The following is a 115343-nucleotide window of genomic DNA, read 5'->3' as shown; positions in this document are numbered from 1 at the left end:
CTGAAATGCTTTGGTTATGGTCGGTATTCGGGGAACGCAGCTGATCGGATCGGGTGCGCCTTCGGGCGGCGCGGGTCCGGAGGCTGCCGTGCCGGGCGCCCGGGTGCACGAGCTGACCGGCGCCGTTGCTTCGCTTCGGCCAGGTTCCGACCGCGCCGAATTGATCAACCAGTTGCGTGCCCTGGAAGACTTGAAGTCCGCGGCAGCGGCCGCGCAGGCGAGGATCGCGGTGGCGTTCGATGCCGTCCAGCGCAGCGCCGACGCCGCGGCCGGTGTCCCGGCCGACGAACGCGGACGCGGCGTCGCAGCCCAGGTGGCTTTGGCCCGGCGGGAATCCCCCGCCAAAGGATCCCGGCTCCTCGGACTCGCGAACGCGCTGGTCACCGAAATGCCGCGCACCCTCGCCGCCCTCGACACCGGGCAGTTGAACGAATGGCGCGCCACCCTGCTCGTGAAGGAAACAGCCTGCCTGTCCGCCGAAGACCGCTGCGCCGTGGACGAGGAACTCGCCGCCGACACCGGCACCTTCGACGGCGCCGGAGACAAAGCCATCCTCGCCGCCGCCCGGGCCGCGGCCTACCGGCGGGACCCCCGCACCGTCACCCAACGCGCCAGCCACGCCGCCACCGAACGGCACGTCAGCCTCCGCCCGGCACCGGACACCATGACCTACCTGACCGCGCTGCTTCCCGTCGCCCAAGGAGTGGCCGTGCACGCTGCCCTGTCCCGGCACGCCGACACCCTCCGCAACGCCGGAGAGGACACCCGCACCCGGGGACAGATCATGGCCGACACCCTGGTCGAACGCACCACCGGCACCCCCGCAGGAATCAGCGGCGTGGAGATCCAGCTCGTCATGACCGACCGCACCCTCTTCCAAAGCGACGCAGAACCAGCCCGGCTCCCCGGCTACGGCATCGTCCCCGCCGGCTGGGCCAGGTCACTGCTCAACGACGGGAACCGGGGCGACGCCACACCCGGCCACAATCACGAATTGAAGGTCTGGCTCCGGCGCCTCTTCACCGCCCCCGCAACCGGCGAACTGGTCGGCGTCGACTCCCGTGCCCGGCTGTACCCGCCCGGGCTGCGGCGCTTCATCCAGGCCCGCGACGACACCTGCCGCACCCCCTACTGCGACGCACCCATCAGACACATCGACCACATCATCCCCTGGCACCACGGCGGCACCACCAGCCTGGCCAACGGGGCAGGACTCTGCGAAGCCTGCAACCACACCAAAGAACTCCCCGGCTGGACAGCACAAACCGGGACAGCAACAACAAGCCCCGGAACACGGCACGTCCTCGACATCCGCACCCCCACCGGACACCACTACCGATCAACAGCCCCGCCCCTGCCAGGAACGCCTTTGAACGGAGACCCGCCCGTCATGGCTGCGCACTATTTCGGGGACCTGTCTCGCGCGCGCCACGGACAGGACGTGCCGGCCGCTTAGGCACGCACAAAACCCGCCCGGCCGTGTATTGGTAGTGCCATCCAGTCAGAACGCAGGGCCTCCCGTTTCGCCCAGCGGGTATTCGCGCTGGAGTTGGGCAACTTTGGGGTCGTCCTCGTCAGCTCCGTAGTCCGAATTCCGGGTGATGTCCTTGCCGTCGGGAAGCTTCATCGCCCGGAAGACCAGGGACAGGACGGCAGCAATAATGAGGTTGATCGCGAATGCCACGACGGCGATGTAGACCTGCACGTTGGTGCCGGGGATGGCAGCGATGGAGCCGCCGAAGTTCGCCTTCGTCACGGGGTTGACCACGTTGTACGCCGCGACGGTGCCGTAGGCAATCCCGGCCACCCAGCCCGCGAAGAGGGCCCAGCGGTGGAACCAGCCGGTGTAGAGCCCTGCCACGATCGCCGGGAAGGTCTGCAGGATCCAGATGCCGCCGAGGAGCTGCATATTGATGGCGGCTGACTGGTCCATCGCGATCACGAAGATCAGCGCCCCGAACTTCACCACGAGCGAGGCGATCTTGGAGACCTTCGCTTCTTGCCGCGGGTCGGCGTCGGGCCGTATCAAGTCCCGGTAGATATTGCGGGTGAACAGGTTGGCGGCAGCGATCGACATGATGGCGGCCGGGACCAACGCGCCGATGGCGATGGCCGCCAGGGCAATACCGGCAAACCATGCCGGGAAGTTGTCCAGGAACAGTTGCGGAACCACCAGTTGCGGATTGACGGCACCGTTCAGGTCAATCGGCTTGGTGCCCGCGGAAATGGCCGCGTACCCCAGGAGGGCAAGGAATCCCAGCAGCAGCGAATACAGCGGAAGGACCGCCGCGTTCTTGCGGATCGTGTTCCTGCTCTTGGTCGCCAGGACTCCGGTGACCGAGTGCGGGTACATGAACAGCGCCATGGCCGAGCCAAGGGCCAGCGTCCAGTACGCGGAATAGCTGGCGGCACCCGGGATGAAGACACCCGCCGGCTTGCCTGTGGCCGGGCTGACGGCGTCGAGTTTCGTCTGGGCTGCACCGAAGATGTTGTCCCAGCCCCCGAACTTGATTGGCAGGTAGATCACGGCAACGATGACCGCGAGGTAGATCAGCAGATCCTTCACAACGGCGATAAGCGCCGGCGCCCGCAGGCCCGAGGTGTAGGTGTAGGCGGCCAGGACCACGAAGGCGATGATGAGGGGCAAGTCGGTCAGCAGCACATTCTGCGCGCTGCCGAGGCCCAGCACGGTGAGCACCGCCTTGATGCCAACCAATTGCAACGCGATGTAGGGCATGGTCGCGACAATCCCCGTGAGGGCCACCGCAACCGTCAACGCCCTGCTGCCATAGCGCCCGCCCACGAAGTCAGCCGGTGTGACGAACCCATGCCGGTGCGAGACCGACCATAAACGGCTCATCAAAAGGAACACGATCGGGTAGAGCACGATCGTGTACGGCACGGCGAAGAAGCCGCTCACGGCGCCGGTGGCCCACATTGCCGCCGGGACTGCCACAAACGTGTAGGCCGTGTAGAGGTCCCCGCCAAGGAGGAACCACGTGACCCACGTTCCGAACCCGCGGCCGCCAAGGCCCCACTCATCGAGGCTGTGCAGGCCCGTCTCCTTGCCCGCGCGCCAGCGCGCGGCGAAGAAGCCCAGCACCGCCACGAGGATGAAGAGGACGACGACGACGGTGAGCGCGACGCCGTTGACGGGCCGGTCCGCTGTGGTCGCCAGCGGGACAGTGAGCGCGCTCATTGTTCCTGCTCCTCGGTGCGTGCGCCTCGTCCGCCCCGCACTGCTTCTCGGCGCCGACGGTCCTCCTTGGTGACCAAGCGATAGGAGATGCCCACCATGCCCGCGGTGATAGGGACCCAGAGCATTTGGTACCAGTAGAAGAACGGCATGCCGGCGAGCCGCGGTTGATCAATCGAGTACGCGGGGACGAACAGCGGAACCAGAATGGCGACGGCCAGCAGGATTCCGGCCGCAATATAGGGACCGGGCCTTGCGGGCCCCCGGGTCGGCACATCGGGAGTGGACATGGACGCCTCCTCAGAGAGACGGCCCCCGGAGCGGGATGGGCTTCCCGGGACGTGCCGGCGGCCTGATGGACCGTATGTGTACCGGTTCATCAATAGAATAGATTCTGGATTAATTCTTTGACAGGGGAAGTGCCCCCGCTCTTTTCGCGGCCGGGTTTGATGCCGCCTGTTTGTCATCCGTCTTGACTAGAGCTGGTAATGTCCGTGACGTCCGCTCCTGCGGGCGTTGTTTGCAGGCGCGGGTCTCTTCCGTTGCCAAAACGGAAGGAAATTCATATGAACGCGTCGATCCTGCGCGCTCCCAGGCGGCCGAAACTTGTTCGACCCCGTATCCGGAAAGGCATCGCCGGGTACGTGGCCCTGCTCATAGCGGGCATCGTCCTCGCCGCCCCCGGCGCCGGCGCGGCTTCCGCGGCACCCACGACGACTTCACCGTCACCCTCTCCGTCCGCGACGTCAAGTACCTCGAATGACCATGCGATGGGTTCAACGGTCCGCAGTCATGAGACCGCTGCGCCAATGCGGATGTCTGCCCAGGCCGTAGCGCCCGCTTCGGTGGCGTCCGGGGTGCCGGGGATGGATGTCAGCAGCCACCAAGGCAATGTGGACTGGCCCACCGCGGCCGCAAATGGCGCCAAGTTCGCCTACGTCAAGGCCAGCGAGGGCACCGGTTACGCCAACCCGTACTTCGCCAGCCAATATGCCGGATCCGCAAACGCCGGACTCTTGCACGGCGCCTACCACTTCGCGCTTCCCGACGCGTCCTCAGGAGCGGACCAGGCCAACTACTTTCTGCAGAGCGGCGCAGCCTGGACCCCGGACGGGAAGACCCTTCCTGCCCTCTTGGACATCGAATACAACCCGTATGGAAGTACTTGCTACGGATTGAGCCAAGGGGACATGGTGAATTGGATCTCCGATTTCGCCACGACCATCCTGTCCAAGACCGGGCGCCTGCCTGCCATTTACACCACCACTGACTGGTGGACAACGTGCACCGGCAATGCGGCGGGTTTCGGAAACCACCCGCTGCATATTTCCTATTTCTCGACTGACGCCGGACCGCTGCCGGCCGGCTGGCCGGACTACACCTTGTGGCAGAACTCCGATACAGGCGTTTTTCCCGGCGACCAGGACGTCTTCAACGGCACCCTCACCCAGCTGACCGACTTCGCCACGAACCCGGGCCCCATCTTCTCGGACATTTCCGGGGACCCGTTCACGTCCGAAATCAACTGGCTTGGTTCCCGTGGCATCTCCACCGGGTGGACCGCGTCCGACGGGTCGAGGAACTTCAACCCCCTGACGGCGGTAGCTCGGGACGCAATGGCTGCCTTCATGTACCGCCTGATGGGCAGCCCGGCGTTCACCCCGCCGGCGACGTCGCCATTCACTGACGTCGCCACGAACAATCCGTTCTACAAGCAGATCACCTGGCTTGCGATCAACGGCATCAGTACGGGATGGACCGAGTCCGACGGAAGCAAAACCTACCGTCCGTATCTTTCGGTCAACCGCGACGCCATGGCCGCTTTCATGTACCGCCTCGCGGGTAGCCCGGCCTTCACGGCACCGGCGACGTCGCCATTCACTGACGTCGCCACTGACAATCCGTTCTACAAGCAGATCACCTGGCTCGCAAACAGCGGCATCAGTACGGGATGGACCGAGTCCGACGGAAGCAAAACCTACCGTCCGTATCTCGCCGTCAACCGGGATGCGATGGCCGCGTTCATGTACCGGTACAACACCAATTTCGGGACGATGCACTGACAGGAACGCCCTGCAAATGAAACTGCAGAGGGCGGCCACCGATGCCGGTGACCGCCCTCTGTCATGTGTGAATTTGGCTAGCCGTCAGACACGTTGGCCCGACTCACAGGGAACCGTCAGTGAAATCATCAGTGAACTGAACTGATGAAGCGGGGTGTGAACCGTAGGTCCCCCAATTTGACCTTCCCGGAAGCTGACAGGGCCAATGCGTTGGCGGCGGCAGCGCGTTGTGGCAAGTCGAGTGTCTCGGCTCGCGGAGGAGCGGTAGGCCCGCCAGCTACGTCCCCGCCAGCCATTCCGGCTCGAAGTCCGGATGGTCGGAATAGGGAAGCGCAAGGGCATTCAACGATTTCGTGGTCCATTCGATCGATTCCGGAATCCACTGCGGCGTATCACCAAGCGTGCCGCGAACCATCGTGGCCAGGGCCGCCTGCCGAGCGGATTCCACGATGCCGAGCAGCCTTCTCTTTGATTCGCATTCCAGGAGAAGACGTCGCTCGTACCATTTGCCCGCCTCGGAGACGGAACGGTCGCCGAGGAGTTTCCGCGCCGCAGCTTCGTCCTCACTCAGACGGTCCGAGAGGAAATCGACGATGTCCACAAACTGAGCGTACGCGTCCCTCGCGGCTGCGGAAACGGCCGCCCCAGCTAAGCGGGGTCGGCTTGCTTTTCGCGCTGGAGCTCGACGGCGGGAACGGCGGCGGAGGACGAAGCGGCGGCAGCGGCCACCGGGATGTTGACGTGCGGGAGCGCGTTGAAGTGGCTCCGGGCCATGCCGCCGAACTCGTAGGCGGTCTCGGCATGCTCGGACAGGTCCACTCCGGCGAGCTCCGCCTCGTGGCTGACGCGGAATCCTATGGTCTTGTGGATGACAAGGCCGATGATTGCCGTCATGATTCCGGACACCGCGAGGGTGACAAGGATGGCGACGATCTGCGCCACGAGCTGCTGGAGTCCGCCGCCGTAGAACAGTCCTCCACCCTTGCCGTTCACCGGCAAGGCGATGAATCCGAGCGCGAGCGTGCCCACAAGGCCGCCCCCAAGGTGGACGCCTACGACGTCGAGGGAGTCATCGAAGCCGAACTTGTGTTTCAAGTCGACAAACACGGCGCAGGCGGCGCCTGCCAGCAAACCCAGGCCGAGGGCCGCAGCAGGAGCCACGTTGGCACAAGCCGGAGTAATGGCCACAAGGCCGGCAACGACGCCGGAAGCCGCACCCAAAGATGTGGGGTGGCCATGCCCGATTTTCTCGGTGAGCAACCAGCTGAGCATGGCCCCGGCCGGGGCAACCAGGGTGTTGACCCAGATCAAGCCGGCCTGCGCCGACGTCGTGGCCGCACCGGCATTGAAACCGAACCAGCCGAACCAGAGGAAGCCGGCGCCAAGCATGATGAAGGGGAGGTTGTGCGGGCGGTGGTTCGGATCTTTTCCAAAGCCGTGGCGCTTGCCCAGGATCAGGGCCAGGACAAACGCGGCAGCTCCGGAGCTGATCTCCACCACTGTGCCGCCGGCGAAGTCGATCACCTGACCGAAGACCGAACTGATGGCTCCGCCGGGGCTCAGGAGGCCGCCGCCCCAGACCATGAAGGCCAAAGGGCAGTAGACCAGGGTGATCCAGATCGGGACGAAAACGACCCAGGAGGTGAATTTGGCACGATCGGCGATAGCGCCGCTGATCAGGGCCACGGTGACGATGGCGAAAGTGGCGCTGAAACCAAGCTTGATGAGATCGGTGGAACCGACCAGGTCTGCCGAGCCGAAGCTGCTGAACGGATTGCCGAAAATGCCCAGGACACTCTCGCCGCTGATCATTGAGTAGCCCCACAGGATCCAGACGGCGCCTACGATGCCCGCGGAGATGAAGCTCATCATGATCATGTTGAGGGAGGCCTTGGCCCGGGTCATGCCACTGTAGAAGAGGCCGAGTGCCGGAGTCATGAGCAGTGCAAGTGCCGCCGACACCATCACCCAAACGTTTTCCGCAGTGATATTCACGTGCGCTTCCCTTCTGATCGGAATGCCGTAGGAGGACCGTTGCAGCGTGGTCCCGTTCTTCCCCTGCCCAATATTTCCGGTTCCGTGTTTCAAGCAATGCGAGGAAAAATTGCGGGCGCGTTACATAACTTGTCTAGGCGTGAAGAACGCATGACAGGCGTGTTTCGGGAATGTTAACTCCGTCTCCGCAGGGACGCCGGGTCACCCGGAGCGGACGTGCGGGATGCCGGTGATTCCGCGGAATCCAAGGCCGAAGGAGGTGAAATCCTCCCATCCGGCCGGAATGCCGGACATTTCTTCCACGTGAACGGCGGCTCACCGCCTCCAAAGGGATGTTTCAGCCGGACGCTGGCGCGCCAGGGCCACCGCGTGCACACTTAGCCTGTGAAGCCGTTTCTCCTGCTCGCATCTCGTGCCGAAGACGCCGCCGCCGAGGAAGAGTACCAGGCGTATCTCCGTTTTGGAGGGCTCGCTCCCAAGCAGCTGCAACGCATCCGGATGGAAGCGGCGCCACTTCCCCCGCTTGAGCTCTCCGACTACTCCGGCGTGATCGTGGGCGGCAGTCCGTTCACTTCGAGCGACCCTCCGGAACACAAGAGTCCGGTCCAGAAACGGGTGGAGAAGGAACTCGCTCACCTGCTGGACACGATTGTGGCCTCCGACTTTCCCTTTCTGGGGGCCTGCTATGGGGTCGGAACCCTGGGCCTTCACCAGGGCGCGGTGATTGACCGCACCTACGGTGAAGGGCTCGGAGGGGTAACCATCAAGCTCACGGCGGAGGGCCTCCAGGACCCCCTCCTCCAAGGCATGTCCGAGCGCTTTGTCGCCTTTACGGGCCATAAGGAAGCCTGCACGGTCCTGCCGGGACACGCGGTGTTGCTGGCCGGTTCGGCAGCCTGCCCGGTGCAGATGTTCCGCATCAAGAGCAATCTTTACGCCACGCAATTCCATCCGGAGCTGGACGCCGAGGGGCTCGTCACCCGGATCGACACCTATCGCCACGCCGGATATTTCCCGCCCGAGGCTGCTGAACAGCTGATGGCGGACGCCCGGAAGGTCACGGCGACCGAACCGATGAAGATCCTCGGCAACTTTGTCCGCCGATACGCGATTCCTCAATAACGTCGGCGGAATGAAGCACAATAGGCGCATGACCTTTGCAAACGTGGGAAGTCTCGGCACGAAACCCGGCCAGCGCGACGCCGTCGTGTCCATCCTGCTGACACCGAAACCCGAACTCCGGGGCGCGGGTTGCCTTCTCTACGAGGTGGGCATCAATGACGAAGCGCCGGACACGGTGTTTGTCTGCGAACTGTGGGAATCGGCAGAAGCGCACCGAGGGTCGCTGGAGTTGGACAGTGTCCGGGCCGCGATAGCCGAGGCAATGCCGCTGCTGTCCGGAGAGATGGGTGGCACGCGGTTCACTGTATTGGGCTCACCAATCCGCGACGCTTGATATTCACCCAGGTGACACGCGGCTGACGGACAGGGTTTTCATAGCTCCCACATAGCTGCAGTAGCTACGGTTGCATCATTATGGAAGAGCAAGAGCCCCGTCGTCCCGGCCAAAGGTCCGGACGAAAGAGAAGCCGGTGGAACCAGTGGAGCCCTCGCCGGCGTCGATCGGCCTTGCTGACAGCATGCGCCGCCATTCTGGCTCTGACCCTGACGGCCACGGTCTACTCAGCTGCGCACGCCCGCCCCGCTTCCGATTTCGTTTCGGCCCCGACGGCACCCCCGGGTGACCTGGCCGCGGCTGCCCCGACGACGACGGCGGCTAGCCCTACGGCGGCGGCTTCGGCTCCTGCCCCGGTAGCCGCTGCGCCGGCCCCGACGGCGGCCGCAGCACCGGCCCCGACGGCGGCAGGAACTGTGACGCCCGCGCTTGATGGGCAAATCAATGCGATCATCGACGCCAACAATGGGTACCAGATCGGCGTGGCCCTGATTGATCTGTCCGATGGTTCGACGCACCAATACGGGGTCCAGGATCCGTTCGAGGCAGCAAGCACAGCCAAGGTGCTGTCAGCGATTGCCTACTACCACCTCGTCGAAACAGGCGCAGCGTCGCTCGACGATCCTTTGGGGGACTACACCTCGGGCTTCCAAATCAAGGAAATGATCCAGGACAGCGATAACGACTCATGGTCGTTGATCATGGACACCATCGGTCACCCGCAGTTGCAGGCCTACGCCACGTCAATCGGGATCAACTACGACCCGGAGAACAACACCCTGACCCCCGCCGAGATGGCCAGTATCATGGCTGGTCTCTACGACGGGAAGCTCCTGAACCAGCAGGACACGGCGCAGTTGTTGTCCTATATGCAGAACACCAACTACGAATCACTGATCCCCGCCGCAGTGCCGGCCGGAATCACCGTTTTCCACAAATACGGACTGCTCGACGACGAACTCCACGATGCCAGCATCCTCACCAACGGGACCAAGAGCTATGCCTTCGTGGTCTACACCAAGGGCCAGGACGAGAGCGACATCCCCGCCCGCACCGACATCTTCCACCAGCTCACCCAGGCTGTGGTAGGCGGCCTGTTCTAAAGGGACCCAGGCTACTTTTCAATATCACGACGCCGGCCGTGCAGTCAGACTGACTGTACGGCCGGCGTCGTTGTTCCCTTGGGCGCTGAGCGCCTGTCGCGATGTTCGCTTATACCTATATGCCTCCTTTACTCATGGGGTCGGGCCAATTACCTATCAGTCGGTTATTGTCCTGCATGGTCTTCTCCTGACTAGACGTGTCCTGCGCTGGTGGCGCAGTTGGTCGTGCCTGCCAAAAGGGCAGGAGCGGCCTGGTCAGTCGGGGGAAGATCCAGGATCGAATGCAGGTTCGGTTGAAGGCGTTTGCCTGCGGTCGGGTATCGGACAGTGGCCGGGCGGGGGCGCGAGTCCACGTTGTTCGGGCAGATCTGCCGCGCCAAAAGTGGAACCGCCCTCCGGGCCCGACATCGATCCGGCCTCATGCGGCGACGCAGCCGCGGAAGCCGGCGCGTCAGGCGGAGGTCCGCCCGGAACCGTAGACACATCCGACGGCGCGAATACAGCAGGGGGAGCGAAGACAACACCGTCCGGGAATCCGGAAGTCCTTGTGCTCGCTCCTGAGCCGGCCTGGACGGCAGGTGGAACGGGGTTCGTATGGACAAGCGTGGAGGGGCCAGTGAGCGCCGCGCCGGGTCCAGCACGCGGGGGAGCAGCGGGGACAGCAGGAACACTTGGTCCTGTATTCCGCAGTATTACGGGCACCCGCGGCAATTCCGGCACGGAAGGACCCTCCGGCAACGCCGCGAGTTCCTTGAGCGTGTTGGTGACCACGCGCTGCACGCCGTGGGCGACCCCGACCACCGGCGTCACGGCGTGGTCTGTTAGCTGATGGACCACGGCCCCAGGAACTGTGGCCAATTGACTCGGGACTGCAACCCCGGAGGGGTCCTGGTTGACGAGCCGTCCCAGGGGATCGGCAAGGGGAACCGGAGGGAGGGAAACCGAAGGCGCCGGGACAGCCGGGATCCCCGGCATGGCGTCGGTGGCTTGCGAAGGACCGGCGAGCCACAGCAACCATGCCAATGCGCCGAAAGCGGCGAATAGCAGGGGGCGTAACACATAAATGCCACGGCGCCCCAGAGACCTGGCCAAACACTCCACCTCCCCAGTGCGGTGTTTGGAAACTAAGGTACGCCGGTCGTGGTCGGCAGTCCATAGCTAAGCATGCTTAGTTCCCGAATTCGGGAAGCAACAGGAATCCTGGATCCTCGCCGGGTCACCGCTGCCTTCCACGAGGCCGCAGCACCCCGGCCATCTCGGTGACTGCGCAGCAAGACCGCGTCCATGGTCGACGTCGGCTGGTCATCGAGGTAGATGGTACCGCTGGTGGGTTCGATGAGGCGGTTGATCAGGGTACGCCTTGGTGACATTTTCAAACGTGACTATTTCTGTTTCATGCCTTCCTGGGGCACTTCATGGTCTCCGGAGGGTTCCACGAAGATGTTGTCCGCCACCCTCGCCAGTTCCTCGCCAAATGTCTGCGCCTTCGCTTCGCCCAAGCGGTAGCTCGGTGCGACGATGCTGAGGGCTGCCACGGTGCGGCCGCCGATCACGATGGGTGCGGCGACGGCCGTGATGTCGTCTTCTACGCCGCTTCGCACGATGGCGAAGCCGCGGCCGTTCTGCCCGCCAGTCAGGACCTTCCCGGCGGCGGATCCTTCCAACGGAATGCTCCTGCCGACCCAACTGGTGTGCCGGACAGAGTGCGTACCTTCGACGATGGCAATGTAGATACCGGTTTCCCCAGGACCGGGAATACTCAAATAGCAGGATTCGCCCGTTTCAGCCACCAACCGCTTCATGTGTGGCGTGCAGAGCGATACGAGGGACTCCTGTCCCAACGCGAGGGCTCCCAACCGGATCACGCTGGCGCCGGGACGGAAGTTTCCACCCGGATCCCGCTTCACGAATCCGCTGCCTTCCAAGGTGCGGAGGAGACGGAGTGCGGTGCTGGCCGACAAGTCAACAACACGTGCGGCGTCGCTCAGGCTGATGGAGCCATCGGTGCAGACCGCGCTCAGGAGGGCCAAAGCCCTTTCGACCGTCCGTGTGGAGGAATCTGCTGCCACTGCTTGGCCTGCTTTCAAGTGGTCTGAATCACCATGTCTTGCCACTAAGTAAAAATGAACTTTCATCGGGTGGCAATAGATCTCTGGAAATTGTCTGAGATTCCGGGATTTGAGACATTCTGTGGCGCCAGGGCATATCGGTGGCGCTCGAGCCCGTCAATTGTCGTGGTTCTGTGTCGGAACCCTTGTCATGGGGTGGCATCTGGTTTTTACTTGGTGGCAGACATAATCGGAGGAACACGTGAATACCGTCAATCAGCTCCTTGACTCAATCAAGGACGTGGGCCGCGATGCGGCGCGCGGGGGATACTCGAGGGCCGTCTACTCGACGCCCGAGCTCGACCTCAGGCACTGGTTCATCGAACAAGCCCAGCACCGCGGCCTCGAGGTCGAGACCGACCGCAACGGCATCATCTGGGCCTGGTGGGGAAAACCCCGGGACGGCGCGCTCGTCACAGGAAGCCACCTCGATTCCGTCCCGGGAGGAGGGGCCTTTGATGGGCCGCTTGGCGTCGCGTCCGCACTCGCCGCCGTCGATGTCCTCGTTTCCCGCGGTCTTGAGCCTGGGCGTTCCCTGGCCATCACCGTCTTCCCGGAAGAGGAAGGATCCCGCTTTGGCGTGGCCTGCCTGGGTTCGCGACTATTGACTGGCGCCATCGACATCGACAAGGCGCTGAACCTGCGCGACGTCGACGGCAACACTTTCGCCGACGTCGCCCGAAGCAACGGCCTGGATCCCCGGCACGTCGGACCCGATCCGGAGGCCATGGCGCGAATCGGCAGCTTCGTTGAACTGCATGTGGAACAGGGAAAGGGACTGGGCCAAGGCGGGCCGGCCATCGCCGTCGGAAGCTCCATCCTGGGCCATGGCCGCTGGAAACTGAGCGTCAGCGGCCAAGGCAACCACGCCGGGACGACCCTCATGACCGACCGCGCCGACCCGATGGTTGCGGCCGCGCAGATCGTCGTTGCAGTCCGCGACACGGCGGCGAGGCAGCCGGATGCGCGGGCCACCGTGGGGCGCTTGACCCCAGTTCCCGGCGGCACCAACGTGATTGCCTCGCGCGTCGATCTCTGGCTCGACGCCCGGCATCCCGACGACGCCGTGACCGCACAACTGATCGAATCCATTTACCGCGCAGCCCGGGAAATCGCGGCGGGCGAGGGATGCACCGTTAGCCTCACCGAGGAGTCCTACAGCGACACCGTGCACTTCGATCCCGAGCTGAGCCGACGCATCGGCGAGCTCCTGCCGGGAGCGCCCGTGCTCGCGACCGGCGCCGGGCACGACGCCGGAGTCTTGGCTGGACATGTCCCCTCGGCGATGCTTTTCGTCCGGAATCCGAGCGGAATCTCGCATTCCCCGGAAGAATACGTGGCTGACGAGGACGCCTCAGCCGGCGCCGTCGCCCTCGCCGACGTTCTGGAGGGACTCTTGTGAGCGGGTTCTGGTGCGAAACCGCCTTGGTAAACGTCGACGGCGGCAGCGACGGCGGTGCGGTTGTCGCCGCCGGTGTGCGGCTGGAAGTGCTCGAGGGCCGCATCTCCGGGATCTTGACCGGCGTCGGGCCCGAAACGGGTGACCGGATATTGAACGGTGTGGTCTTCCCCGCGGCGGCAAACGCCCATTCGCATGCTTTTCACCGGACCCTGCGTGGACGGACCCATGACGGGCGCGGCGACTTCTGGGTTTGGCGGGAGCAAATGTACAGGAGCGCTGCGGAACTGACACCGGAGAAATACGAGAAGCTCGCCACGGCGGTCTTCGCCGAAATGGTGGTCTCGGGTTTCAGCAGCGTGGCCGAGTTCCACTACGTGCACCACCAGCCCGACGGAACGCCGTACCCGGAACGGCACGCGATGGAACTGGCGTTGGCAAGGGCAGCCGTTGCGGCCGGGATCCGACTGACATTGCTGGACACCCTGTACCTCGCGGGAGGCATCGGGACGCCGCTCAGTCCGGAACAGGCACGGTTCGGCGACGCCGATGCCCAAGCCTGGCTGGACCGGCTCGGCTCACTGCGCGCCGAGGTAGCGCAGGGCTTCCCGGCGGACATGGTGAGCGTGGGGGCAGCCCTGCATTCCGTCCGCGGAGTGCCCGAAGAAGCGCTCAAGACCGTCGCGCGGCAACTGCCTGCCGACATCCCGCTCCACATCCACCTCAGCGAACAACCGGCCGAGAACGGTGCCTGCCTGCAGGCCTACGGTGTCACCCCCGCTGGGCTTCTCGCCCGGCACGGACTGCTGTCCCCGAGGCTCTCCGCGGTCCACGCCACGCACCTGACGCCAGACGACGTCCAGCTCCTCGGGGACGCGGGAGCCACCGTGGTGATGTGTCCCAGCACCGAAGCCGATCTTGCCGACGGCATCGGGCCGGCACGCGAATTGTCCGACGCCGGAGCGACCATCGCGCTGGGAACGGACCAGCACGCGGTGATCGATCCCTGGATTGAAATGCGCACCTTGGAACACGGAGAACGACTCGGCTCCGGCCAACGGGGCAGGTTCTCCCCCCAGGAACTGCTGCGCGCCGCCACCATCGGTGCAACAGCTTCCATGGCCACGCCCATAGCGTCGGCACTGGAGGTAGGTGCAGTGTGCGACCTCATGGCCGTGGCCCCGGACTCGGCGCGGACAGCCGGTTCCATGCCGCAACAGTTCGCGTTCAGCGCGACGGCGAGCGACGTCACCGCCGTCGTGGTTGCCGGGGAGCTGGTGGCCTCCAACGGTGTCCATGTTCGGCTGGGTTCTCCGGGGAGCCTGCTCACCGAGGCGCTGAAGGAGTTCTCCTAGGTGCCGTGGCCCGGCCGTCACGCTGAGCAGGTTTTTGGAGGAGCTGCCAGCGCTCCACCCCGGAATTCCGGGGCGCCCGGATGCCGAAGCCACCAAAAGATTGCGTGGCGTGACAGGGCCGGAGCCTGGTTCAGTAGTGCCGAAACCGACGACGGCGGGTGCGTGCCGCCGTCGGGCATCGACGCCTATCAGTCGAGCGGGAGGGTAACGGTGACGCAGGTTCCGTTGCCTGGACTGGAGGCGACGGAGACCTCGCCGCCCACTTCGCTGACCGCGATGGACATGAGGCGGAGCCCGAATCCGTGGTGTGGACCGGCGGGTGTTGCCTGGCCGTCGAAGCCGGCGCCGTTGTCTGTGATTGTCAGCCGGATCCCGTGGTAGACCGCGGCGAGCCGGACGGTGACGTCGTGGGCATGCGCATACTTGAACGCATTACTGAGCACTTCCTTGGCTGCGTGGTAGAGCAAGGACGCGGAGTCGGACGAGATTTCGACTCCATGGTGCGGCGTCTCCCAGTGGATTTCGGTCCCTTCCCGGCGGAGCGGGGCGGCCAAGCGGTCGATGCAGCCCGCGAGCCCCAAAGCGTGGAAGTCAACGGGTTGCTGATCGGTGATCACTCCGTTGATGGCGGTGACTTCGTCCCGGGCTGTTGTTGTCTTCATGGCCGGTCCTGCTCCCCTTGCAGCTTTGGTGCTTTCGCCGGCGAATGGGTTCCGCCTGGGCTTGCATTAAGACTGGACCCGAGGAGTTAAGGTTCCCGCGATATTCAGTTAGTTTCGTCCTAATTTCTTGTCAGGAATTTTCGAGGAAGCCAAGCAAGGCCTGGTTGACCTCGGCACCATGCGTCCACAGCAAGCCGTGCGGGGCGCCGTCGATCTCCACATATTTGGCGCCGGGGAGCGCTTCGGCGAACCTGCGGCCGGTGACGTCGATGGGGAGGATGTTGTCCGCGGTGCCGTGCACGATCAAGGCGGGCACGTCGATCTTGGGGATGTCGGACCTGAAATCGGTGAGCCACGTGGGCTGCGCTGCCACCGAGGCGAAGGCGCCGGATTGGGCTGCCAGGTTCCAGCTGGCGGCGACTGCTTCGTGGCTCAAGCGGTGCGTTCCGAGGAAAGTGGAAGCGTTGTAGAAGTTGTTGAAGAATTCGGTGAAGAACGCGTAGCGGTCGGAAATGACGGCTTCGGAGAGTCCGTCGAACACGGACTGCGGGACGCCTCCGGGGTTGTCCGCGGTCTGCAGGAGGAACGGTTCCAGGGATGCCAGGAACACGGCCTTGGCCACCCTGGCCGAGCCGTACGTGCCAAGGTAGCGGGCCACTTCTCCGGTCCCCATCGAGAAGCCCACGAGGACGGCGTCGTTGACATCGAGGGTGTTCAACAGGGTGTTAAGGTCCGCGGCGAAGGTGTCGTAGTCGTAGCCCACGGTCGGCTTGCTGGACTTGCCGAAGCCGCGGCGATCGTAGGTGATGACCCTGTAGCCGGCGTTGAGCAGCGCGGCGGTCTGCTTCTCCCAGGACGAACCATCCAGCGGATAGCCGTGGATCAAAACCACTGCCTGGCCGGTCCCGTGGTCCTCGTAGTAGATCTCGATCCCGGTGCTGTTTTCATTTCCGACGGTGATGTAAGCCATGACTACGGTCCTTTCATAGCGGATCTTGCCGAGCGTTTCCAGCCTACTGTCCGGGTACGACGGTGGCACACCCTCCGCCCCGCTTCGCCCTGAGGGAAAGCTCTAGTTGCCCCCAGCAACCAGTCGTAGACTGGCCTTCGAATCACTACGTGAGTTGGAGAACGATGCTCTGGAAACTTCTCGTTCAGTACCTGCGGCCACATCGGCGGCTCCTGATCGCCGTCGTCATCTTCCAGTTGGCGCAGTCGATAGCGTCGCTGTACTTGCCCACACTGAATGCCGACATCATTGACGAAGGCGTGGCCAAGGGGGATACCGGGTACATCCTCGGCACCGGCAGCCTCATGTTGCTCATCACGCTCCTGCAGATCACCTGTTCGATCACAGCCGTGTACTTCGGCGCGAAAGCCGCCATGGGCTTAGGCCGCGACCTGCGCGGCGCTATTTTCACGAGGGTGGGGGAGTTTTCCGAGCAGGAGGTCACCCGCTTCGGCGCGCCGTCGCTGATCACCCGTTCAACCAACGACGTGCAGCAGGTCCAGCAGCTCGTCCTGATGTCCTGCACGCTCATGGTTGCGGCGCCCATGCTCAGCATCGGCGGGGTCATCATGGCCGTCCGGCAGGATGCCCAGTTGTCCTGGCTGATTGCCGTGAGCGTCCCCGTGCTGCTCGTCGCGGTGGGCCTCATTGTCAGCCGGATGGTGCCGCTGTTCCGCAAGATGCAGGTCCGGATCGACACCGTGAACCGCGTCCTCCGGGAACAGCTCGCCGGCATCCGCGTGGTGCGCGCGTTCGTGCGCGAGGACATGGAGACCGAGCGCTTCGCCTCGGCCAACCAGGACGTCACGGAAATGGCCCTGCGTGCCGGGCGGCTCATGGCCCTCATGTTCCCGGTAGTGATGCTGGTGCTCAACGTCTCCAGCGTGGCCGTGATCTGGTTCGGATCGTTCCGGATCGACGACGGATCCATGCAGGTAGGCACGTTGATCGCGTTCCTAAGCTACCTCATGCAGATCCTCATGTCCGTCATGATGGCGACGTTCATGGCCGTCATGATCCCGCGTGCGGCTGTTTCCGCGGACCGCATCGGGCAGGTGCTCGAGACCCCATCCAGCGTGCGGCCTCCCGAGAACCCTGTGACGGAGACCGCCGGCCGCGGCGAGCTTGAATTGCTCGACGTCGGATTCGCCTACCCCGGTGCCGAGCAGCCGGTCCTCAGCGGCATCAGCTTCCGGGCACGAGCAGGCCAGACGACGGCGATCATCGGCAGCACGGGCGCCGGCAAGACCACGTTGGTGAACCTGCTGCCACGGCTCTTCGACGCGAGCAGCGGCTCGGTGCGGATCGACGACGTCGACGTCCGTGAACTGCACCCGGACCTCTTGTGGGGGCACATCGGACTCGTTCCGCAAAAGCCCTACCTGTTCTCCGGCACGGTCCGAAGCAACCTTCTTTACGGCAAGCCCGACGCCACGGAGGAAGAACTCTGGCGGGCGCTCTCCATTGCGCAGGCCCAGGACTTCGTCGAAGAGATGGAGGGCGGCCTGGACGCTCCGATCTCGCAAGGCGGCACCAACGTGTCCGGCGGTCAGCGGCAGCGGCTCGCGATTGCCCGGGCACTCGTGAAGCAACCCGAGCTCTACATCTTCGACGACTCCTTCTCCTCCCTGGACACCGCCACCGACGCGAGGCTCCGCCAGGCGCTCAAGCGCCACACTTCCGGCGCGACCATGGTCATCATTGCGCAGCGGGTATCGAGCATCGCGGACGCCGAGCAGATCCTGGTGCTCGACGACGGGCGGCTGGTGGGGCGCGGAACCCACGACGAGTTGTTGGAAACTTCCGAAACATACCGTGAGATAGTTTCCTCGCAGCTGGCAGCGGAGGAGGCGGCATGAGCAGCGCACCCAGCACCGGCACGGCAGGCACCGCAAACCGCCCGCAGCGTCCCCCGATGGGGCCAGGCCGCGGCGGACCCTTCGCGGGAATGAGCATCCCGGCCGAAAAGGCCATGAACTTCCTGCCCTCGGCCAAGCGGCTCCTAGGCACGCTGCGGCCCGAGCGCATGTGGCTGACCCTGGTTCTCTTCCTCGCCGTCGCAAGCGTGACCCTGTCCGTGATCGGCCCACGGCTCCTGGGTGAGGGCACCAACCTGATCTTCGCCGGCGTCGTATCCAAGCAACTTCCCGCCGGGGTGAGCAAGCAACAGGTCATCGACGGGCTGCGCGCTTCCGGCCAGGGCTCCAAAGCGGACATGTTGAAGGGCATGGACCTGACTCCCGGCGTCGGAATCGACTTCGGGGCGCTGTCCTCGATACTGCTGTGGGTGCTGGTCCTGTATGTCCTGGCCTCCGCGTTCGGCTGGATTCAGGCGTACGTTCTCAACGGCGTCGTGCAGCGGACGGTGTACCGGCTTCGTGAGCAGATCGAAGCGAAAATCAACCGGCTCCCGCTGCGCTACTTCGACTCGGTGCAGCGTGGCGAACTGCTCAGCCGCGTGACCAACGACGTCGACAACATTTCGCAAAGCCTCCAGCAGTCCATCAGCCAGGCGGTCACGTCCCTCCTCACGGTGGCTGGCGTCATCTTCATGATGTTCCTGCTCTCGCCGATTCTGGCGTTCATCACCCTGGTCACGGTGCCGTTGACGCTCGTGACCACCGTGTTGATTGCCAAGCGCTCGCAGAAGCTGTTCGTGGCCCAGTGGAAGAACACCGGCGAGCTGAACGGGCAGATCGAAGAAACCTACACCGGTCATGCGCTCGTGAAGGTGTTCGGACGCCAGCACGAAGTGGAGGAACGCTTCCGCGAGAAGAACGCAGAGTTGTTCTCGGCCAGCTTCGGCGCCCAGTTCATCAGCGGCTTGATCATGCCGGCACTGACATTCATCGGCAACCTGGTCTATGTGGGGATCGCCGTGGTGGGCGGCCTGCAGGTGGCCTCCGGTGCCATGCAGTTGGGCGATGTGCAGGCCTTCATCCAGTACTCCCGGCAGTTCACGCAGCCGCTGGCCCAGCTCGGCTCGATGGCCAACCTGCTTCAGTCGGGCGTGGCATCCGCGGAACGCGTGTTCTCGCTGCTCGATACCGAAGAGCAAAGCGCGGACCCCGAGCCCTCGGCCGTCCCCGACGTGACGCGCGGGCGCCTGGTGTTCGAGAACATTTCCTTCTCCTACTCCGACGACAAGCCGTTGATCCAGAATCTGAGCCTGGTGGCTGAGCCTGGGCAGTCTGTGGCGATCGTCGGGCCCACCGGAGCGGGCAAGACCACCCTCGTGAACCTGATGATGCGCTTCTACGAGCTCGACGCCGGGCGGATAACGCTCGACGGCGTCGACGTCGCCTCAATGTCCCGCTACGAGCTGCGCTCGCGGATGGGCATGGTGCTGCAGGACACGTGGCTCTTCGGCGGCACGATCAGGGACAACATCGCCTACGGACGGCCCGACGCCACCGAAGCCGAGATCCTGGAGGCGGCACAAGCAACCTACGTGGATCGCTTCGTGCACTCCCTCCCGGAGGGCTATGACACCGTGCTCGACGACGAAGGCAGCAACGTTTCCGCCGGTGAGAAGCAGTTGCTCACCATTGCACGGGCGTTCCTCGCCCGGCCGTCAGTCCTGATCCTGGACGAGGCTACGAGCTCCGTGGACACCCGGACCGAGGTCCTGGTCCAGAAGGCCATGAGTGCCCTGCGTTCTGACCGGACGAGCTTTGTGATCGCGCACCGCCTGTCCACGATCCGCGATGCCAACCTCATCCTGGTGATGGAAGCCGGGCAGATCGTGGAGCAGGGTACGCACGCAGAGTTGCTGGCCGCTGGGGGCGCCTACTCGAGGCTGTACGAAGCACAGTTCGCGGCGCCGGTGGCGGAGGTCTGACGGCTCTGTCCACATAGCCGTTCCTCCAGGCAGGCCTCCGGATACGCGAACGACGGCGGGAGGTGGCTCCCGCCGTCGTCGTTGCTTTGCGTCCGAAAAGGCGCTGTTTACAGGGAGTGTGCGTCGAAGGCGGTGGCCTTGGCCGCGTTGCCGTTCAGGCTGACAGTGAAGGTGTTCGGCCCGCTGCAGGTGACTGCAATGCTGGCCTTGGAGGTGTTGTGGCGCACCGAGAAGTCGTGCACCAGGGCGTCCAGGGTGTGGTGGGTGGTTGAGCGGTCCCAAATTTTGAGGGTTACGGAATCGGCAGTTTCAAACGTCATTGTTCAGTGCTTCCATTCATGAATCCGGATATCCGGCTATCGCGCCAGTGCGAAAGCCGCCGTACAGCTTTTCCATAGTGCACAGCGAGGCGCGGACTGCTCAAGCCAGAACGGCGTTTGTTGCTCGTGAGACTCATCACAGTGGCTAGTGGGATGCAAGATGCAGAGCGCCGAAGACCGGATCCTGGGTCAGGACCTGCAGAGTGTGGAGACCCCGGGTTGCGAGGGCGATCCGCATGGCTGTCTGCAAGGTGGGCTGGTTCATCCCGAGGCCACCGCCAAGGACAATGGGGCCCTCGATGTCCAGTTGCTCGGCGCATTTTGCCGCCAAGGAGGCGAGATCGGCGCCTGCTTGGAGGATCATGTCCAAGGACGCTGTGTGCCCCGAGGCCGCGCACTCAAAGACGATCGGTGATTTCGACGCCCAAAACTCGCGTCCCGCGTCGCCATGGAAAAGGGCAATCAACCCCTCCGGACCGGCGAGACCACACGACTTCACCAGCGCTTCCGTCAGTCCGTCGGGACGTAGCCCGCTGTTCATGCGTTCGAGGCTGTACCTCACCGCTTCACGACCGAACCAGTACCCGCTGCCTTCGTCGCCGAGCAAGTAACCCCAGCCGCCAGCGCGCGCCTCGTCCTCGCCGTTGGTGCCCCAGGCCGCGGACCCGGTACCGGCGATCACGGCGATTCCAGCGCTGCATCCGGCGGCAGCCAGCAGAAGGCGCGTGTCGTGAACAACGGAGACGGCGGCGTCGGGAGCCAAGGGCTGGATCAGTTCCTTCAGTGCGTTCGCGTCTTCGGCAGTGTCGATCCCTCCGGAACCGACCACCACCCGCGCAACGGACTCGCCCTCGAGGGTGGCGAAGACACCCTCCAGGTTGGTTCGGGCTTGGGCGCGGCTCACGTTCTGGACATTGGCGCTGCCGCCGGAAGTATCGGCAACGGCGGTGCCATCCAGCCATTTGATGCCGCGCGTCTTCGAGCCTCCGATGTCCAGACCTACGACGGCGCCGATCGTGCCGGGGTGTGTCATTGAAATGATCCTTCTTCAGTTGAGTTCGAGAATGCGAATCCGGCGGGTGGCATGATGCTTTCGGCTCGGATTCCGACCCCCTGCAGCACCGGATACCGCGACCATGCCTCAAGTCCCGGCCCGTCGGCACCATCAACCGTGGAGGCGACCCGGAAGGTATGGCTTTCCCCGGGCAGCAGTGAGATGCATTGTTCGGAGACAGTCGCCTTGGGGTCGAGCCGGTCCGCCTGAAGAACCAGATCGCGCACAATACTGTCAGCGGTGACAGTCACTTCAACGCCGTCGGGGACTTTCGATGCCCGGGCGGTGACCCGCGCCGGCTCCTTGATGCGATCCTTGTCCTCGGCGTAGAAGTGGAGGATCCGGTCCCCATGCCCGAGTCCTGCGCCTCGCGCCACGAGAACATCGGTCAAGGGCCGCTCAGCCTCGTGCAAATCCTTCGGAAGGCGGATTTCTGTCTTGCCCCGGGGTTCGACCTCGAACGCGAATTCATGGGACGCCTCCAGTCGGACGCCCCCCGCAAAAGCCTCCTTCGGAGAATCCGTGCCGACGCGTTCCACGGCGAGGGTTCCACTCCAGGCCTCCACGGAATCGTTGACCAGAACGACGGCGAGCCCGTCGCCGCGGGGCTGGATGGTCGCCAGCCGCGGCCGGTAGGCCTCACGGATTGCGTACCACAGCGGTTTCAGCTGACCATATCCATCGATGGCGGCCCAGGAGGTGACGGGCCAGCAGTCGTTGAGCTGCCAGACAATCGATCCGGCACAAACAGGCGATCCGGCACGGAAGTGCTCGATGCCGAAGCGGATGGCGCGGGCTTGGTTTACCTGCGTGAGGAAGTGCCATTCCTGGAAATTCGCGGGCTCGGGAAGATGTGCGGAGAGCCCTCTCTGCAGCTTCCCGGTACCGTCTTCGGCCTTTTGGTGCTGAAGGAAGGCCGGGGATTCGAGGTCCAGGTCCGCCGGCTCCAGGACGCGGGTGAGGGTGGACCAGTTGGGGGGACCCTGGAATCCGAATTCGGAAACGAACCGTGCATTCCACTCCGCGTAGTGCGAATAGTCCTTCTGGTTCCAGACATCCCAGATATGCACGTTCCCGTGCCTGGGATCGTTGGGATGCAGTTCGGGATCTCCCGAATATGGGCTGCCGTTCCAGTACGGGCGGGTGGGATCCAACTCTGTTACCAAAGCGGGCAGGAGCTCGGAATAGTAGCCCCATCCCCAGTTTCGACCATCGAGCTGTGGCTTCCAATCCCAATCCCAGAAGCCCCAAACGCATTCATTGTTTCCATTCCACAGCACCAGGCTCGGGTGGCTCATGAGGCGTGTGACATTGTCCCGGACTTCGCCCGCGACTTCTCGGGACAGCGGCCCATCCTCCGGGTAGCCGGCGCAGGCAAAGAGGAAATCCTGCCAGACGAGAATCCCCATGCGGTCGCACAGCTCGTAGAAGGTGTCCGATTCATACACCCCGCCGCCCCACACACGGAGCAGGTTCATGTTTGCCGCAGTCGCTTGCGAGAGGCGCTGCCGGAGCCGGTCTTCAGTGATGCGTGACGGGAAGCAATCGTCCGGGATCCAGTTGGCACCTTTGACGAAGATGTCGGTTCCGTTGACGGCAAAGACAAAGCCGGTTCCGGCTTCGTCCTGTTCGGTTTTGAGCTCGAATTGCCGGAACCCGATGTTTTTGGACCAGACGTCAAGGTCATGCCCGTCGGCCAACAGCGACACTGTCAGGTGGGAGAGCGGTTGGGCACCCATATCGTGCGGCCACCACAATTCAACATCCTCGAGATCGACCACTACCCGGGCCTTGTGGGAGCCCGCCGGAATGGACAACGACTCGGTCTTGCCTTGGATGGCGACCTTGAGTCCGAGCTCGCCTGAAACGCCCGGCGCCCGCAGAACCTCGACCTGCACTTCCACCCGGGCATGTCCGTGGGTGGGGAGTTCTCCCGGTCCGGTCCCGGGTACAACGGTGGTGGTCACCGATGGACGAACGGACTGCAGCCGTGCCGTCCCGTACCGCCTGATGCCCACAGGCTTCCACGGTCCGGCCGTCACGAGGTTCGGGCCCCAGTCCCAGCCGAAATTGCAGGCCGATTTGCGGACATACTGGAATGGCTCCGGATTGCCGTTGGGTTGTTCACCCACGGAGGCCCGGATGTGTTCGGCGTACTCGCGTACATTCTTGAAAACGATGGCCAGGTCATTGGCACCCGGCCTGACCACGTCGGAGACGTCCACGACGTAGCTGCGGTGCTGGTTGTACGTGTGCGCAAGGTCCTGCCCGTTGACCCGGATGACGGCGACAGTGTCGAGGCCTTCGAAGACGAGCTCTGTCCGCCGGTCTTCATTGCCGTCGTGGTTGAAGGTTGTGGAGTATTCCCACTCGCTCCGGCCTACCCAATGCTGGGACTCCTCGTTTTGCCCCACGTAGGGGTCCGGGATGTGCCCATGGTCCATGAGGACCGTGTGCACAACCGACGGAACGGAGGCATCCAGCTTCCAGCCCTCGGCCCCGGACGGGGCGTCCGGGGCCGGAGCGGTCACTCTTAGAGTCCATCCCTTGGCGAGGTTGCTCGTCTCAATCATCATGTGTGCCTTATCAATCGAATGTCTGTTGCCAAGGGTGGCGGGTACGGCAGGCGGCTGGAGGTGCTTAGCCCTGGTCTGCGCGGTAGAAGTACATCTCCCGCGAGCCCGAAGGGGCATCCCAGCCTTGGGCGAACATCCAGGTTCCGCCGAACTTCAGGAGCCCGCCCCAAGCCAGGGAGCCTCCTCGGTGCATCGCCTTCTGGGTGAACGGTTGGTTCACGTCATAGAGCGCCTGTGCGGCGGAAAACTGGCCGTCTGTGTCGCCGTAGAAGAAGTCCAGCACCAGCTTGCCGCCGTCGCTCCCGGTGTTGTCGCCGTCGTCGACGATGGCGCAGGCCACTTCGTGCAGTGAGCCGCCCAGCGGCCCTAGGTCCAGGTACTCCTGTGGCTCGAACGTCCAGTTCACCATGTCGGAGGACCGGCCCACGTGGGTGGTTCCGCCGCAGCCCTCGGACAGGTACATCAGGTAGTGGCCGCCGATCTTGACGGCGTCGCCCTGGGCGTTCCGGGGGATGACGGCCCCCTTGGCCCAGAACCGCGAAACCTCGTAGGGGACGGCCAGGCCGAGCTTTTCCCAATGGATCAGGTCGTCGGATACGGCGACATTGATGTCGCAGCCGACGTCGCCCAGGGGATAGACATCCGGGTCCTGGTCAGCCTGCTCCTCGCTGCGGTCGATCGTCCAGATCCCGTTGTAGAACATGTAGTAGCGGCCATCGGCCTGGTACACCTTGGGATCTTCGCAGCCAAGGATCTCATTGTCCTGGGTGGGGTAGATCACCGGGTTGGAGGGGTTGTCCTGCCAGCCGGTTTCGGGATCGTAGACGGCAACGCCGATGCGGCTCGAGACCGATTCCTTGCGCGGGGATGCGCGGTAGAAGAGGTAGAGCTTGCCGTCGCGTTCCATGACCGAGGGGTTGAAGATCGAATCCGCCGTCCAGCCGATGCCGGTCGGATCGGCCCAGTCCTGGACTTGCCGGAACGTCAGGGAATCGTCCTTGCGGAACGGACCAACAGCCCATTCAGGGTGCTCGGGATACGCGGCGGAAAACTGGTCGGTGGAAATGGTGTCGGTCAGCGGATTGCTGAACGTGAGCGCTCCCTCGTAACTGTGGAGCAGGGCTTCCGTGGTGATTTTCTGCATGGGTTCTTCCTGTGGTGATAAGTGTCAGTTGTGGACCAGGGTCACCCAGGTGAACCCACCCGGGGCTACGGTGACGCGGCCGGAATGGTCTGCCCCGTTCTGGTCGGGACCTGGTGCGACGGGCTGGCCGGAAGCATCGAAGGCCTGCTGGCTCAAACGGAACCCTTGGGGCATGTCCACTTTTCGATCGGTGCTTCCCGGAGCCGCGCTGATGTACAGGGTTGATTGGCCTCCGGAACCGGAGACGGAAACCGAGGAAATCTGCGGCTGCAGCAGCACACCGTCGATCGATACGTCGCTTCCGGCCTTGGCGGTCACGCTGTCCTGGCCGGCCGGCAGGGCCCGGTCAAGGGAGAACGGGAAGAGCTTGCCGGGAGTTGCCGTGATGCCTTGTTCCCCTGCCCCGCCGTTGGGCGTGATACCGAGGAAAGTGCTCCCGGCAGTCCACGACGTCGTTCCGGCGGCTTCGGAGCGCTGGTTCACGATCGGGTACGCATTACGTGCCTGGCCCGAAGCCGGGACCGGGATCTTCACGGTGCCGCCCGCGTTGAGGGCGACGTATGCACCGCCGGACCAATTCGCCTCACCGGTCCATGCGGAGGCTGGCTTGACGACCGCGCCGCCGGTGATGGTTCCGGCTTCGGCTTCGGCTACCTTGAGTCCGTCCGTCCCCACGGTGCTACTGATCCCCAGGGCCTTGGCCTTGAGCTCCGGATTGGCGTCCAAAGCGAGCATGGACAACAACGTGTGGATGGTGGATTCCGCCCCGGAGTTGGGGTTGACACGGCCGTCGGTTTCGATGCCGTCAATAGCGGTGCCTGTTGCCGGGTTGTAGGCGGGCTTTCCGCTGCGGTTGGCACCGAAGTACCAGCCTGCGGCAACCGCCGCGACGTCGAGTAGTCCGGGAGCGTTCGCGGCTTTTGCGGTCGCCACGAGTCCTTCAACCCGCGAGTCCACGCCGTAGGCTATCTGTGCCTCACCGGGGGTCGGGCTCCAGGCGTTGTCCGGTCCTCCCGCGGCGAGGAGCTGCGGAGTGAATTGGGCGGAGTCCTTCACAGCGGCGGTCAGCAGCTCAGGGCGATGCAGCAACGGGGACGCGGTCGCGACGGCGGCTGCAGCCATTCCGCCCCATGCATGCCACAGGGTCTGGGTCTGGGTCGACGGAAGAATCGCGCCGAACGGCCACTGCTGAACCGATCCCGAGGACATCGCGGCGATGCCCTCCGTGAGCTGGCCCAGCGCGGTGGCGGCAGCGCCGTCGTCGGGCGCTGCCTTCGAATAGGCGGAGAGTCCGAGCACGGCTTCCGCGGAGGCATCCGCCCCTCCGGTGATCAGCCAGGCAGGGACCTTGGTGCCGTCGGCAACGTCGTACTTTCCGTACTTCGAGAGGGACTGCTTGTTGAGGGACGCGACGGCGAGGTCCATCCTGGTCTGCAGGAACGCGGCAAACTGGGGATCGGCGGATTTGAACGCCGCATATCCTTCGCCTAGGGCCCACACGGTCCGGGCCAGCCAGTAGGACTCGGCCGAATCGCTGGGGTCAGGAAGTTCCACCGGCTTGGCACTCGGCGTCAGGGCGCCATCGGCTTGCTGCCACAACACCACGTTGCCGGCATTGGGACCGGAAGACGTCTGCAGGTACGTCAGCTCGCGCAGCACGTCGAAGGCATGGGCGCGGCTCGACGCGTCGCCGGTCTGCTGCCAATGGCGCAAGTAGACGACGGCGGTGCGGGCGATGTCGTCCGCGTTGAAGGCCCCTTGGCTCCAGTAACCCGTGGTTGCGTCCTTGGAACCTCCTCCTACCCGCGTGTAGCTGCCGTCGGCGTTCTTGTTGGCGTACGTCCACGGCGCCTGCGCCGCGGGGTGTTCAGCGATCTGGTAGGTGGTGTGGCCATCCACGGCGTTCAGGGGAACCGTGTCCAGCAGGAAATTCAGGTGGGACAGATTGGTCAACGGTGCCTGCGACGCCGACGCCGGCGCCTGCGACGCAGCGGCCGGAACCGGCTGCGCCGCCGAGGCCACCCCGGCCCCGGCCAGGAGCATCGACAAGGTGGCAACAACTGCGACCGGGGCGGATTTCATCCGTGCATAAACGAGGGGAGGTGTCATGTCTAACTCCTAGGGGCATGGAAGAAGGGCTGGACTGCTGGGGCGGGGTGGTGCCTTGGGGCGCGGTCCGCCCTACGCGCGGTCCAGCCGCGCCACGCCGATCTTCGAATCAGCCATGCCATAGAAGACGAACAGCTGCTCGCCGATCTTCTCTATTGCCGTGGGAAAAACGACATTGGGGACGATGCCCGAGATCTCGTCTTCCGTCTCCGGCGCCAGAAGCGGCTTGTCGCTGCGGGCGATCACGATGGAGGGATCGTCGCTGTCGAGGATCATCGCCGCGGCTGTGTAGTTGACGTTCTGCTGGTGGTCGAAGGCGGACTTTTCCATCGATCCGGAGACGCCGTGGTAGATCAGGAGCCAGCCCTCGTCGACCCGGATCGGGGCCGGGCCGCCGCCGATCTTGAGTTCTTCGAAGGGGAACTCGCTCAGGGCCACGAGCTTGTGCTTGCGCATGTGAACGAGATTGCGGATGTCCCTCTCGACATCGTCAACTGCGACATAGGAAATCCAGATACCGGGGCGGTTGTCTTCGATGCCGGCCGGCAGGTGCTCGCCTTCGCCTTCGCGGATCCAGCCGAGATCCCACATGGGGCGGTGCAGCAAAGCGTAGGAGGGGACCCCGTCGGGGTCGTTGATCGGTTCCGGGAAGAAGACTGCGTCCTTGTTGGCGAACAAGTTCAAGTCCATGGACAAGTCGGCCTGGTACTCGAAGTGGCAGGGCCCCAGGCGGTCCCACGTGCGCAGGTCTTCGGAATGGGCGAAGGCCAGGCGGGGCCCCAGCGGTCCGTAGGCTACATAGGTCATCAGGTGGCGGCCGAGCGACGGTACCCAGGTGATGCGGGGGTCTTCGGTTCCCGCGTTGTTGCGGCCCCGTTCCCATCCTTCGTCCGGTGCCAGGACAACGCCTTGGCGTTCGACGCCGGACGGGACGCCGTCGTCGCCGACGATCACCTTGGCGAGCCCCACGCGGGAGACATTGCCCTTCGCCACGAGGCGCGGCAGGAGGTATAGCTCGCCGTCGGGTCCGCGGCCGCTGGCGGGGTTCAGGACGCCTTCGGCTTCGAACTCGTTCCCGTCTTCCGGGGTCATGATGACGCCGGCGCGGGTGAGGGTGAACGGGACAGTGGGGAGTGCTGAAGTTGAGGAAGTCATAGAGCTTAGCCCTTTACGCTTGATCCGATATTGGTGGAAATGAATTGGCGCTGGAAGAAAATGAACAGTGCGACGGCGGGGGCCGCGAGAACGCAGGCACCGGCAAGGATCGCGCCGAACGGGTTTGATGCCGTGGCGGCGATGTTCGAGATGTAGTTCGCCAGGGAGACTGCGAGCGGCTGAATGGCTTGGTCCTTGGTGACGAGGAATGGCCACAGGAACTCATTCCACGGCCCGATGAACGTCAGCAGGACTGCCGTGACGATGGCTGGCCGGACCAGGGGGATCGCGATCTGCCAGAGGATCCTCAGCTCGCTTGCTCCGTCAATGCGGGCGGCCTCGAACAAAGTGGAGGGCAGCTGCATGAAGTACTGACGGAAGACGAACACCGCGGTGGAATTGATCGCGAACGGCAGGATCATGCCCAGGTAGGTGTCAGCGAGCCCATAGTCGCGCACGATCATGACGTACAGCGGGATGAGCAGGAGCTGGAACGGGATCATCTGCACCAGCAGCATCATCCCGAACACAAAGCCCTTGCCCCGGAATTGCATCTGGGCGAGTGCATAGCCCACCAGGAGCCCGAACACCACCGTGAAGAAGATGACGCCACCGGTGAAAATACCCGAATTGGCCAGGCCTTTGAGCAGGTCGATCGAGTTGTTGATGTTGCTGTAGTTCTCGCCGGTGATGTTTGCCGGACTGGGGAACGCGCCGCCCACGGAGGTGTCCGGATTGGTCTGGAGCGAGCCGATGAACATGTAGTAGAAGGGGAACAGGAAGACGAAGGCTCCGAGGGCCAGGAGCACGAAGCTGCCCACGCCCAGGTTCTTGCGCTTCGACACGGAACTGCCCTTGCGGGAGGCCGAGGATCCGGGGACCGGGGCTTCGGGACCCGCTCCTTCGGGAGCGCCGGCACCTGGCCGGCGGGCGCCGTCGTCGTCGTTCCGGAGAGGCGCTTTATTGAAAATAGACACGTCAGTCCTCCTTCCCGCCTACGAGGCGTTTTTGGATCAGGGCGATCAGCAACACGCCGATCACCAGCACCACTCCCAGCGCCGCTGCCACATCGGGGTTCCCCTGCAGGATTCCCTTCTGGTACATCAGGAACACCGGTGACGTCGAGGCTCCGTCCGGACCGCCTCCGCCAGTGAGCAGATAGGGCTCGGTGAACAGGTTCGCTCCGGTGATGGTGGCAAGCAGGGTCACCAAGACGCTGGCGGAGCGCACTCCCGGAACGGTGATGTTCCAGAACTGGATCCATTTGTTTCCGCCGTCCATCGAGGCGGACTCGTAGAGCTCATCCGGAATGTTCTGCAGTGCGGCCAAGTAAAGCAGGATGAAGAATCCCAATTGCTTCCACGTCACGTACAGGGCCACCGTTGGCATTGCCAGCCAGGAGTTCGTCAACCACGAGGGGTTCGGAGCCAGTGGCCCCAGAATGGCGTTGACCAGCCCGTTCTGCTGGAACAGGAACAGCCAGACCCCGACGACGGCGACGCTCGCCGTGACGTACGGAACGTAGTAGCTGACCCGGAAGAAGGTCTTGAGCCGGGTCACGCGGTTCAAGGCGTTGGCCAGGACCAGGGACAGTCCCACGGTCAGCGGCACGTTGATGACAAGGAAGACGCCGATATTGGCGAAGGACCGTTGTACTTCCGGATCGGACAGGACAGTGATGTAGTTGTCCAACCCCACGAAGGGCCGGTCAACCTGGACGCCCGGAGCGGTGAAGAAGAACTGGTGGAAGGAGATGTAGACGGCGTACCCCAGCGGGTATGCCAGCACTCCAAGGACGAAGATGACGTAGGGGGCGCTGAACAGCAGTCCCAGTGGCTGGCGGCCCAGGAAGTTCTTGCGTTTCCTGGGCGCCTGCCGCTGATCCACGGTCCGCCCGGCAGTGTCTCCCGTAGCGGGACCCCCAGCTGAGCGTAGTGACATGGGGATTCGCCTGCTACTTCTGGGCTGCCAGTTGGTTGATCTTGTCGGAAGCACCCTTGAAGGCGTCATCGATGCTCTGGTTGCCGAAGATCACGGACTTGCTCCAGGCATCCCGGAAGGTCTGCCAGATCTGGACTGAGTTGGAGACGTTGGGGACTTCCACGGTTCGTGCGGCTTGGTCGGCGAATGTCTTGTAGGCCGGGTTCTGGTTGAAGTAGTCCGGGTAGGCGGTGGTCAAGTCCTTCCGCATCGGCATCTGGCCGGTTCCGCTGAGCAGCTTGCCGTCTTGTTCCTTGCTGGTGGCGAACTTCATGACCTCCCACGCAGTGCCTTGGTTCTTGCACGCCGAGTACATGGCGATGTTCTTGGCGTCAGAGAAGGTGGAGCCGTCGGTCTGGGCTTGGGTGCCCGGAACCGGGACAGTTCCCCAGTTCACTTTGCCCTTGTAGGCGTCGATGGCCCACGGGCCTGCGAGGGCCATGGCGGACTTGCCGTCCGCGAAGGAATCTCCCTTGTACGCTTCCTTGGATGCCAGGTTCTCCTTGTACAGGGTCTGGAACATCGTGGCGACCTGCTTGCCCTGATCGCTGTCAAAGGTGGACTTGCCATCCTTGAGCAGCTGGGTGCCCTGCGTACTGGCGGCATAGAACGGGTAGAAATCGAACCAGGGCTGGTAGAAGTCGCTCGTGGGCGAGGGCCAGATCGCGGTCTGGGTCGCGCCCGACTTCACAAGGGTCCGGGCGGTGTCCAGGAACTCCTGCTGGGTGCCCAACTTGGGGTTTGCCGGGTCGAGCCCGGCCTTCGCGAAAAGGTCCTTGTTGTAGAAGAGGACCACCGGGTTGGACTTCCACGGAAGCTGGTACATCTTGCCGTCGGATGACTTGTACTGATTGGCGAGATCGCCGGTGCGGTCCTTGATGTACTGTGCGCCGTCCGGGAAGGAGTCCAGCGGGACCAAGCCACCCTGCTTCTGGAACTGCGGAACAGCCACCGGTGCCGTGTTGAAGACCAGGCAAGGAGCATTGCCGGCGGTAATCGCTGCCCCGATGACCTCTTCGGAGGTCTTCCCGGCCGGGATCTCCTGCGCATCGATTGGCTGGTCCGGGTGTGCAGCGTTCCATGAGGCCACCATGTCCTTGCCCCACTTCACCTCGAACTCGTTGTTGGAGTACCAGATCTTGATGGGACCCTTGGCCGTGGTGGCGGAGCTCGCGCCAGATGCTGTGTTGCTGGAGGCGCCTCCACCGCATGCTGCCAGGCCGGCTCCGATAACGGCAATAGCCGTCAGGGAGAGGACTCTCGAACCAAATTTTCCGTGCTTCATTGCAACTCCTTTTGCGGGTAAAAACTGAAAATGCGGCGGCGACATTGCCTTCCAGGGGAATGGCAAATAGCCCCACCCAATGGCGGGTAAATCGGTCTTCGTAGGGATTAGTTATTCGGCATGCTGGGGGACCGGCCCGGTGGAGGCGCGGACTACCAGCTTGGGAGAGGGCAGATAGACGTCCGCCGCAGGCGCTCCGCCGAGGAGGCTCAGCAACTGCTGGGCCGCAACACGCCCCCAGAGCAGCGGATCGGCGGGGACAGTGGTCAACGGAGGGTTGAGGTAGGTGGCGAGCTCTGTGTCGTCGTAACCCGTGATGGACAGATCGTCGGGAACGGTCAGTCCGAGGGACTGGGCGTACGACTGTCCGGCAGTGGCCATCAGGTCGTTCGCGTAGATGATCGCAGTGGGCCGTTGGGCCGAGCGAAGCAGTTCAGCAGTTGCCGCCAGTCCTCCGGCTGCCGTGAAGTCCGCCTCAATGAAGGAACTGGCCTCGAGCCCGGCTTTCGACATAGCGTTTTGCCAGGCCAGGCGCCGGCTTCGGCCGTGAATGTAACTCTGAGGGCCGCCCACGTGCCCAATCCGGGTGTGCCCGAGGGAAACCAGATGCTCGACGGCGGCGGCAATGCCTTCGGTATCGTCCATGCAGACGGCGGGGAACGGCGAGGAGGTTTCGGGCCGATTAAGGGTGACGGCCGGAATCTTGAGGCTCTTCAACAAAGCGATACGGGAGTCGTCAACCCTCATGTCCGTAAGGATGACGCCGTCCACGCGGCTGTCGGCAGCCAGCTTCCGGTAGCCCATTTCTTCGGCGTCGGCGCTGGCGGCAACGGTGAGCACCAGTGCGTATTCGTGCTCAACCAAAGTGGTCTCGATCCCGGCGATGAACGCGGGGAAGAAGGGGTCTGTTCCCAGAAGCCTGGGGTCCCTTGCGACCACGAGCCCGACCGCGAACGCTTTGGCTGAAGACAGGCTCTTGGCGCGAAGATTGGGCGTCCATCCCAGCTCCCGGGCCACCTTGAGAATGCGCTCCCGGGTGTCGTCACTGACGCCGGGCTGCCCATTCAACGCGTACGAGACGGCACCCTTGCTCACGCCGGCTGCCTGCGCAACGTCGTTGATGGTCACTGTCATGTTTGCCTCATTGCCACTTGGTGATTGGGATCACTGAACCGGTTTTGTTATATCTACTGAACCGGTTCAGAGAGCGCTTGTCAAGGGCAATCAAGAAATTATGGTTATTTGCGGGTCGTTCATTGGCGGCGGCTGGCACCGGCGGCCACCCGTCGTCGGGGCGGCCGCCAGTGTCAGTGGGCTGTGGGCGTTACTGCTCTGCGTCTGCCGCAGCAGCCTTCTTGGCGTCCTTCTCTGCCCGCAGGGCCTCGGCCTCGTGCTGTTCCTCGGCCTTTTCCTGGTGGATGACCACCGCGAGGAGCTTTTCCATCTCCTTGGCCACGCCGGCGGCGGAGGCTGGATTCTGCCCGGTCACCAGCCGGTCGGAGACCACGACCTTCTCTGCGAAGACGTCGGCGAAGACGTGGGTTGCACCCTCTTCCTTGAGCCGGTCGGCCAGGAAGAACGGGATGACCTTGTCCATGCCTGCTGCAACTTCTTCGTCGTTGGTGAATGCGGCCACTTCCCGGCCCCCGACGAGCCGGAACCCGTCGGCCAGGTCCACGTTCACCAGACCCGCGGGTCCGTGGCAGACAGCGCCAACCACTCCACCGGCGTCGTACACGTTCGCAACCAGTTTCTGCAGGCCTTCGCTGTCCGGGAAGTCCCACATGGTGCCATGGCCTCCCACGAGGAAGACTGCGTCGTACTGGCCCGGATCAACGACGTCCACGCGGGCCGTGTTGTAGAGTCCGGCGCGCGTAGTCTCGTCCGTCGTGAAGGCAACCTGGATGGGATCCTGCGGGTCTACTTCATCCTGCGGAGGCTGTCCGCCCTTGATGGATGCGAAATCGACGAAGTGCCCGGAATCCTTGAAGACCTTCCAAGGATGTGCGGCCTCGGCCACGTTGTAGCCGGTCTTCTTTCCCGTATCGCCGAGCTCGGAAACGCTGGTCAGTACCATGAGGATTTTCTTCATGAAATGCTCCTATCGTCCACATTCCACCCTACGCCAAGCCCAAATTCAGGCCCACCCCCGGCGCTATAGCACCACAACTAGCTCGCAGTTGTTGTCGTTATGAGCCTCCATAACGACAACAACTGCGAGCTGATATGTGGGTCTGGTTGTCAAGAGGCATGGATGAGCGGCTCCTGGTTGTTGGTTCCTGGGGCCGCTCATCGCGTGCCGGCTGGTCGTCGTGAAGGTGTTGGCGGGTCTTTCTCGACTGCAGTGTCAGGCTGATATTCGCGGGTTGTTTACCGCATGACGATGTGTTCGGCTGGAGCGTATCGGTGTCTAGTATCGAGCGTCGACGCATTCGGTCTCGTCTGCTCATAGCTCACTCGCGGGTTAGCTCCGGATGCTGCCATCGCACGTCCACCACGCCGGGGGCACGTCCGGGGTCAGGCCGCGTTCATGCGTTCTCCTTGCTGGAGCGGGGCGGCCAGCGACCAGCACCAGCCGGCGAGTTCACGGGCGATCGCGGTGTTGGCCTTGACCGACAGTTTGTGCCGTTCATCGAAGTGTTCCCACTTGCGATGCAGCCGGTGGTTTCCTTCCATGGCGCGGATCCGGGTTGCCGGGGCGACGACATCGAACTGGCGCAACAGCCGTTCCCCGGGCCGGACGTAGGGGCGCCGGTGCTGCCACGCGGCTTCGATGAGGAGTTTGCGGGCGTAGGTGTTCCCGGCCTTGGTGATCGGGCCCTGGTGCCGGGACTGGCCGGAGGAGTCTTCACTGGGCACCAGCCCGAGGTAGGAGCCGATCGTGGAGCCGGTGAAGCGGGTCCAGTCCCCGATTTCCACGGCCAGCCCGAACGCGGTGGTCATCTGGATGCCGCGCAGGCACATCAGCGCGTCGATCACCGGGGCGTAACGGCACGCCGCGGCCGTGGCGGCGACGTGCTTGTCGATCCGTGCCATATGCACGGCGAGCAGTTCGGCCTGCTCGAGATCAGCTTCGTAGGTGAACTGCAGCGCCGGTTCCTCAAAGCTCTGGCGGTGCAACCACCGGGTGTGTTCCTTCGTCCAGCGGGTGTCCTTGGGGTAGCGGATGCCGTGGCGCAGCAGGATGGCGTTCACGTGCTGGCGGGCGTGGGCGAGGTCCTTGGCCGTGCCCGAGCGTAGCCGGGACAGGTCCCGCAGGGCCTCTTCGTCCGGGTCCGGGATCCGCACCTCGGTGACCGAGCCGACCGCGAGCATCTCGGCCAGCACCCGGGCGTCGCGCCGGTCGGTTTTCACCCGGTCCCCGGGAGCGCGCAGCAGCTTCGAGGACGCCGCGACCACGCAGTTGATGCCCGCGGCGCGCAGGTAACGGGCCAGGACGAACCCGGTGGGTCCTGATTCGTAGACGGCCGTGACGTCCGGGGCGAACCGGCGGATCCACTCCAGCACGATGGCCGGGTCAGCGGGCATCGTGTGGGCGCTGACTTCGCCGGTGGCCGGGTTCAGCGCATGTCCCACCACGTTGACCGCGTGAACATCCAGACCAATGAAAGTATGCTCAAACATAGCCGGGACCTCCCAAACCTCACATGTGGCACTACCATTGCACCCCCCGAGGAGCCGTCAGGCCAAGGGAACCTCCAATGGCAACCCACGGCCCTGTGAAACAGAAGGCCCCGGCCCCACCATCCCTCTCGGCCGTTCCCCTCCCGTCCGGGATAAAGGACATCACCGCCGGGGATTCAGGCCCCACAGCGCCGCCCTCCTCGCGGGATCCAACGGATCACACCAGCCGGCGCTGCGGGACCGCCCCGGCGAAAATGGCCGAACCGGACTGGAAGGACCTGCAACCCCTCATATCGTCTAGTTGGGACGGGGGACGGGACTCAGCAGCCCTCGAAATCCGTGAGCACCTTGACCTTGTCGGCCGAGGCCGAGGCCGGGTCGAAGGCGTAGCCGAGCCATTCCCGGGCCAGCCTGCTGGCCAACTCGATCCCGACGACGCGCTGGCCCATCGTGAGCACCTGGCAGTCGTTGGACAGGATGGATCGCTCCACGGAGAAGGAATCGTGGGCCGTCGTGGCGCGAATGCCGTCCACCTTGTTCGCCGCGATGGCCACGCCGATCCCGGTGCCGCAGAACAGGATGGCCCGGTCTGCATGGCCGTCGCGGATGAGTTCACCGGCCTTGATCCCCACGTAAGGGTAGGGCGTGGTGAAGTCTTCGGTGGAGTCGCTGCGGTTGACGCCGATGTCGATGATCTCGCTGATCCGCGGATCGTCCCGCAGGTCCGCCATGATGCGGTCCTTGTAGTCGACGCCTGCTTCATCGGCACCCAGGATGAGTCGGAAACCTTTCGTGCTCATGCCGTGACCTTCCCGGCACTCACAACGTGGGGGCCCATGACGGTGAAGATCATCGCGAGCGAAGTAGCTCCGGGATCGGCTGTGCCCAGGCTCTTTTCCGCCAGCGGCCGGGCCCTTCCCTTGAGCGGACGGAGCGAGGCCGTGGCTTGCGCGGCCGAGGTGGCCGCCTCGGCAGCTTCAGTCCAGGCGAGCTCCGGAGGAACGCCTTCGGCGACGCGATTGCTGAACGTTTCGGCGAAGGGGAGCAGGGCGTCCACCATGGTCTTGTCGCCGATCTCGGCCTTGCCCAGATCGGTGATCCGCGCGGCGAACGCTGTCACGGCAGCGGCGAGTCCAGCCGGTTCGGGCGCCTCGTCATTGCCGAGGGATTCGCCGAATGCCCGGAGGCCCGCGCCCCACAGGACTCCGGAAGTTCCGCCGGCCTTGTCCGCCCAGGCGTCGCCCGCGGCTACCAACATATCGCCGGCTCCGGCACCATCGGCCAGGGCCTTCGCGGCTGCGGCAGTGGCGGCGTCGATTCCGCGGACCATCCCGCGGCCGTGGTCGCCGTCGCCCGCTACCGCGTCCATGTCGCCAAGGTGCGATTCGGCGTCGTGCAGTGCATTCCGGGCCGCCTCCAGCGCGGCAGCGCAGTTCGCGGCGTAGTTGCGCGAGTCCAAAGTGGCCGCAAACTCCATGGCGGTTGGGCCGCCGTCGTACGCTTCCTCGGCAAACAAACCGCCAGCAAGGGCGGCGTTGCCGCGCCGGTAAGCGGGCGTTTCCGCGGGGGCCGTCCAGAGCGGCTCAAGTTCCTCGTCCAGCCAGGTGAGGGTGAGGGAGACGCCGGACATGTCCAGGCTTGTGACCAGTTCGCCGACCTCCGGCATGACCAAGGTGTACCCGGCGGCGCGCAGCAACGGTGCCACGGTCAGCCACAGGACGAAAAGTTCTTCATGCTTGGTGGAGCCGAGTCCGTTGAGGATCACGGCCAGGCGGTTGCCCGCCCCTTGCGGTGTTTCTGCCAGCAGCCGGGCGACGAGTTCCTGGCCGAGTTCCTTCGCCGGAGGGAGATCGGTGTCGAACAAGCCGGGCTCCCCGTGGATGCCCAGGCCAAGTCCCATCTGCTTGTCCTTGAGCGTGAACAGCGGAGCTTCGGCGCCGGGGAACGTGCAGCCGTGGAAGGCGCTGCCGATGGTGCGGGTGAGGCTGTTGGCCTTGCGGCCCAAGCGCACGACGTCGGCCAGCCCGGCTCCCGCTTCGGCGGCGGCGCCCATGATCTTGAAGACGGTGAAGTCACCCGCGATGCCTCGGCGTTTGGCGGATTCCGACGGCGGAGCGCTCGCGATGTCGTCCGTCACCAGCACGTTTTCGACGGCGATGCCTTCCGCCGCCAAGCGCTCGCTGGCCATGCCGAAGTTCAGGACGTCCCCGGCATAGTTGCCATACGTGAAGACCACTCCGGCGCCGCTATCGGCAGCCTTGGCCACGGAGTAGGCCTGTTGGGCGGAAGGCGAGGTGAAGATGTTGCCCACGACGGCGCCGTCGGCCAGTCCCGCGCCGATGAGTCCGGCGAATGCCGGGTAGTGCCCGGACCCGCCGCCGGCCAGGACGGCCACCTTGGGCTGCTCGGGACGGTGGCGGCGGACTGCGCCGCCGGGAACCTGGCGCACCAGGCCGGAGTGGAGGTCGCAGAAGCCGGCGAGGGCTTCGTCTGCGAAATCGGCGGGATCGTTGAAGATTTTGGTCATCGTGGGCTCTTTCGGCTACGGATGCGGGGACTGCTAGTGGATGTGGCTTCCACCATTGATGTCGATGGTGGTGCCAGTGAGGTAGGCGGATTCCTCGGAAGAGAGGAACGTGATGACGGCGGCGATTTCCTCCGTGGTGGCGTTGCGGCCCAGCGGGATGCCGGCATTGATGGCGGCTTCCTGCTCGTCGGTGCTGCCGACGCGGATGTTCGTGTCCACGGCGCCCGGAGTAATGGCGTTCACGGTGACGCCGGTGGCGCCGATTTCGCGGGCCAACGCCTTAGTGAAGCCGAGGATGGCTGCCTTCGCAGCGGAGTACGGGACCTTGCCGAAGACGCCGCCGCCGCGCTGGGCGGAAACGGAGGACATGTTCACGATGCGGCCCCAGCCGCTGGCGATCATGTCCGGCAGGAAAGCCTTGGTCACCAGGTAGGTGCCGGTGGCGTTCACGTCCATGATCTTGTGCCACAGTTCCAGCGTGGTTTCGAGGAACGGGACAGGGGAGGTGATGCCCGCGATATTGGCGAGGGCGCCGACGGCGGGGAGGTTGCCTGCGCTGATTTCGGCGGCGACCGCGTTGTACGCCGCGTTCACGGAAGCTTCGTTGGCGACGTCGATCTCGTAACCGAACGCAGGGACGTTGAACTGGTTGCCGATTTCCGCTGCGACTTTGGCGGACTTCTCGCCGTCGAGGTCCAGGATCACCACGGCCCAGCCGTTACTGGCGTAGCGGCGTGCGGTGGTGATGCCGATGCCCCGGTCCGAGGTTGCCCCGGTGAGGACGGCGGTGCGCTGGATGGTGGTGGTCATGATGCTCCTTGGGTTTGTTGGTGTGAAAGTCAGATGAGGTCTGTGATGAAGCTGGCGGCTTTGGCGGCCGCCGCCGGGCGTTCGCCGTGGGTGACGTCGCGGGTTTCGAGCTCGAGCGAGAAGTGGCCGTTGTAACCGGTGGCTGCGAGCGAGCGGAGTCCGGCGGCGAAGTCCGCCTGGCCGTTTCCGATGCTGAGGTTGATGTTGCCCGGAACCGCGTCCCGCAGGTGGACATGTGCTATTCGGCCCCGATGCCGCTCGATGTACTCGAGCGGGTCTTCGCCCGCGGCGACGATGTGGCTGAAGTCCATGACAATCCCGACGCCGGAGCCCGCCAGCCGTGCGGCCAGCAGTTCGGCACGTTCCAGGTTCCAGCAGAACCGGAGGAAGTGCAGGGATTCGGTCCAGAGTTCGACGCCGAACTCCGCCGCGCGCTGCCCGGCACCGATGAGTTGGGCAGCGATGGTGTCCAGATCCTCGTCGAGGCTGCGGACCGGATCGTGTGACAACGCTCCGCACGGGAGGACCAGCGCCTTCGCGCCGGTGTTTGCAGTCAGGGTGAGCAGCGCATCGAGGTGCCTTTGGCGGGCGTCGCGTTGGCCGGCGTCGAGCACTGCATTCAGGTCGCCGATATCGCCGTTCACCGAGCGGACCCGCAACCCCGAGGCGGCGACCTCCGCAGTCACGGCTGTGACGGCGTCGGCATCCAGTTCATAGGGAACGTGATCGCAGACGCCCGGGAGCGCGCCGAGGTCGATTTCCTCGAAGCCCAGGCCATTGATGGTGCGCAATGCCGTGGGTAGATCCTGGTGCCGGAAGCTGATGGACGAGCAACCAAGCCGGGAGTTGAACATCTTCGTTTCCTCCAGTCGCGCCCGAAGGCAGTAGTGATGGGAACCACAGTAGCTAAGTTAACTGTCAACAGTCAACCCTTGAAGTTGACTGTTGACAGAAGTAGATGATGCAGGTCACACTGGCATATCATGTGTTAACAGTCGACAGTGCTGAAGCGCCAAGCCTCAGTCGCTCTTCGAAAGGGATTCACCAATGAGCAAAGAAGCTCTGACCATGCGCGGTCCGGTCCACGGCACCAAGGACGCCAGGCGCGTTGCCATCGGCTCCGGCGTCGGCGCGGTCATCGAAACCTATGACTTCATCGGCTTCGGCACCGCGGCTGCCTTGTACTTCGGAACGGCATTCTTCCCCACGGGCGATCCCGTGACCGGCACCCTCGCAGCCTTCGCGACCCTCGGCGTCGGCTTCGCCGCCCGTCCCATCGGCGGCATCATCGGCGGCCACCTGGGTGACAAGCTGGGGCGCAAGCCGGTCCTCGTCGCGTCCCTCATCCTGATGGGCGTGGCCACCTTCCTGATCGGCCTTCTTCCCACCTACAGCCAAGTGGGCCTCCTGGCGCCGGCGCTCCTCGTGTTCGTCCGCATCGTCCAGGGCCTGGCCTTCGGAGCCGAATGGGGCGGCGCCATCCTGATGAGCTATGAGCACGCACCATGGAAGAAGAAGGGGAAGTACACGGGCATCGTCCAGGCCGGATTCCCCGTGGGACTGCTGCTGGCCAACCTGGTCTTCCTCGTCAGCGTCCAGCTCGGCGGCGAACTCGCCTGGCGCATTCCGTTCCTTGCCAGCATGGTGTTGGTGGTCGTAGGCCTGATCATCCGTTCCAAGGTCCCGGAATCCCCCGTCTTCGATGAGGTCAAGGACAGCGGTGCCATCGTGAAGTCGCCCATCGTCGAGGTCTTGAAGACCGATTGGCGCAACATCGTCAAGGGCATCGGCCTCCGCATTGCCGAGACCGCAGGCTACGCCGTCTCCATCACGTACATGATTTCCTACCTGAACGGCCAGCACTTGGCCGATAAGACCCAGACCCTGGTGGCCCTCTGCATCGCTTCGGCCATCGGCATCTTCGCGACCCAGGCCTGGGCGCGGCTGACGGACAGGATCGGACGCCGCCCCGTCTACATCTGGTCATGCGCCTTCGCCGTACTCTTTGCCATTCCGATGTTCCTGCTGGTCAACACCGGTTTGTTCATCTTCATCATTGCCACCATCGCCGTCTCCTACGGCGTCTGCCAGAACTCCCTCGCCGGCGCCCAAGGCGCTTGGTTCCCCGAGCTGTTCCAAGCGAAGACCCGCGCCTCGGGCGCCTCGCTGGCCTACCAGATCTCCGCCACGATCTCCGGCTTCACCCCCTTCATCACCACCCTGCTCTTCGTCGCCATGGGATGGATGGGCCCGGCCTTGCTCTTCGGCCTGTACGCCGCGATTGGTCTCTGGGCAGCTTTGGCTACCCGCGAAACCTGGGGCAAGCGGGAGCGTCAGTTGGCCGATGAGGCCACCAAAAGCACTCCCCAGTCGGTGAATGTCTAATGGTGGTGGTACAGGATCAATTCACTGCCGGACGGGTGGGAGAAACCGTGAAGGACCGCATCGAGCGGGTGCGCGCAGCCGCCAACCGGATCAGGCACCACGCCCTTAATATGGGCGAAGTCCAGGGCCAGGGCTACGTAGGCCAGGCCCTCGGAGCGGCGGACATGCTCGCCGCGGTCTATGCGGACCAGCTCCGCTACCGCGCCAATGATCCCGAGTGGGAGGACCGGGATCGCTTCCTGCTTTCCACCGGGCACTACGCGATCGGCCACTACGCAGCTCTGGCCGAGGCGGGGATCATTCCCGTGGAGGAACTCGAAAGCTATGGTTCGGACGATTCCCGCCTGCCCATGTCCGGGATGTCGACGTACACGCCGGGCATGGAAATCTCCGGAGGATCTCTTTGCCACGGGCTCTCCATCGCCGTCGGAATTGCCCTTGGCCTCCGGCACCGCGCGCAATCGGGGGAGGGCTCCAGCGCGAGGGTGTACAACTTCCTTTCCGACGGTGAGTTGGACGAAGGTTCCACATGGGAAGCCGCCATGGGCGCGCACCATCACCAATTGGGAAACCTCACCGCCCTGGTGGACATCAACGCGCTGCAGGCGGACGGCAAGACGGACACGGTCCTCCGGACCGAACCCGCGACGGAGAAGTGGGAAGCCTTCGGCTGGTACACGCAGCGGGTGGACGGGAACGACGTCGGTGCGTTGCTGGCGGCGTTCGACAATGCCGCCGCCCGGGCCACCGCCGTCGGGCGCCCTTCCGTGATCTTGTGCGACACGAAGGTGGGCCGCGGCGTGCCGCTGCTTGAAGAACGTGAAAAGGCGCACTTCATGCGCATCGAAGAACACGAATGGCAGCTCTGCCGCAAGCAACTGACCGCAGGATCCACCGGGAAGGCCGGCCGATGAGCACCGTCACCGCGTCGAAGGGCGCCGCCTCGAGAGGCACAGCACCGCAAGGCGCAGCCCCCAAGCTGAAAACCTCAGCGATGATCGCGTCCTTCGCGGATCCCGGCCAGAAGACTTCTTCCGCGCCTTTCGGCCACGCGTTGGTCAAGGCTGCCGAGGCCGACCCGCGTATCGTCGGACTCACCGCTGACCTCGGCAAATACACGGACATGCACATCTTTGCGAAGGCCTTCCCCGAGCGGTTCTTCCAGATGGGCATGGCCGAGCAGTTGCTCTTCGGCGCGGCAGCGGGGTTGGCCGAGACCGGCCTGGTGCCGTTCGCTTCGACTTATTCTGTGTTCGCCGCGCGCCGGGCCTACGACTTCTTGTGCCTCGACATCGCCGAGCCGAACCTCAATGTGAATATAGTGGGCGGACTCCCGGGCCTCACCACGGGCTACGGCCCCAGCCACCAGGCCACTGAGGACATGGCGATTTTCCGTGGAATGCCGAATCTGACCATCGTCGATCCGTGCGACTCCGTAGACATCGAACAGGCCGTGCCTCAGTTGGCGGCCAGCGACGGACCTACGTACCTGCGCCTCCTTCGCGGCAACGTCCCCACCGTGCTGGACGAGTACGACTACACGTTCGAACTCGGCAAGGCGAAGGTGCTGCGCGGCGGCAACGACGTCGTGTTCGTCTCGAGCGGGTTGATGACCATGCGCGCGCTGCAGGCAGCGGAGGCGCTCGCGGCGCACAAGGTGGATGTCGCCGTCGTGCACGCGCCCACCATCAAACCGTTCGACGCCGCCACCGTCCTGGCGGAACTGAACACCGACCGCCTGGCCGTCACGCTGGAGAACCACAGTGTGGTGGGCGGCCTGTTCGAAACCGTGGCCTCCGCCGTCGTCTCGGCCGGGCTGGGCAAGCGCGTGGTTCCCGTGGCACTTCCGGACGAGTTCCTCGATGCCGGTGCCCTGCCTACCCTGCACGAGCGCTACGGATTGTCGGTGCAGCGGATCGTGGCGAAGGTCCTCGCGGAACTCGGCTGAGCCTGGTAATTCCTTGGCAGGAGCGCGGAGCAGGCGTGGGCCGGTTCCGCGCTCCTGCCGTAAGATCAACAGTTAACACACCGACTGTAAACAGTCGACCACTGACATTGAGGACGGACAAGATGGCCGGAGCAACAGCACCCCTTCTGGGACTGGAAAAGAAGAGCCTCCGCGAGCAGGCGCTCTCCGCCTTGCGCACCGCCATCACGAGCGGAGAGCTGGAACCTGGAAGGCACCTCGTGGAAACCGAGCTGTCGGACATGCTCCAGATCAGCCGGGGGACGCTCCGGGAGGCCCTGCGGCAACTCGAGCAGGAGGGCCTGCTGTCTGCTGGACCGCGTGGCCGGCTTTCTGTCCGACACCTCGATGCCAAGGAAATCCGCGATATCTACTCCGTGCGGGCGGCCCTGGAGTCCCTCGCGGCGCGCACGCTCTGCGAGCTGCCGGACCGCCAACCGGTGATCACTTCGCTGCGTACCGCAATCGACGCCATGGCGGCCGCCGCCAAGGGAAGCCTCGAGGAACGGATCGAGTCCGATCTGGAATTCCACCGCACCATGTGCCGCCTCACCGGCAACGAGACCCTGCTCCATTCCTGGGAATCGTTGGAGGGATCCATCCGGATGTCCATCATGTTCGCCGGACTGGAAAAGGGCGTCAAGAACATGAGCGTCGAGCGGCACCACGACATCGTGGCGGCCATCGAGACCGGGGATGCATCCCTGGCGCGGAAGACCATCCTCGAGCACATGGACAGCGCCGCCGCGGAGCTGGTGGCTTAAGCGCCCGACCGCGGGTGCCCGACGGCGGGTGCCCGACGGCGGCGGGCGGCCTTGCGCTCGCCGCGCTTCCGAGGGACATCTCCGTGCTTGTCGCCACAATTACGTTACATGTAACATCGATGCTATGACAGTCAGAGATCGGGTTAGTGAGTACCGTAAGCGGATGCGCGAACACGGCTTCCGCCCAATCCAGGTGTGGGTGCCTGACGTTCGAGCCGATGGATTCGACGCGGAAGCACATCGGCAAGCTGCTGCCGCCGCAGCTGCCGACCGTCACTCTGATGACCAGGACTTCATCGAGGCTGTGTCAGCGCCCTGGGACGAAGTGTGAACCGCGGCGAACTCTGGACCGTGGCCGGCGGCGTCTACGCTTCCAAGCCACGGCCAGCGTTGGTCATCCAGGATGACCGATTCGACGTCACCGATTCCGTCACGGTTCTTCCCCTGACAACAACCCTGATCGATGCACCCCTCCTGCGGGTCAGTGTCTCAGCCTCGGAGTTGTCCGGCTTGCGGCAGGAAAGTCACGTGATGATCGACAAGTTGACGACGGTCCGGCGTTCCGGTGTGCAAAGCCGGGTCGGCCGCTTGACAGCCGCTCAGCTCGTTGAGATTGAAAGGGCTTTGCTGGTGTTCCTCGGACTTGCCGGCTAGCACACCGTCAGGGGCCCCGACCGCGCTCGCTGTGCTTACGATGGGGTCACTGCCAGTACCCCTCAGGACAGAGACTCCCTTATTTTCTGCATGGGCTGTTTCGTTAAACCATGACTCGTCCCGAAACCACTTTTCCGGCTCCGGTTCCTCCCTCAGCCATGGCCGATGCTCCCCGGGCACTGCTCACGCTTATCATTGCGTCGCTAGGGTTCTTCCTGATCACCCTCGACATCCTGATCGTCAACGTCGCGCTCACCAGCATCGGCAAGGAACTCGGGGGCGGAACGGCAGGCCTGCAGTGGGTGATCGACGGCTACACGCTGATGTTCGCCGCGTTGTTGCTGTTCGCAGGGAACCTGTCAGATCGGATCGGCGCGAAAAGGGCGCTGGGATGGGGTATCGCCCTCTTTCTGGTGGCGTCGGTCGCGTGCGCACTCGCGCCGACGTCGGGAGTGCTCATTGCCGCCCGCTTCCTCCAAGGAGGTGCGGCATCGATCATGCTGCCGGCATCGATGGCGCTGATTCGGCAAGCCTTTCCCGATCCCCGCCGTCGGGCACATGCCCTTGGGATCTGGGCGGTTGGCGGGGCCGTGGCCGGAGCCGTAGGCCCGCTTGTCGGCGGCCTCCTCACCACACTGGACTGGCGGCTCGTGTTCGGGATCAACCTTCCCGTCTGCATCGCGATGCTCATACTCCTGGCTGCCGTCGCCAGGTCCCCGCGACGGCCGACTCCGTTCGACTGGGCAGGCCAGGCCGCAGCGATCGTTGCCTTGGCCGCGTTGATGTACGGACTCATTACGGGAGGGACCGAGGGCTTCGGCACGGTGCCCGTGATCGGTAGCTTGGTGCTCGCAGGGGTTAGCCTCGCGGCTTTCCTTTTGATCCAGGCGCGTGGCCGGCACCCGATGATGCCGCTTGAGCTGTTTCGCTCCACTGGCATGAGAATTTCGCTCTCGGTCGGTTTCGCGTTCATGGTTGGCCACTTCGGGACCGTCTTTGTGGTCAGTCTGTTTCTCCAACAGCACCTCGGGCTGACACCTCTTCAGGCCGGTTTCACGTTCCTTCCTTCGGCGGCGTTCAGCATCGTCGGGAACATCGTCAGCGGAACCCTCTCGAACCGCTTCGGGACGCGGGTGCCGGTGGTCGTCGGATTGACGTCCATGGTGGTGGGGCTCACCGCGATGCTTCTCACTGCGCCGCTGGGGTCGCCGCTACTCGTCGGTATCTTCTTGATTTTCACGGGTTCGGGGGGATCGATCGCGATGCCGCAGGTCACCGCCGTCGTACTCGCGAGCGTCCCGAGTGAAAAGGCAGGTACGGCAAGCGCGGTCTTCAACACCTTCCGCCAAGTGGGCGGCGCCGTCGCCATCGCCGTCTTTGGCGCCCTCATCGCGGACCGCACCAACTTCGTCCACGGAATGCAGACCAGCTTCATCATCGCGGCGTCGCTTCTTCTTCTCACCGCGCTCGCCAGCCTTTTCATCCACTCGCCGGACGCCGCCAAGAGTTAGCCAGCCGTCCCGTTTAGTCACCCGCCCACGTAGGCCGCCAGGTGCTCGCCGGTGAGGGTGGAACGCCCGGCAACCAGATCTGCGGGCGTGCCCTCGAAAATGATCCGTCCGCCGTCGTGACCGGCGCCCGGTCCGAGGTCGATGATCCAGTCGGCATGCGCCATGACAGCCTGGTGGTGCTCGATGACGATGACCGACTTCCCGGAGTCCACGAGCCGGTCGAGCAAGCCAAGCAGCTGTTCGACGTCGGCGAGATGCAAGCCCGAGGTGGGCTCGTCGAGGACGAGCACGCCGCCCTTTTCGCCCATGTGGGTGGCCAGCTTGATCCGCTGCCGCTCGCCGCCGGAAAGGGTGGTGAGAGGCTGGCCGAGGCTGAGGTATCCGAGTCCGACGTCGGCCAGGCGCTGGAGGATCGCGTGGGCTGCCGGGATCCTTGATTCGCCGGCAGAGAAGAACTCCTCCGCCTCTTTCACCGACATCGCCAACACTTCAGCGATGTTGCGGCCGCCGAGGCGGTACTCCAGCACCGATGCCTGGAACCTCTTGCCTTCGCATTCCTCGCACGGAGTGGCGACGGTGTCCATGAACCCGAGATCCGTGTAGATAACGCCCGCGCCGTTGCAGGTGGGGCATGCCCCCTCGGAATTCGCGCTGAACAGCGCAGGCTTCACGCCATTGGCCTTCGCGAACGCCTTGCGGATGGGCTCGAGCAGTCCCGTGTACGTCGCTGGATTGCTCCGTCGCGAGCCCTTGATCGCCCCTTGATCAATGGAAACGACGCCGTCCCGCTTGGACAACGAGCCATGGATCAGCGAACTCTTCCCTGAACCTGCGACGCCCGTGACCACAACCAGGACCCCAAGCGGAATGTCGATGTCGACGCCGCGCAGGTTGTTCTCGGTGGCCCCGCGGATCTCCACTGCACCGGCGGCTGTCCGCACCGCTTGCTTGAGGGTTGAGCGATCCTCAAGGTGGCGCCCGGTCAGGGTGCCGCTGGACCGCAGCCCTTCGAGGGTACCTTCGAAGACCACTTCTCCGCCGGCGGTGCCAGCGCCGGGACCGAGGTCGACGACGTGATCGGCGATCGCGATCGCCTCCGGTTTGTGCTCCACGACGAGCACGGTATTGCCCTTGTCCCGCAGCTGCAGCAGGAGTTTGTTCATGCGCTGGATGTCGTGCGGGTGCAAGCCGATGGTGGGCTCGTCAAAGACGTAGGTGACGTCGGTGAGCGAGGAGCCCAGGTGCCGGATCATCTTGGTGCGCTGCGCTTCACCGCCGGACAGTGTGCCGGCCGGCCGATCGAGTGAGAGATAGCCAAGACCGATCTCCGCGAACGAGTCGAGGAGGTGCCGCAGCCCTTTGAGCAGCGGTGCCACTGAGGGTTCGTCGAGGCCGCGCGCCCATTCGGCAAGGTCGCTGATCTGCATCGAGCATGCGTCGGCAATGCTGATTCCCTTGATCTTGGACGAGCGGGCGGCTTCGGTGAGTCGGGTGCCATCGCATTCGGGACACGTGGTGAAGGTGATCGCCCGCTCCACGAAGGCGCGGATGTGCGGCTGCATTCCCTCCGGGTCCTTGGAGAGCATGGTCTTCTGGATCTTCGGGATCAGGCCTTCGTAGGTGAGGTTGATTCCCTCGACCTTGATCTTGGTGGGCTCCTTATGGAGGAGGTCGTGGAGTTCCTTCTTCGTGTACTTGCTGATCGGCTTGTCCATGTCGAAGAACCCGGAGCCGCTGAAGATGCGGCCGAACCAGCCGTCCATGCTGTAGCCGGGAATCGTGAGGGCGCCCTCCGAGAGCGACTTGCTGGCGTCGTACAGTGCGGTGAGGTCGAAGTCGGTGACCGAGCCCCGACCTTCGCAGCGCGGACACATGCCGCCGGTGATGCTGAAACTCCGCCGCTCCTTCGTCGTCGTACCGCCGCGCTCGAAGGTGACCGCGCCCGCGCCGGAAACCGAGGCGACGTTGAACGAGAACGCCTGGGGCGATCCGATGTGCGGCTGGCCAAGACGGCTGAAGAGCATGCGCAGCATGGTGTTCGCATCGGTGGCGGTACCGACGGTGGAACGGGTGTTCGCGCCCATCCGCTCCTGGTCGACGATGATCGCCGTCGTGAGTCCTTCGAGCAGGTCCACATCCGGCCGCGACATGGTCGGCATGAACCCTTGCACGAAGGTGCTGTACGTCTCGTTGATCATGCGCTGCGACTCCGCGGCGATCGTGGCGAACACGAGTGAACTCTTGCCCGAGCCGGAGACACCCGTGAACACCGTCAACCGACGCTTCGGCAGCTCGATGCTGATGTCCTTGAGGTTGTTCTCCCGCGCGCCCTGCACGCGAATCAGATCGTGGGTGTCGGCAGTATGCAGCTCAGGCGACTGCGTGTCGGTGCTCGTGGCGGTGCTCATCGTGTCTCCATCTTTCACGCGGGATCGTCCTGGCGGTTTCCGTGGGCAAGTCCGGTTGGCTATTGAGGATCTTGAAGCAGCCCGAGGACGTTGCCGTCCGGGTCGGTGACGGTGGCCACCAAGCGGCCGCCTCCGACGTCGCGGGGTGCGTCCTTCAGGGTAGCGCCGGCGGCGGTTACCTCTGCCAGCTTCGCCTCGATGTCCGAGACGTGCCAGTAGGCGACGGGCGAGGTCATGGCCTGCGGGCCGCCTCCCGGAACGAGCCCGATGTGCTGGCCCGCGACGTCGAAGCCGACGTAATACGGTCCGTCGGCCTGCGGCGGTGTCCCGAGCAACGCGGTGTACACCGCCTTGGCCGCGGCGAGGTCGGATACGGGATGCAGCACGGTCTTGATTCCCTCGTTGGAAGAGTCGCTCATGATCACTCCTGGAGTCATTAGGGGACGAAGCTGGCGAGGACGGTTGTCCATGACCGCCATTCTAGGCGCGGCCCGAAAGCGGCGCTTCTCCATTCCTGACCGGTCCGGGCCGGGCTCAGCCACCACTCCCCAGGTGCAGGATCAACGCGTCGAGGATCGGCACCTGCCCGCCTACCAGTTTGGTGCGGGCAACGGCCTCCGTGGCCCAGATGGCGTCGTCAATCTCCGGATAGCTCCGAACGACGCCAGATCCGCGTGGCCATTCCAGCTCGAAGGTGTTGCTCACGATCCTCTCCGGTTCAAAATCCGACTCCGCGGTGAAGGCCGCCACGAGCTTGCCCGACGGTTGCCGGAAGATGCCCAGCTGGTGATAGTCGACGTCGGGCGGGGGAGTGCCCATCTCCTCGGCGAACTCACGCTTGGCGGCGACGAGCGGATCCTCGTCTTCGGGGTATTCGCCTTTGGGGATCGACCAGGAACGTGCATCCTTGTGGGCCCAGAAGGGGCCGCCCATGTGGGCTATCCAGAATTCCAACTCCGCCGCGGAATTCCGCCGGTATAACAGAATGCCCGCGCTTCGAATTGTCATTTACCCTCCCAGGCATAAGTTATCCGCCGGGTCCGGCGGTCGGAACACGCAGCACGGCCATGGACTCAAGCAAATACGGCACCAGATCCGGCTCCGTCCCCACGGCCCACTGCATCCACGCTTCGAAGGTCGCACCGAGATACGCGGCGCACAGATAGCCTGCCGCGCTTTCGCTGACGCCCTGCGAAACGAGGTATAGCCGTGCCCGGTCCCGTTGTGGGGCCAGGGCGTCGTAGCTCCTGCTCGCCAGCTCCGGGTGTTCTGCGATCAGGCGCAGGCGCCCGCGCGTCACGGTAAGGTCCGGGAGCGCCGAAACCCCGGCGACGGCGGCCGCCGCCAGCCCGGCGAGGATGCCGCCGTCGGACGGCTCCGCTGTGCGGGCGTTCTCCAGCGCCCGGCCCGAGGCTTCCACCACCGGTTCCATGCCGCCCCAGACGAGGTCGGCCTTACTGGGGAAGTAGCGGTAGAGGCTCTTCCGCCCGATTCCGGCCTCGCGTGCGATGTCCTCCATTGATGTCCGCTCGTAGCCGTTCTCGGCAAAAAGCCGGAGCGCGACGCCGGCCACGGCGTCCGGATCAATCGTCGCCGGGCGTCCGGTGGAGCGCCCGATGACGGGCTTCGTATGGTCTGAGGGCATCTCTCCAGTATCCACTCTTACATAATGAGACTGAGTGTCATTATGTAAGAGTGGAACGCCACCAACGGCCAGGCCACGGCCCTGCGCGTCGCGAAGGAAAGCGGCCGGGGCATATCGTCGTTGCCCCTGGCTGCCCCGTGAATCAACGTCACCGTGCTCATGCGCCTGACCCGTGCCGTGGTCGGCGCTGTAGGGCGGCTCAGCCGGTGTAGCCTTCCACCTGCTTCGGGGGCCGTGGCTTCGCCTCGTTCGGGTTCTCCCCGTACTGTCTCTTGGCCCGTCGTTGCCGCAGCAGGTCCCAGCACTGATCCAGGTCCTGTTCAATGCGCTCCAGCCTTGCGCGGTCCGGGGCGTGCGCAGGACCCGGCGGGGCAGCCTCAGCTTTCTCCCGGAGCTCCCGTTCCTCCTCCACGAGTGATTGGATGCGGTGGAGAATGCCCTGTTCGTCCATGGTGACCCTCTTCCTGAACTAGCCGTTACCAGTCAGGTTAGTGAGGTGCGCTGGGCGTGAACAGAGCCCGTGTTCGCCAGAGCCATGCCGGAGGTCTTCGGTTTGCGGAATACTAGGACGCAGATTCAAGATTTCCGCAAGCGAAGGCGGTGATTAGCCGTGAACGGCGAAAGCAGTGCATTCAAGCGCCGGCTGGAGCGAGCCATGGAGCTGCGGAACGTCCGCGCGACCGGCATGACGGCCGAAGAAGAAGCCGAACTGGAAGCCGCCGAAGAAGAAGAACGGCAGAAGCGCAAGAAGGTGGATGACGCCGCGCGGGTTGAATACCTGATCCGCGACGCCATGGCACAAGGGAAGTTCGACAACCTGAAGTACGCAGGCAAACCGATCCCCGGGCTGGGGGAGCGCTACGATCCCGATTGGTGGGTCAAAGGCCTCATTCAGCGCGAGCATCTCAGTGGCCTTGGCCCGAAGGCCATTCTCCTCCGGACCGAGGATGCCGAACTGGATGCAAAGCTCGATGCGCTTTACTCGGAAAAGCAGGTGCGCGATCTGGTGGAGGACTTCAACGCCCGGGTCATCGACGCGCGGCGCCAGCTCCAGGGCGGCCCGCCGGTGATCACGAAAACCCGCGACGTCGGCGTCGAGCTGGAACGCTGGCGCGAGCGCCGGGCGGCGGCTGCCGAGGCAACCGCGGCCCGGGAATCCGTGAACCAGGAACCTGCGGGCAAGCGGCCGTGGTGGCGCCGTATCTGGAAAGGATCGGGGTAGGTCGGGCCTCAGTGGCTTCTGCTGGTGTTGAACGCTGGCGTTCCTGCCAGCCGGCCGCCGTCGACGGCGAGAACGGTTCCGGTGACGAACGAGGACTGGTCCGAGCAGAGCCAGAGGGCCGCCGCAGCAACATCGGCCGTGGAGCCGATCCGGCCCAGCGGCACAGCGGCGGCGACGCGATCCTGGGCGGCCTGGCCCGCCTCTGCAAGCCGCTCGGTGAGGATAGAGATCGCGCTGTCGAACTCCGCGCTCGCCCACTCGGCCAGGGGTGCCGGGATTCGACCGCCGCCTGCGGCATTGTTGACCGCGACGTCCAGCCGGCCGAAGCGATCCCGGATCCGGGCCATGAGGGCTTTCACCGAGTCCTCGTCGCCCACATCCACGGTCATAGCCACCGCATTCCCGCCGCCCGAAGTAATGGCGGCAAGCTGTTGGGAGAGGCGGGCGTCGTCACGAGAGGCAAGGACGACGTCGGCGCCGGCGCCAGCCAGCACAGCTGCGACCTCCGCACCGATTCCGCGGCTCGCTCCGGTGACTAGCGCGACCTTGCCGGACAGCGGCCGGATGGGATCCGCCGTCGTCATGGCGTTGTCCGGCTTGCGCGGTGCATTTGGCTTGCCCCGGACGCATGCGCCCGGGGTTCTTGGTTCGCTGCTGCCCGGGTGCGCGGGAGCAGGAAGCCGGCGGCAACCAACCAGAGCAGGCCGCCGAAGCGTCCGATCGGCAACAGGAACTGAAGGGGCTCGATCGCCATGGACAGGAAGCTCAACTCTGACAGTGCGGCAATGACCAGGCCGGTCCAAGCCAGCCAACGTGGCATGAAGCCCAGGATCAAGGCGGGGACGGCCACGCCCGCCATGAGAAGGCCGATTCCGACGACGAAGCCGACGCCGCCGGTGATGAACGCGAGGAATGCGAGTGCGTGGGTGAGCGTCACATCCGCGGTGATTTCGGGCCGGCTCAACAGCCACGTCACGGAACCTGACAACATCAGGAAGAGCGCTGAGCTGACGCCGCCAAAGAAGCTGATGGCCGGTCCGGGAACACGAACCCCGAGCCGGAGCTGCCGGGCGTAGATGGTAGCCGCGTAGATTCCCAATGGCACTGCGGAGCCGAATTGGAGCATTCCGCCGACTCGCGTCGCGGCGACGTTTTGCTGGAAGAATGCGGCCACATGCTCCGCCTGGGCAAAGGGCGAGACGAAGGTCTGGCCTCCCGTCAGTATTGCGGACGTGATGAGGCTGGCGAGGAAAATGCCCAGGCTGACGAGGGCTAGAACGCCGGGGTGCGGGCCGCCCGACCGAGCTGGACGGCCGCCTTCATCGGGAATAGAACGACTACTCATGGCTGGACCTTTCTAGTGCTGGCCGATATCTCGTAATTGCATCACTACTAAAATAGTTCACCTCTAGAATTATTCTGTCAAGCATGTATCCTGAATCCATGGACTTAGCCACGCCGGGCCGGCCGAAACGGACTGCTTTTCTTTTGTCGCAGCTAGGGGCCGTGGCCTCCTCCCGCTTTGCCGACCGCACCCGGGAGATCGGGCTCACGCCCAGCGACGCCGGTGTCATCCGCCTGCTCGGTCGCGCTCCGGGATTGAGCCAGCGCCGGCTTGCGGACCGGCTCGGTGCCGTCCCCAGCCGGGTGGTCTCACTCATCGACTCGCTTCAGGAACGCGGCCTCGTGGAGAGGGTCCGCAGCAGCACGGACCGGCGGAACTATGAACTCCATCTCACCGACGCCGGCAAGCGCGTGCTGCGGGAACTGCGCGGAATCGCGGAACAGCATGAAGCAGAGATCCTGGCCCCGCTGACAACGGAGCAGGTCACGCAACTTGGCGACTTGCTCGTCCAGCTCGCCAACGGCCACGGGCTGGACAGGGAGCTCCACCGCGACGTCGGCCGCGAGCGTGGAGGGGCGGCGGACCTGACGGCCGATCCAGGCCCTGAGCCGGCTATCGGGCCGCGTTAAGCCGCCTGGAACGGACGTGACGAATAGGGCACGATTTTTGCCACATTGTGGGGAATAGCAGCCGCATGGTGTATGTTGCACATTCGCCAGCAAATATACAAGAGAAGAGATAACCCCAGGTGGCAACCGATTACGACGAACTCCGCTCCGACGTCGCGGAATCCCAAAGCACGTCACTTCAGGCCCTGCAGTCTGCCAATGCTCCGGATGCCCGCAGCGTTGTACGGGAGCTTGACGAGGCCGATGCTTTTGAAGGCAACGAGGTACCAGGCGGCGAATTCGTGGCCGAGGAACTCATCATTGCGGTCGTTCCCCAGAAGGAAGACGAGTTCACGTGCTACTCCTGTTTCCTCGTCCGTCACCGCTCCCAGATTGCCCGTGAAAAGAACGGTCACGCGTACTGCGTAGAGTGCGAAGGCTGAGCCTCTGAGATCCAATCCACGTGCCGCTTAGCCATCTCCCTCACCGTTACGTTCATCACAGGGGATGTAGGCGCTTCTTCTTGGCGAGCTTTTCATAACGTGCCCCGGAATCCGCTGCTCGCTGCTCTTCGGCAGCGAGCAAGGGGCGGTATGGCGAGTTGTCCTCCACCGATCCGCCGGTATCGCTCGCGAGCCGGAGCAGCACCGAGCGGCTGACAACGCTGTCCTGGTGCTCTCCTAGGATCTTCTGGATCTTCTGGGCGTTGCGGGCCAGTTTCACAGCGGGTTTCCTGTGGACGTCCCGCAGCGCTTCGGCTGCATGGCGCAGCCGTTTTGCGTCTTTACGGACCTGATGCAATGCCCTGTCGCCTTCGACGCCGGTTTGCCCGGCCGCTGCCTTCTGGGACCGGCGCAACCGCTTGACCGCTTTCCCGGCCAGCTTGGCCGTGACGGGACGGGCCTTCTTCCCCGCACGAGGTTTCGCGGGAGGCTCGTCGCGGAATTCCTCGAGTGACTCCAGGAGCCGGAAATAGCGTTTCGTTCCCAAGGAGCGGAGCATCTCGCGATACCCGGAGTTGAAGGCGGCCTCGAGTTCGTCATTGATCCTGCTGGCAGCTGGAGCGGACACCGAGCCGTCGGGTTGTTCATTCATCAATTCCCCGATCCGGTCCCGCAACACCTCGGCATCCCGTGCCTTGCCCAGGACCTTGCTCAGCCATTTGAGTTCGGCCTTGAGCTGATCCACGGCATCGGCGTCGAAGAGCTTGCCGTAAGCGGACAACGTCGAGCGGAGCCTGCGGGTGGCCGAGCGCATGCGGTGAACAGCGTCGTCGACGCCTTGCCGGACTCCGGAATCCAGTTCGGTGATTTCAGCGATCTGCGCGGCGATGTAGGCAACTATTGCGTCGCCCGCAGAACCCTTCCGACGTGCTTTCGGCGGCGCCGGCACGGCTGCCGGCCAGGCCGTGCCAAAGGCACGCGCAAGCTTGGACGCATGCCCGGAGGGGGTTGCGCCGGCCTCTGACAAGACACTCTCCGCGCTCTCGAACAGGGATTCGTCGCCGTGGACCAGCTCGATTTCCCATTCCCGCCAGCGCCTCTCCAGTTGCCTCGGGTGCAAGGTCTCTGCGGTCACGTGGTCATCCATGAAATCGGCCAGCGTGACGTCGTCGCTTCCGTGTAGCCGGTGCAAAGTGCGGCGGGTATGGATCCTGGCCACGGGCCTGAGCTCCTCGCCGCGGGTGAAGACGATGAGACGCTCCGCCAGCTCCTCCGGGACGATCTCAGGCTGCCCCAGCGGCGCCTGGATCTCCACGCGGTTGTCCCGGTCTGCCGGCAGTTTCAAATGCCAGCCTGAATCGATGCCTCCGGAGCGGCGCCGCAAGGTGATCCGGTGCTTGGCAAGGACCAGGCCTTCTGTATCGAAGTAGACGGCCTCGAGTTGATGATCCGCAGGATCTGCGACCTGTTCGACGCCGGTGATGTCCTCGAACGCGGGAAGGGGCGTTTCCAAGTCGGCGTCGTACTTGCGCTCTGTTTCCACGGATTCCTGGGTCGACATGCCGTTTCCCGTCCTTCTCGTAGCTGGTCCGCACCTATAGGCATCCTCCCACTAGGCCTCCTGCAGGGAAAGAGCGGTCAAGGTTTTACAACCCCGGTCCTTCGATTCCCTAGACCGGAATCCGCCCAAGCCCTAAGATCACTCTGACGGCACCAGCCCTGCGCTGATCGATGTCCGTCGCGGTCTCACCCTTAAGCGTGAGCGCCGGGTCCGTTCTGCGACTCCTGGGTCTTCGAACGGGCCCGGTCGACCTCCGCCGGGACCAGCCAACAGGGCCGCCAAATCGGGACATGAACCCGTGGCCTCGCCGCGCGCCCGACGCAATTCGCGATGGTTAGAGAGTAATTACTCGCAGAGGGTGACGGCGGCCCGACAACGGAGGATGCTTGATTGATGGGAGGGAAAATCATGACACGAGATGTGAGTCATTTCGAGCGCCTTTCGGCGTGGACTGAAGATGACATGAAGCCAGCCGTCGGCAAGCTGTTGCGCGGCGATGGCGTGCCTTCCGAATCGCAGGAAGACCGCCGTCCCTCGCCCTTGGACTTCCAGATTCCCGGAGAACTGGACCGCGCCCTGGAGTCGGCTTCACAAACGCTTAGCCTCACGCCCAGCGAGATCTTGCGCGAGGCCCTGTCCGAATGGCTGGGGAGCCACGGACAGCCGGCCACGGGCCACCATCCGTTCGGGAAGCACACCGCGCTGTAACGGCGGCCGGGCTGCGGGTCGCGAAGCTCCAGCCCTTACTGGCGTCTGCCCTGGACAGCGTCGCCGTGCCGCGCAGAGCGGAACGGAGAGGCCGCAAGGAGCAACGCCGCCGCCGCGAATCCCGCAATTCCGATCCACAACGTCGGCTGGTATCCGATTGATACCGCGAGGAGTCCGCCGGCCGGTGCGCCGACCACGATCATCGCGCGGTTCGCGGACCGAATTGTGGTGTTCATGCGTCCTTGCAGATGGTCCGGTGTTACCGCTTGCCGGTAACCCATCTCGTTCGCGTTGCTCAGTCCCAGGGCCAGTCCGTAGACGGCCTGCCCCGCGGCCAGCAAGAGAATCACGAGCCACTTCTGTCCGTTGCCGGTAGGCACGACGGCGATGATCGCCCAGCCGACCGACATGAGGAAATTGCAAATGATCACCGCACGCCCGGCACCCCATCGCATCCCGAACCTGGTCGAGAAGCTGCTCCCGAGCAGCCCCGCGACGCCGGCGGCCGCCAGCGTGATGCCAAGCTCGAAAGGCGACAACCTCAATTCGAGCAAGACGAAGGATACGAAGACTGTTCCGAGCATGCTGTTGGCGAGGAACCAGACGTGGGATCCGACGGCCATTGGCGCAAGAACGCGGTGCCGGTAGACCCAGCGGAGTCCCTCGGCGATCTCCGCGCGGAGGCCTCGCAGGGATGAGCCGGATACTTCCCGGGGCTCCACAACACGCACCCGGGAGATCGCCAGCGCGGAAAAGAGATAGGACACGGCGTCGGCGAGGACAGCGAAGGGAGCCCCCAGGAGCGTGACCAAGCCGCCGGCAACCAGCGGGCCGGAAGTCTGGGCGACGGCATCGCTTTGGTCGGCCCTCGCGTGTGCAGCCAGCAAGTCCCGCCTGCCCACGATCCGAGGGAGGAACGACTGGGATGCCGCGTCGCCGAAGAGGGAGAACACGCCGAAGAAAGCTACGAAGACGATGAGGACAACGAGGTTCAGCCGTCCCACGGCGTAGAGAACAGGAATGGCCAGCAGGAGGATGCCCCGCGCAAGGTCTGTTCCCACGAGCACGGGCTTCCGCGGCCGTCGGTCGACGAGGGCACCTGCGAGCAATCCGAAGAAGAGATAGGGGAGCCACCGGGCAGCGTTCAGCAGACCGACGTCGGTTGCTGTTCCTCGGAGCGAATCCAGCACCAGGACCTGCAGGGCCAAAGTGGTGATGTAGGTTCCAAAACCCGACACTGTGTAGGCCGACCAGAAAGCCAGGTAGCCGGGAATCCGGAAAACGTCCCGCGGGTTCGAACCATCCATGCGGTCAGCGTCCGTTCACAGGCAGGATGAAGCCGACACAGCGCACGCCATACCGACGCAATGCACCCGAGGACTGGGCAGCCATGGCCAGTCCTCGGGTCCGGAATGCAAGCTGGCTTTAGCCGCCGCAGTACTTGCTGTAGTTGGTGCCCGCGTTCTGGTAATCGTTCTTCAGCGCGTTGAGCTTCGCGGTATCCGGGCTGTCCTTCGAGGACTCGTCAAGGTAGTCCACGATCGTCTTCAGGGTGGGCTTCAGCTCATCCGAGGACACGGTTTCGATCGGGCGGAGCTGGTTGGCTACCCGGATGGTTCCCGTTTTGTCCGTGGTGTTCGTGGGGTTCGAGATGACGGTCTTGACCCGGCTGCAGGTGTCCGCGGTGCTCAGCTGCTGCGGTGCGGAGCAAGCCGATGCGGAGAGGACGAGCCCGGCCGCGAGCAGGGCTGTGGTGATTTTCTTCATGGTTCCCTCAGTAGTTGCTGACGTTTGATTGTAAGCAGACGTCGCGTGGCGCCCAATGCAGCTTCGCCAGCCGAACGGTTCATTTCGTGCGGCCACGGGTTCGAAGATCACACTGGAGGGGCCCCGCGGCCGTCCGGCCGCGGGGCCCCTCCAGTGTTCGAAGTGCGCTGGATCAGCGCTGGGGGAGTGCCTTGGTCCCCTCGATCTGCACGGCCTGCAGCTTGTTCGGATCCAGGCCAAGCGTCTTCAGGATGGTCGGCGCAATCTGCGTCGTCTCAACGGCGGTGGTCACGGTCCGGGCGTGTTGGTCGTTGCCGCCTGAGATCACGAGGGGCACATCGCGGTCGTCCGCGCTGGCTCCGCCGTGTTCAGCGATCTTGGCCTTGCCGCCCGTGTACACCACGCCGGTCTGGGCGATGCCCAGGATGTCCGGGTAGCGTGCGTCGCTGGTTTTGGTGCCGAAGTAGTTTGCAACCTCACTGCCCGCGTAGACCTTGCTCAACCCCGAGGTTGTCACGGTCTTGGCGGCACCGTTGACGTCGTTGCCGGCGGCCGAGTGCGCTGCCAGGTAGTCCTTGGCGAACTTGGCTGCCGCCTGCGAGTGGTCCGAAAGCCACAGCTGCATGATGTCGTCGTCGGTGGAGAAGGCCACGAGGTCTGCCGAGCCGGGGTGCGCCGACTTCCATGCCGCGTTCAGGCCATCGATGATTGCGCTGTCAGGAACCCTGGTCAGCGTCGAAGAGTCCATCGGCGACTGTCCGTGCTTGGCCGAAAGCATCACCGTGGTGTCCTTGGCGTGACCGGAAGCGGCCAGCTCGGACTCGAACTTGCCCACGGAAGCGTTGACGAAGTCCAGGGCTTTGCTCAAAAGCGGCCCGGGGACGGTGCCGCCCTGAAGGTAACCTCCGGTGAGGCCGTCCGACGTCGGGAGCTTCTGTGCCGTCGAGACGGCCTGGAAGTTCATCCCGAAGATGCCCGGTACTCCGGCTGTCTTGGTGCCGGAGTGGTCCTTGCCGTCGATCTCGTTCAGCACGGCCTGGACCTTGTAGCCGTCGTACTGCTGGGTAGCGGCGTTGTCCTGCGTCCAGTCGCCAGTAAACGGAGCGGCGGCCTTGCTGTTGATTTCCGGGGTGAAGAGGTCATCCAGGCCCTTCCCGGAAGGGCCGTTCAGGATTTCATAGGCCGGGTGCTTATCCGACCATGCGGTGGTCAGGCCAGCGCTCTTCGCCACTTCGAAGACCGTGTTCACCTTCAAGTACTGGTGCGGGTAGACCGGCTTGCACGTCGCCGGGTCAACCGGGAGGGCTGCGGGGTCCAGGAGCGAACCGGGCTGTCCGGTCATGTTCAGGATGCTGCCCGGAAGCCCGGGCAGGCCCTGGCCGGCGTCGAGGGCGTTCTGGTCCTTGTCCGCCGCTTCGGTGAAGGCCACCTCGGCGCCGGGCGCGGTGTTCTTGCAATCCGTAGTGCCTGCCGGCAGGAGTGCCCGGTTGAAGGTGTCGTCATAGTAGACGCCGGTGGTCCCGGGATTGCCGCCGGTCAGCTGGCCGACCATGCCGGGGAAGGAATCCGAGGGCACGGGAGTCTGGGCGTGCGTGTAGCTGGTGCCGTGGTTGACCAGCGACGCGAGCGCCGACGTCGGGTGGTTCTTCACGTAGAGATCCAGGTCCTTCTGGTGAAGGCCGTCCACCGAAAGCAGCAGGACGTGCTTCGCCGTTTCGCCCTGGCCGCCCTGGCCCTTGCTGCCGTCTGATGCCTGCTGGCCCTGGACGTCCTGGCCGCCGCGTGAAGCGTCGTCGGCCATCGCCGGCGCCACCGCGGACCCGGCCACCAGCACGGCCCCCAGGACCGCTGCTGTGGCAAGCCTGTTTTTCTTGGCTGTCTTCATGGAAGTAAGACCCTTCGCTATTGCGTTCTTATCGTTCGAGAATGCGTCCCCGATTGATTCTTGTTGCGGGGAGGGCCTCCGTCCCCCGAATTGGGCCGCACGGCAGAAACGTTCACGACAGGTTCAATTGCGGGTAGCCGAACTCTTCCGGAACTCACAGGAAATCCGCGTAACCCCCGGGGTTGTGCAGGCCGTCGTGTCCCTCATCGACCGGAATTCTCACCGGGAAGGACTCGGCGGGGGCGTGCCCGTCATGGACGCGGGCGGCGCAGGGAAAGCAGCCGCCGGGTACAGCCCGGCGACCTGTGTCATGTAGTTGGCCCACTGCGGCCCCGCCAGCATGTATCCGTCGATGGCGGTGTAGAACTTGCCGTTGATCGTGACGTTTTGTCCGGCCCGGCTCTGTCCTGCCATGGTGTCGCCGAAGAAGGACGCCGTGGCGAGCCCCGTGGTGTATCCGACCACCCACGTGGAGCCGTTGCTGTTGTTCGTTCCCGTTTTTGCCGCGGTGGGGAACATGTCCTGGACTTTCGGCTGAATGTAAATGCCGGATCCCCGCTTCAAGACGTCCTGGAGTGCCGAGTTGACGCCCCGGGCAACCTCGGGCTTGATGGCGGGGTGGCATGAACCGGCTTGGGCGGGCAGCTTCCCGCCGGAGGGATCGGTGATGCCCACAATGGCGATCGGCGAGCAGTACGTGCCGTCGTCGGCGAAAGTGGCAAAGGCGTCGGCCATCACGAGCGGCGATATTTCGGTGCCGCCGAGGAGATTGCCCAATTGGTGCATGTTGACCGGTGCGTTGTCCACGCCACTGTGGAGGCCCACCGCGTCCACCACCTTCTGGATGCCGCAGAAGTCCAGTTGGGCCGCCTCGGCAAAGGTTGCGGTGTTGATGGAGTTGTAGAGCCCATAGTTGACGGGCATGGGACGGTAGTAGCCCTCGTCGTTGTTGCGGAGATCGTCAGCTGTGCCCAGGCCGGCAATTCTCTGGGCCGTGCTGTAGCCGCCCAGTACCCGCCCGCAGCTGTCCCTCCAAGGGAATCCTAGTGGGTAGACCCTCCTCGACGCGTCCACCACCGTGGTCATGGACTTGCCCTCGTTGAGCCACTCCGTGAAAGTGAACGGCTTCATGGCGGAACCCGGCTGGAAGCCTCCGGCTCCGTTGAGATCATTGCCGTTGGCGTCTTTGGAATCGACATTGAAGTTGAGTTGGGTATCGAATTTTCTGGGTTGGGGAAGAAATACCGTGTTTTGCGCCATGGCCAGGATCTTGCCCGTGCCGGGCTGCACTGTGACCAAGGAGGCGCCCCATTTGTCCGGGTTCGCGCCTGCCGTGGCATCGACCTGTGTTTGGGCGACTGCCTGGAGCCGGCTGTCCAGCGTGGTGGTGATCGTCAAGCCGCCGCTGTACAGGAGCTGTTCCCGGTCCGTGACGCTGGCACCGTACGCAGGGTTGTTGAGGATGAGGTGGGAGATGTAGTCGCAAAAGTACGCGGCCATGTTTGCGGCGGCGCAGCCTTGCTTCGCTGGTGTGATGGTGAGCTTCAAGGGAGTGACGACGGCGGCGGCATACGCTGCCTGCTGGATCTTGCCCTGAGCGAGCATGTCGGACAGCACCAGGTTGCGGCGCTGGATGGCGTTGTCCGGATGGACGGAGGGGTCGAAGTAGCTGGGGCTATTGACGAGGCCGGCGAGCAGGGCGGCCTGCGGAAGACTCAGGTCCTTGGCGGAAACGCTGAAGAAGTGCTGCGCCGCGGCTTCGATGCCGTACGCGTCCCGGTTGAAGAACACGATATTGAGGTAGCCCTCCAGGATCTGGTCTTTAGTGAATTTCTTCTCCAGTTCGACGGCGAGTTTCATTTCGCGCACCTTGTCGCCAATGGTTTTCTGACCGCTGAGCACCACTTGCCCGGTCTGGCCTGCCGCCAAACGGGACTCGTTGAGTACGTTGGTCACGTACTGCTGGGTCAGGGTCGAGGCACCCTCGTTGGTGCCCTTGGTGAAATTGGATGCCAATGCCCTGAGAATCCCTTGGGGGTCAATGCCGCCGTGCTCGTAGAAGCGGTTGTCCTCGATGGCGACAATCGCTTCCTTGATGTAGGGCGACATCTGGTCCAGGCTGACCCGAACCCGGTTCTCGGCATAGAAGGTGGCGATCGTCCTTCCGTCCGCGCTGAGCACTTTCGTGGACTGCGACGGCGGGTTGACCACCAGATCACCCGGGAGGTTGTTGAAGTACTCGATCGAACCGCTGACGGCCATCCCGGCCGACGCTACGCCGGGGACCACGAGCCCGGCAGCCAGCACGCCGCACAGCGCACTCACCACGAAGAATCCGAAGATCCTTCGCAGGACCCGCGCCAAACCACTTTTCGGGCTGTTCTTCGGAGCCATTTTTCCAGCTATCGAGCGTGCGTGTTTACAGATTACGCCGCCATTCGTCCCTTCACATAGGCCCTGAAATCCGTGGCGACACGGCCCTCGTGGTTATGTTCGTCACTTCGCCCGCGCGCTGACCGTGTCCGGCGTTTTTGCGGATGCATACTGAAGTTATTCGGGCGCGGTGATGGAAGGCAGGTGGCAGCCGGTGGAGACGCTGATGGCTGTAGTGAGGAGCGAGTATTTTCCGGCGGGAGCCGTGCTCTTGGGCGTGGTTTTGTTCTGGACAATCGGCTTGCTCGGCGGGTTGTCCTGGTTGAGCGGAGCCCAGCAGCCCTTGGCAATCCTGACGTGGCTGATCTTCATCTACGGCGTGGTTGTGCTGTCTCCCCTCGCTGGAATCTGGGCCGCCGTGGACCTTGCCCGCCGTTGGTTGCGGAACCGCCAGGCCCGCCGGCAGCAGCTCGGATCGGCCGACGTCGAGTCCTTCTAAGTCCCCACCGGCGTGAGCCCACACGGTAGGCGATAGCCTGAGGCTAGCGCCTGCCCACGATCGGACCGCACGGAACGAGGACCTCCCATGATCACACGCGTCGACGTCGATGAAGCCGCTGCCCGGATTGCGGGGAGGATCCGCCGCACACCCGTCTTCGAGGCGGATGCCGGGACGGTGGCCGGACAATTGTGGTTCAAATGCGAGTTCATGCAGCACACGGGGACGTTCAAGGCGAGGGGCGCGCTCAACCGTGTGCTGGCCGCACGGGAACGCGGCGAGCTCAAGGAAGAAATCGGGATCGTCGTCGCCTCGGGCGGCAACGCGGGGTTGGCGAATGCCTACGCCGCAGCCCAACTCGGTGTGCCCGCAACCGTTTTTGTCCCGGAAACCGCCCCTGCCGTGAAGGTCAGGAAACTCAAGGCCAGCGGAGCCACGGTGGTCCAGCGCGGAACCGAGTACGCCGAAGCATTTGAGGCCGCCCTCGACTACGCCACGGAAACCGGGGCGGTCTACTGCCATGCCTACGACCAAGCCGAAATCGCCGCGGGGGCCGGAACCGTGGGCTCGGAGCTCCTGGACCAGCTGGGCGACATCGACACCGTGGTGGTGGCCGTTGGCGGCGGCGGGCTCATGGCGGGAATCGCGGCCGCCGTCGAAGGCCACGCCCGGGTTGTCGGCGTCGAACCGGACAATGCTCCCACCCTCTATTCGGCCCTCGCCGCAGGCGCACCTGTCGACGTTGCCGTCTCCGGGATCGCCGCGGATTCCCTCGGCGCCCGGCAGATCGGCCGGATCGGTTTCGACGTGGCCGTCCGCACGGGCGTCCGGACGGTCCTGGTGTCCGACGACGACATCGCCGCGGCGCGCTCGCTGCTCTGGGAGCAGTACCGGATAGTCGTGGAACACGGCGCAGCAGCTGCTTTCGCGGCCGTGAACTCCGGAGCGTATGTTCCTGCCGAAGGGGAACGCGTGGCCGTGATTCTTTGCGGTGCCAACACCGACCCCGCCACGGTCTAGGGGCGAGTCAAGCCCTGCCGCGAGCGCTCCGCAGTTGCTAAGCTCGAGCCACAATGCCGGGGCACGCGAAACCGCTTCACGAACGGACAGGTGACATTTGCGATTGATCATCATGGGCCCTCCCGGCTCGGGCAAGGGCACCCAGGCCGAACATATTGCCGGGCATTTCGGTATACCCGCCATTTCCACCGGAGACATCTTCCGCGCGCACGTTGGAGGCAGGACGGAACTCGGAGCCGAAGCGAGCAAGTACATGGACAGCGGCGAGTTCGTGCCGGATCACGTCACCAATGCCATGGTCCGCCAGCGGCTTGGCGGCGCCGATGTCCTGGCTGGGTTCCTCCTGGACGGATACCCCCGCACAACGGCTCAAATCGATGCCTTGGACGGCATCCTGGCCGGCAACCGGCAGGAGCTTGACGCCGTCGTCGAACTAACCGTCGACGACGACGAACTCGTGGCGCGAATGCTCCGCAGGGCGCAGGAGCGGGGCCGCAGCGATGACACAGCGCCGGTGATCCGGCGTCGGCTGGAGCTTTACCGCAACGAGACGCAGGCCGTGGTGGAGCGGTACTCCGAGCGCGGTATCGTGCTCGCTGTGGAAGGTTCCGGCCAGCGGGAAGAGATCACTGCCAAGGCCATAACCGCCATTGAATCAGCACTAGGAAAGGGACTGTGAACGGTCAACCGCCTATCGGCCAGAGAATCGAAGACTATGCGATGATCGGGGACCTGCACACCGCGGCCCTGGTCAGCACGACGGGCTCCATAGACTGGCTGTGCCTCCCACGTTTCGATTCGCCCGCGTGTTTCGCCGCGCTCCTGGATTCACCGCAAGCAGGGCGCTGGCTTTTGGCGCCTGAGGCCGGGGGAATCTGCACGCGCCGGCAGTACCGGGACGGAACCCTCATCCTGGAAACAGACTGGGAAACCGAGGAGGGGCACGTCCGGGTCATCGACTTCATGCCCCCGCGCGACGCCGTCGCGGACATCGTGCGGGTTGTTGAAGGGATCCGCGGGACGGTCAAGATGCGCGGCGAGCTGATCCTGAGGTTCGACTACGGGCACGTCGTGCCTTGGGTGCGCCGCGACAGGCATGGCCTCCGCGCCGTTGCCGGTCCGGACTCCGTCTACCTCAAGACCCCGGCGCCGTTGAAAGGCAAGGACTTCACGACGGTCAGCGAATTCACGGTGAACGCCGGCGACCACATCCCCTTCGTGCTGACCTGGGCTCCGAGCCACGAACGGCGGCCACGCACGGTCGAGGCAGATATCGCGCTCGACGACACCGCGGCGTTCTGGATGGACTGGTCCAAGCGTTGCACCGTCCGGGGGCCTTACCGGAAAGCCGTACTGCGTTCCTTGATCACGTTGAAGGCCCTCACCTACGCGCCCACCGGGGGCATTGTTGCCGCCGCCACCACCTCGCTGCCCGAGCAGATCGGCGGCCCGCGGAACTGGGACTACCGCTATTGTTGGCTCCGTGACGCCACGTTGACCCTCCAGGCCTTCCTCGCAGCGGGCTATACCGAGGAGGCCGCCGCGTGGCGGGACTGGCTCCTGCGTGCTGTGGCAGGCGACCCGGCCGACCTCCAGATCATGTACAGCCTGCACGGACGCCGGAGGTTGCCTGAGGCGGAGCTGACCTGGCTTTCGGGGTACCAGGGGTCGACGCCGGTGCGCACCGGGAATGCGGCAGCGGAGCAGCTTCAGCTGGACGTCTGGGGAGAAGTCCTCGACTGCCTGTCCCTGACCCGCGCATCGTTGATGAACGTCGGCGATGAGACCTGGGCAATCCAGACCGCCCTGATGCGCCACCTTGAGAGCACCTGGGACCAGCCGGACAACGGGCTCTGGGAAGTACGCGGCCCGCGGCGGCACTTCGTGCACTCCAAGGTGATGGCCTGGGTTGCAGCTGACCGCATGGTCCGCGGAATCCGTGAATCGGGGATGCCCGGCCCCTTGGATCGCTGGGAGGCTTTGCGGGACACCATCCATGACGAAGTCATGACCCACGGATTCGACGCGGACCGCAACACCTTTGTCCAGTCCTATGGGAGCAAGGAACTGGACGCGAGCCTTCTCCTGATCCCCAAAGTAGGCTTCCTGCCGCACGACGATCCACGCGTGATCGGCACCATTGACGCCATCCAGCGCGAGCTCACGGAAGACGGCTTTGTGCTGCGCTACCGTCCGCAGGACAGCGACGACGGGCTGCCGGGCAGGGAAGGAGTCTTCCTTGCGTGTTCCTTCTGGATGGTGGACGCGCTTTTGGGGGCCGGGCGCCGCGCGGAGGCGACGGCACTCTTCGAGCGGCTTCTGGCCTTGCGCAATGATGTGGGACTGTTGAGCGAAGAATGGGACGTCCAGGAGGGCCGGCAACTTGGCAATGTCCCCCAGGCCTTCAGCCATTTCGGCATGGTGCTCAGTGCCTTGCAACTTCACCACGGCAAAGCGCACCACAGCAATGTACCGATCGGCGGGGTCCCGCCGTCGGACACGTCGCCAGGGTCGCATGAATCGTAGCCGGCTTCAGGAGCGGCCTTGAGCTGAGGTTCCGGCGCGCTTGGGCCAGCGGAAGATCCGGCCTGCCAAGGCAAGCCCGGCCCCGAGGTTGAGCATTGGCAGGTAGGCCCGCGCCACGGCGGTTCCAACGGCAGGCAGGGACGCGGCATCGGGGTAGAGCATGTAGAGGGGCTCGTACCGGGGCCGGAACTTTGCCTTGAACGCCAAGAGGGACCTGAACCCGTACACCGGTTCCAAAGTCGCCCCCAACCAGTCGAGCAAGCGGTCGAGGTTGCCCGGAGGCCGGGATCGGAGCCTCGGGCGTGGCATCTCGGAAGGATCCTCTTCGACCCGTGCCAAGGGCGCACCGGAAAGGCTCACGAATTCGCATCCTTCATCCTTGAGGCTGAGGGCCGCGGAAGCGATGAGGAATTCGATGCTGGCACGGAAGCCGCCGCTGCGTCGTCGCATGAAATCCAGGGTCCAGCCCACGATGTGCCCGTTGCGGTAAACGGGCAACCAGGAGGTGACGGCGTGAACGGTGTGGCGCTGGTCGATTGCGAGCAGGCAACGCACTTCGGGGTCGTCGAGCTCGTCGAGGCTGCCTAGGGTGAAGCCCATTTCGGGCATGTTCTTGTCAGCCACCCATTCTTCGGAGATTTCCTCGATCTGGACCTGGACGGAGAACGGCGCCGAGGCGTAACGCGTCCATTCGTAGCGGATGCCCGCCTTCGAGGCATTGTTCAACGCCGTGCGGATGTCCTGGAACTTCTTCCCCTTGAAGGACACCGAATGCAAAGGCAGGATCGTTTCCTGGGCTACTTGTGCCGAGCTCCAACCGGAGGCATCAGCGTGGTCGCGCAATTCCTGGGGTACGGAGTAGAAACACGGCGTCCACCCATTGCCCCTGCAATAGAGGACAAATTCGTCGAAGACGGCCTTCATCTCGGATTTGGGGCCCACCGGGCCGCCGAGCGTGAGGGCGACCCCCGTGCTGACCCGGTAGGCGACAAAGGACTGCCCGGACGCTGAGAACCAGTACATGTTTCCCGGCCAGGTGGTCATCCAGGACAGCGAGCTTCCCTCCCACGTCTTGATGACCTTCCGGGCACGCTCCGTACTGGCGTCGTGCCGGGTGTGGGACTGGTGGAGGAAAGTCCTGAAGATCAGGACACCCGCGACGGCCCAGAAGACGACCCCCACGCCCTCGTACACGAGAACGGCGGCCGTGCCCAGGGGGAAGATGGCCGGGGGCACGTCCAGGACGAAGCCCAGCGGAAGGAAGCGGTCAGGGACATCCGCCAGTAGGTCCGGCAGCCCCGGAACAGGGGAGAATTCCCGGGCAAGGAAGAGCCCGGCGCCCACATAGACAACACTGAGCACGGCCGCCATCGCGAGAACCCTGATGGCGAGGCGTCTGTAAGTCCCCTTCGGCGCCTTGACGTGAAACAGCTTCCGGGTTGCGAGCAGGATGATGGTCAACGCAAGGGGCAAAAGGAGGGGGAGTGCCAAGGTGAATGGCTGCGAGGAGGCCGAACCTTCGATTGCGACGATCCCCTCGCTCGCACCGGTGTCCGAAGTAGACGGCTGCAGGACTCCGGCGAGTGCAATTCCGGCCAGGACGGAAAGGCCCACCTGGATCACGAGCGTCCCCACCCATGCAAAGCGCCGTCCACGGCGGAGGCCCTCCGCAAGCAGGAGCAGGAGGAAGGACGGAAGGATGGCCATGAAGATCCCACCGGCGCCGGCGCGCAACTGCAGCTGTGCGACGGCACAGTCCTTCGCTTGCGCCGGATCCGAACAGAGGCTCTGGAGTGTCTGGGGATCGACAGGTTGGATGTTGGTAAACAGGAAACGCAGGATGGACAACGGTCCCACGGCATGCGGGATCAGGCCGGCGACCACCGGTCCGATCGCCGATGCGGCAATGAGCAGCGAGAGCAGCACCCGGCCTTCGTGCCGGGAACTGACCGGGCGCGCGAACCGCGGCCGACGGCCCATCAGGAATGGACCGAGAGCCATGCCCGCACCTGCGGCGCCGAGCCTGACCAGATCCGCAAAGCCTCCGCTGTACAGGGCCAGGAGAAGGAGCAGGGCGGAGACGACCAGCCGGATGCGGCGCCTCCACAGGGTTGGCACGGACGCAGTTCCCGCCATCGCCGTACCGATGATGAATGCACTCGGACCGAAGAAGAGGTGACTGCCTATCTCCTCGGTCCAGTTACCGAGCAGGCCCTGGGCCACAGCAAGGAATCCAAGGGCAATGCCGACGCCAAGAATCTGGCTGGAGACCGCAGCTATGGCGAACGCTCGCCGCCCCATTCGCCGTTCCAAAGGCACACCCAGCAGCAGCACCAACGCAGTATCCAGCACATAGCCCGTCAGATCCCTGGCCCAGGCGGCGGAAGCCACGATGGCCTCCCAGTGATCAGGCAAGGAGCGGGGGGTCAGGGCGACGTTGAGCCGCCACTGCGCGTCCGGTCCGGTGGCAAGACTTGAGGTCAGGACTCCCAATCCCCAGAAAACGATGACAAAGCCCAACGTGAGCTGCGCTGAGCGCAGCCTTCCCGTCCATGATCGCCGCAAGCGGACGTCCGGGACAGGTGGGGTTCCCGGCTTGGGCGCCGGTGCGTGCACGGGGTTCCTATCTGTGCGTCGGAAGGATGGGGGCGAAATGAAATTCTTCCACACCGGCCGTCCGACGAGGTTAATTCCGACGTCGCGGTGACCTTCCCGGTCCCGATCCAATAGACTCCGACGTAGGCAGGCCGGCGGCTCGCACCGTCACCCGCCTATGAGTAATGGAATGGTACTTCACCACCGCTAAACCGAACAGAAAGCAAGCCCGGTACAGGACGATGCACAAATCTCGCATATTCCGCTTCGCTGCATCCGTGATCGCCGCCGGAGTGCTCTTGGCCGGCTGTTCGCAAGCGGCCACCGTACCGTCCGACTCATCCGGCGGCAGGCAAACAGCGGCGCCGATTGCCCCCTCGGGGAGTCCGGCGGCAGCGGGCCAAGGTCCCAGGAAGGTTGATTCGGGGCAGGACCCGTCGAAGCTTCCCGTGGGGTCCTTGTACAAGAATCCCGGCGACAACCGGAACGAGATCATCCTCGCGGACGTCCGGCACACGGCCGTCCTGATTGGCGACTCACAGTCCCAGCCTGAAGGATCCTGGCCGCGGGCAGCCTTGGGCGCCATTGGCTACAAGGTGTACACAGTCGGTCGCGGCGGAACGGGTTTCGTGGCCGCCACGAGCACCACCGGCAACTATATCGATGCGTTGCAACGCGGAGACTGGGTACTGCCGTATGGGACGCCACCCCTGATCGTCCTCCAAGGCGGCGGCAACGATGCTTCCCGCAAAGTGAGCGATGAGCAGATCACGAGCAATGCCAACAGGCTCATTGCAGCCCTCAGGAAGAGGTATCCGCTGGCGAAGATTGCGATGATCGGAACCCTGGCAAGGGGTACCAACGCCGGCGGTGGCCGCCGTACGCAGGTTGACGCGCTACTGGGCACTATCGCGGCAAAGGCCGGAGCGACCTTCTTCAGCGTGGGCGATTGGATCACCAAATATCAGGTCGCCGGGGACCTGGTGGACGGCGTGCACCTGAATGCTGCCGGGCATGCCAAGCTCGCTGGTGTCCTGGCGGCAGACATGGCCGCGGCGGGACTTCGCTTGCCTGCGGATCCTGCCAACTGACCCGTCTCCACAGTCACGGACCTGCGCCAAGATTGACGCTGGCAGAACTTCGTGCGCCGGAGAACAATTGATCTATGGTCAGCTATTCAGCCCTTGAAGACGCGTCCAGCAAGAATCCGCATGACTGGGGCCGGGCGATGGCAACGGCGATGACGAAGCTCCTGGATGCGGCTCGGATTGACGGACGGCATTTTGAACACGAGTTCCTCTACGGCGAGGAACTGCGCCTGAGGATCGACGAGAACAACGGCGGAGCCACGGTCAAGCTCACGTGGACGCCCGCGGACCAAGAGCCCGAACAGGAGGGCAACCCCGGCTGAGCGCGCCCTTGGCGTACTGAGCTTGGGCGGCGGCTACTCCTTTGCGAGGGGCCCACGGTCGTCGCTTCCGAGCAGGCTCCGTGTGAGGGCTTCGCCATCGGCCATGAGCTGGCCCACCGCGTCGCCCAGGTGCGAATCGCCGGGAGCCTTGCCTGCCGCGGCGGCCGCTACCACCGAGCGTCGGATCAGTTCCTTGGCGAACGACGCCGTAGTGCCGGCTGTGTGGGCAGCGGCACCTTCGATCGCCGAAGGGGAGAACTGGAGTCCGCTCGAATACAGCTTCAATAGCTTCACCCGTTCGTGCTTGGACGGAAGGGGTATTTCAACCGCCAGGTCCACTCGTCCAGGCCGCTGGGAGAGTGCGCGTTCCAAAAGTTCCACGCGATTGGTGGTCAACACGAACGCGACGTCAGCGTCGTTGTCCAACCCGTCCATGGCGTCGAGCACTTCGAAAAGCAAAGGCCTGGGTCCGTGGCCGAAGCTGCGGTCCTCGGCGATCAGATCGCAGTCCTCCAGCACCACGATGGACGGCGCCAAGGCCCGGGCCATCTTGGCTGCCTCGGCAATCCTGGCGAGCGAACCGCCGGAGAGGAGTACCGCCGTCGTACCCTCGCTTTGGCTCAGCAGGTACCGGACCGTGTGTGTTTTACCGGTGCCCGGCGGCCCGTAGAGGAGGAGGCCGCGCTTGAGATGCTGTCCGTGCGCAGCCAAGATGGCCGATTGCCGGGCAATGCCCAGGGTGTGGCCCTCCACTTTGTCGAGGAGGCCGGCCGGAAGGACCACGTCGCTGCTGGCCAGCTCCGGGCGCCTGATGAAGGTCACCCCGCTGATGTTCGGCCCGTAATCGCTGACTGCGAGGGCGACGATCTGGCCTTTGAAAACACTCTGGCGTTCCATGTCGCGACGCACCTCCGCCAGAAGCCCGGATGCGACGGCAGGGCGGGTGGCCAGGACTTCGAGCGAGACAGTCTGCCGGTGTCGTTCCATCTTGGCCTCGCGCTGGAGAACTGCCACGGGCGAGCCGCCATAGTTGAAAAGCCACAGTCCCAGCGCCACGGCCTGGCGCTGGGAATCCGGCCCCGTGGCCAGGTTGGTGTAATCCGGCTGGGCGATGGGAAAGCGGGGATAGCTCCGGGACTGCTGGAGCATATCGCTGAAGGACATATGGTGGCGTTGATCGCCACCGCCGATGCCTACCAGCCGATAGTCCGGATCCCGGCCGGCAAGCCTTTCCATGACGATGTCCACATCCACCAACCGGTGCGGCGGGATCTCCTCCGCCACCACGGATAGTTCATGTGCGGGCACGCCGAGATGCCCGGTCAGCGCCTGCAGCAGCTGCTCGGCGTCGGACTGGTCCAATCCAGACTGGGCCAATCGGGTCAGTGTTGCGAAGTCCTCGATGAATTTCCCCAGATTCTCATCCATGGTCAGACCCTAGCAGGAGGGGAATTGCATGGTCAGGGGCGCCGGCATCGGAGTGAATCAGCAGAGTCCGTTCATCGCCGCGATGGCCACCTCCCGGAGCTGTTCGAACTCCGGCTGGCCGCTCCCGTCGGTCGACTCAAGGTGCTTTTCCGTGTCGGAGGGATAGGCGAAGCTCATCGCTATCTGGCGGCTCCCGTCGCTCGTGGACAACGCGATGCTCGCAAACCAGGTGCTGCCCCCATAGCCGTAGTAGAAACCGTTGGTGCATTCGTCATTCCAACGCTGCAGCCCGAGTCCGTGGTCCTCCTGCCACATGGTTTGCATGTCGCGGAGGGTGTCCGCCGTCAGGAGGCGGCCCTGCATGAGCGCTGCGTAGAACGTGTTGATGTCGCCCACCGTCGAGATGACCCCCTCTGCGGGGGAAGCGATGAGATACTCCGGCTGCGAGGCGTTGATGCGCTCGCCGTCGATGAATTCGTAGCTCTGGATCATGTCGCGGGCATCGCGATCCGGCTCGGCTGCCAGCGAGGTGTGGCTCATTCCCAGCGGCGCGAAGATGTCCGAATTCAGGACATCGCCGAGTGGTCGGCCGCGGAGCTTTTGCAGGATCGCGGCGAGGACGAAGTAGTTGGCATCCGAGTAACGGAAGAGCTGGAAGTTTGCGTTCGCCCACGGCACCGTCCCGGCCATCCGGAGATAGTCCTGGATGCTGAACCTCGTGTCGATGGCCTGTTTGGGCGGCATGGACTTCAAGATGGCTTCCGGCGCATCGGGCAGGCCGGAACTGTGGTTCAGAAGGGAGCGGATGGTGACGGGGCCAGGCGGATGGTCGAGCTGCTCGAATTCCGGGAAGTATTCCGTGACGGGGTCCTCAAGGCCAAGCTTTCCTTCCTGGACCAGCTTGAGCACCGAGACCGCCACCATCGACTGAGTGATGCCGCCGGCCTGGATCCGGTCGGTTACGGCCACGGGTTCGCCGGTTTCGACGTCTTGGCTTCCATAGGCCTGGGACCATTCCCGACCCCGGACTTTGATCTGGACGACGACGGCCGGCGCACCCCGGTTGAGCATTTCATGCGCGAAGAAATCCGCAACAGGGGACTCAGGAAGTGCCGCCTGCGAATCGGATAGCGAAGTGTCCGCCGGGGGTTCGCTTGTCAGGGGGTAGGTGCAAGCTCCGGACACCAAGGTCAAAGCCAGGACCGCGGCGACCCGCGCTCGCCGCGACGTCCGGGAAGTCCGAGAGGGCCGCGCAGCCTCCATGGCTGCCTCCTGAAGCAACGTTGCAGGGCAACGGCTGGGCGCCCTTGCCCCCTAGCTTCGATCGTCCTCTTCCCAATCGAGGGGGTCAACGCCGAGAACGCAGGTCCCCCCCAAACCCAACTGACTCGCAGTAGTTGTCGTTATGAGCGCTCATAACGACATTAACTGCGAGTCAGTTGGGGAAGCCGGAAGGACGAGTCCTAGGTCAGTTTGATCTGCCGGTTCATGTCCTTGTACAGCAAATAACGGAACTGGCCCGGACCGCCGGCGTAGCAGGCCTGCGGGCAGAAGGCGCGGAGCCACATGAAGTCGCCGGCTTCCACTTCCACCCAGTCATTGTTGAGCAGGTACATGGCTTTGCCCTCAAGCACGTAGAGGCCGTGCTCCATGACGTGGGTCTCCGGGAACGGGATGACCCCGCCCGGCTGGAACGTCACGATGTTCACCTGCATGTCGTGGGCCAAGTCGCTGGAATCCGTGAAGCGGGTGGTCTTCCAGGCGCCATCGGTGTCCGGCATCGCGGTGGGTTCCACCTCGGCATCACTCGTCACGAAGGACTTTGCCTCGTAACCTTCAAGCCGTTCGTAGGCCTTGCGGATCCATTGGAAGGAGACGATGTCGTCGGAGACGTTTTCCAGGCCCCAGGAGGCACCGGCGGCGAGGTAGGCATAACCGCCCTCCTCGAGCTCGTGCAGTTCGCCGTCGAGAGTCAGGTTGACCTTGCCCTTGGTGACGAAGACGACGCCTTCGACGCCTGCCTCGAACTCGGCCTTGGGAGCGCCGCCTCCCGGGCCGATCTCAACGATCAACTGGGAGAACGTGGTGGCGAATCCGGAAATGGGGCGGGCCAGGATCCAGGAACGGGTGTTGGAGAAACCCGGCAGGGTGCTGGTCACGATGTCGGTCATGACACCCTTGGGGATCACGGTGTAGGCCTCGGTGACGATGGCCCGTTCCGTGGTGAGGTGGGTCTGCGGCGGCAGCCCGCCCTGGGGGTAGTAGTACTTTCCCATTATTGGATCCTTACTTGGAGGTGGTGTGTGCGAGCCGCGGATGCGCCAGTGCAGTCAGCCGGGGGAGTTCGACGCCGGCAAGCGCCAGCACTTCTTCGGAACCCACCGCTCCGCATTGGACGCCGCGCAGGACGAAGGCGGCCAGGGCGCGGGCGGTGGCGGGTTCGTCCATGACGCCGCCTTCCGTACGCTCCACGTAGTTGCGGAGGCGGGCCGCGGCGGCAGGCAGGCCCTCGCGGTAGAAGGCGTACGTTGCCGCGAAGCGGCTCGGCAACTGGGCAGCGTGCAGGTCCCAGCCCTGGTAATAGCCGCGTTCAAGGGAGCGGCGGACCAAACGACCGTGCAGCTTCCACGCGTTTTCCACGTTGTCCCCCACAGGGATGATGTTGGTGGAGCCGTCGGAGAGCCGGATGCCCGTTCCCGCGACGGCCAGCTGCATGACTTCCTTGGCGAAATCGGCCACCGGGTGCTCCATGGACTGGTACTCCGCGGAGATCTGCAGCGAAGCGGAGTAGTCGTAGGTGCCGTAATGCAATGCGCTGATACGGCCCGGAACTGCGTGCGGAAGCCGGGCAACGGGGGAGGTCCCCTCCGGGCCGAGGATCAGCTGCGGCGTTTCCACCTGGACTTCGAAACGGAGCCGGCCCGCCGGAAGGGAGTGGATCTCTTCCAACCGGGACACTGCGAAGTCCATCGCCTGTACCTGGGCCACTGTGGTGACCTTCGGCAGTGTCAGGATAAGACCCTCGGGCAGTTCCCCGGCGGAGGCCAGCGTGGAGACGAACAGGTCAAGGGTCTTCAGGCCACGTGCCCGGGTGGGGGCCTCGAAGCATTTGAAGCGGATGCCGATGAACGGCGGGGCGGAACCCGCGGAAACGGCTTCGCTGACAGCCTGGGCCGCCGCTACGGCCGCGACGTCTTCCGCTTCGTCACCGCGGTCGCCGTAGCCGTCCTCGAAGTCGAGGCGCAAGTCCTCGATCGGTTCGCTGCGCAACTTGGCAGCCACACGGGTGGCGACGGCGGCAGCCAGTTCAGGCTCCTGGCCCAGAAGCGTGCCGAGCCTTTCGAGACCGCCGTGGGCCTCCGCCGTCGTGATCGCCTGGGCGCCCCATTCTGCGGAGAGCGACGGCGTGAAACGGTCCGCCGGGACGTACACGGTGTGCACGGGCTGGCGGGTGCCGTCGTCGCCAGGGTAGTTGCGTTCCAGCAGCTGGTCGGTCGCGGCCAGCTGGGAGTCTATCGCGGCGAGATCGGCCGCCGAGAAGGAGGATGCGGCCATTCCTACACCAGCTCGTAGGCGGGAGTGGTGAGGAAATCCGTGTAGTCCTCGGACAGGCAGATGTCCGCGATCAGGCGGCTGGCCGGCTCGTAGAACTTCCCGAAGGTCTCGGCGTCGACCTCGCTGCGCAGGCGGTCGGTCTCTTCGCCCAGGATCTTGGTCACCAGTTCGCGGGTGACCGTGTTGCCGGTGTCAGCCAGGACGGACTTGTTGCGGATCTGCTGCCACACCTGGGACCGGGAGATTTCCGCGGTGGCGGCGTCTTCCATGAGGTTGTGGATGGCAACGGCGCCGCTGCCGGAGAGCCACACGGCGGTGTACGCGACGGCGACATAGAGGTTCAAGCGAAGCCCCGCCTCGGTCACGTGGCCACCGGCGGAGGAAATGTCCAGCAGTTGCTCGGCGGTCACGGAAACCTCGGGTCGCTGCTTGTCCAGCTGGTTCGGCTTCTCGCCCAGCACCGAGTCGAACACTTCGCGGCACGTGGAGACGAGGTCCGGGTGGGCCACCCAGGAACCATCGAAGCCGTCGTTGGCCTCGCGGGTCTTGTCCGCGCGGACCTTCTCGAACGCCTGGGCAGTAACCTCGGGCTCGCGGCGGTTCGGGATGACGGCAGCCATGCCGCCCATGGCGAAAGCGCCGCGCTTGTGGCAGGTCTTGACCAGCAGTTCCGTGTAGGCGCGCATGAACGGGGCCGTCATGACCACGGACGCACGGTCCGGCAGGATGAAGGACTCGCCGGCGTCGCGGAAGTACTTCACGATGCTGAAAAGGTAGTCCCAACGGCCGGCGTTCAGGCCGGACGCGTGGTCCCGCAGTTCGTAGAGGAACTCGTCCATTTCGAAGGCGGCCGGGATGGTTTCGATCAGCATCGTGGCGCGGACGCTGCCCTGCGGGATGCCGAGGTAGTCCTGGGCGAAGACGAAGACGTCGTTCCACAGCCTGGCCTCGAGGTGGCTTTCCATCTTGGGCAGGTAGTAGTACGGGCCGTGGCCGTTGAGCAGGAGCTGCTTGGCCACGTGGAAGAAGTGCAGGCCGAAGTCCACCAGCGCACCCACGGTGGGTTCGCCGTCGAGCAGCAGGTGCCGTTCGTCCATGTGCCAGCCGCGGGGGCGGGCGACGACGACGGCGAGCGGCGCGTCCGTGCGGAGCCGGTATTCCTTGCCCTCCGGGGAGGTGTAGCTCAGGGTGCCCTGGGCGGCGTCGCGGAGGTTCAGGATGGCGTCGATGACGTTCGCCCAGGTCGGCGTGCTGGCGTCTTCGAGGTCGGCGAGCCATACCTTGGCGCCGGAGTTCAGGGCGTTGATGGCCATCTTGGCAGGGGAGGCCGGGCCGGTCATCTCGACCCGGCGGTCCTGCAATGCCTTGGGCGCTTCGGCGACCTTCCAGTCGCCGTCGCGGATGTCCTGCGTTTCGGGCAGGAAGTCGAGGCGGCCGGTACGGGCCACTTCTTCGCGCTTGGCGACGCGGGCCGCGAGGAGTTCGGTGCGGGTGCCCGCGAAACGGCGGTGCAGTTCCTCCACGAAGGCCAGCGCCTTGGGAGTCAGGATCTCCTCGGCTCGTTCGATCGGCCGGGGGTCTGTGACTGTGAGAGCCATGGGATGGTCCTTTCCTAGAGAGCGCTGGTGGCCTGCGTTTGCTGCTGCCGCGCGTTTGCCGCGTTGGCTGCATTGGCTACGGCTGCGGCGACGTCGGCTGCAACGTGGGGGTCGAAGACGCTGGGGATAATGTAGCTCGCATTCAGTTCATCATCTGCGACCCGGTTGGCGATAGCCTCTGCGGCGGCCACGAGCATTTCCGGGATGATGTCCGATGCTCCGGCGTCGAGCAGTCCGCGGAAGAAGCCCGGGAAGGCCAGCACGTTGTTGATCTGGTTGGGGAAGTCGCTCCGGCCGGTGGCGACCACGGCTGCGTGCTTGGACGCGATCACCGGGTCGATTTCCGGGGTCGGGTTGGCCATGGCGAACACGATTGCGTCCTCGGCCATGGAGGCGACCTGCTCTTCGCCGATCACGTGCGGTGCGCTGACGCCGATGAACACGTCGGCACCCTTGAGGGCTTCGTGCAGCGTGCCGGAGAAGCCGGCCTCGTTGGTGTTCGCCGCAATCCAGGAACGGTGCTCGTCGTCGTACTTTTCGCCTGAGTGGATAGCGCCGGAGCGGCCTGCGGCGACGATGTGCTGCGCGCCCTGGGCCTTGAGGAGCTGGATGATCGCCGAGCCGGCAGCGCCGACGCCGGAAACCACGATCTTGACCTCGGACAGCTTCTTGTCGACGACGCGCAATGCGTTGACGAGGGCCGCGAGGGTGACAATCGCGGTTCCGTGCTGGTCGTCGTGGAAGACGGGGATGTCCAGCTCGTCGCGGAGCCGCTTCTCGATTTCGAAGCAGCGCGGGGCTGCGATGTCTTCAAGGTTGATACCCCCGTAGACGGGGGCCATGGCCTTGGCGATCATGATGATTTCTTCAGTGTCCTGGGTGTCCAGGCAGACCGGCCACGCATCGACGTTGGCGAACTGCTTGAACAGTGCGGCCTTGCCCTCCATGACAGGCAGCGCCGCGGCAGGGCCGATGTTGCCCAGGCCAAGGACGGCCGAACCGTCGGTGAGGACGGCGATCGTGTTGCGCTTGACCGTCAGGTTGCGTGCAGCGGCCGGGTCCTCGGCGATGGCGAGGCAAACGCGTGCGACGCCGGGGGTGTAGGCGCGCGAAAGGTCGTCGCGGTTGCGCAGGGCCACCTTCGGGACGACCTCGAGCTTGCCGCCCAGGTGCATGAGGAAAGTGCGGTCCGAGACGTGCTGGACCGTGACGCCGTCGAGCGCGTTGAGGGCGTCCTTGACGCGGTTGGCGTGGTCTTCGTCCGTGGTGTTGCAGGTGACGTCGACAACCAGGGTGTCGTGGTGCGACTCGGTCACATCCAGTGCGGTGACGGCTGCGCCGGCAGCACCGACGGCTGCGGCCAGCTCGCTCGTAGCAGTGAAGCTCGACGGCGCGGCGACGCGCAGGGTGATCGAATTTCCGGGGCTCGGGTTCGCCATTGAATTTCCTCCTCGTACAAGGCCCGTGACGGGCCTCCGCTCAAACTGAATGTTTTCGTATTATGGATATTATTATCTACAAAGTGGAAACACAAGCCCCGTTTGGTGAGCGAGCATTCCGGCGTCGCGTGCTGTATCTTGAGTGTTCTAAGCAATTCTTTTCACGATGCGGATAAGAGTTGTCGGATTCCGAGCCATAGGAGACAACGGAATGGCTGAAAAGCCCTCGGGAGGCGTGCAGTCCGTCGAGCGCGTCTTCGAACTGCTGGAACTCATCACCGACGCCGGCGGAGACGTCACGTTGAGCGAACTGTCGTCGTCGACGGACCTGCCGCTCCCCACCATCCACCGCCTGCTGCGCACCTTGGTGTCCCTCGGCTACATCCGGCAGCTGCCCAATCGTCGTTACGCGCTGGGCCCCCGCCTCATCCGGCTTGGCGAAGGCGCCAACAAGCAACTCGGAGCCTTGGCCCGCCCCCAGCTGAAGTCCCTCGTGGACCGGCTCGGCGAAACGTCCAACATGGCCGTGCTGGATTCCGACATGGTCATCTACGTGGCCCAGGTTCCGTCGTTGCACTCGATGCGCATGTTCACCGAGGTGGGCCGCCGCGCCCACACGCACGACACCGGCGTCGGGAAGGCCATCCTGGCCCAGCTCGACGACGAGGTGGTCCGCGGGATCGTAGCCCGCACGGGCATGCCGACCCCCACGGCCAAGAGCATCGGGGACATCGACTCCCTGCTCGCCGATCTCGACCGGATCCGCGAACGAGGCTACTCGATCGACGAAGAAGAGCAGGAGATCGGCGTCCGTTGCTTCGCGATGGCCGTCCCCAATGCTCCGACGCCCACCGCCATTTCCGTGTCCGGACCGGTGTCCCGCGTGGACCAGCACTTTGCCGACCGTGCCGTGCCGCTCCTGCGCGAGGCCGCCCTCGCGATCTCGGCCGAGCTGAACCAGAACTAACCCGTCCCGGACGCTCGCTCGCTCACCTATGTGGGGGTTCGGGCGGACGCTCGCTCACCTACGCTCGTTGAACAAGTTGCATCAACACAACTGCTCCCCGGAAATCGGAACTGAAATTCTCAGTCCAACTTCCGGGGAGCAGTTCTTCATGTGAGCGAGGGTCTCAAAAACAGTCCATATACGTGAGCGGGCGTCGGAGGAGGGCCGTCAGTGCTCGGCGGGGCTGTCCGACTTGAGCGGCACTTCCTTGCCTTCGGCGTCGATCAGTTTGCCGTTCTCGAAACGGTCGCCGTGCGCGAGGCATGCAATGTCCGCTTCGCTGACCACGCGGCCCGTTCCTGCCACGAACACGGACTGGTTGTCCGAGTTGCCGGCCTTGAGGTGGTTGAAGAGCACGTTCAGCAGGATGGCCATGAGCGCGGCCGAGCTGATGCCCGAGTGGAAGATCGTGGAGAACCACGCCGGGAACTGGTCGTAGAACTTCGGGGCCGCGATCGGGATCATGCCAAAGCCGATGGACGCCGCCACGATGATCAGGTTCATGTTGTTGCGGTACTCCACCTTGGAGAGCGTCCGGATGCCGCTGGCGGCCACGGTTCCAAAGAGTACGACGCCGGCGCCGCCCAGGACCGGCGTGGGAACCGCTGCGACAACTCGCCCGAGGACGGGCAGCAGGCCGAGGATCACCAGGATGAACCCGCCGGCGCTGACCACGAAGCGGCTCTTGATGCCGGTGATGGCTACAAGGCCGACGTTCTGGGCGAAGGCGCTCTGGGTGAAGGAATTGAAGATCGGCGAGATGGCGCTGGAGAGCATGTCCGCCCGGAGGCCGTTGCCGATACGGCGTGAATCGACTTTGGTTTCCACGATTTCCCCGACGGCGATGATGTCAGCCGAGGTTTCGGTCAAGGTGACGAGGATGACGATCAGCATCGAAACGATGGAAGCGATCTCGAAGGTGGGTGCACCGAACGCGAAAGGCGTGGGGAAAGCCACCACCGGACCTTGGCCGATCTTGGAGAAATCGGCCATGCCCGTAGCGAGGGCGATGACTGTTCCGATGACCATGGCCAGGAGGATGGACAGGCGGGAGATGGCCGCGTTGCCGATCTTGCTCAGGAGCAGGACGATGCCCATAGTGGCCGCCGCGAGGCCGATGTTCGCCACGCTTCCGTAGTTGGGTGCGGCGCTGTTGCCGCCCATGGCCCAGTTGGCCGCGACGGGCATGAGCGTCAGCCCGATGGTGGTGATGACAGTACCCGTGACTACCGGTGGGAAGAACTTGATGATCTTCGAGAAAAGGGGTGTGATCAGCAGGCCGATGAGGGAGGCCACCATGACAGAGCCGAACACCGCCTGGATCCCGCCCCCGCCGTTGACGATCGCCACCATGGTGGAGACGCCGGCGAAGGACACGCCCTGGACCAGTGGCAGTTGCGATCCGAAGAACGGGATGCCGACCGTCTGCAGGATGGTCGCGAGGCCACCCACAAACAAGCAGGCCGCGATCAGGAGGCCGATGTCCTGCGAGGACATGCCTGCGGCGGCTCCGATGATGAGCGGCGGGGCGATGATGCCGCCGTACATGGTCAAGACGTGCTGGAAGCCGTAGGCGAACGTGCTTCCGAGCGAGAGGCGCTTGTCCTCGGGTCGGGCTGGCCCGGACTCTGCGGGGCGGGATTTCTTCTTCGTGTTCATGGCAGACTCTCTTGGTTCATGGCAGACGTCTTTGTCTGGCTAACTTTGTCTGGCTAACAATGTGGTTTTGGGTATGGCTGCCCAACTGACTCGCATTTGATGTCGTTTTGAGGGTCCAAAACGACACTTACTGCGAGCCAGTTGGGCGGGTACCTGGGGGCTTAGCAGAAGCCGGCGATGCCGTTCCACGCAGCAGGGGCAGGTGTGGTGTTGTCGCGCTGGACCGTGGCTTCGATCAAGCCGTACGGGCGGTCGGCGGCAAAGAAGACCTCGTTGGGGTTGTCGAGGCCGAACGGGCTAAGGTCCACCAGGAAGTGGTGCTTGTTGGGCATGGAGAACTTGATCTCGTCCACTTCGCTATGGGCTTCGAGCACCTTCTTGCCCATGTCGAACAGGGTCTGCTGCAGAGCGTGGGAGTAGTTCTCCGTGAAGCCTTCCAGAAGCAGGGCCTTGATGTCTTCGTAGCTCTTGTTGAAGTCGGTCCCGGCGACGTCAAGGCCGGTGCTGTAGCGCCAGCGGGCCGAGACATCGGTGGCCAGGATGCGGTCCGTGGTCTCGGGCAGCGTGGTGTAGCGGTCGCGGGGGTAGCCCACGAAGCCGGACTGCGTGGTCTTGAGGACGGTCAGGTCCTTGAGGCCCGAGATGACGTGCGTTGTGTTGCCTTCCCGGACCACGACGGCGGTGCGGACTTCCTGCCCCTTGCGGACAAAGCTGTGGTCGTGTTCGGAGCCGTGTGCCTGGATGCGGTCCCAGGTGTAGGCCTCGGCTTCCCAACGGCCGCCGGTGACCCACTCGAAGCTTGAGGTGAAGTGCTCGCTCAGGCGCAGGAGGAAGGCTTCAGGGGAGCCGATGCCCTCGCGGGCAAAGGCGTAGACGGTGTTCTTCTGGGTGTCCGTGGCGACGACGTGTGCGTTGTCGCCCTGGAGGTGCGCAGCCTGGAAGTCGCCCCGCAACTGCGAGGTGACGTTGAGGTCTTCGACCTGGTGGCGGTCGGTGTCGCGGGTGACTTTGACGACGCGGACTTCTGCCTTGCCGTACTGGTTGTCGCCGAGGACGATGTTGTTGCTCATGGTCATATCCCAACTTCTATGAGGTGGAACCACTAAGGTCCACCAATGAAATTAAGCGCGTGTTTCATACGCGTTTCTGGTGGAGCCGACCCAACAAAAAAAGAGCCGGCATCCGTTGATGCCAGCTCATTACGACCCTGCCTGCTGCTCCCAGGTTACGTGACCTGCGCCACGAATTGAAGAAAGCGTAGCCCACGTTTGCCAGTGGTGTACATCACTTCCGAAGAATCGTTATCTACTTTCCGATTGTGACCGACGGCGGGTGGCGGCGATGGCGTGCCTCTTGGGCACCCCTTGACGCGGTTCCGGAATCCCCCTTACGATTTCCATATAACAAAAACTGTTTTCCAGCATGTGGAAGTTCAACTGAGAAGAGCCACATCGCCACGGAGAACTTGAGCGCATGAAACAGGAGGACAGATGGACTCGCAGGATAAGAACAACGTCGTGGACTTCCCGGCGTCCGGCCAGGAACTGTACCTGCCGTTCGGCGCCACGGATCCCGACTTCTACATTCCGGCCGATTGTGACCGTATGCCCGGGACGTTCTCCCGCTGGCTGCGCGCCCTCCCGGTATTCGGCCGCCAGCGTTCCTAGGGCTCCTGCCCCGGGGATGAAGGACTCTGCGCAACAGAGCCAAAAAAGGCGGGCGGCACGGCCCCTCAGGGGTCGTGCCGCCCGCCGTTTTGCGTCGTGCGATGGAAAATCCGTCCGGCGAAGCTACATTTGCATGGCCTTGGCGAGGGTGGAAACGATCGAGCCCGCTTTGACCGACACCAGGATCAAGCTCAGTGCAGTCAGGCCAATCAGTGCCCAAACCGGTGCGAGCCCTCGCTGCGGGGCGACCTTGTGGACGATCACTGAACGGCCTACCACGTAGACTCCGGCGCCCAGGAAGGCCCATGCCCAGTGGAAGGGGCGGACTACCCCGTCCCTTTGGAGCTTTTGCCAGTCGAGGTAGGACAAGAGAACGCTGACTCCGTAGATGAGCCAGGCTGAAATAACGAGCAGGAAATATGGAACGCTGAATGCGCTGGGATCGAGGGTCGGTACGCGGCGGGCACCGACGTACCTCACGTGGAAGACCGGGTTCCAGAGCAGCAGGATGATCAGCGTGATCACAGGCAGCAGAGTGACAAGCCAGATGAACGGATTGTAGACCGGGGTCTGTTTGCTGATTTCCGGGCGCGGCGCGGGCTGGACAGGTCCCATGTATTGCCCGGTTCCGCCGTATTGCCCGGTTCCCCCGTACTGCCCCGTTCCGCCGTATTGCCCGGACCTCGCGGCCGGGGGCCACGCCGCGCCCGCCTGAGCCGCGCCCGCCTGACCTGCGCCGGCCTGAGCCGGTGGGTTCCACGCGTTCCCGGTCCAGGCGTTGCCGTCCCACCACCGTAGTTGCCCGGAGCCCGAGGGGTCCGGGTACCAACCTGGAGGAGTCGGCGTGTTGTGCTGGGGGACGGTCATGATGTGCCTCCTGATCTACGACCTAATCGAGAGGCTACTCCGAAGCCCTGATGATTTTCTGTGCGGCGGCTGAGTGTTTGGCAATAAGTTCCGGGATGTCCAGGCCGGGAATCTGCCCGTCCACAACGCGCCATTTTCCACCCACCATCACACGGTCGGCGCGGTCCGCGGCGCAGAGCAGCAAGGCCGCGATGGGATCGTGGCTGCCGGAGAAGCGCAGCCCGTCAAGCGTGAACATGGCAAGGTCTGCCTGCATGCCGGGCGCAATCTGGCCGATGTCCGTGCGCCCCAACACTGCGGCGGACCCCCGCGTCGCCCAGCCGAGCGCCCGCTCCACCGGGACGTCCGCGCCGTAGCGCAGCCGCTGCAGGTACAGCGCTTGCCGCGCTTCGAGGACCATGTTGGAGGCATCGTTCGACGCCGAACCGTCCACTCCCAGCCCCACCGGAACCCCGGCGGCCTCAAGTTCCAGCACCCGCGCGGTGCCGGACGCGAGCCGCATGTTCGACGTCGGGCAATGCGCGACGGCGGTGCCCGCGGCACCCAGCCGGGCGATCTCGTCGTCGTCGAAATGGATGCCGTGGCCAAGCCAGGTGCGCTTTCCGAGCCACCCGACGCTCTCCAAATAGTCCACGGTGCGCAGTCCGAACATCTCGCGGCAGAAATCTTCCTCGTCGATGGTTTCCGCGAGGTGCGTGTGGAGCCGGACATCCAGCCGTTCGGCCATGGCGGCGCTCTCGGCCATGATCTCCCTGGTCACCGAGAACGGCGAGCAGGGGGCCAAGGCGATCTGGATGACCGCCCCGTCTCCGCGTTCGTGGTACTTCCCGATGAGCCGTTCGCTGTCGGCGAGGATCACCTCCGGACGCTGGACGGTGGACCGCGGCGGCAGTCCGCCGTCGTCCTCGCCCAGCGTCATGGACCCGCGGGTGAGGGTGGCGCGCATCCCGAGTCCGCGTACGACGCCGACCTCGACGTCGATTGCGTCCTCGAGTCCCGCGGGGAAGAGGTAGTGGTGGTCGGCTGCCGTGGTGCAGCCGGACAGCAGGAGTTCGGCGAGCGCGACTTTCACGGCAAGTTCGAGGCTGTCCGGCGTCAACCGCGCCCACACGGGATACAGGTTCTGCAGCCAGGGGAACAGGGGAGCGTTGGCCACCGGGCCCCAGGCCCTCGTGAGGGTTTGGTAGAAGTGGTGGTGCGTGTTGATGAGCCCGGGCAGCAGGACGTGGCTGCCGGCGTCGAACGTTTCATGGCACGGCGCGGATGGACTCTTGCCTGCGGGGACGAGCTCGGCGATTTTCCCATCGCTGACCACGATGCCGCCGCGGGCGTCGAGGCCGTTGGCGGTGAACACTGCGAGGGGATTCTTGATCCAGAGCCGGGAAGAGGCCGGGTCTGTTGCGGGAGTGGTTGGCTGGAAAACGGATGTCGGGGACACGGGGATCCTTGTCTGGTCGGCGTAGTTGCGTTCCAGCTCAGTGGTTCCTGTCTGCTGATCCAGGTTCCGGAGGTCAATCCTGCCGGTGGCACCCAGCGTAGGTGGCTCCCCGAAGTGCGTCAATGTGACCGGCGCCCAAGCCCGGCGCTCGCCCAGCCACCTGCCCGCCACCAAGCTGGAATTTCACATGTTGAAACTTTTTTTCCAGAAACTATGGCGCGGCTCACAACTCCGGTGCTAATCTCAATTTGCCAAAGGCGGGCACCCGGACTCCGGGAAGCTATCTACCAGGCGAAACCTTCAAAAGCACATGCTGAAGCCTGGTAATCGCAGCACTGGTCTGTCATGTTCAGATGCCCCCTGGTTACAGGCTTCCTCAGCACTAAGGAAGTCGCACATGAGTACTACCGTCACGGCCGAACATTTCTTGGCCACTTCCATTGAGCTGGCAACAGCCAATGTCCTCAACAGCGGCGGGCCGTTCGGCGCCGTCATTGTCACTGCGGATGGCCGCGCCTTCGAAGGCGTCAACAGGGTCACCGCTACCAACGACCCCACGGCGCACGCCGAGGTCACGGCGATCCGCAACGCCTGCCGCGAGCTCGGCACCTTCGATCTCAGCGGAGCCACTCTCTACACGAGCTGCGAGCCGTGCCCCATGTGCCTGGCCTCGGCTCTTTGGGCCCGCATCGGCAATGTGGTTTTCGCAGCGGACCGGCACGACGCCGCGTCCGTCGGCTTCGACGACGCCGTCTTCTACGAATACTTCGAGAACGACGACCGGAATACCCTCATGCCGGTCGCCAAACTGGAACTGGGCGACCCCCAGGCGCCGGCCATCCTGGAACCGTTCAACACCTGGAACACGCTTGACTCCAGGATTGACTACTAGGGCCGGTGGCTGAAAATGACAATCCTGGACCCCGCAGAAATGCGAACGGCAACTGAAAAGCAGGCTGCGCCTTCCGGCGCAGGGCAGACAGAGGCACGCGAAAAGCACACGGCAACCGGACTGGCACGGCGGGGCAGCAGCCCCAAGCCCCCGGCGTCGAACTCCTTCCTGGATCGTTTCTTCCAGATCACCAAGCGTGGCTCCACGCTGGCCCGCGAATTCCGCGGCGGCATCGTCACGTTCTTCACGATGGCCTACATCGTTATCCTCAACCCACTGATCCTGGGGGGATTCTCCGCCCAGAACGCACCCACGGACGTGGCCGGCGGATGGTTGTCCGCGGCGCAGGTCGGGGCAGTCACCGGCCTGACCGCCGGCGTCATGACGGTCCTCTTCGGCCTGATCGCGAACCTGCCGTTCGGGCTCGCCGCGGGCCTGGGAATCAACTCGTTCCTCGCCGTAGCCGTCATCCACGAAGTAACCTGGCCGGAAGCCATGGGCCTGGTGGTCATCAACGGCATCCTGATTGTCCTGTTCGGTGTCACAGGTGCCCGGACCGCGATCTTCAAGGCTGTGCCCAAGGAACTCAAGGCCGCCATCACAGTTGGCATCGGCCTGTTCATCGCCTTCATCGGCTTCGTCGATTCCGGCTTCGTCCGCCCCACGAAAGGCGGGCCGCCGGTCCAGCTCGGCACCGATGGTTCCATCACCTCAATACCAACCCTTGTTTTCATTGTCGGTCTGCTGGTCATGGGAATCCTCGTGGCCCGCAAGATCCAAGGCGGCCTCCTGATCGGAATCGTCGCCACCACGGTCCTCGCCGTCGTCGTCGAGGCCGTCATGCACATCGGGCCTGGCAGCGCCGCCAATCCCGGTGGCTGGCACCTCAACACCCCGATACTGTCCGGCCAGTTGGTTTCCGCCCCGGACTTCAGCCTGGTGGGCCACTTCGACCTCTTCGGTTCGTTCTCGAGGATCGGCGGCCTGGCGGCCACGATGCTGGTGTTCACCCTGGTGTTCACCAACTTCTTCGACGCCATGGGCACCATGACCGGCCTCGCCAAGAGCGCCGGGGTGGCCTACAAGGACGGGACGTTCCCCAAGCTCAAGTCGGCCTTCATCGTCGAAGGCCTGGGCGCGGTAGCCGGCGGCGCGACGTCGGGCTCGTCCAACACCGTGTACATCGACTCCGCGGCCGGCATTGGCGAAGGAGCCCGTACCGGCCTGGCGTCGGTAGTCACCGGGCTGCTGTTCCTGGGCTCGATGTTCCTGACCCCGCTCACCAGCGTGGTTCCGCTCGAGGTCGCAGCCGCGGCGTTGGTAGTCGTGGGTGCCATGATGATGGCGCAGATCCGCGAGATCAAGTTCTCCAAGTTCTCCGTGGCCCTGCCCGCCTTCCTCACCATCGTCACCATGCCGCTGACGTACTCCATCGCCAACGGCATCGGCGTCGGATTCATCTCCTGGGCCGTGATCCATTCGGCAGCAGGGAAGGGCAAGAAAGTCCATCCGCTCATGTGGGTAGTGACCGTGGGCTTCTTGATCTACTTCGCCCGCGGCCCGATCAGCACGCTCATGGGAGGGTAGCCGGCCAGGAGGGTAGCCGGCCATTGAGACGGCGGTCCGGCCGCAAGTCACCGCAATGAATAGGCGTCCGCCGATCGTCACGAACCGCATAATGCGGACCACGACGACGGCGGGCGGCGGCGAGATGCGGCCGCTCCGCCAAGGACCGGGGCGGAAAATGAGAGGCCCGCCCCGGTCCTCTTCACGCAACGGGGTGCCTGTTTACCCGAAGCTCTCCTGTACCGACGCAAGGAATGAGAATATGAGGCAAGATCGCACACTGCCCCGGGCGGGTTTCCGGTCCGGGACCTCGGTTATGGAGGTGTTGCCATGCTGGATTTGATGCCCTCGCTGGGCACCTGGCGGCCCGCTGTATCCGGGCAGCGGTGCGCCGTTGCCACCATCGTGGCCGCGGGAGGCTCCGTGCCCCGGCCCCTCGGCACATCAATGCTGGTTTCCGAACACGGCGACGTGCTTGGCAGCCTCTCCGGAGGCTGCGTGGAAGGGGCCGTGGTGGAGGCCGCCCTTCAAGCAATGCACGACGGCGGCAGCCGCCTCGAGTGGTTCGGCTACAGTGCCGAGGACGCGTTCGCCGTCGGGCTCACCTGCGGTGGCGAGTTGGAAGTCCACATCCAGCCAATCCAATCAACCAGCGCCGCCGGGCTTGACCTGGCACTCCTGAACAGCGCCGGTGGCTCTTCCCTGGCACTCATCCGCAGGCTCGACGCGGCGGGAGGCGCCGTCGTCGTTCCTGATCCGGCGGGTTTTTCCGCCGCAGGTTCACGGGAACTTTCGGCCCTTCTCGGCGGGGATGACGCCGTGATCCGCGCGGCCGCGGTCCAGCTCGAACCACTCCTGCATGGAGGCCGCGCGGGCTTGGTGCGGCTCGCTCCGGCCGAGGGCTGCGCGGGCTCAGCGGTGGAAGCCGAACCCCTTACCCTCTTCGTGGAAAGCCGCTTGCCCGCAGCCCGGATGTTGATCTTTGGCGCCAACGACTTCGGCGCGGCCTTGCTCCCCGCCGGGAAACTCCTGGGTTACGACGTCACTTTGTGCGATGCGCGGCCTGCCTTTTCGAGCCAGGGCCGATTCCTTGCCGCCGACCGCCTGGTCACCGACTGGCCGCACCGCTACCTTGCCGCGGAAGCGGCCGCGGGCCGGATCGATTCCCGCACGGTCGTGTGCGTGTTGACCCACGATCCCAAGTTCGACATTCCGCTGCTGGAAACCGCCCTGGATTTGGATCTCGCCTATGTGGGAGCCATGGGTTCGAGGCGCAGCCACCGCCAGCGGATCGACGGACTGCTGGACTGCGGCGTCCCGGCCGGGGCCCTCGAACGCCTCCATTCGCCGATCGGACTGGATCTGGGCGCGGTCACTCCCGCCGAAGTGGCCGTTTCCATTACCGCCGAAATCCTCGCATCCCGCGCTCCGCACCCGGCCTCCGCCCGGGGTTCGCTCAAAGACGGAACGGGACCGATCCATCAGACCAACACCCTCGAACAAAGCAAGGTGACCCCATGGACATGAACACCATCGAGTCCGTGGTTGCCACCACGGATCCAGGCCAGTGGCGCGACGGCGATGCCTGGCTTGCCGGCGGCACCGTCCTGTTTTCCTACGGCAGCCCGGTGGGCAGCGAACAACCCCTCAAACGGCTGCTCGATCTGGGGCAAGCAGGCTGGCCCGCCGTCACCGTGAGCGACGCCGGCATTGAGCTGGCCGCCACCTGCACCATCGCCGAGCTCTACGCTGTGCCCGTGTCCGACGCCGTGGCCGGCCGGAACTGGCCGGGACTGGATCTTTTCCGGCCTTGCTGCGACTCTTTCGTTGCGTCCTTCAAGGTGTGGAACATGTCCACCGTTGGCGGCAACGTGTGCACTTCGCTCCCGGCCGGGCCGATGATTTCGCTGTGCGCCGGCCTGGATGCCAAGGCCACCATCCTCGGACGCCACGGCAGCAGCCGAACTGTTCCGGTGGCCGAGTTCGTCACCGGGGACGGGAAAAACTGCCTGGCACCCGGCGAGCTCCTGCGCAGCATCCACCTGCCGGCGTCGGCCTTGGCGGGGAGGGTGGCCTTCCGCCGACTCTCGCTGAGCAACCTCGGGCGATCCGGGGTGCTGCTGATCGGAAGGCTCGACGCCGACGGCGGCCTGGTCCTCAGCGTCACCGCCGCGACCAAACGGCCCGTGCCACTGCGGTTCGCCGCAGCGGAGTTGCCCGACGCCGAGCGGCTGGCCGCCGCCGTAGGGCATTCAATCCCTGCGGAGCTGTACCACGACGACATCCACGGGCTCCCGGAATGGCGCCACGACATGACCCTTCGCCTGGCCGAGGAGATCCGCTCCGAGTTGCTCGATCCGGTTCCAGACGGACCGCCCACCGTATCGGGCGATTTCTGGCCGCCGCATGCCACGTCGCCGCAACCGTCCACGCAACCTGAATTCAGCACCGAGCAGCAGAAGGAGGCCTGAGCATGGCAATCGAGATCAACGGAACAGCCGCCGAGGCCGCACCCCGCCCGGGCCAGTGCCTTCGGACGTTCCTCCGCGAACAGGGCAACTTCGGCGTCAAGAAAGGGTGCGACGGCGGCGACTGCGGCGCGTGCACCGTCCACGTGGACGGTAAACCCGTGCACAGTTGCATCTACCCGGCCGTCCACGCCGAAGGGCACTCGGTCACCACCATCGAGGGGCTTTCCAGCGAGGGCGAGCTGCACCCGGTCCAGGAACAGTTCCTGGAAAACCAGGGCTTCCAGTGCGGCTTCTGCACGGCCGGCATGATGATGACCGCCGCCACCTTCGACGAGGAACAGAAGGCGAACCTCCCGCGAAACCTCAAGGGAAACCTGTGCCGCTGCACAGGCTACCGCGCGATCGCGGACGCGGTCTGCGGCAGTCACGCGCCCGACGGCGGCGTGGCGCGCTCCGGCGCGCCAGCCGGTTCCGGCGCAGTCGCCAAGGGCTCCGGGCAGCTCGGCGACAACGTACCCGCCCCGGCGGGGCACGCCGTCGTCACCGGCACCGCCCGCTACACCCTCGACATCCCGGCAGAACAGCTCCCGGGTCTGCTGCACCTCAAACTGCTGCGCTCGCCGCACGCGCATGCCCGGATCGTTTCCATTGACACGACGGCGGCCCTCCAGCTACCCGGCGTCGTTGCGGTCTTCACGCATGAGGACGCGCCGGACCGGTTGTTCTCGACGGCCCAGCACGAGCTTTACACCGATGATCCCGACGACACCCGCGTCCTCGACGACATCGTGCGCTTCATCGGCCAGCGGGTTGCCGCCGTCGTCGCCGAATCGGTGGGCGCAGCCGAAGCCGGGGCCCGGGCCATCAAAGTGGAGTACGAACTCCTCGACGCTGTGTTCTCGCCACAGGAGGCGTTGCTGCCCGGTGCGCCCGCGATCCATGGGGAGAAGGATGGGGAAACGGCCCGGATTTCCCGCCCGCAGAACAACGTCGTGGCGGAGGTCCACTCCGAGCTGGGGAACGTCGAAGCCGGATTCGCAGCCGCCGACTTCATCCACGAGAACACGTACCAGACCCAGCGGGTGCAGCACGTCGCCATGGAAACGCACTGCTCCATCGCATGGGTGGAGCCCTCAGAGAACCCAGGGGAGGACCGGCTCATGGTGCGTTCCTCCAGCCAGGTCCCGTTCCTGGTCCGGCGCACTCTTGCCCGCGTGTTCGATCTTCCCGAAGACCGCATCCGCGTGGTGGCCGGCCGCGTGGGCGGCGGGTTCGGCGGCAAGCAGGAAGTGCTCACCGAGGACCTCGTGGCCATGGCGGCGCTCAAGCTGCGCCGGCCCGTCCAAGTGGAGTTCACCCGGACCGAACAGTTCACCGCCACCACCACTCGCCACCCCTTCACCATCAAGGTCAAGGCTGGGGCGGCCCGGGACGGCCACTTGACCGCGATGCAGGTGGACGTGGTCACCAACACCGGTGCGTACGGAAACCACGCGCCCGGAGTGATGTTCCACGGTTGCGGCGAGTCCTTGGCCGTCTACAACTGCGACAACAAGAAGGTGGATGCCCAGGCCGTGTACACCAACACGGTCCCGGCCGGTGCCTTCCGTGGTTACGGGTTGAGCCAGATGATCTTCGCGATTGAGTCCGCCATGGATGAACTCGCCGTGGGAATCGGCATGGACCCCTTGGACTTCCGGCTCAAGAACATGGTCCGGCCTGGGGACCACATGCTGTCCACGCACCCGGAACCGGAGGAGGACGTCTTCTACGGGAGTTACGGACTGGACCAGTGCGTGGCTCTGGTGCGGGATGCCCTCGAGCGGGGCGAGAAACGCTACCGGGATGCCGGCCTCGACAACTTCGGCCCGGGGTGGGTCACGGGCGTCGGTTCCGCGCTGTCCATGATCGACACCGTTCCGCCTCGAGGGCACTTCGCCCACACGCGCCTCACGCTCCTGCCGGACGGGACGTTCGACGCCGCCGTCGGGACCGCCGAGTTCGGCAACGGCACCACCACGGTCCACGCTCAACTGGCGGCAACCGCCCTGTCCACGACGGCGTCGAACGTGGCTGTTCGCCAGTCCGATACGGACCTCGTGGAGCACGATACCGGTGCGTTCGGCTCCGCAGGAACCGTGGTGGCCGGGCAAGCGACCTTGCTCGCGGCGCAGGAGCTCGCGCTCCGGATCCGGGCAGTGGCGGCCGAGGTTGCCGGTGTGCCGGAGTCGGACTGCGTGCTCGAGGACGGCGCCGTGCGCTGCGGTTCGCGGGTGGTTCCCTTCATCGAGGTGTACGACGCCGCGCGGCAGCAGGGCGTTGAAGCCGCAGCCGAAGGGCGTTGGGGAGGGACCCCGCGTTCGGTCGCGTTCAACGTCCACGGATTCCGCGTTGCCGTGAATACAGGAACGGGGGAGCTGAGGATCCTGCAGAGCGTCCAGGCCGCCGATGCCGGAGTCGTGGTCAATCCACGGCAATGCCGCGGCCAGGTGGAAGGCGGAATCGCCCAGGCGCTGGGTGTCGCGCTGTATGAGGAAGTCCGCGTGAACGACGCAGGCAAGGTCACTACCGACATCCTGCGGCAGTACCACATCCCTTCCTTCGCGGACGTGCCGCGCAGCGAGGTGTACTTCGCGAAAACGAATGACCAGATGGGGCCGCTCGGCGCGAAGTCGATGAGCGAGAGCCCGTTCAACCCCGTGGCGCCTGCGCTGGCCAACGCCATCCGGAACGCTACCGGGGTGAGGTTCGCGGCGCTCCCCATCGCCCGGGACAAGATCTACCTGGCGCTGAAGGACGCCGACGCCTCCACCCCCACCCAACTGACTCGCATTTGATGTCGTTTTGGGGCCTCATAACGGCATCTACTGCGAGTCAGTTGGGGAGCTGATATGTGGGTCTGGTTGTCAAGAGGCATGGATGAGCGGCTCCTGGTTGTTGGTTCCTGGGGCCGCTCATCGCGTGCCGGCTGGTCGTCGTGAAGGTGTTGGCGGGTCTTTCTCGACTGCAGTGTCAGGCTGATATTCGCGGGTTGTTTACCGCATGACGATGTGTTCGGCTGGAGCGTATCGGTGTCTAGTATCGAGCGTCGACGCATTCGGTCTCGTCTGCTCATAGCTCACTCGCGGGTTAGCTCCGGATGCTGCCATCGCACGTCCACCACGCCGGGGGCACGTCCGGGGTCAGGCCGCGTTCATGCGTTCTCCTTGCTGGAGCGGGGCGGCCAGCGACCAGCACCAGCCGGCGAGTTCACGGGCGATCGCGGTGTTGGCCTTGACCGACAGTTTGTGCCGTTCATCGAAGTGTTCCCACTTGCGATGCAGCCGGTGGTTTCCTTCCATGGCGCGGATCCGGGTTGCCGGGGCGACGACATCGAACTGGCGCAACAGCCGTTCCCCGGGCCGGACGTAGGGGCGCCGGTGCTGCCACGCGGCTTCGATGAGGAGTTTGCGGGCGTAGGTGTTCCCGGCCTTGGTGATCGGGCCCTGGTGCCGGGACTGGCCGGAGGAGTCTTCACTGGGCACCAGCCCGAGGTAGGAGCCGATCGTGGAACCGGTGAAGCGCGTCCAGTCCCCGATTTCCACGGCCAGCCCGAACGCGGTGGTCATCTGGATGCCGCGCAGGCACATCAGCGCGTCGATCACCGGGGCGTAACGGCACGCCGCGGCCGTGGCGGCGATGTGCTTGTCGATCCGTGCCATATGCACGGCGAGCAGTTCGGCCTGCTCGAGATCAGCTTCGTAGGTGAACTGCAGCGCCGGTTCCTCAAAGCTCTGGCGGTGCAACCACCGGGTGTGTTCCTTCGTCCAGCGGGTGTCCTTGGGGTAGCGGATGCCGTGGCGCAGCAGGATGGCGTTCACGTGCTGGCGGGCGTGGGCGAGGTCCTTGGCCGTGCCCGAGCGTAGCCGGGACAGGTCCCGCAGGGCCTCTTCGTCCGGGTCCGGGATCCGCACCTCGGTGACCGAGCCGACCGCGAGCATCTCGGCCAGCACCCGGGCGTCGCGCCGGTCGGTTTTCACCCGGTCCCCGGGAGCGCGCAGCAGCTTCGAGGACGCCGCGACCACGCAGTTGATGCCCGCGGCGCGCAGGTAACGGGCCAGGACGAACCCGGTGGGTCCTGATTCGTAGACGGCCGTGACGTCCGGGGCGAACCGGCGGATCCACTCCAGCACGATGGCCGGGTCAGCGGGCATCGTGTGGGCGCTGACTTCACCAGTGGCCGGGTTCAGCGCATGTCCCACCACGTTGACCGCGTGAACATCCAGACCAATGAAAGTATGCTCAAACATAGCCGGGACCTCCCAAACCTCACATGTGGCACTACCATTGCACCCCCGAGGAGCCGTCAGGCCAAGGGAACCTCCAATGGCAACCCACGGCCCTGTGAAACAGAAGGCCCCGGCCCCACCATCCCTCTCGGCCGTTCCCCTCCCGTCCGGGATAAAGGACATCACCGCCGGGGATTCAGGCCCCACAGCGCCGCCCTCCTCGCGGGATCCAACGGATCACACCAGCCGGCGCTGCGGGACCGCCCCGGCGAAAATGGCCGAACCGGACGGGAAGGACCTGCAACCCCTCATATCGTCTAGTCGCCGAGGAGGTGCAGCTTGTCCTTCGTGTCCACGTCGGCTCCGTCGGTCAGATCGCTGCAGTCGACGACCTCCACCAGCCCGGGGTGCGCCTTGAGGAAACGACGTGCCCCGGCGTCGCCGACGGCGGACTCGGCGACCTCGGCGCGGAGGTCGGCGTCGATGATCAAGGGGTGGCCGCGCCTTAGCTTTGTCGTGTGGCCGCCCTCGAAGGGGGCTTCGGCGTATCCCGCTGCCGTCACCCGGCCAGCCTGGTGGGCTGCCAGGAGCCTGGCGACGACGGCGGGAGTCACCCCGGGTTGGTCCACCAGGGCCACCATGACGTTGTGGCCATGTGTCGCCGCCGCAACACCGGTACGGAACGAGCTGGCCATGCCGGAAGCCCACTCCGGGTTGTCCACCACGAGATACCCTCCCAGGTCCGCCGCGCGGCGGACATCGCCGGCTCCAGCACCGAGCACCACGACTACCTCGCTGCATCCGCCGTCAAGCAACGTCTTGGCGAGTACCTCCACCAAGGTCCGGCCGCGGTAAGGCAGCAGTGCCTTCGGGCCGAGGCCCAGGCGAGTCCCTGCACCGCCGGCCAACAGCACACCGACGGTATGCGCGGGGCTGGAATCGTTCATGGGGTTCACCTTATCCATGTGCCTTCGCGAGGTCTCTAGGCTCACCTTGCTTTCCGATATAGGTCTACCGAAAAAGGTTGAATATTACCCGTGGGTAGGCCTTCTGGCAGGCTTCCGTGGCCGATATTCTCTTATGGACTTCACGAGAGTCAGTGGTCATCGAAGGGGATGCAATGACGCATCCGCGGTGGAAAGAGGTTTTATGTCTGGCATTTTCGAAATTTTGGCAGCTGGGGAGCAATCATTCCGTTTCCGGTTGAAGGCCGATGATGGAACGGTAGTGGCGGTGTCGCCCAAGTTCCCGGATATCGCGGCCCTTGTGGCCGGCATCAATGCGGTCAGGGAGAATGCGGCCACAGGATTCGTGGTGGATCGGCGCTCGCTCGGAGCGTAGAAATAAATCGGCGGTAGTGCTCAAGGAGCACTACCGCCGATTCCTTTTTGCAGAGACCTGCCGGGCTTAGTTGTCGCCTCCCGAACCGCCGGTGGTGCCGGCAGTCACGTCGAGGAGCTTGTACCGGTCAATGGCGTACGACGGCGCACTCGGGTCAACCTCGCCCCTCGCCGCGAGGAGTTGGAGGGTTTTCACGACGATGGAGTGGGTGTCGTTTTTGAAGAAGCGTCGTGCGGCTTGGCGGGTGTCGGAGAATCCGAAGCCGTCGGCGCCGAGGGAGGCGAATTCGTTGGGGATGAATTGGCGGATCTGGTCCGGGACGGCCTTCATGTAGTCGGTGACGGCGATGACCGGTCCGGTGGCGCCTGCGAGTTGCTGGGCGACGAACGGGGTGCGGGGTTCTTCGCCGGGGTTCAGGAAGGCGTGTTCTTCGGCGGCGAGTCCGTCGCGTCGGAGTTCGTTCCAGGAGGTCACGGACCAGACGTCGGCGGAGACGCCCCAGTCCTGGGCGAGGACTTTCTGGGCTTCCAGGGCCCAGGGGACCGAGACGCCGGAGGCCAGGATTTGGCTCTTGGGTCCTTCAGCGCTCGACGCCGATAGCCGGTAGATGCCTTTGAGGAGGCCTTCGGTGTCGAGGTTCTCGGGTTCGTTCGGCTGGGTGATGGGCTCGTTGTACACGGTGAGGTAGTACATCACGTTCCGGTCGGCGGAGTTCTCTCCGTACATGCGTTCGAGGCCGTCGCGGATGATGTGTCCGATTTCGTAGCCGTAGGCGGGGTCGTAGGTGAGGACGGCGGGGTTGGTGGAGGCCAGGATGGGGGAGTGTCCGTCGGCGTGTTGGAGTCCTTCGCCGGTGAGGGTGGTCCGTCCTGCGGTGGCGCCGATGATGAAGCCGCGGGTCATTTGGTCCGCGGCGGCCCAGAAGGCGTCGCCGGTGCGTTGGAAGCCGAACATGGAGTAGAACACGTAGATCGGCACGAGGGGTTCGCCGTGGGTGGCGTAGGCGGTGCCCGCGGCGGTGAAGGCCGCGACGGCGCCGGCTTCGTTGATGCCGGGGTGGATGAGCTGGCCCATGGGGGATTCCTTGTAGGCCAGGACGAGGTCCCGGTCCACGGAGAGGTAGTTCTGGCCCTTGGGGTTGTAGATCTTCGCGGTCGGGAAGAACGCGTCCATTCCGAAGGTCCGCGACTCGTCCGGGACGATGGGGACAATCCGGTGCCCGAACTTCTTGTCGCGGAGCAGGTCTTTGAGCAAACGGACGAAGGCCATGGTGGTGGCGGCCTGCTGTTTGCCGGTACCGCGCTTGGCGACGTCAAAGGTCTTGGCGTCGGGCAGCTCGATGGCCGCATGGTTGGAACGCCGTTCCGGGACCGAACCTCCGAGCACGGCTCGGCGCTCGAGGAGATAGGCGATCTCGGGTGCGTCCATGCCCGGGTGGTAATACGGCGGACGGTAAGGATCCTCTTCCAAGCGGTCATCCGAAATCGGAATCCTGAGGTAGTCCCTGAATTCCTTCAGATCGGCAAGGGTGAGTTTCTTCATTTGGTGGGTCGCGTTGCGGCCCTCGAAGTGGGGTCCGAGTCCGTAGCCCTTGACGGTCTTGGCCAGGATCACGGTGGGTTTGCCCTTGAACTCGACCGCGGCCTTGTACGCGGCGTAGACCTTGCGGTAGTCGTGGCCGCCGCGTTTGAGGTTCCAGATCTGGTTGTCGTCCAGGTCCGCGACCATGTCCTTGGTCGCCGGGGTTTTCCCGAAGAAGTGTTCCCGGACGAACCCGCCGGATTCGGCCTTGTAGGTCTGGTAGTCCCCGTCGACGGTTTCGTTCATGATCTTCACCAGGGACCCGTCGGTGTCTTTGGCCAGGAGGTCGTCCCATTCCCGGCCCCAGACGACCTTGATGACGTTCCAGCCCGCGCCGCGGAAGAACGCTTCCAGTTCCTGCATGATCTTCCCGTTGCCCCTCACCGGCCCGTCCAGGCGCTGGAGGTTGCAGTTGATCACGAAGTTCAGGTTGTCCAGGTTCTCGTTCGCGGCGAGCTGGAGCAGGCCGCGGGACTCGGGCTCGTCCATTTCCCCGTCGCCCAGGAACGCCCAGACCTGCTGATCGGAGGTGTCCTTGAGGCCGCGGTCGTGCAGGTAGCGGTTGGACTGGGCCTGGTAGATCGCGTTCATCGGGCCGATGCCCATCGACACGGTGGGGAATTCCCAGAACGAGGGCATCAGGCGCGGGTGCGGGTAGGAGGAGAGCGCGTGGCCCTGCTTGGACTTTTCCTGCCGGAACCCGTCCAGGTCCTCCTCCGAGAGCCGGCCTTCCATGAACGCCCTGGCGTACATGCCCGGGGACGCGTGTCCCTGGAAGAAGACCTGGTCCCCGCCGGAGGGGTGGTCCTTGCCGCGGAAGAAGTGGTTGAAGCCGACCTCGTACAAGGTCGCGGCCCCGGCATAGGTGGAGATGTGCCCGCCCACCCCGATGTCGGCCCGCTGCGCCCGGTGCACCATCACGGCCGCGTTCCAGCGCATGTACGCCCGGTACCGGCGCTCGAACTCCTCGTTGCCCGGGAATTCCGCTTCCTGGTCCGCCGGGATCGTGTTCACGTAATCGGTGGTGGTCACCATCGGCACCCCCACCGACTGGGACCCCGCCCGCTGAAGCAGGCTACGCATGATGAACTGCGCCCGCTCCGTGCCCTGCTCCCTGATCAACGCATCCAAAGACTCAACCCACTCGGCAGTCTCTTCCGGATCACGATCAGGCAGCTGGGAAGTCAACCCGCTAAGGATGTGTGAGGTCTCTTCTCCTGCAGCCACGTCCAACCTCTCTTCATTGAATGTCTGGGCGCTTGCACTGTGGTGCGCGCTGAAACGTGCATAGAAATTTCGTATTGTGAGAATAAAATTCTGTAATTCGAGATTAGCCATGCGTTCGCCAAGCGTCAATCCAGCGCCGCGGAGACTAGTGCCCACGCGGCTCCATGGCCCCCATGCCGCCATTTGTGACCGCCTCGGGAGCGGAGCCCTTGACCAAAGGTGACCTAGCTCATACAGTTATTTCACTATTCAATAACTAGATTCCACGATGCGAAAAGCTTCAACTCCTCTCACGGCGTCTCGGAACCCTAGTTGCAGCACCACAAAGAAGTGGAGATCCACGATGCAATCGACTCCCCCAGTCGGCGTCACAACGGCTCCGGAGCAGACCATCCTGCCAGGCAGTTCGGTCCATCCGTCCGTAGGAAATGAAACCCTCTGCGATGTAGCGTCCGTCGCAGCAGGCCGCGCCATCAGCCCCAGCCTCTATAACCTCGACCTCGCCCCCACCAAGAAGGAGGGCAGGCGCTGGACCAGCTACAGCATCTTCACCCTCTGGGCCAACGACGTTCACAGCCTTGGCAACTACGCTTTCGCGATCGGCCTCTTTTCGCTTGGCCTGGGCGGGTGGCAAATCCTCGTGGCCCTTGGCATCGGCGCGGTCTTGCTGTTCACCCTCTTGACCTTCTCCGGATTCATGGGCCAGAAGACCGGCGTCCCCTTCCCTGTGATGAGCCGGATCAGCTTCGGCATCCGGGGCGCCCAGCTGGCCAGCCTCGTCCGTGGCGCGGTGGCCATCGCGTGGTTCGGGATCCAGACCTACCTTGCCTCCGTGGTGCTCCGCGTCATGCTTGTCGCGATGTTCCCCGGCCTCAAGGACATGGACGCCAACTCGATCCTTGGGCTGTCCACGCTTGGCTGGATCGCCTTCGTCTCGCTCTGGATTGTCCAGCTGGTCATCGTCAGCTTCGGCATGGAAATGATCCGCAAGTACGAGGCCTTCGCCGGGCCCATCATTCTCGCCACCATGCTGGCCATTGCCATCTGGGTCTTCGTGGAGGCCGGGGGGGCCATCCAGTGGTCCGGCATCAAGGGCCTTGAAGGCGGCGAGATGTGGCGCACGATCTTTGCCGGCGGCGCCCTCTGGGTCTCCATCTACGGCACGTTCGTCCTGAACTTCTGCGACTTCACCCGGTCCTCGGTGTCCAAGAAGTCGATCGTCCGCGGCAACTTCTGGGGCATCCCCATCAACATGCTCCTCTTCGGCGCAATCGTGGTCATCATGGCCGGTGGCCAGTACAAGATCAACGGCAAGATCATTGAAAGCCCCTCGGACATCGTGCAGAGCATCCCCAACACGCTCTTCCTCGTCCTGGCCTGCCTTGCGTTGCTGATCCTGACCATCGCAGTGAACCTCATGGCGAACTTCGTTGCGCCTGTGTACGCGCTCACCAATCTCTTCCCCAAGCACCTGAACTTCCGCAAGGCAGCCTGGGTGAGCGGTACCATCGGCCTGATCATCCTGCCGTGGAACCTTTACAACAATCCCTTGGTGATCGTGTACTTCCTGGGTGGACTCGGCGCGCTGCTCGGCCCGCTGTTCGGCGTCGTCATGGCCGACTACTGGCTGGTGCGTCGCGGCAAGGTCAACATTCTTGACCTTTACACGGACCATCCGTCGGGCACGTACTTCTACAAGCGCGGCGTCAACCCCCGGGCGATCGCCGCAATGGTTCCGGCCGCCGTCGTCGCCGTCCTGATCGCGTTCGTTCCCGCACTCGAGGCCGTGGCACCGTTCGCCTGGTTCTTCGGCGCTGGCATCGCAGCGCTGTGCTACTACGCCTTCGCGGACAAGAAGCAGCAGCACACCGACGTCTCCGGCGAGCCGATCGCCGTCGTCAGCAACCACTAATACTCACCTGACTCGCAGTTGTTGTCGTTTTCGCCCGTCAAAACGACAACAACTGCGAGTCAGTTGGGCTAACCGGGCAACCCAATCCAGGAGGAACACATGCGCATCCTCGTCGCAAACGTCAACACCACCCAATCCATGACCGACTCCATCGCAGCCCAGGCGCGGAGCGTCGCGGCTCCCGGCACCGAGATCATCGGCATCACCCCGCGGTTCGGCGCCGATTCCTGCGAAGGGAACTTTGAAAGCTACCTCGCCGCCATCGCCGTGATGGACCGCGTGGTCAACTACCCCGAACCGTTCGACGCCGTCATCCAGGCCGGCTATGGCGAGCACGGCCGCGAGGGACTCCAGGAGCTCCTCGACGTTCCGGTGGTCGACATCACCGAGGCTGCGGCCAGCACCGCGATGTTCCTCGGCCACAAATACTCCGTGGTCACCACCCTGGACCGCGCGGTCCCGCTCATCGAAGACCGCCTCAAGCTCGCCGGGCTGGATGACCGCTGTGCCTCCGTCCGCGCGAGCGGCATGGCAGTGCTGGAACTCGAGGAATACCCGGACCGCGCAGTCGAAGCCATCGTGGAACAAGCTGAACGAGCCGTGCGTGACGACAAAGCGGAGGTCATCGTCCTCGGCTGCGGCGGGATGGCAGGACTCGACGAACAGATCCGCCAACGCTGCGGCGTTCCGGTGGTGGATGGCGTCGCAGCCGCGGTGACCATCGCCGAGTCGCTCGTCCGCCTGGGACTGTCCACGTCCAAGGTCCGGACCTACGCCACCCCGCGCCCCAAGACCGTCATAGGCTGGCCCCTGACCACCACGGACACGACGACGGCGGATGCTCCCGCCGCGCGCTAAGCCCGACAAACAGGAGGACCGCGTGAGCGAAACCACCCCTACCCGGCCCCGGGTCGCCGTCGTCACCGGAGCCGGCTCCGGGATCGGGCGGGCAGTTGCCCGGCTTCTGTTGGCGGAGGGCTACCGTGTTGCCCTTGCGGGACGGCGGGAAGCGCAGCTTCTGGAGACCGCTGACGGCCACCCTGCGGCGCTCGTGGTGCCGTGCGATGTCACAGTGCCCGACGACGTCGCGCGCCTTTTCGAAGCGGCCCGCCAACGCTGGGGGAGGGTTGATGTCCTGTTCAACAATGCGGGCATTTTCGGCCCCTCCGGCGGCGTGGACGAGATCAGCGTGGCCGATTGGAATGCCACGCTGTCCGTGAACGTCACAGGCTCCATGCTGTGCGCGGCCGAGGCCGTGCGGACCATGAAGTCCCAGGAACCGCAAGGCGGGCGCATCATCAACAACGGCTCCATCTCTGCCCATTCGCCGCGGCCATTGTCCGTCGCGTACACCGTGAGCAAGCACGCCATGAGCGGCCTGACCAAGAGCATTGAGCTGGACGGGCGTCCGTATGGCATTACCTGCGGGCAGATCGATATCGGCAACACCCGTACCGAGATCATGGACACCATCGGCGTGGGCTCGGGGGCGCTCCAGGCCGATGGAAGCAGGCGCGTGGAGCCGATGTTTCCCGTGGAGGATGCCGCCCGCGCGGTGCTCATGATGGCGAACATGCCGGCTTCGGCCAATGTCGGCTCCGTGGTGGTGACCGCGGCGGGGATGCCGTTCGTGGGCCGCGGCTAGAAGATCGACCAGCCCGTGCGGGTGGTGAACTCATCGAGAGCGGCAACGCCCGCGAGTGAATTCCCGGATCGCCCCAGGCCCGGGCTCCAGACGCAGATGGTGCATTTGTTGGGTACCACGGCCACAATGCCGCCGCCCACCCCGCTCTTGCCCGGGAGTCCCACGCGGTAGGCGAATTCGCCCGCGGCGTCGTAGGTCCCGCAGGTGAGCATCACGGCGTTGATTCTCTTGGTCTGGGACGGGGACAAAAGCGCCGTGCCGTTCCCGCGCAATCCGTTGTTGGCCAGGAACCTGCTCGCGAGGGCCAAGTCAGTACAGCTCATTTCGAGCGCGCACTGGTCAATGTAGGCCTCGAGGACCGAGTCCACCGGGTTTTCGAGGTTTCCGTAGCTGGCCAGGAAGTGTGCCAGCGACGCGTTGCGGTGACTGTTCGCCGCTTCTGAGGCCGCCACCACCGGGTCGGCATCGATCGAGTTGTTGCCGCTTTCCTGCCGAAGCAATTCCCGGACGGGAGATGGCGAGCTCCCCACGATGCTGAGCAGCCTGTCGGTGACAACCAGGGCGCCGGCGTTGATGAACGGATTCCGCGGAATTCCGTCTTCGTGTTCCAGCTGCACCAGGGAATTGAACGGATTGCCGGAAGGCTCCCGGAACACCCGCTTCCAGATCCTGTCGCCATCCCCGGCCAGCACCAGGGCGAGCGCGTAGACCTTCGAAATGCTTTGGATGGAGAAAGGCACGTCAGCGTCTCCGGAGGCGAACACGTCGCCGTCGGAGGTTGCGACGGAAATGCCGAATTGCTGGGTATCCACCGCGGCCAGGCTTGGGATGTAGTCTGCAGGCGCTCCTTGACCGAGCAAGGGCTGGACCGTGCCGACGATGTCTTCAAGGAGATTCTGGAGATCCATGTTTCTTAGTTCCGTCCTTCGGAGTAGGTCCACAGCCTGAGCTGAAGATGAGCGAGCAGCCGTTGCTCTGCGGAGTGGAGGTCGATGCCCGCCACTTCGCACGCACGCCTCAGGCGGTAATGCACCGTATTCCGGTGGACGGCCAGTTCCTCCGCGCACCGGTTCACATCGCCGAAGAATTCAAGGTAGGTCAACAGCGTTGTGGCGAACTCGGGGTATCGGTTGCACAGCACGGTGGTGCCCCCGTGCCGAAGGTCGGTCCTCGATGCCAGAAGCTCCAGCAATTCCTTCGTCAAAACGGTTGTTTCCACGTCGGCATAGGACGCCACATGGATTAAGGGTGTGCTTTCCAGGACCTTCAATACACTGCGGACATGCTCCAGCGTGCCATGCAATGCGTCGAGGCGTTCGACCACGGGTCCGACGGCGGCCTGCACCTGGCAGTGCAGGTGGACCCTTGCATCCCGGACAATGAGGTTGATGAGGCGGTTGATGGCCGGCGGGGACTTCACTGGGTCAAGATCGGGAAGAATCATGGCTATTTCCAGGCCGATCGCTCCCACCACGGCACCTGGTCGGTAGGCCGCCGCATGGATCGATGCCACATTCGCCAGCTCGCCGCGCCGCAGTTGCAGGCCCGCTGCGGAATCGTCGTCGCCTTTGGCGGAAATCAGGACGAGCGCTGCCGGCTTGGATGGATCGATGCCCGCGGACTGTGCCTGGGAGTGGATCTGCGGAGTGCCGCTGAGCAGGCTGGAGATCCTGTCGCGCCGCAGTGCCTGGGACTGTTCGTTGCGGTGCCGGACCAGTTCTATCGCCGCGTGCCGTGCAGCTCCGACCATGAGCTGGTCCGTGTTGGGAGCGAGGGGTTCCTTCCCTTCTTGAAGCCAGATGTACCCCAGGATCCTGTTGCCCGCGTGGATACCGATGGCCACCCGTTCCCGTAGACCTTCTGTCGGGTTGGCTTCCATGTGGATGGGAGCTTCGGTCGCTTGCAGGTGCTTATAGACCCCGGACTCTTTCAACAGTTTTTGGTAGCGTTCGGGTCCACGCCGGGCCAGGATGGAGAGCCTGCGGAGTTCATCGACGTCGTTTGAGGCCGGTGAATACGCCAGGACGCGGTTTGCGGGATCCTCAATGACGACGTGGCCGTTGCTCAGAGTCGCCGTGGTCTGGGCGATCGCAAAGAGATCCCGGTGCATGATCGTGGACGCGTCCGTGGAAAGTGCTGGCTCCTGGATGCGGTCCTTGGCGATACTCTCCAGCGTGCCCCAGCTCATTGCGGGAGACACGGCAATCAGGCCGATTCCAGTGGGAAGCAGCACTTCCCGGACGGCGTCCAGTTCCTCCTCGCTTCCTTTGACCGCGACGGCGGCGGGGTAGTCCGGAATCAGCTTCCGGATGCTCGGCAGTGCCGCGCGACCCCGGACCCCGATCAGCAAGACCAAGCTCCCGCGTTGGACGGACGTCTCGTCCTCCGCGTCCACGATCACGGTTTCACGAACCGTGCCATTGTCCATTCCGGGAGGAACCAGCAGCTGCCCGTTGTCGACGCCGATGTCTTCAAGTATGTCGCTGAGCATGGCGCCAATGACATGCTCAGCAGATTCAAGGGGTGCCACCCGTATTCACTTCCTCTAAGCGGCTTAGCCGCGCTCACAGCCATGAACATTACTCGCACTCTGGCGGAACGAAGTTGTTATTGGCGCACAACGGGGATCCGGCGAATTTAGCTGGCCAGACAGTTCCTTCCCTTCCGCCGGAACCTAGAGTTGTTTTCCGTCCCTCCGCTGATGATCCAGCAGTGCAGCTGTGATCCAACACTCAAGCCGGGGGACAAGTTCTGGAGCATGCAGCCGCACCCGCGGAACCGGAGTCAAAGGAGACCCCTGGAATGAAACGCACACTGAACTCGCCTGCGCCGAGCCCGATCGCCGGAGCTCGGATTACCGGGCTTGATCCCGCTGATTCGCTGGAAAACAACCGGGAGATTCTTGGCGACCGTTCAACGTCGGCGCAGGACTTTTCGAGCGAGGAGGCCGGGTACCACAAGACGCTCAAACCACGGCAGATCCAAATGATAGCCATCGGGGGAGCGATCGGAACGGGCCTTTTCATGGGGGCAGGTGGCCGATTGAACGGTTCCGGCCCAGCCTTGATCTTCGTTTACGCCCTTTGTGGGTTCTTTGCATTCCTGATCCTGCGCGCCCTCGGCGAGCTGGTCCTCCACAGGCCATCCTCGGGTTCGTTCGTGTCCTATGCCAGGGAGTTTTACGGCGAGAAGATGGCCTATGCGGCCGGCTGGCTGTACTTCCTCAACTGGGCCATGACGTCGATTGTCGATGTCACGGCGGTGGCGCTTTACGTCAAGTTCTGGGGGCAATTCTGGGAGCCGCTGCAAACAATCCCGCAATGGCTTATCGCACTTTGCGCCCTTGTCGTTGTCCTGGCACTGAACCTCGTTTCCGTGAAGATCTTCGGTGAGATGGAATTCTGGTTCGCGCTGATCAAGGTGACCGCGCTGGTAGCCTTCCTCGTCGTCGGGGTCTGCTTCATCGTCTTTGGTGGGAAGACCGACATCGGCGTTCCAGGGCTGGGCGTGATCCTGGACCACGGCGGAGCTTTCCCGACCGGTGCCGTAGCACCCTTGCTGGCGATCAGCGGCGTCGTGTTCGCGTATGCCGCGATTGAACTTGTTGGTACGGCTGCAGGCGAAACTGCCAACCCGGAAAAGGTGATGCCCAAGGCCGTCAACACGGTCGTCTTCCGGATTGCGCTCTTCTATGTCGGTTCCGTGGTGCTGCTCTCGCTGCTCTTGCCGTTCACTGCGTACAAATCCGGCGAATCGCCCTTCGTCACGTTCTTTTCCCATCTCGGAGATCCCCATGCCGCGGCCGTTTCGGCATCGGTGATGAACTTCGTCGTCCTGACAGCGGCCTTGTCGAGCCTCAACGCCGGCCTCTATTCCACGGGCCGGATCTTGAGGTCGATGGCGGTCAATGGCTCCGCGCCACAGTTCACCGCCAGGATGAGCAAATCGGGGGTGCCGTTTGGCGGTATCCTGCTGACAGCCGTGATTACTCTGCTTGGCGTCGGCCTGAATGCCCTGGTCCCGTCCCAAGTATTCGAGATCGTTCTCGAGGTCTCTGCGATCGGAATCATCGGCGGCTGGGCAACCATCATCCTGTGCCACATCAGGCTTCAGGCCTGGGTCAGGCTCGGCAAGGCCGTTCGTCCGTCATTCCGGCTCTTCGGAGCCCCCTTCACCTCATACCTCACGCTCGCCTTCCTTGCCTTCGTTCTTGTCACGATGGGCTTCTCGGAGACGGGGCGCTGGGTCCTCGCTTCCCTTCTGCTCCTGATACCCCTGCTCATTGCCGGCTGGTTCGCTTGCCGCAAACGCATCCTGGAGGCAGCCGAGGCCCGGCACGGCCACACTGGCGACCTTCCCGTCGTCGCCGGTTCCTTCTCCCAGGGCGGCCAACGCTCCTGATGCACAACGAATTGATGGAAAGCGGAACCACTTTGCCCGGCACCACGCCCCGAAACAGTAGCGCCACCCTGACCACGGAAACCACTCCGACCAAGCGAAGGCACGTGAACAGCCAACCTCCAAGGCAGGACATCCGGACGCCTAGCAGCGCGTGGCGTTCGCGTGCTGACGCTTGGGAGTTTCTCGGGTACGCGTTCAAGCAGCTGGCAAAGGGCGGACCGGGAATGCAGTCGCGCTCCGGACTGCAGGACCAAGCCGTCCAGGCGCTGCGCCTTCTTCAGGCCATGGAACTGTATTGGGCGGCGCCGGGGCTCGCCGCGTTGGCGCCCCTACTGGACTGCATGGATTCGGGTGATTACGACGCCGGATTGGACATGATCCGCGGGATGGCCCACCTGATGCCTTCCGCGGGACCGGGACCAGCCGGTCCGCGCCCAGCCAGCCCGGGACCGGTCAGCCCGGACCGTGTCGGCCCGGAATCAGGGCAGCCCGGGGCGGAGCGCTCCATTCCGGGTGTTCAGGACGAAGATTCCCGGGAGCGACGGCCTGTAAGGGAGCGTCCCCGGTTCGATGTCCTGTTCGTCGACGACATCACTGAAAAAGAAGCCGATGCGCTGAAGGCGGAATTGCTGGCCCAGCGGAGGCCGTCCGATGCCTTCACCTATGAACTCATCGTAGTTCCCAGCTACGAGGATGCGCTGGTTGCCTTGATCCTGAACCCAGCCATCCAAGCGTGCATTCTCCGCCCGGGATTCAGCATCGCCAGCAGCCAGCCGCTTGGCCGCGACCTGAGGAACTACCTTGCCTTCCTCGTGGGCCCTGAACTTGCCGGCATGCCGCCGTTGGGCAGGTTCCTCAGCCTTGCCGAGCAGATCTCCGAATTACGCCCCGAACTGGATATGTACCTGGTAGCCGGTGTGGCCATGGAGAGCCTCGCGGGCTCCCTGACGAAGCGGTTCCGGAGGATTTTCCGCAGGCAGGACAATCTCGACCTGCACCTGTCGCTGTTGTCGGGTGTTGCCGAGCGCTACCGGACCCCGTTTTTCACCGCGCTTCAGGAATACAGTCGGCGGCCGGCCAGCGTCTTCCACGCCTTGCCGATCTCCCGCGGTGGCTCGGTGGGCAATTCGCCCTGGATCCGCGACATGGCCGATTTCTACGGCATGAACCTCCTCTTGGCCGAGACGTCCGCGACGTCGGGAGGCCTCGATTCGCTGTTGGATCCGCACGGGTCGATCAAGGAGGCCCAAGACTTGGCGGCGCGGGCTTTCGGTTCCCAGAAAACCTTCTTCGTCACGAATGGAACGTCCACCGCCAACAAGATCGTCCATCAGTCCATCCTTGCTCCAGGAGATGTGGTCCTCGTCGACCGCAACTGCCACAAATCACATCACTACGCTTTCGTCCTCGCCGGAGCCCGGGTTTCCTACTTGGACGCCTACCCGCTGGACAAGTTCGCCTTCTACGGTGCCGTGCCCTTGGCCACGATCAAGGCCCGGTTGCTGGCCTACCGACGTGCGGGGCGCCTGGACGAAGTCAAGATGATCACACTGACCAACTGCACCTTCGACGGCATCGTCTATGACGTAGAACGCGTCATGGAAGAATGTCTCGCCATCAAACCGGACCTCGTCTTCCTTTGGGACGAGGCCTGGTTCGCCTTCGCCCGGTCCCACCCTGTCTTTCGGCGCAGGACGGCCATGGCCGCGGCGAGGAAGCTTGAGGCCTCATTCAGTGATCCCGGCTATGCCGCCAGGCACGCCGAACAAACGACATCGCTCCACGATCCGGCGACGGGCGCGCCCGCCGATGATGAACACTGGCTGAAGACCCGGCTTATTCCGGATCCAGCGAAAGCGCGGCTGCGCGTCTACGCCACGCAGTCCACCCACAAGACCCTCACCTCGCTACGTCAGGGATCCATGATCCATGTCTTCGACCAAGACTTCAGCGAGCATAACCAAGAGTCATTTCGCGAAGCATATATGACCCACACCTCCACGTCGCCCAATTATCAGATCCTTGCTTCGCTCGACATCGGGCGCCGCCAGGTGGAGCTTGAGGGCTTCGGGCTGGTTCAGAAACAGGCGGATCTGGCAACCATCGTTGCCCAGGCAGTGGCCCGCCACCCCGTGCTGAAGAAATACTTCCGGGTCCTCACATCGAGGGACCTTATTGCGGCGCCCTATCGGGAAACCGGCAGTGCCATGCCGCTCCGGGATGGGCTGGCTGCACTGGCCGACGCCTGGCTGCACGACGAGTTCGTCGTCGACCCCAGCCGCCTCACGCTGGACATCAGCCGGACAGGGATCGACGGCGATACTTTCCGGCACAGGTACCTCGCCGACAAGCACGGCATCCAAGTCAACAAGACGTCCCGGAACACCGTGCTCTTCATGACCAACATCGGCACCTCCCGCAGCGCGGTCGCCTACCTGATCGAGGTCCTTGTCAAGCTGGCCGAGTCCTTCGAAGAGGAACAGCCGGCGCGGAAAACGGCAGACGAAGGTCTCGCCGCGGGCCTCACGGGAACCACTCCGCCGTTGCCCGATTTCAGCAGCTTCGCGGACCGCTACCGGTGCGATCCGCTCAGTCCTGATGGGGACATCCGTGCCGCCTATTTCGAGAGCTACAAGGATGGATCAACCACCTACCTGTCCGCCGGAGACCTCAAGGCCAGGATCGCGGAAGGCGAGGAAGTTGTTTCGGCCGGATTCGTCACACCCTACCCTCCGGGCTTCCCCATCCTGGTCCCGGGCCAGGTCATCACCAGCCAGGCGTTGGAGTTCATGGAGGCTCTCGATACGCGGGAAGTCCACGGCTTCGACCCGCTTCGTGGGTTCAGGATCTTCGCGGACAAGGCGGTCGAGGGCGCGCAGCACTGAATTCACGCATTCCACATTGTGAAATTTGAATTTCCCCTTGTGGAATCGTGTGAGCGGGATTACATTTGAAAACAACCCCCGAAATCAGGGGCTGTTCCCAAACTGATTGGTTCAGATCAATGAAGATCCCAGACTCTGCGGCGCTGAAGGCGAGTTCGGCCCCGCGGAAGAAGAAGCCACTGTACAAGTCGCTCTTCTTCCAAATTCTGATCGCCGTCGTCGCAGGTGTACTCATCGGCCATTTCTGGCCGAACATCGGGTCCACCCTCCGGCCACTGGGCGATGGTTTCATTCAACTCATCAAGATGATCATCGCCCCGCTGATCTTCCTCGTGATCGTCACGGGCATCTCGGCAGTGGGCGACGTCAAGGCGGTCGGAAGAGTCGGGGTCAAGGCCCTCCTGTACTTCACCGGCGCCACGCTTTTCGCATTGGTCTTCGGCCTGATCGTCGGAAACCTTGTCCAGCCGGGTGCCGGACTCCATATCGATCCCAACTCACTTTCGCAGGATGCCCTGAAGGCCCAGACCGGGAATGCGGCGCCCAAGGATGCAGCTTCCTTCATCCTCGACGTGATCCCCACCAGCGTCATCGGAGCATTCGCGAACAATAGCCTGCTCCAGGTCCTCTTCTTCTCGGTCTTCTTCGGCGCGGCCATCGTCGTCATCGGGCGCGAGCGTTGCCTCCCGGTCATCAGCCTCATGGAAACCGTCCTGGAACTGGTCTTCAAGATCATGTCCTGGATCATGAAGGTGGCACCGATCGGCGCATTCGGTGCCATGGCGTACATCATCGGCCAGTACGGGCTTGACACGCTTGGGACCTACGCACTCCTCATCGCCTGTTGCTATGGGGCTGCCATAGTGTTCATCGCCCTGCTGTTCCTGGTGGCGTGGAGCTTTGCGAGGGTGCCGCTGTGGCAATTCCTGAAGTACACCCGGGAAGAGTTCCTCCTGGCACTCGGCACGGCATCCACGGAGTCTGTCCTCCCTCGCATCATGACCAAGCTGACGAACGCCGGCTGCTCACGGGCCACCACCGGTTTGGTGGTCCCCACCGGCTACTCGTTCAACCTCGACGGCGCCGCGATCTACCTCTCGATTTCCCTGCTGTTCCTGGCCCAGGCCTTCGGCCACCACCTGGACCTCGGCCAGCAGTTGGCGGCCCTGGGTGTCCTGCTCTTGACGTCCAAGGGCATGGCGGGCGTACCCGGCTCGTCGTTCCTGGCACTCTCCGCAACGGCGGCTGCACTTGGCATCTTCCCGGTTGCCGGCGTCGCCCTGCTCCTGGGTGCCGACCGGCTCATGGACTCCATGCGCGTCGTCGTGAACCTCATGGGCAACTGCGTGGCCACGTTTGTGGTGGCTAAATGGGAGGGCCAGTTTGACCGCGACGTCATGGTCCGCGCCTTCCGGGGCGAAATCACCAACGAGGACTCCGCCATCATGCTCGGCGCCGTGGACGTGTTCGAAGCGCAGGAACTCGAACGGATCAGCGAAGGACGCGAACCCTCCCCGAAGTTCAGTGGCGGCCCGAATCCCGATGCGGTTCCGCAATTCGAGATGAGCAAGCCCGGCCAACACCAGAGTCCCTCCGTCAGCCCGGACTGAGCACCACGCACCATCCGCAATCGCCCCACGGCGCTCCCGTGGGGCGATCTGTTTGCTTAGGGGCTTGCGAAAAGCGGTAGTAGCTCCGCCAAGTCCGCGCGCAGACCCGACGCGGCTACCCGGCCGGCGTCGACGGCTGCGGACCACGCCAAACGGCCGGTGACCATCGCGAGCCAGGTGGCGGCGTCGCACTCTATGACGTTGGGTGGGGTGCCCCGCGTGTGTCGCGGGCCCTCCACGCACTGCGTAACGCCGAACGGCGGGACCCTGACTTCCACCGAATTGCCCGGGGCCCGGGCGGTCAGTTCTTCCAGCGAGTAACGCACCGCCGTGGCCAGGACGGCGCGCGACGGCGACATCCCCGGCCCGGCTTCTTGTCCCGCAGTGTCCTGCCCGACGGCGGCCTGCCATGCGGCGAGTGCCGCGCGGCCTTCCTCAAGGTCGATCCGGCGTCGTGCAATTGCCATGGTCAGTAGTTCCAATCAGTCCAGCAGCGCCGAAACGGCATGGCCGAGGCGGATCCTGCCCACCGAGTGGCCGCCGCCGAGGACGGGCTCCACGACTTTTTCGAGCACGCTTGACACGCCGGGAATGTCCACAGCGCCGGCAACAGCCAGAAGCGTGAGCCCGACCAGAGTGGCCGCGCGGGGATTCCCGTCGAGGATCTTCACTGCGACAGAGGCGCCTGTGGGGGTTGCCAAGACCAGGACGCCTTCCGCGCCGCCCTTGGCGAGCACTTCGAGTTCGTCCATGACGATGGTGTTCGCCTCGCCGCGGCCTTGCACTGCCCACGGGTAGTCCAGCATGGACGTGGCAATGGTGGCCGCGCGGGCGTTGGAGCTCTGGTCCCGCGGGGCCCGGGCCAAGCGTGAATAGGCCCGAGCCAGCCCGGTCAGGGAAATCGCGGCGACGGGTGCACCGCAGCCATCGATGCCCAAGTGGGCGATTTTCTCGTCGCTGTATTCCTCGATCACGGACCGCACGCGCTGCTGCAACGGATGGTTGGGCTCCAGGTAACTGTGGGTGTCCCAGCCGTTCTCGGTGCAGGCCCAAAGGAACGCTGCATGCTTGCCTGAGCAATTGAAGGCCAGTTTGGACTTGCCATGCTCTGAACGGATCAGCCAATTGCGGGCGACCTCGTCCTGCGGCCATGCCGGGGGGCATTGCAGTTGCTCTTCCCGGACGCCGGCCGCCTTCAGCATGCCTTCCACCACGTCCATGTGGTCCAGCGAGCCCACATGGCTGGCGCAGGCCAAAGCCACCTGGGCGCCGCGGAGCGGTACGCCCGACTGCATTGACGCGAGGGCCTGGAAAGGCTTGAGCGCGGAGCGGGCGTAGATGGGCGTGGTGATGTCGCCGAGCCGGGTCACAACGGAGCCGTCAGCGGAAAGAACCACGGCGGAACCGATATGGCGCGATTCGATGAAGCCGCTGCGCTCGATCACTGCCAGTTCGACGGCGGACTCAACGCTGAAGGTTTCATGCGAACTCAAGGGCATGATGCAAGTCTAGGGTGAAGAAACCGTCTTCCCGGGCTACTCCACGGTCACCATGACGGACTGCCATCCCGAGGCGCCGTCAGGCACGGGATCCGCCCGCTTTTCAGTCTGCAGTTCGCCTGTTCCGTCGGTGGCCCGGACCTTGATGTAGTGGGGTCCGGGAGTGGCGTCCCAGTTGTAGGACCACTGGCGCCACGTCACAACAGACGCCTCCGCGGCAAGGGTGGCTTCCGCCCACGGGCCGTTGTCGATCTGGATCTCCACCTTCTTGATGCCACGGGTCTGGGCCCAGGCCGTGCCACCCAACGCGACCCTGCCGGCCGGAACCCTGGCGAAGGACTTGGGCACTTCAACGCGGGCCATGGTCTTGATCGGACCCCGCTCGGACCAGCCACGGGTGGTCCAATAGGCTTTGCTGTCGGCGAATCGGGTGACTTCCAGGTCAACCACCCATTTGGTTGCGGAGACGAAGCCGTAGAGGCCGGGAACCACCATGCGCACGGGGTAGCCGTGCTCCAGCGGGAGGGGTTCGCCGTTCATGCCGATGGCCAGGATGGCGTCCCTCCCGTCCTGGAGCACCTCCAGAGGAGTGGAGGCGCTGAAGCCGTCGATCGAGGTGGAGAGGACCATGTCCGCTCCGGGCTTTGGCCGGGCCTGTTTGAGCGCATCGCGGATGGGCATGCCCAACCATTTGGCGTTGCCGGCCAGGTTTCCGCCCACGGGGTTGGACACGCAAGTGAGCGATACGTGGGTTTCTATCAGTTGGGCGTCGAGCAGATCCTGAAAGCTCAGCCGGACCTCTTGTTCCACCAGTCCGTGGATTCGCAGTTCCCAATCCTGGACGTTGATTTCCGGCACGCTCAAGGCGGTGTCGATCCTGTAGAAGTCCTTGGCCGGGGTGAGCCAGGGGGTGACTCCCGGCGTCGGGGACTGGACGCCCGCGGGGACCGGAGCAGCCGCCCGGGCCGGAGCTGGAAGTTTCAGCGAATCCCGTGCCTTCGCCACATTGCTGCGCGCGGCGCTGAGGAACCGGCCGCCGCCGGCAGCGATGGCCGCTGCGGCAACGGTAATGCCGGTAGCGGCGAAGAAGGTTCGGCGCGTCGTGGCGGGACGTTCGAAGCCTTTGGCGGCGGTGTCGGCCGGGGCGTCAGGGAAGGACCGCAGGCGCCAGAGCCGGGCCACCAAGAAGCGGAGCACGATGAGTCCGGCCAGTGTCCCGATCAGGCTCGGTATGGAATCCACGGGCTTCACGCTGGCCCGCGTCACCACGGCACCCACAATCACTGCACCCATGCCCAACACGCCCAACACGCCCAGGGCCCAATTGCGAAAGGCAACGACGCCCAGCACGCATGCGAGCACGAAGATGGTCAGGCCCATGCCGACGAACAGGGCGGCTTTGTCATTGGTGCCGAACGTAGTGACGGCGAAGTCCTTCATCCACGGCGGCGTGAAGTCGATGAACGTAGAACCCAGTGCAATCACAGGAGTAGCCCGGGCCGTGAAGAAGGCGCCGATCAGTTCCGCAACGGAAAGTACGACGGCGGCGGCGGCCACCCCGGCCAGTGCAGCCAATACGGTGGGTCCCCTGAGCCAGTTCCTGAGCTTCTTCATGCAGGTTGTTCGTAGCCGGGAGCCCCCGGGATGGGTTGGACATGCTCCGTCTTGGTGCTCAGGGCCCAGGAGTGGACATGTTCCGCGTTGGTGCTCAGGAGTGGACATATCAGTGTTATGCCCGTTGCTCGTAGCGAAGGGTGGGCATGTCCGGTGGTGTCCGCTGGTGGAGGCAGCAGAAGAAGGGGCATGTCCGGTGGTGGAGACAGCTTAGGAGTCCTGCCCCCGCACAAAGTACCCTTGAAGACTGTGAAGGTACTCGTCATTGGCCCCGGCGGCCGCGAACACGCAATTGTCCGCTCCTTGCTCAAGGATCCCAACGTTTCCGAGGTCCACGCGGCTCCAGGAAACGCGGGCATCGCCAAGCTGGTCCCCACGTACGCGATCGACGGGAACAACCCCGGCGCCGTCGCTGCGCTTGCTGCAAAGCTCGCGGTTGACCTGGTTGTTGTCGGACCGGAGGCTCCGCTCGCGGCAGGCGTATCCGATGCTGTCCGCGAAACCGGCATTCCGGTCTTTGGCCCCAGCAAGGCCGCTGCGCAGCTCGAAGCCTCCAAAGCGTTCGCCAAGGAAGTCATGGCCGAAGCCGGCGTGCCCACCGCCATGGCCCGCGTGGCAACAAACGCCGCAGAGGCTGCTGACGCGCTGGACACTTTCGGCGCTCCGCATGTCGTCAAGGATGACGGATTAGCCGCAGGAAAGGGCGTCGTGGTCACCAATGACCGCGAGGAAGCACTCGCCCACGCCCAGGCATGTTTCGACGCCGGTGGAACCGTGGTGATCGAGGAGTTCCTCGACGGACCCGAGGTTTCCCTGTTCGTGCTGTGCGACGGCCGCACCACGGTGCCGCTGTCCCCGGCGCAGGACTTCAAGCGGATCTTCGACAATGACGAAGGCCCCAACACCGGTGGCATGGGCGCTTACACCCCTCTCGACTGGGCACCTGTTGGCCTGGTCCAGGAAGTCATCGACCGCGTCGCCCAGCCCACCGTGGACGAGATGGCCAGCCGCGGAACTCCGTTCGTCGGCGTCCTCTACTGCGGCCTTGCCCTGACTTCCCGCGGCACGCGCGTCATCGAATTCAACGTCCGCTTCGGCGATCCCGAAACGCAGGCCGTCCTGGCCCGGCTCAAGACCCCTCTCGGTGCCCTCATGCTGGCAGCCGCGAAGGGCGAACTGGACCAGGCCGAAGAGCTGCGCTGGTCGAAGGAGTCGGCCGTCGCCGTCGTCGTCGCCGCTGAAAACTACCCGGACGCACCCCGCACCGGGGACCGCATCCGCGGCCTGAACAAGGTAGACGCGCTGGAAGGCGTCCACGTCATCCACGCCGGCACCAAGCTGGACGAAGAAGGCCGGATTGTCTCCGCCGGGGGCCGCGTGCTGGCCGTTGTGGCGTTGGGAACGGACCTCGTGGAGGCCCGCGAGCGGGCGTACGACGGCGTGGAGCTGGTCCAGCTCGACGGCGGACAGTTCCGTACCGATATCGCCGGCAAGGCAGCCCGCGGCGAGATCCATGTGGTCTCCCCGGCCACCGGCTCCATCCCGAATGTGAAGGCCTGAACCATGCCCGAAAGCAACGCCAACGGCCTGCAGACCGAGACCCTTGACCTCCCGGGGTGGAAGCACTTCTACTCGGGCAAAGTCCGCGACCTCTACGTTCCGGCCGATGATCTCGAGGGGGCCGCGTCTGGCCAGGACCGCGTGCTG

96 protein-coding genes (1 of these 96 only partly in view) are annotated in these 115343 nt (G+C 64.4%); 42 read left to right on the top strand and 54 right to left on the bottom strand.

Annotated elements, in window-relative coordinates; all coding sequences use genetic code 11:
* Window positions 1–16: 16 nt before the first annotated feature.
* A complete protein-coding gene (locus OIT41_RS17610; RefSeq protein ID WP_264636985.1) occupies window positions 17–1456 on the top strand; it encodes an HNH endonuclease in 1440 nt (479 codons plus the stop codon).
* A 45-nt stretch (window positions 1457–1501) separates the two neighbouring features.
* Here the strand turns inward: OIT41_RS17610 and mctP are convergent, their stop codons facing one another.
* Both mctP and OIT41_RS17600 read right to left on the bottom strand, forming a co-directional pair.
* Window positions 1502–3199, bottom strand: a complete 1698-nt coding sequence (gene mctP / locus OIT41_RS17605; protein WP_264636984.1) for a monocarboxylate uptake permease MctP — start codon at window positions 3197–3199, stop codon at window positions 1502–1504.
* Window positions 3196–3486 (bottom strand): DUF3311 domain-containing protein, encoded by a 291-nt coding sequence (locus tag OIT41_RS17600; RefSeq protein ID WP_241710423.1) that lies wholly within the window; start codon window positions 3484–3486, stop codon window positions 3196–3198. The genes mctP and OIT41_RS17600 overlap by 4 nt, the downstream gene beginning before the upstream one ends.
* Window positions 3487–3762: 276 nt before the next feature.
* Here OIT41_RS17600 and OIT41_RS17595 point away from each other — a divergent pair, with 276 nt between their 5' ends.
* Window positions 3763–5259 (top strand): lysozyme, encoded by a 1497-nt coding sequence (locus OIT41_RS17595; protein ID WP_241710422.1) that lies wholly within the window; start codon window positions 3763–3765, stop codon window positions 5257–5259.
* A gap of 277 nt (window positions 5260–5536) precedes the next feature.
* Here OIT41_RS17595 and OIT41_RS17590 read toward each other — a convergent pair whose 3' ends face one another.
* Together OIT41_RS17590 and OIT41_RS17585 are read right to left on the bottom strand one after the other, a co-directional pair.
* A complete protein-coding gene (locus OIT41_RS17590; RefSeq protein ID WP_241710421.1) occupies window positions 5537–5860 on the bottom strand; it encodes a DUF6221 family protein in 324 nt (107 codons plus the stop codon).
* Window positions 5861–5907: 47 nt separating this feature from the next.
* A complete protein-coding gene (locus OIT41_RS17585; protein ID WP_264636983.1) occupies window positions 5908–7254 on the bottom strand; it encodes an ammonium transporter in 1347 nt (448 codons plus the stop codon).
* 384 nt (window positions 7255–7638) lie between these two features.
* Between OIT41_RS17585 and OIT41_RS17580 the strand changes: the two genes are divergently transcribed.
* From OIT41_RS17580 to OIT41_RS17570, 3 genes are all read left to right on the top strand, one after another.
* Entirely contained in the window at window positions 7639–8376 is a 738-nt protein-coding gene (locus OIT41_RS17580) for a glutamine amidotransferase (RefSeq protein WP_241710420.1), read from the top strand.
* Between the two features lie 28 nt (window positions 8377–8404).
* Window positions 8405–8710, top strand: coding sequence for a putative quinol monooxygenase (locus OIT41_RS17575; RefSeq protein ID WP_241710419.1), 306 nt, complete (start codon window positions 8405–8407; stop codon window positions 8708–8710).
* Window positions 8711–8883: 173 nt separating this feature from the next.
* The gene (locus OIT41_RS17570; protein ID WP_241710418.1) at window positions 8884–9813 is read left to right on the top strand and encodes a serine hydrolase; all 930 of its coding nucleotides are present in this window, start codon (window positions 8884–8886) and stop codon (window positions 9811–9813) included.
* 1382 nt (window positions 9814–11195) lie between these two features.
* On the opposite strand, the gene OIT41_RS17565 is transcribed toward OIT41_RS17570, so the two are convergent.
* Window positions 11196–11927, bottom strand: a complete 732-nt coding sequence (locus OIT41_RS17565) for an IclR family transcriptional regulator (RefSeq protein WP_264636982.1) — start codon at window positions 11925–11927, stop codon at window positions 11196–11198.
* A gap of 196 nt (window positions 11928–12123) precedes the next feature.
* Here OIT41_RS17565 and OIT41_RS17560 point away from each other — a divergent pair, with 196 nt between their 5' ends.
* Both OIT41_RS17560 and OIT41_RS17555 read left to right on the top strand, forming a co-directional pair.
* Window positions 12124–13323, top strand: coding sequence for an allantoate amidohydrolase (locus OIT41_RS17560; protein WP_264636981.1), 1200 nt, complete (start codon window positions 12124–12126; stop codon window positions 13321–13323).
* Window positions 13320–14675 carry a formimidoylglutamate deiminase gene (locus OIT41_RS17555; protein ID WP_264636980.1) on the top strand — a complete coding sequence of 452 codons (1356 nt, stop codon included), beginning with the start codon at window positions 13320–13322 and terminating at the stop codon, window positions 14673–14675. The genes OIT41_RS17560 and OIT41_RS17555 overlap by 4 nt, the downstream gene beginning before the upstream one ends.
* Window positions 14676–14863: 188 nt before the next feature.
* On the opposite strand, the gene OIT41_RS17550 is transcribed toward OIT41_RS17555, so the two are convergent.
* Window positions 14864–15337 (bottom strand): sensor histidine kinase, encoded by a 474-nt coding sequence (locus tag OIT41_RS17550; RefSeq protein ID WP_241710406.1) that lies wholly within the window; start codon window positions 15335–15337, stop codon window positions 14864–14866.
* Between the two features lie 130 nt (window positions 15338–15467).
* A complete protein-coding gene (locus OIT41_RS17545; RefSeq protein ID WP_241710405.1) occupies window positions 15468–16307 on the bottom strand; it encodes an alpha/beta fold hydrolase in 840 nt (279 codons plus the stop codon).
* A gap of 164 nt (window positions 16308–16471) precedes the next feature.
* Between OIT41_RS17545 and OIT41_RS17540 the strand changes: the two genes are divergently transcribed.
* The gene (locus OIT41_RS17540; RefSeq protein WP_078107531.1) at window positions 16472–18205 is read left to right on the top strand and encodes an ABC transporter ATP-binding protein; all 1734 of its coding nucleotides are present in this window, start codon (window positions 16472–16474) and stop codon (window positions 18203–18205) included.
* Window positions 18202–20187, top strand: a complete 1986-nt coding sequence (locus tag OIT41_RS17535) for an ABC transporter ATP-binding protein (RefSeq protein WP_319801832.1) — start codon at window positions 18202–18204, stop codon at window positions 20185–20187. The genes OIT41_RS17540 and OIT41_RS17535 overlap by 4 nt, the downstream gene beginning before the upstream one ends.
* Before the next feature lie 107 nt (window positions 20188–20294).
* Here OIT41_RS17535 and OIT41_RS17530 read toward each other — a convergent pair whose 3' ends face one another.
* From OIT41_RS17530 to OIT41_RS17455, 16 genes are all read right to left on the bottom strand, one after another.
* The gene (locus tag OIT41_RS17530; RefSeq protein WP_078107533.1) at window positions 20295–20507 is read right to left on the bottom strand and encodes a hypothetical protein; all 213 of its coding nucleotides are present in this window, start codon (window positions 20505–20507) and stop codon (window positions 20295–20297) included.
* Window positions 20508–20652: 145 nt separating this feature from the next.
* The gene (locus OIT41_RS17525; RefSeq protein ID WP_264636979.1) at window positions 20653–21540 is read right to left on the bottom strand and encodes an N-acetylglucosamine kinase; all 888 of its coding nucleotides are present in this window, start codon (window positions 21538–21540) and stop codon (window positions 20653–20655) included.
* Window positions 21537–24134, bottom strand: coding sequence for a glycoside hydrolase family 2 protein (locus tag OIT41_RS17520; protein WP_264636978.1), 2598 nt, complete (start codon window positions 24132–24134; stop codon window positions 21537–21539). The genes OIT41_RS17525 and OIT41_RS17520 overlap by 4 nt, the downstream gene beginning before the upstream one ends.
* Before the next feature lie 67 nt (window positions 24135–24201).
* Window positions 24202–25281, bottom strand: coding sequence for a hypothetical protein (locus OIT41_RS17515; RefSeq protein WP_264636977.1), 1080 nt, complete (start codon window positions 25279–25281; stop codon window positions 24202–24204).
* A 24-nt stretch (window positions 25282–25305) separates the two neighbouring features.
* The gene (locus OIT41_RS17510) at window positions 25306–27390 is read right to left on the bottom strand and encodes a hypothetical protein (protein WP_264636976.1); all 2085 of its coding nucleotides are present in this window, start codon (window positions 27388–27390) and stop codon (window positions 25306–25308) included.
* Between the two features lie 72 nt (window positions 27391–27462).
* Window positions 27463–28545 (bottom strand): glycosidase, encoded by a 1083-nt coding sequence (locus tag OIT41_RS17505; protein ID WP_264636975.1) that lies wholly within the window; start codon window positions 28543–28545, stop codon window positions 27463–27465.
* A gap of 5 nt (window positions 28546–28550) precedes the next feature.
* On the bottom strand, window positions 28551–29306 hold the full coding sequence (locus tag OIT41_RS17500; protein WP_241710426.1) for a carbohydrate ABC transporter permease: 756 nt from the start codon (window positions 29304–29306) through the stop codon (window positions 28551–28553).
* Between the two features lie 217 nt (window positions 29307–29523).
* On the bottom strand, window positions 29524–30486 hold the full coding sequence (locus OIT41_RS17495; protein ID WP_241710399.1) for a carbohydrate ABC transporter permease: 963 nt from the start codon (window positions 30484–30486) through the stop codon (window positions 29524–29526).
* A gap of 13 nt (window positions 30487–30499) precedes the next feature.
* Window positions 30500–31810, bottom strand: coding sequence for an extracellular solute-binding protein (locus OIT41_RS17490; protein ID WP_241710398.1), 1311 nt, complete (start codon window positions 31808–31810; stop codon window positions 30500–30502).
* Between the two features lie 111 nt (window positions 31811–31921).
* On the bottom strand, window positions 31922–32944 hold the full coding sequence (locus OIT41_RS17485) for a LacI family DNA-binding transcriptional regulator (protein WP_078107540.1): 1023 nt from the start codon (window positions 32942–32944) through the stop codon (window positions 31922–31924).
* A 190-nt stretch (window positions 32945–33134) separates the two neighbouring features.
* Window positions 33135–33902 (bottom strand): type 1 glutamine amidotransferase domain-containing protein, encoded by a 768-nt coding sequence (locus OIT41_RS17480; RefSeq protein WP_078107541.1) that lies wholly within the window; start codon window positions 33900–33902, stop codon window positions 33135–33137.
* A 425-nt stretch (window positions 33903–34327) separates the two neighbouring features.
* Window positions 34328–35434 (bottom strand): IS110 family transposase, encoded by a 1107-nt coding sequence (locus tag OIT41_RS17475; protein ID WP_241711082.1) that lies wholly within the window; start codon window positions 35432–35434, stop codon window positions 34328–34330.
* 320 nt (window positions 35435–35754) lie between these two features.
* Window positions 35755–36234: an RpiB/LacA/LacB family sugar-phosphate isomerase gene (locus tag OIT41_RS17470; RefSeq protein ID WP_078107542.1), complete on the bottom strand. Its 480-nt coding sequence runs from the start codon at window positions 36232–36234 to the stop codon at window positions 35755–35757.
* Window positions 36231–37961 carry a dihydroxyacetone kinase family protein gene (locus OIT41_RS17465; protein WP_264636974.1) on the bottom strand — a complete coding sequence of 577 codons (1731 nt, stop codon included), beginning with the start codon at window positions 37959–37961 and terminating at the stop codon, window positions 36231–36233. Before OIT41_RS17465 ends, OIT41_RS17470 begins: the two co-directional genes overlap by 4 nt.
* Before the next feature lie 33 nt (window positions 37962–37994).
* Window positions 37995–38771, bottom strand: coding sequence for an SDR family NAD(P)-dependent oxidoreductase (locus tag OIT41_RS17460; protein WP_264636973.1), 777 nt, complete (start codon window positions 38769–38771; stop codon window positions 37995–37997).
* A 29-nt stretch (window positions 38772–38800) separates the two neighbouring features.
* Complete coding sequence (locus OIT41_RS17455; RefSeq protein ID WP_264636972.1) at window positions 38801–39625, bottom strand: sugar phosphate isomerase/epimerase family protein; 825 nt, start codon at window positions 39623–39625, stop codon at window positions 38801–38803.
* Between the two features lie 193 nt (window positions 39626–39818).
* On the opposite strand from OIT41_RS17455, the gene OIT41_RS17450 reads away from it, so the two are divergent.
* The 7 genes from OIT41_RS17450 to OIT41_RS17420 all read left to right on the top strand — a co-directional run bounded on the left by OIT41_RS17450 (window position 39819) and on the right by OIT41_RS17420 (window position 46051).
* Entirely contained in the window at window positions 39819–41156 is a 1338-nt protein-coding gene (locus tag OIT41_RS17450) for an MFS transporter (protein WP_078107546.1), read from the top strand.
* The gene (locus tag OIT41_RS17445; protein ID WP_264636971.1) at window positions 41156–42070 is read left to right on the top strand and encodes a transketolase; all 915 of its coding nucleotides are present in this window, start codon (window positions 41156–41158) and stop codon (window positions 42068–42070) included. Before OIT41_RS17450 ends, OIT41_RS17445 begins: the two co-directional genes overlap by 1 nt.
* Window positions 42067–43104 carry a transketolase family protein gene (locus OIT41_RS17440; protein ID WP_413542293.1) on the top strand — a complete coding sequence of 346 codons (1038 nt, stop codon included), beginning with the start codon at window positions 42067–42069 and terminating at the stop codon, window positions 43102–43104. The genes OIT41_RS17445 and OIT41_RS17440 overlap by 4 nt, the downstream gene beginning before the upstream one ends.
* Before the next feature lie 122 nt (window positions 43105–43226).
* A complete protein-coding gene (locus tag OIT41_RS17435) occupies window positions 43227–43886 on the top strand; it encodes a GntR family transcriptional regulator (protein ID WP_241710863.1) in 660 nt (219 codons plus the stop codon).
* A 163-nt stretch (window positions 43887–44049) separates the two neighbouring features.
* The gene (locus tag OIT41_RS17430) at window positions 44050–44217 is read left to right on the top strand and encodes an antitoxin MazE family protein (protein ID WP_264636970.1); all 168 of its coding nucleotides are present in this window, start codon (window positions 44050–44052) and stop codon (window positions 44215–44217) included.
* Entirely contained in the window at window positions 44214–44540 is a 327-nt protein-coding gene (locus tag OIT41_RS17425; protein WP_264636969.1) for a type II toxin-antitoxin system PemK/MazF family toxin, read from the top strand. Before OIT41_RS17430 ends, OIT41_RS17425 begins: the two co-directional genes overlap by 4 nt.
* Window positions 44541–44650: 110 nt before the next feature.
* Complete coding sequence (locus tag OIT41_RS17420; RefSeq protein WP_264636968.1) at window positions 44651–46051, top strand: MFS transporter; 1401 nt, start codon at window positions 44651–44653, stop codon at window positions 46049–46051.
* A 17-nt stretch (window positions 46052–46068) separates the two neighbouring features.
* On the opposite strand, the gene OIT41_RS17415 is transcribed toward OIT41_RS17420, so the two are convergent.
* From OIT41_RS17415 to OIT41_RS17395, 5 genes are all read right to left on the bottom strand, one after another.
* Entirely contained in the window at window positions 46069–48459 is a 2391-nt protein-coding gene (locus OIT41_RS17415; protein ID WP_264636967.1) for an excinuclease ABC subunit UvrA, read from the bottom strand.
* A 59-nt stretch (window positions 48460–48518) separates the two neighbouring features.
* A complete protein-coding gene (locus OIT41_RS17410; protein WP_078107557.1) occupies window positions 48519–48878 on the bottom strand; it encodes a VOC family protein in 360 nt (119 codons plus the stop codon).
* Window positions 48879–48993: 115 nt separating this feature from the next.
* Window positions 48994–49467 (bottom strand): NUDIX domain-containing protein, encoded by a 474-nt coding sequence (locus OIT41_RS17405; protein ID WP_264636966.1) that lies wholly within the window; start codon window positions 49465–49467, stop codon window positions 48994–48996.
* Window positions 49468–49486: 19 nt separating this feature from the next.
* Window positions 49487–50104 carry a TetR/AcrR family transcriptional regulator gene (locus tag OIT41_RS17400; RefSeq protein WP_264636965.1) on the bottom strand — a complete coding sequence of 206 codons (618 nt, stop codon included), beginning with the start codon at window positions 50102–50104 and terminating at the stop codon, window positions 49487–49489.
* Between the two features lie 199 nt (window positions 50105–50303).
* On the bottom strand, window positions 50304–50555 hold the full coding sequence (locus tag OIT41_RS17395) for a DUF2630 family protein (protein WP_234753344.1): 252 nt from the start codon (window positions 50553–50555) through the stop codon (window positions 50304–50306).
* Between the two features lie 159 nt (window positions 50556–50714).
* Here OIT41_RS17395 and OIT41_RS17390 point away from each other — a divergent pair, with 159 nt between their 5' ends.
* Complete coding sequence (locus OIT41_RS17390; protein ID WP_264636964.1) at window positions 50715–51326, top strand: DUF1992 domain-containing protein; 612 nt, start codon at window positions 50715–50717, stop codon at window positions 51324–51326.
* A gap of 8 nt (window positions 51327–51334) precedes the next feature.
* Here OIT41_RS17390 and OIT41_RS17385 read toward each other — a convergent pair whose 3' ends face one another.
* Window positions 51335–51910 carry an SDR family NAD(P)-dependent oxidoreductase gene (locus tag OIT41_RS17385; protein ID WP_264636963.1) on the bottom strand — a complete coding sequence of 192 codons (576 nt, stop codon included), beginning with the start codon at window positions 51908–51910 and terminating at the stop codon, window positions 51335–51337.
* On the bottom strand, window positions 51907–52671 hold the full coding sequence (locus OIT41_RS17380; protein ID WP_241710285.1) for a hypothetical protein: 765 nt from the start codon (window positions 52669–52671) through the stop codon (window positions 51907–51909). Before OIT41_RS17380 ends, OIT41_RS17385 begins: the two co-directional genes overlap by 4 nt.
* A gap of 98 nt (window positions 52672–52769) precedes the next feature.
* On the opposite strand from OIT41_RS17380, the gene OIT41_RS17375 reads away from it, so the two are divergent.
* A complete protein-coding gene (locus OIT41_RS17375) occupies window positions 52770–53300 on the top strand; it encodes a MarR family winged helix-turn-helix transcriptional regulator (RefSeq protein WP_241710286.1) in 531 nt (176 codons plus the stop codon).
* A 119-nt stretch (window positions 53301–53419) separates the two neighbouring features.
* Window positions 53420–53722 carry a DUF4193 domain-containing protein gene (locus OIT41_RS17370; RefSeq protein WP_059389433.1) on the top strand — a complete coding sequence of 101 codons (303 nt, stop codon included), beginning with the start codon at window positions 53420–53422 and terminating at the stop codon, window positions 53720–53722.
* A gap of 55 nt (window positions 53723–53777) precedes the next feature.
* On the opposite strand, the gene OIT41_RS17365 is transcribed toward OIT41_RS17370, so the two are convergent.
* On the bottom strand, window positions 53778–55283 hold the full coding sequence (locus OIT41_RS17365; RefSeq protein WP_241710287.1) for a CYTH and CHAD domain-containing protein: 1506 nt from the start codon (window positions 55281–55283) through the stop codon (window positions 53778–53780).
* Between the two features lie 408 nt (window positions 55284–55691).
* Here OIT41_RS17365 and OIT41_RS17360 point away from each other — a divergent pair, with 408 nt between their 5' ends.
* On the top strand, window positions 55692–55991 hold the full coding sequence (locus tag OIT41_RS17360; RefSeq protein ID WP_139359653.1) for a hypothetical protein: 300 nt from the start codon (window positions 55692–55694) through the stop codon (window positions 55989–55991).
* A 35-nt stretch (window positions 55992–56026) separates the two neighbouring features.
* Here the strand turns inward: OIT41_RS17360 and OIT41_RS17355 are convergent, their stop codons facing one another.
* From OIT41_RS17355 to OIT41_RS17340, 4 genes are all read right to left on the bottom strand, one after another.
* Window positions 56027–57298 (bottom strand): MFS transporter, encoded by a 1272-nt coding sequence (locus OIT41_RS17355; RefSeq protein ID WP_241710288.1) that lies wholly within the window; start codon window positions 57296–57298, stop codon window positions 56027–56029.
* A 118-nt stretch (window positions 57299–57416) separates the two neighbouring features.
* Window positions 57417–57758 carry a hypothetical protein gene (locus OIT41_RS17350; protein ID WP_241710289.1) on the bottom strand — a complete coding sequence of 114 codons (342 nt, stop codon included), beginning with the start codon at window positions 57756–57758 and terminating at the stop codon, window positions 57417–57419.
* Window positions 57759–57930: 172 nt separating this feature from the next.
* Window positions 57931–59643, bottom strand: coding sequence for an alkaline phosphatase family protein (locus OIT41_RS17345; RefSeq protein WP_241710290.1), 1713 nt, complete (start codon window positions 59641–59643; stop codon window positions 57931–57933).
* Between the two features lie 219 nt (window positions 59644–59862).
* Complete coding sequence (locus tag OIT41_RS17340; RefSeq protein ID WP_241710291.1) at window positions 59863–62037, bottom strand: transglycosylase domain-containing protein; 2175 nt, start codon at window positions 62035–62037, stop codon at window positions 59863–59865.
* Window positions 62038–62242: 205 nt separating this feature from the next.
* Between OIT41_RS17340 and OIT41_RS17335 the strand changes: the two genes are divergently transcribed.
* The 4 genes from OIT41_RS17335 (at window position 62243) to OIT41_RS17320 (ending at window position 66061) form a co-directional block, all read left to right on the top strand.
* Window positions 62243–62515 carry a hypothetical protein gene (locus tag OIT41_RS17335; protein WP_241710292.1) on the top strand — a complete coding sequence of 91 codons (273 nt, stop codon included), beginning with the start codon at window positions 62243–62245 and terminating at the stop codon, window positions 62513–62515.
* A gap of 87 nt (window positions 62516–62602) precedes the next feature.
* A complete protein-coding gene (locus tag OIT41_RS17330; RefSeq protein WP_241710293.1) occupies window positions 62603–63535 on the top strand; it encodes a threonine/serine dehydratase in 933 nt (310 codons plus the stop codon).
* A gap of 103 nt (window positions 63536–63638) precedes the next feature.
* Window positions 63639–64214, top strand: coding sequence for an adenylate kinase (locus OIT41_RS17325; RefSeq protein WP_241710294.1), 576 nt, complete (start codon window positions 63639–63641; stop codon window positions 64212–64214).
* A 41-nt stretch (window positions 64215–64255) separates the two neighbouring features.
* Entirely contained in the window at window positions 64256–66061 is a 1806-nt protein-coding gene (locus tag OIT41_RS17320) for a glycoside hydrolase family 15 protein (protein WP_241710310.1), read from the top strand.
* Window positions 66062–66067: 6 nt separating this feature from the next.
* Here the strand turns inward: OIT41_RS17320 and OIT41_RS17315 are convergent, their stop codons facing one another.
* Window positions 66068–68677 carry a bifunctional lysylphosphatidylglycerol flippase/synthetase MprF gene (locus OIT41_RS17315; protein WP_264636962.1) on the bottom strand — a complete coding sequence of 870 codons (2610 nt, stop codon included), beginning with the start codon at window positions 68675–68677 and terminating at the stop codon, window positions 66068–66070.
* A gap of 221 nt (window positions 68678–68898) precedes the next feature.
* Here OIT41_RS17315 and OIT41_RS17310 point away from each other — a divergent pair, with 221 nt between their 5' ends.
* Window positions 68899–69747 (top strand): SGNH/GDSL hydrolase family protein, encoded by an 849-nt coding sequence (locus tag OIT41_RS17310; protein WP_264636961.1) that lies wholly within the window; start codon window positions 68899–68901, stop codon window positions 69745–69747.
* 74 nt (window positions 69748–69821) lie between these two features.
* Entirely contained in the window at window positions 69822–70067 is a 246-nt protein-coding gene (locus tag OIT41_RS17305) for a hypothetical protein (protein WP_241710297.1), read from the top strand.
* A gap of 33 nt (window positions 70068–70100) precedes the next feature.
* On the opposite strand, the gene OIT41_RS17300 is transcribed toward OIT41_RS17305, so the two are convergent.
* From OIT41_RS17300 to OIT41_RS17275, 6 genes are all read right to left on the bottom strand, one after another.
* A complete protein-coding gene (locus tag OIT41_RS17300; protein WP_264636960.1) occupies window positions 70101–71495 on the bottom strand; it encodes an AAA family ATPase in 1395 nt (464 codons plus the stop codon).
* A gap of 57 nt (window positions 71496–71552) precedes the next feature.
* Entirely contained in the window at window positions 71553–72758 is a 1206-nt protein-coding gene (locus tag OIT41_RS17295; RefSeq protein WP_264636959.1) for a serine hydrolase domain-containing protein, read from the bottom strand.
* Between the two features lie 200 nt (window positions 72759–72958).
* Entirely contained in the window at window positions 72959–73771 is an 813-nt protein-coding gene (locus OIT41_RS17290) for a bifunctional allantoicase/(S)-ureidoglycine aminohydrolase (protein WP_078107582.1), read from the bottom strand.
* A gap of 10 nt (window positions 73772–73781) precedes the next feature.
* The gene (locus tag OIT41_RS17285) at window positions 73782–75050 is read right to left on the bottom strand and encodes a DUF6986 family protein (protein ID WP_078107583.1); all 1269 of its coding nucleotides are present in this window, start codon (window positions 75048–75050) and stop codon (window positions 73782–73784) included.
* A gap of 2 nt (window positions 75051–75052) precedes the next feature.
* The gene (aceB, locus tag OIT41_RS17280; protein ID WP_241710300.1) at window positions 75053–76648 is read right to left on the bottom strand and encodes a malate synthase A; all 1596 of its coding nucleotides are present in this window, start codon (window positions 76646–76648) and stop codon (window positions 75053–75055) included.
* 14 nt (window positions 76649–76662) lie between these two features.
* A complete protein-coding gene (locus OIT41_RS17275; RefSeq protein WP_078107585.1) occupies window positions 76663–78087 on the bottom strand; it encodes an NAD-dependent malic enzyme in 1425 nt (474 codons plus the stop codon).
* Between the two features lie 211 nt (window positions 78088–78298).
* On the opposite strand from OIT41_RS17275, the gene OIT41_RS17270 reads away from it, so the two are divergent.
* The gene (locus OIT41_RS17270; RefSeq protein ID WP_078107586.1) at window positions 78299–79054 is read left to right on the top strand and encodes an IclR family transcriptional regulator; all 756 of its coding nucleotides are present in this window, start codon (window positions 78299–78301) and stop codon (window positions 79052–79054) included.
* Window positions 79055–79261: 207 nt separating this feature from the next.
* Here the strand turns inward: OIT41_RS17270 and OIT41_RS17265 are convergent, their stop codons facing one another.
* A complete protein-coding gene (locus tag OIT41_RS17265) occupies window positions 79262–80752 on the bottom strand; it encodes a nucleobase:cation symporter-2 family protein (RefSeq protein WP_078107589.1) in 1491 nt (496 codons plus the stop codon).
* Window positions 80753–80913: 161 nt separating this feature from the next.
* Window positions 80914–81828 carry a factor-independent urate hydroxylase gene (gene pucL, locus OIT41_RS17260; protein ID WP_264636958.1) on the bottom strand — a complete coding sequence of 305 codons (915 nt, stop codon included), beginning with the start codon at window positions 81826–81828 and terminating at the stop codon, window positions 80914–80916.
* Between the two features lie 414 nt (window positions 81829–82242).
* On the opposite strand from pucL, the gene OIT41_RS17255 reads away from it, so the two are divergent.
* Complete coding sequence (locus OIT41_RS17255) at window positions 82243–82419, top strand: hypothetical protein (protein ID WP_264636957.1); 177 nt, start codon at window positions 82243–82245, stop codon at window positions 82417–82419.
* 123 nt (window positions 82420–82542) lie between these two features.
* On the opposite strand, the gene OIT41_RS17250 is transcribed toward OIT41_RS17255, so the two are convergent.
* Together OIT41_RS17250 and OIT41_RS17245 are read right to left on the bottom strand one after the other, a co-directional pair.
* Complete coding sequence (locus OIT41_RS17250; RefSeq protein WP_264636956.1) at window positions 82543–83286, bottom strand: DUF2510 domain-containing protein; 744 nt, start codon at window positions 83284–83286, stop codon at window positions 82543–82545.
* 34 nt (window positions 83287–83320) lie between these two features.
* Entirely contained in the window at window positions 83321–84724 is a 1404-nt protein-coding gene (locus OIT41_RS17245) for an 8-oxoguanine deaminase (RefSeq protein ID WP_241710303.1), read from the bottom strand.
* Between the two features lie 397 nt (window positions 84725–85121).
* Here OIT41_RS17245 and OIT41_RS17240 point away from each other — a divergent pair, with 397 nt between their 5' ends.
* The 5 genes from OIT41_RS17240 to OIT41_RS17220 all read left to right on the top strand — a co-directional run bounded on the left by OIT41_RS17240 (window position 85122) and on the right by OIT41_RS17220 (window position 92490).
* Window positions 85122–85616, top strand: a complete 495-nt coding sequence (locus OIT41_RS17240; protein ID WP_241710304.1) for a nucleoside deaminase — start codon at window positions 85122–85124, stop codon at window positions 85614–85616.
* 15 nt (window positions 85617–85631) lie between these two features.
* The gene (locus tag OIT41_RS17235) at window positions 85632–87203 is read left to right on the top strand and encodes an NCS2 family permease (protein WP_264636955.1); all 1572 of its coding nucleotides are present in this window, start codon (window positions 85632–85634) and stop codon (window positions 87201–87203) included.
* Window positions 87204–87512: 309 nt separating this feature from the next.
* The gene (locus tag OIT41_RS17230) at window positions 87513–88709 is read left to right on the top strand and encodes an XdhC family protein (protein ID WP_264636954.1); all 1197 of its coding nucleotides are present in this window, start codon (window positions 87513–87515) and stop codon (window positions 88707–88709) included.
* Window positions 88700–89653 carry an FAD binding domain-containing protein gene (locus OIT41_RS17225; RefSeq protein WP_264636953.1) on the top strand — a complete coding sequence of 318 codons (954 nt, stop codon included), beginning with the start codon at window positions 88700–88702 and terminating at the stop codon, window positions 89651–89653. Before OIT41_RS17230 ends, OIT41_RS17225 begins: the two co-directional genes overlap by 10 nt.
* A gap of 2 nt (window positions 89654–89655) precedes the next feature.
* On the top strand, window positions 89656–92490 hold the full coding sequence (locus OIT41_RS17220; protein WP_264636952.1) for a molybdopterin-dependent oxidoreductase: 2835 nt from the start codon (window positions 89656–89658) through the stop codon (window positions 92488–92490).
* A gap of 345 nt (window positions 92491–92835) precedes the next feature.
* On the opposite strand, the gene OIT41_RS17215 is transcribed toward OIT41_RS17220, so the two are convergent.
* Together OIT41_RS17215 and nboR are read right to left on the bottom strand one after the other, a co-directional pair.
* Entirely contained in the window at window positions 92836–93942 is a 1107-nt protein-coding gene (locus OIT41_RS17215; protein WP_264636951.1) for an IS110 family transposase, read from the bottom strand.
* A 296-nt stretch (window positions 93943–94238) separates the two neighbouring features.
* Window positions 94239–94868 (bottom strand): nicotine blue oxidoreductase, encoded by a 630-nt coding sequence (gene nboR / locus OIT41_RS17210; protein ID WP_264636950.1) that lies wholly within the window; start codon window positions 94866–94868, stop codon window positions 94239–94241.
* Between the two features lie 202 nt (window positions 94869–95070).
* On the opposite strand from nboR, the gene OIT41_RS17205 reads away from it, so the two are divergent.
* Window positions 95071–95262, top strand: coding sequence for a YegP family protein (locus tag OIT41_RS17205; protein ID WP_059389468.1), 192 nt, complete (start codon window positions 95071–95073; stop codon window positions 95260–95262).
* Window positions 95263–95328: 66 nt separating this feature from the next.
* Here OIT41_RS17205 and aceE read toward each other — a convergent pair whose 3' ends face one another.
* Complete coding sequence (aceE, locus tag OIT41_RS17200; RefSeq protein ID WP_264636949.1) at window positions 95329–98070, bottom strand: pyruvate dehydrogenase (acetyl-transferring), homodimeric type; 2742 nt, start codon at window positions 98068–98070, stop codon at window positions 95329–95331.
* A gap of 343 nt (window positions 98071–98413) precedes the next feature.
* On the opposite strand from aceE, the gene OIT41_RS17195 reads away from it, so the two are divergent.
* The 3 genes from OIT41_RS17195 to OIT41_RS17185 all read left to right on the top strand — a co-directional run bounded on the left by OIT41_RS17195 (window position 98414) and on the right by OIT41_RS17185 (window position 101627).
* Window positions 98414–99982, top strand: coding sequence for an NCS1 family nucleobase:cation symporter-1 (locus tag OIT41_RS17195; protein WP_241710376.1), 1569 nt, complete (start codon window positions 98414–98416; stop codon window positions 99980–99982).
* Between the two features lie 99 nt (window positions 99983–100081).
* On the top strand, window positions 100082–100840 hold the full coding sequence (locus OIT41_RS17190) for an aspartate/glutamate racemase family protein (RefSeq protein ID WP_241710377.1): 759 nt from the start codon (window positions 100082–100084) through the stop codon (window positions 100838–100840).
* A gap of 22 nt (window positions 100841–100862) precedes the next feature.
* Window positions 100863–101627, top strand: a complete 765-nt coding sequence (locus OIT41_RS17185) for an SDR family oxidoreductase (protein ID WP_253190816.1) — start codon at window positions 100863–100865, stop codon at window positions 101625–101627.
* On the opposite strand, the gene OIT41_RS17180 is transcribed toward OIT41_RS17185, so the two are convergent.
* Both OIT41_RS17180 and OIT41_RS17175 read right to left on the bottom strand, forming a co-directional pair.
* Window positions 101624–102535, bottom strand: a complete 912-nt coding sequence (locus OIT41_RS17180; protein WP_264636948.1) for a glutaminase — start codon at window positions 102533–102535, stop codon at window positions 101624–101626. The genes OIT41_RS17185 and OIT41_RS17180 overlap by 4 nt on opposite strands.
* 5 nt (window positions 102536–102540) lie before the next feature.
* Window positions 102541–104157 carry a PucR family transcriptional regulator gene (locus OIT41_RS17175; protein WP_241710380.1) on the bottom strand — a complete coding sequence of 539 codons (1617 nt, stop codon included), beginning with the start codon at window positions 104155–104157 and terminating at the stop codon, window positions 102541–102543.
* Window positions 104158–104429: 272 nt separating this feature from the next.
* Between OIT41_RS17175 and OIT41_RS17170 the strand changes: the two genes are divergently transcribed.
* The 3 genes from OIT41_RS17170 to dctA all read left to right on the top strand — a co-directional run bounded on the left by OIT41_RS17170 (window position 104430) and on the right by dctA (window position 110523).
* Complete coding sequence (locus OIT41_RS17170) at window positions 104430–106028, top strand: amino acid permease (protein WP_241710381.1); 1599 nt, start codon at window positions 104430–104432, stop codon at window positions 106026–106028.
* 224 nt (window positions 106029–106252) lie between these two features.
* Complete coding sequence (locus OIT41_RS17165) at window positions 106253–108913, top strand: ornithine decarboxylase (RefSeq protein ID WP_319801831.1); 2661 nt, start codon at window positions 106253–106255, stop codon at window positions 108911–108913.
* A 119-nt stretch (window positions 108914–109032) separates the two neighbouring features.
* Complete coding sequence (dctA, locus tag OIT41_RS17160; RefSeq protein ID WP_078107610.1) at window positions 109033–110523, top strand: C4-dicarboxylate transporter DctA; 1491 nt, start codon at window positions 109033–109035, stop codon at window positions 110521–110523.
* A gap of 56 nt (window positions 110524–110579) precedes the next feature.
* Here the strand turns inward: dctA and OIT41_RS17155 are convergent, their stop codons facing one another.
* The 3 genes from OIT41_RS17155 to OIT41_RS17145 are packed head-to-tail and all read right to left on the bottom strand — an operon-like array spanning window position 110580 to window position 113636.
* Window positions 110580–110990, bottom strand: coding sequence for a sterol carrier family protein (locus OIT41_RS17155; RefSeq protein WP_241710383.1), 411 nt, complete (start codon window positions 110988–110990; stop codon window positions 110580–110582).
* Window positions 110991–111005: 15 nt separating this feature from the next.
* Entirely contained in the window at window positions 111006–112022 is a 1017-nt protein-coding gene (locus OIT41_RS17150; RefSeq protein WP_241710384.1) for an asparaginase, read from the bottom strand.
* Window positions 112023–112058: 36 nt separating this feature from the next.
* Entirely contained in the window at window positions 112059–113636 is a 1578-nt protein-coding gene (locus tag OIT41_RS17145) for a molybdopterin-dependent oxidoreductase (RefSeq protein ID WP_264636946.1), read from the bottom strand.
* Between the two features lie 249 nt (window positions 113637–113885).
* Here OIT41_RS17145 and purD point away from each other — a divergent pair, with 249 nt between their 5' ends.
* Together purD and OIT41_RS17135 are read left to right on the top strand one after the other, a co-directional pair.
* Entirely contained in the window at window positions 113886–115196 is a 1311-nt protein-coding gene (purD, locus tag OIT41_RS17140) for a phosphoribosylamine--glycine ligase (RefSeq protein WP_241710396.1), read from the top strand.
* A gap of 3 nt (window positions 115197–115199) precedes the next feature.
* A protein-coding gene (locus OIT41_RS17135; RefSeq protein ID WP_241710386.1) for a phosphoribosylaminoimidazolesuccinocarboxamide synthase crosses the window boundary here: on the top strand, window positions 115200–115343 show its 5' end (the start). The gene runs 792 nt beyond the window's last position; only the first 144 of its 936 coding nucleotides appear in the window; it begins with the start codon at window positions 115200–115202; the stop codon falls past the right edge of the window.

The organism is Arthrobacter sp. YA7-1 (assembly GCF_025960325.1).
In the GTDB taxonomy this organism is placed as follows: domain Bacteria; phylum Actinomycetota; class Actinomycetes; order Actinomycetales; family Micrococcaceae; genus Arthrobacter; species Arthrobacter bambusae_A.
This window is presented reverse-complemented; position numbering and strand designations above follow the sequence as displayed.

Bases quoted from the DNA above. Each gene is read 5' to 3' on its own strand.
- OIT41_RS17480 (WP_078107541.1), bottom strand. From the start codon at position 33,902: ATGAAGAAAATCCTCATGGTACTGACCAGCGTTTCCGAGCTCGGCGAT.
- aceB (WP_241710300.1), bottom strand. From the start codon at position 76,648: ATGGCTCTCACAGTCACAGACCCCCGGCCGATCGAACGAGCCGAGGAG.
- OIT41_RS17395 (WP_234753344.1), bottom strand. From the start codon at position 50,555: ATGGACGAACAGGGCATTCTCCACCGCATCCAATCACTCGTGGAGGAG.
- OIT41_RS17165 (WP_319801831.1), top strand. From the start codon at position 106,253: ATGCAGTCGCGCTCCGGACTGCAGGACCAAGCCGTCCAGGCGCTGCGC.
- OIT41_RS17215 (WP_264636951.1), bottom strand. From the start codon at position 93,942: ATGTTTGAGCATACTTTCATTGGTCTGGATGTTCACGCGGTCAACGTG.
- dctA (WP_078107610.1), top strand. From the start codon at position 109,033: ATGAAGATCCCAGACTCTGCGGCGCTGAAGGCGAGTTCGGCCCCGCGG.
- OIT41_RS17440 (WP_413542293.1), top strand. From the start codon at position 42,067: ATGAGCACCGTCACCGCGTCGAAGGGCGCCGCCTCGAGAGGCACAGCA.
- OIT41_RS17320 (WP_241710310.1), top strand. From the start codon at position 64,256: ATGATCGGGGACCTGCACACCGCGGCCCTGGTCAGCACGACGGGCTCC.
- OIT41_RS17420 (WP_264636968.1), top strand. From the start codon at position 44,651: ATGACTCGTCCCGAAACCACTTTTCCGGCTCCGGTTCCTCCCTCAGCC.
- nboR (WP_264636950.1), bottom strand. From the start codon at position 94,868: ATGAACGATTCCAGCCCCGCGCATACCGTCGGTGTGCTGTTGGCCGGC.
- OIT41_RS17505 (WP_264636975.1), bottom strand. From the start codon at position 28,545: ATGACTTCCTCAACTTCAGCACTCCCCACTGTCCCGTTCACCCTCACC.
- OIT41_RS17410 (WP_078107557.1), bottom strand. From the start codon at position 48,878: ATGAGCGACTCTTCCAACGAGGGAATCAAGACCGTGCTGCATCCCGTA.
- OIT41_RS17240 (WP_241710304.1), top strand. From the start codon at position 85,122: ATGAGTACTACCGTCACGGCCGAACATTTCTTGGCCACTTCCATTGAG.
- OIT41_RS17150 (WP_241710384.1), bottom strand. From the start codon at position 112,022: ATGCCCTTGAGTTCGCATGAAACCTTCAGCGTTGAGTCCGCCGTCGAA.
- OIT41_RS17540 (WP_078107531.1), top strand. From the start codon at position 16,472: ATGCTCTGGAAACTTCTCGTTCAGTACCTGCGGCCACATCGGCGGCTC.
- OIT41_RS17170 (WP_241710381.1), top strand. From the start codon at position 104,430: ATGAAACGCACACTGAACTCGCCTGCGCCGAGCCCGATCGCCGGAGCT.
- OIT41_RS17535 (WP_319801832.1), top strand. From the start codon at position 18,202: ATGAGCAGCGCACCCAGCACCGGCACGGCAGGCACCGCAAACCGCCCG.
- OIT41_RS17305 (WP_241710297.1), top strand. From the start codon at position 69,822: ATGGTCAGCTATTCAGCCCTTGAAGACGCGTCCAGCAAGAATCCGCAT.
- OIT41_RS17380 (WP_241710285.1), bottom strand. From the start codon at position 52,671: ATGAGTAGTCGTTCTATTCCCGATGAAGGCGGCCGTCCAGCTCGGTCG.
- OIT41_RS17330 (WP_241710293.1), top strand. From the start codon at position 62,603: ATGATCACACGCGTCGACGTCGATGAAGCCGCTGCCCGGATTGCGGGG.
- OIT41_RS17510 (WP_264636976.1), bottom strand. From the start codon at position 27,390: ATGACACCTCCCCTCGTTTATGCACGGATGAAATCCGCCCCGGTCGCA.
- OIT41_RS17450 (WP_078107546.1), top strand. From the start codon at position 39,819: ATGAGCAAAGAAGCTCTGACCATGCGCGGTCCGGTCCACGGCACCAAG.
- OIT41_RS17355 (WP_241710288.1), bottom strand. From the start codon at position 57,298: ATGGATGGTTCGAACCCGCGGGACGTTTTCCGGATTCCCGGCTACCTG.
- OIT41_RS17195 (WP_241710376.1), top strand. From the start codon at position 98,414: ATGCAATCGACTCCCCCAGTCGGCGTCACAACGGCTCCGGAGCAGACC.
- OIT41_RS17490 (WP_241710398.1), bottom strand. From the start codon at position 31,810: ATGAAGCACGGAAAATTTGGTTCGAGAGTCCTCTCCCTGACGGCTATT.
- OIT41_RS17360 (WP_139359653.1), top strand. From the start codon at position 55,692: ATGACACGAGATGTGAGTCATTTCGAGCGCCTTTCGGCGTGGACTGAA.
- OIT41_RS17470 (WP_078107542.1), bottom strand. From the start codon at position 36,234: ATGAGCACGAAAGGTTTCCGACTCATCCTGGGTGCCGATGAAGCAGGC.
- OIT41_RS17475 (WP_241711082.1), bottom strand. From the start codon at position 35,434: ATGTTTGAGCATACTTTCATTGGTCTGGATGTTCACGCGGTCAACGTG.
- OIT41_RS17600 (WP_241710423.1), bottom strand. From the start codon at position 3,486: ATGTCCACTCCCGATGTGCCGACCCGGGGGCCCGCAAGGCCCGGTCCC.
- mctP (WP_264636984.1), bottom strand. From the start codon at position 3,199: ATGAGCGCGCTCACTGTCCCGCTGGCGACCACAGCGGACCGGCCCGTC.
- OIT41_RS17365 (WP_241710287.1), bottom strand. From the start codon at position 55,283: ATGTCGACCCAGGAATCCGTGGAAACAGAGCGCAAGTACGACGCCGAC.
- OIT41_RS17610 (WP_264636985.1), top strand. From the start codon at position 17: ATGGTCGGTATTCGGGGAACGCAGCTGATCGGATCGGGTGCGCCTTCG.
- OIT41_RS17180 (WP_264636948.1), bottom strand. From the start codon at position 102,535: ATGGATCTCCAGAATCTCCTTGAAGACATCGTCGGCACGGTCCAGCCC.
- OIT41_RS17270 (WP_078107586.1), top strand. From the start codon at position 78,299: ATGGCTGAAAAGCCCTCGGGAGGCGTGCAGTCCGTCGAGCGCGTCTTC.
- OIT41_RS17445 (WP_264636971.1), top strand. From the start codon at position 41,156: ATGGTGGTGGTACAGGATCAATTCACTGCCGGACGGGTGGGAGAAACC.
- OIT41_RS17375 (WP_241710286.1), top strand. From the start codon at position 52,770: ATGGACTTAGCCACGCCGGGCCGGCCGAAACGGACTGCTTTTCTTTTG.
- OIT41_RS17545 (WP_241710405.1), bottom strand. From the start codon at position 16,307: ATGGCTTACATCACCGTCGGAAATGAAAACAGCACCGGGATCGAGATC.
- OIT41_RS17400 (WP_264636965.1), bottom strand. From the start codon at position 50,104: ATGCCCTCAGACCATACGAAGCCCGTCATCGGGCGCTCCACCGGACGC.
- OIT41_RS17255 (WP_264636957.1), top strand. From the start codon at position 82,243: ATGGACTCGCAGGATAAGAACAACGTCGTGGACTTCCCGGCGTCCGGC.
- OIT41_RS17290 (WP_078107582.1), bottom strand. From the start codon at position 73,771: ATGGGAAAGTACTACTACCCCCAGGGCGGGCTGCCGCCGCAGACCCAC.
- OIT41_RS17155 (WP_241710383.1), bottom strand. From the start codon at position 110,990: ATGGCAATTGCACGACGCCGGATCGACCTTGAGGAAGGCCGCGCGGCA.
- OIT41_RS17205 (WP_059389468.1), top strand. From the start codon at position 95,071: ATGTCTGGCATTTTCGAAATTTTGGCAGCTGGGGAGCAATCATTCCGT.
- OIT41_RS17230 (WP_264636954.1), top strand. From the start codon at position 87,513: ATGCTGGATTTGATGCCCTCGCTGGGCACCTGGCGGCCCGCTGTATCC.
- OIT41_RS17335 (WP_241710292.1), top strand. From the start codon at position 62,243: ATGGCTGTAGTGAGGAGCGAGTATTTTCCGGCGGGAGCCGTGCTCTTG.
- OIT41_RS17575 (WP_241710419.1), top strand. From the start codon at position 8,405: ATGACCTTTGCAAACGTGGGAAGTCTCGGCACGAAACCCGGCCAGCGC.
- OIT41_RS17275 (WP_078107585.1), bottom strand. From the start codon at position 78,087: ATGGCGAACCCGAGCCCCGGAAATTCGATCACCCTGCGCGTCGCCGCG.
- OIT41_RS17405 (WP_264636966.1), bottom strand. From the start codon at position 49,467: ATGACAATTCGAAGCGCGGGCATTCTGTTATACCGGCGGAATTCCGCG.
- OIT41_RS17190 (WP_241710377.1), top strand. From the start codon at position 100,082: ATGCGCATCCTCGTCGCAAACGTCAACACCACCCAATCCATGACCGAC.
- OIT41_RS17235 (WP_264636955.1), top strand. From the start codon at position 85,632: ATGACAATCCTGGACCCCGCAGAAATGCGAACGGCAACTGAAAAGCAG.
- OIT41_RS17515 (WP_264636977.1), bottom strand. From the start codon at position 25,281: ATGCAGAAAATCACCACGGAAGCCCTGCTCCACAGTTACGAGGGAGCG.
- OIT41_RS17345 (WP_241710290.1), bottom strand. From the start codon at position 59,643: ATGAAGACAGCCAAGAAAAACAGGCTTGCCACAGCAGCGGTCCTGGGG.
- OIT41_RS17520 (WP_264636978.1), bottom strand. From the start codon at position 24,134: ATGATTGAGACGAGCAACCTCGCCAAGGGATGGACTCTAAGAGTGACC.
- pucL (WP_264636958.1), bottom strand. From the start codon at position 81,828: ATGACCATGAGCAACAACATCGTCCTCGGCGACAACCAGTACGGCAAG.
- OIT41_RS17350 (WP_241710289.1), bottom strand. From the start codon at position 57,758: ATGAAGAAAATCACCACAGCCCTGCTCGCGGCCGGGCTCGTCCTCTCC.
- OIT41_RS17525 (WP_264636979.1), bottom strand. From the start codon at position 21,540: ATGACACACCCCGGCACGATCGGCGCCGTCGTAGGTCTGGACATCGGA.
- OIT41_RS17430 (WP_264636970.1), top strand. From the start codon at position 44,050: ATGCGCGAACACGGCTTCCGCCCAATCCAGGTGTGGGTGCCTGACGTT.
- OIT41_RS17550 (WP_241710406.1), bottom strand. From the start codon at position 15,337: ATGAAGACAACAACAGCCCGGGACGAAGTCACCGCCATCAACGGAGTG.
- OIT41_RS17465 (WP_264636974.1), bottom strand. From the start codon at position 37,961: ATGACCAAAATCTTCAACGATCCCGCCGATTTCGCAGACGAAGCCCTC.
- OIT41_RS17415 (WP_264636967.1), bottom strand. From the start codon at position 48,459: ATGAGCACCGCCACGAGCACCGACACGCAGTCGCCTGAGCTGCATACT.
- OIT41_RS17500 (WP_241710426.1), bottom strand. From the start codon at position 29,306: ATGTTCATCGGCTCGCTCCAGACCAATCCGGACACCTCCGTGGGCGGC.
- OIT41_RS17340 (WP_241710291.1), bottom strand. From the start codon at position 62,037: ATGGCTCCGAAGAACAGCCCGAAAAGTGGTTTGGCGCGGGTCCTGCGA.
- OIT41_RS17145 (WP_264636946.1), bottom strand. From the start codon at position 113,636: ATGAAGAAGCTCAGGAACTGGCTCAGGGGACCCACCGTATTGGCTGCA.
- OIT41_RS17485 (WP_078107540.1), bottom strand. From the start codon at position 32,944: ATGACAGTGACCATCAACGACGTTGCGCAGGCAGCCGGCGTGAGCAAG.
- OIT41_RS17460 (WP_264636973.1), bottom strand. From the start codon at position 38,771: ATGACCACCACCATCCAGCGCACCGCCGTCCTCACCGGGGCAACCTCG.
- OIT41_RS17595 (WP_241710422.1), top strand. From the start codon at position 3,763: ATGAACGCGTCGATCCTGCGCGCTCCCAGGCGGCCGAAACTTGTTCGA.
- OIT41_RS17300 (WP_264636960.1), bottom strand. From the start codon at position 71,495: ATGGATGAGAATCTGGGGAAATTCATCGAGGACTTCGCAACACTGACC.
- OIT41_RS17435 (WP_241710863.1), top strand. From the start codon at position 43,227: ATGGCCGGAGCAACAGCACCCCTTCTGGGACTGGAAAAGAAGAGCCTC.
- OIT41_RS17495 (WP_241710399.1), bottom strand. From the start codon at position 30,486: ATGTCACTACGCTCAGCTGGGGGTCCCGCTACGGGAGACACTGCCGGG.
- OIT41_RS17265 (WP_078107589.1), bottom strand. From the start codon at position 80,752: ATGAACACGAAGAAGAAATCCCGCCCCGCAGAGTCCGGGCCAGCCCGA.
- OIT41_RS17530 (WP_078107533.1), bottom strand. From the start codon at position 20,507: ATGACGTTTGAAACTGCCGATTCCGTAACCCTCAAAATTTGGGACCGC.
- OIT41_RS17455 (WP_264636972.1), bottom strand. From the start codon at position 39,625: ATGTTCAACTCCCGGCTTGGTTGCTCGTCCATCAGCTTCCGGCACCAG.
- OIT41_RS17225 (WP_264636953.1), top strand. From the start codon at position 88,700: ATGGACATGAACACCATCGAGTCCGTGGTTGCCACCACGGATCCAGGC.
- OIT41_RS17295 (WP_264636959.1), bottom strand. From the start codon at position 72,758: ATGGAGGCTGCGCGGCCCTCTCGGACTTCCCGGACGTCGCGGCGAGCG.
- OIT41_RS17285 (WP_078107583.1), bottom strand. From the start codon at position 75,050: ATGGCCGCATCCTCCTTCTCGGCGGCCGATCTCGCCGCGATAGACTCC.
- OIT41_RS17385 (WP_264636963.1), bottom strand. From the start codon at position 51,910: ATGACGACGGCGGATCCCATCCGGCCGCTGTCCGGCAAGGTCGCGCTA.
- OIT41_RS17310 (WP_264636961.1), top strand. From the start codon at position 68,899: ATGCACAAATCTCGCATATTCCGCTTCGCTGCATCCGTGATCGCCGCC.
- OIT41_RS17250 (WP_264636956.1), bottom strand. From the start codon at position 83,286: ATGACCGTCCCCCAGCACAACACGCCGACTCCTCCAGGTTGGTACCCG.
- OIT41_RS17220 (WP_264636952.1), top strand. From the start codon at position 89,656: ATGGCAATCGAGATCAACGGAACAGCCGCCGAGGCCGCACCCCGCCCG.